Source organism: Halobaculum halobium, assembly GCF_030127145.1.
Lineage (GTDB): Archaea > Halobacteriota > Halobacteria > Halobacteriales > Haloferacaceae > Halobaculum > Halobaculum halobium.
The window spans coordinates 2,056,581-2,168,353 of record NZ_CP126158.1 but is presented as its reverse complement, the minus strand read 5'-3'; the positions used below and the strand labels follow the sequence as shown (position 1 = coordinate 2,168,353).

Annotated in this window: 112 protein-coding genes, 1 tRNA gene and 4 pseudogenes (2 of these 117 cut by a window edge); 58 read left to right on the top strand and 59 right to left on the bottom strand. The window is 66.8% G+C overall.

The features are described from left to right. Together P0Y41_RS11245 and P0Y41_RS11240 are read left to right on the top strand one after the other, a co-directional pair. Positions 1-392, top strand: partial view of an amidohydrolase family protein gene (locus P0Y41_RS11245; RefSeq protein ID WP_284061430.1) — the 3' portion only. 964 nt of this gene lie to the left of the window's left edge; 392 of the gene's 1,356 nt are visible here — the last part of the coding sequence; its start codon lies beyond the left edge, outside the window; it ends in the stop codon at positions 390-392. 50 nt (positions 393-442) lie between these two features. Further along, entirely contained in the window at positions 443-1,330 is an 888-nt protein-coding gene (locus P0Y41_RS11240) for a fumarylacetoacetate hydrolase family protein (RefSeq protein ID WP_284061429.1), read from the top strand. An 89-nt stretch (positions 1,331-1,419) separates the two neighbouring features. Here P0Y41_RS11240 and P0Y41_RS11235 read toward each other — a convergent pair whose 3' ends face one another. Beyond that, positions 1,420-2,421: a TatD family hydrolase gene (locus tag P0Y41_RS11235; RefSeq protein ID WP_284061428.1), complete on the bottom strand. Its 1,002-nt coding sequence runs from the start codon at positions 2,419-2,421 to the stop codon at positions 1,420-1,422. A gap of 158 nt (positions 2,422-2,579) precedes the next feature. Between P0Y41_RS11235 and P0Y41_RS11230 the strand changes: the two genes are divergently transcribed. Next, positions 2,580-3,626, top strand: coding sequence for a WD40/YVTN/BNR-like repeat-containing protein (locus P0Y41_RS11230; protein ID WP_284061427.1), 1,047 nt, complete (start codon positions 2,580-2,582; stop codon positions 3,624-3,626). 1 nt (position 3,627) lies between these two features. After that, the gene (locus tag P0Y41_RS11225; RefSeq protein WP_284061426.1) at positions 3,628-4,029 is read left to right on the top strand and encodes a DoxX family protein; all 402 of its coding nucleotides are present in this window, start codon (positions 3,628-3,630) and stop codon (positions 4,027-4,029) included. 74 nt (positions 4,030-4,103) lie between these two features. Here the strand turns inward: P0Y41_RS11225 and P0Y41_RS11220 are convergent, their stop codons facing one another. After that, positions 4,104-4,289, bottom strand: coding sequence for a hypothetical protein (locus P0Y41_RS11220; RefSeq protein ID WP_284061425.1), 186 nt, complete (start codon positions 4,287-4,289; stop codon positions 4,104-4,106). Positions 4,290-4,472: 183 nt separating this feature from the next. Between P0Y41_RS11220 and P0Y41_RS11215 the strand changes: the two genes are divergently transcribed. Beyond that, complete coding sequence (locus P0Y41_RS11215; protein ID WP_284061424.1) at positions 4,473-4,829, top strand: hypothetical protein; 357 nt, start codon at positions 4,473-4,475, stop codon at positions 4,827-4,829. Positions 4,830-5,076: 247 nt separating this feature from the next. Continuing rightward, the gene (locus P0Y41_RS11210; RefSeq protein WP_284061423.1) at positions 5,077-5,550 is read left to right on the top strand and encodes a histidine kinase; all 474 of its coding nucleotides are present in this window, start codon (positions 5,077-5,079) and stop codon (positions 5,548-5,550) included. Between the two features lie 75 nt (positions 5,551-5,625). Here P0Y41_RS11210 and P0Y41_RS11205 read toward each other — a convergent pair whose 3' ends face one another. Together P0Y41_RS11205 and P0Y41_RS11200 are read right to left on the bottom strand one after the other, a co-directional pair. After that, positions 5,626-6,186: a MarR family transcriptional regulator gene (locus P0Y41_RS11205; protein ID WP_284061422.1), complete on the bottom strand. Its 561-nt coding sequence runs from the start codon at positions 6,184-6,186 to the stop codon at positions 5,626-5,628. Positions 6,187-6,333: 147 nt separating this feature from the next. After that, positions 6,334-7,071 carry an SDR family oxidoreductase gene (locus P0Y41_RS11200; protein WP_284061421.1) on the bottom strand — a complete coding sequence of 246 codons (738 nt, stop codon included), beginning with the start codon at positions 7,069-7,071 and terminating at the stop codon, positions 6,334-6,336. A 294-nt stretch (positions 7,072-7,365) separates the two neighbouring features. Between P0Y41_RS11200 and P0Y41_RS11195 the strand changes: the two genes are divergently transcribed. Next, the gene (locus P0Y41_RS11195) at positions 7,366-7,659 is read left to right on the top strand and encodes a DUF8028 family protein (RefSeq protein WP_284061420.1); all 294 of its coding nucleotides are present in this window, start codon (positions 7,366-7,368) and stop codon (positions 7,657-7,659) included. Positions 7,660-7,691: 32 nt separating this feature from the next. On the opposite strand, the gene P0Y41_RS11190 is transcribed toward P0Y41_RS11195, so the two are convergent. The 10 genes from P0Y41_RS11190 to P0Y41_RS11145 all read right to left on the bottom strand — a co-directional run bounded on the left by P0Y41_RS11190 (position 7,692) and on the right by P0Y41_RS11145 (position 13,338). Beyond that, on the bottom strand, positions 7,692-8,507 hold the full coding sequence (locus P0Y41_RS11190; protein ID WP_284061419.1) for a DUF8116 family protein: 816 nt from the start codon (positions 8,505-8,507) through the stop codon (positions 7,692-7,694). 54 nt (positions 8,508-8,561) lie between these two features. Beyond that, positions 8,562-9,164: a DUF8054 family protein gene (locus P0Y41_RS11185; protein WP_284061418.1), complete on the bottom strand. Its 603-nt coding sequence runs from the start codon at positions 9,162-9,164 to the stop codon at positions 8,562-8,564. Continuing rightward, complete coding sequence (locus tag P0Y41_RS11180) at positions 9,161-9,934, bottom strand: nucleotide-binding protein (RefSeq protein ID WP_284061417.1); 774 nt, start codon at positions 9,932-9,934, stop codon at positions 9,161-9,163. The genes P0Y41_RS11185 and P0Y41_RS11180 overlap by 4 nt, the downstream gene beginning before the upstream one ends. 60 nt (positions 9,935-9,994) lie before the next feature. Then, complete coding sequence (locus P0Y41_RS11175) at positions 9,995-11,461, bottom strand: sulfatase family protein (RefSeq protein WP_284061416.1); 1,467 nt, start codon at positions 11,459-11,461, stop codon at positions 9,995-9,997. 117 nt (positions 11,462-11,578) lie between these two features. Then, positions 11,579-11,788, bottom strand: a complete 210-nt coding sequence (locus P0Y41_RS11170; protein ID WP_284061415.1) for an HVO_0649 family zinc finger protein — start codon at positions 11,786-11,788, stop codon at positions 11,579-11,581. Between the two features lie 88 nt (positions 11,789-11,876). After that, positions 11,877-12,137: a DUF3194 domain-containing protein gene (locus P0Y41_RS11165; RefSeq protein ID WP_284061414.1), complete on the bottom strand. Its 261-nt coding sequence runs from the start codon at positions 12,135-12,137 to the stop codon at positions 11,877-11,879. Between the two features lie 3 nt (positions 12,138-12,140). Continuing rightward, positions 12,141-12,542, bottom strand: a complete 402-nt coding sequence (locus tag P0Y41_RS11160; RefSeq protein WP_345783158.1) for a prefoldin subunit beta — start codon at positions 12,540-12,542, stop codon at positions 12,141-12,143. Positions 12,543-12,629: 87 nt separating this feature from the next. After that, positions 12,630-12,890: a KEOPS complex subunit Pcc1 gene (locus P0Y41_RS11155; protein WP_284061413.1), complete on the bottom strand. Its 261-nt coding sequence runs from the start codon at positions 12,888-12,890 to the stop codon at positions 12,630-12,632. A gap of 16 nt (positions 12,891-12,906) precedes the next feature. Then, the gene (locus P0Y41_RS11150) at positions 12,907-13,041 is read right to left on the bottom strand and encodes a DNA-directed RNA polymerase subunit P (protein ID WP_284061412.1); all 135 of its coding nucleotides are present in this window, start codon (positions 13,039-13,041) and stop codon (positions 12,907-12,909) included. A gap of 18 nt (positions 13,042-13,059) precedes the next feature. Further along, the gene (locus P0Y41_RS11145) at positions 13,060-13,338 is read right to left on the bottom strand and encodes an eL43 family ribosomal protein (RefSeq protein ID WP_284061411.1); all 279 of its coding nucleotides are present in this window, start codon (positions 13,336-13,338) and stop codon (positions 13,060-13,062) included. A gap of 173 nt (positions 13,339-13,511) precedes the next feature. Between P0Y41_RS11145 and P0Y41_RS11140 the strand changes: the two genes are divergently transcribed. Continuing rightward, positions 13,512-14,000 carry a bacterio-opsin activator domain-containing protein gene (locus P0Y41_RS11140; RefSeq protein WP_284061410.1) on the top strand — a complete coding sequence of 163 codons (489 nt, stop codon included), beginning with the start codon at positions 13,512-13,514 and terminating at the stop codon, positions 13,998-14,000. A 47-nt stretch (positions 14,001-14,047) separates the two neighbouring features. On the opposite strand, the gene P0Y41_RS11135 is transcribed toward P0Y41_RS11140, so the two are convergent. From P0Y41_RS11135 to pth2, 4 genes are all read right to left on the bottom strand, one after another. Next, on the bottom strand, positions 14,048-14,818 hold the full coding sequence (locus P0Y41_RS11135) for a DUF2103 domain-containing protein (protein WP_284061409.1): 771 nt from the start codon (positions 14,816-14,818) through the stop codon (positions 14,048-14,050). A gap of 59 nt (positions 14,819-14,877) precedes the next feature. After that, on the bottom strand, positions 14,878-15,252 hold the full coding sequence (locus P0Y41_RS11130; RefSeq protein WP_284061408.1) for a VOC family protein: 375 nt from the start codon (positions 15,250-15,252) through the stop codon (positions 14,878-14,880). A gap of 120 nt (positions 15,253-15,372) precedes the next feature. After that, positions 15,373-16,767, bottom strand: coding sequence for a tRNA pseudouridine(13) synthase TruD (gene truD, locus P0Y41_RS11125; protein ID WP_284061407.1), 1,395 nt, complete (start codon positions 16,765-16,767; stop codon positions 15,373-15,375). Next, positions 16,767-17,105: a peptidyl-tRNA hydrolase Pth2 gene (pth2, locus tag P0Y41_RS11120; protein WP_284063405.1), complete on the bottom strand. Its 339-nt coding sequence runs from the start codon at positions 17,103-17,105 to the stop codon at positions 16,767-16,769. Before pth2 ends, truD begins: the two co-directional genes overlap by 1 nt. Before the next feature lie 98 nt (positions 17,106-17,203). Between pth2 and P0Y41_RS11115 the strand changes: the two genes are divergently transcribed. The 4 genes from P0Y41_RS11115 to P0Y41_RS11100 all read left to right on the top strand — a co-directional run bounded on the left by P0Y41_RS11115 (position 17,204) and on the right by P0Y41_RS11100 (position 20,305). After that, positions 17,204-17,920 carry a YIP1 family protein gene (locus P0Y41_RS11115; RefSeq protein ID WP_284061406.1) on the top strand — a complete coding sequence of 239 codons (717 nt, stop codon included), beginning with the start codon at positions 17,204-17,206 and terminating at the stop codon, positions 17,918-17,920. Between the two features lie 149 nt (positions 17,921-18,069). Beyond that, positions 18,070-18,687: a dCTP deaminase gene (dcd, locus tag P0Y41_RS11110; RefSeq protein WP_284061405.1), complete on the top strand. Its 618-nt coding sequence runs from the start codon at positions 18,070-18,072 to the stop codon at positions 18,685-18,687. Next, entirely contained in the window at positions 18,684-19,610 is a 927-nt protein-coding gene (locus tag P0Y41_RS11105; RefSeq protein ID WP_284061404.1) for a thiamine-phosphate synthase family protein, read from the top strand. Before dcd ends, P0Y41_RS11105 begins: the two co-directional genes overlap by 4 nt. A 5-nt stretch (positions 19,611-19,615) precedes the next feature. Then, the gene (locus P0Y41_RS11100; RefSeq protein ID WP_284061403.1) at positions 19,616-20,305 is read left to right on the top strand and encodes a class I SAM-dependent methyltransferase; all 690 of its coding nucleotides are present in this window, start codon (positions 19,616-19,618) and stop codon (positions 20,303-20,305) included. Between the two features lie 27 nt (positions 20,306-20,332). Here P0Y41_RS11100 and P0Y41_RS11095 read toward each other — a convergent pair whose 3' ends face one another. Then, positions 20,333-20,491: a DUF7563 family protein gene (locus P0Y41_RS11095; RefSeq protein WP_432764892.1), complete on the bottom strand. Its 159-nt coding sequence runs from the start codon at positions 20,489-20,491 to the stop codon at positions 20,333-20,335. A gap of 146 nt (positions 20,492-20,637) precedes the next feature. Between P0Y41_RS11095 and P0Y41_RS11090 the strand changes: the two genes are divergently transcribed. Continuing rightward, the gene (locus P0Y41_RS11090; RefSeq protein WP_284061402.1) at positions 20,638-21,681 is read left to right on the top strand and encodes a glutathione S-transferase family protein; all 1,044 of its coding nucleotides are present in this window, start codon (positions 20,638-20,640) and stop codon (positions 21,679-21,681) included. Between the two features lie 319 nt (positions 21,682-22,000). Here P0Y41_RS11090 and P0Y41_RS11085 read toward each other — a convergent pair whose 3' ends face one another. Further along, positions 22,001-23,122: an endonuclease/exonuclease/phosphatase family protein gene (locus P0Y41_RS11085; protein WP_284061401.1), complete on the bottom strand. Its 1,122-nt coding sequence runs from the start codon at positions 23,120-23,122 to the stop codon at positions 22,001-22,003. A gap of 257 nt (positions 23,123-23,379) precedes the next feature. Here P0Y41_RS11085 and P0Y41_RS11080 point away from each other — a divergent pair, with 257 nt between their 5' ends. Beyond that, entirely contained in the window at positions 23,380-24,531 is a 1,152-nt protein-coding gene (locus P0Y41_RS11080) for a pyridoxal phosphate-dependent aminotransferase (protein ID WP_284061400.1), read from the top strand. Positions 24,532-24,647: 116 nt separating this feature from the next. After that, entirely contained in the window at positions 24,648-24,980 is a 333-nt protein-coding gene (locus P0Y41_RS11075; protein ID WP_284061399.1) for an SHOCT domain-containing protein, read from the top strand. A gap of 28 nt (positions 24,981-25,008) precedes the next feature. On the opposite strand, the gene P0Y41_RS11070 is transcribed toward P0Y41_RS11075, so the two are convergent. After that, positions 25,009-25,743, bottom strand: a complete 735-nt coding sequence (locus P0Y41_RS11070; RefSeq protein WP_284061398.1) for an SDR family oxidoreductase — start codon at positions 25,741-25,743, stop codon at positions 25,009-25,011. A gap of 163 nt (positions 25,744-25,906) precedes the next feature. Here P0Y41_RS11070 and P0Y41_RS11065 point away from each other — a divergent pair, with 163 nt between their 5' ends. Beyond that, entirely contained in the window at positions 25,907-27,013 is a 1,107-nt protein-coding gene (locus tag P0Y41_RS11065) for a molybdopterin-dependent oxidoreductase (protein ID WP_284061397.1), read from the top strand. Here P0Y41_RS11065 and P0Y41_RS11060 read toward each other — a convergent pair whose 3' ends face one another. From P0Y41_RS11060 to P0Y41_RS11050, 3 genes and pseudogenes are all read right to left on the bottom strand, one after another. Then, positions 27,014-27,565, bottom strand: coding sequence for an NUDIX domain-containing protein (locus P0Y41_RS11060; RefSeq protein WP_284061396.1), 552 nt, complete (start codon positions 27,563-27,565; stop codon positions 27,014-27,016). A gap of 122 nt (positions 27,566-27,687) precedes the next feature. Next, positions 27,688-28,506, bottom strand: coding sequence for a 4-phosphopantoate--beta-alanine ligase (locus P0Y41_RS11055; RefSeq protein ID WP_284061395.1), 819 nt, complete (start codon positions 28,504-28,506; stop codon positions 27,688-27,690). Between the two features lie 49 nt (positions 28,507-28,555). Next, positions 28,556-29,421: pseudogene (locus P0Y41_RS11050) on the bottom strand (pantoate kinase). A 179-nt stretch (positions 29,422-29,600) separates the two neighbouring features. Between P0Y41_RS11050 and P0Y41_RS11045 the strand changes: the two are divergent. Continuing rightward, complete coding sequence (locus P0Y41_RS11045) at positions 29,601-30,164, top strand: cupin domain-containing protein (protein WP_284061394.1); 564 nt, start codon at positions 29,601-29,603, stop codon at positions 30,162-30,164. A 51-nt stretch (positions 30,165-30,215) separates the two neighbouring features. On the opposite strand, the gene aspS is transcribed toward P0Y41_RS11045, so the two are convergent. Continuing rightward, positions 30,216-31,520, bottom strand: coding sequence for an aspartate--tRNA(Asn) ligase (gene aspS / locus P0Y41_RS11040; protein WP_284061393.1), 1,305 nt, complete (start codon positions 31,518-31,520; stop codon positions 30,216-30,218). A 178-nt stretch (positions 31,521-31,698) separates the two neighbouring features. On the opposite strand from aspS, the gene P0Y41_RS11035 reads away from it, so the two are divergent. Then, positions 31,699-32,991, top strand: a complete 1,293-nt coding sequence (locus P0Y41_RS11035) for a sensor histidine kinase (RefSeq protein ID WP_284061392.1) — start codon at positions 31,699-31,701, stop codon at positions 32,989-32,991. A gap of 105 nt (positions 32,992-33,096) precedes the next feature. Here P0Y41_RS11035 and P0Y41_RS11030 read toward each other — a convergent pair whose 3' ends face one another. The 5 genes from P0Y41_RS11030 to P0Y41_RS11010 all read right to left on the bottom strand — a co-directional run bounded on the left by P0Y41_RS11030 (position 33,097) and on the right by P0Y41_RS11010 (position 39,427). Next, the gene (locus P0Y41_RS11030) at positions 33,097-33,819 is read right to left on the bottom strand and encodes a phosphoglycerol geranylgeranyltransferase (RefSeq protein WP_284061391.1); all 723 of its coding nucleotides are present in this window, start codon (positions 33,817-33,819) and stop codon (positions 33,097-33,099) included. A 219-nt stretch (positions 33,820-34,038) separates the two neighbouring features. Next, positions 34,039-34,863 (bottom strand): DUF7847 domain-containing protein, encoded by an 825-nt coding sequence (locus tag P0Y41_RS11025; RefSeq protein ID WP_284061390.1) that lies wholly within the window; start codon positions 34,861-34,863, stop codon positions 34,039-34,041. Between the two features lie 103 nt (positions 34,864-34,966). Then, positions 34,967-35,149 (bottom strand): hypothetical protein, encoded by a 183-nt coding sequence (locus P0Y41_RS11020; protein ID WP_284061389.1) that lies wholly within the window; start codon positions 35,147-35,149, stop codon positions 34,967-34,969. A 105-nt stretch (positions 35,150-35,254) separates the two neighbouring features. Then, entirely contained in the window at positions 35,255-37,792 is a 2,538-nt protein-coding gene (locus tag P0Y41_RS11015) for a DNA topoisomerase I (RefSeq protein ID WP_284061388.1), read from the bottom strand. 120 nt (positions 37,793-37,912) lie between these two features. After that, a complete protein-coding gene (locus P0Y41_RS11010; protein WP_284061387.1) occupies positions 37,913-39,427 on the bottom strand; it encodes a serine hydrolase domain-containing protein in 1,515 nt (504 codons plus the stop codon). A 129-nt stretch (positions 39,428-39,556) separates the two neighbouring features. Between P0Y41_RS11010 and P0Y41_RS11005 the strand changes: the two genes are divergently transcribed. Continuing rightward, entirely contained in the window at positions 39,557-40,300 is a 744-nt protein-coding gene (locus P0Y41_RS11005) for a creatininase family protein (RefSeq protein WP_284061386.1), read from the top strand. A gap of 82 nt (positions 40,301-40,382) precedes the next feature. Then, complete coding sequence (locus tag P0Y41_RS11000) at positions 40,383-41,135, top strand: class I SAM-dependent methyltransferase (RefSeq protein ID WP_284061385.1); 753 nt, start codon at positions 40,383-40,385, stop codon at positions 41,133-41,135. Positions 41,136-41,161: 26 nt separating this feature from the next. Here the strand turns inward: P0Y41_RS11000 and P0Y41_RS10995 are convergent, their stop codons facing one another. From P0Y41_RS10995 to P0Y41_RS10985, 3 genes are all read right to left on the bottom strand, one after another. Further along, positions 41,162-42,256, bottom strand: coding sequence for a bactofilin family protein (locus P0Y41_RS10995; protein ID WP_284061384.1), 1,095 nt, complete (start codon positions 42,254-42,256; stop codon positions 41,162-41,164). An 81-nt stretch (positions 42,257-42,337) separates the two neighbouring features. After that, entirely contained in the window at positions 42,338-44,221 is a 1,884-nt protein-coding gene (locus P0Y41_RS10990) for a S9 family peptidase (RefSeq protein WP_284061383.1), read from the bottom strand. A 70-nt stretch (positions 44,222-44,291) separates the two neighbouring features. After that, the gene (locus P0Y41_RS10985) at positions 44,292-45,743 is read right to left on the bottom strand and encodes a M20/M25/M40 family metallo-hydrolase (protein WP_284061382.1); all 1,452 of its coding nucleotides are present in this window, start codon (positions 45,741-45,743) and stop codon (positions 44,292-44,294) included. Positions 45,744-45,883: 140 nt separating this feature from the next. Between P0Y41_RS10985 and P0Y41_RS10980 the strand changes: the two genes are divergently transcribed. The 6 genes from P0Y41_RS10980 (at position 45,884) to P0Y41_RS10955 (ending at position 51,669) form a co-directional block, all read left to right on the top strand. Next, positions 45,884-46,981, top strand: a complete 1,098-nt coding sequence (locus tag P0Y41_RS10980) for a metal ABC transporter substrate-binding protein (RefSeq protein WP_284061381.1) — start codon at positions 45,884-45,886, stop codon at positions 46,979-46,981. After that, entirely contained in the window at positions 46,978-47,718 is a 741-nt protein-coding gene (locus P0Y41_RS10975) for a metal ABC transporter ATP-binding protein (protein ID WP_284061380.1), read from the top strand. The genes P0Y41_RS10980 and P0Y41_RS10975 overlap by 4 nt, the downstream gene beginning before the upstream one ends. 2 nt (positions 47,719-47,720) lie before the next feature. Beyond that, positions 47,721-48,749, top strand: a complete 1,029-nt coding sequence (locus P0Y41_RS10970) for a metal ABC transporter permease (RefSeq protein ID WP_284061379.1) — start codon at positions 47,721-47,723, stop codon at positions 48,747-48,749. 63 nt (positions 48,750-48,812) lie between these two features. Then, a complete protein-coding gene (locus P0Y41_RS10965) occupies positions 48,813-49,514 on the top strand; it encodes a DUF8127 domain-containing protein (protein WP_284061378.1) in 702 nt (233 codons plus the stop codon). A 105-nt stretch (positions 49,515-49,619) separates the two neighbouring features. Then, the gene (locus P0Y41_RS10960; RefSeq protein WP_303657492.1) at positions 49,620-51,140 is read left to right on the top strand and encodes an MATE family efflux transporter; all 1,521 of its coding nucleotides are present in this window, start codon (positions 49,620-49,622) and stop codon (positions 51,138-51,140) included. 58 nt (positions 51,141-51,198) lie between these two features. Then, positions 51,199-51,669 (top strand): hypothetical protein, encoded by a 471-nt coding sequence (locus P0Y41_RS10955; protein ID WP_284061377.1) that lies wholly within the window; start codon positions 51,199-51,201, stop codon positions 51,667-51,669. A 50-nt stretch (positions 51,670-51,719) separates the two neighbouring features. On the opposite strand, the gene gatB is transcribed toward P0Y41_RS10955, so the two are convergent. The 5 genes from gatB to P0Y41_RS10930 all read right to left on the bottom strand — a co-directional run bounded on the left by gatB (position 51,720) and on the right by P0Y41_RS10930 (position 55,697). Beyond that, positions 51,720-53,237 carry an Asp-tRNA(Asn)/Glu-tRNA(Gln) amidotransferase subunit GatB gene (gene gatB / locus P0Y41_RS10950; RefSeq protein WP_284061376.1) on the bottom strand — a complete coding sequence of 506 codons (1,518 nt, stop codon included), beginning with the start codon at positions 53,235-53,237 and terminating at the stop codon, positions 51,720-51,722. 90 nt (positions 53,238-53,327) lie between these two features. Then, on the bottom strand, positions 53,328-53,558 hold the full coding sequence (locus P0Y41_RS10945) for an H/ACA ribonucleoprotein complex subunit GAR1 (protein WP_284061375.1): 231 nt from the start codon (positions 53,556-53,558) through the stop codon (positions 53,328-53,330). A 20-nt stretch (positions 53,559-53,578) separates the two neighbouring features. Beyond that, positions 53,579-53,860, bottom strand: coding sequence for a signal recognition particle subunit SRP19 (srp19, locus tag P0Y41_RS10940; RefSeq protein ID WP_284061374.1), 282 nt, complete (start codon positions 53,858-53,860; stop codon positions 53,579-53,581). Positions 53,861-53,925: 65 nt separating this feature from the next. Further along, positions 53,926-54,399 carry an SHOCT domain-containing protein gene (locus tag P0Y41_RS10935; protein WP_284061373.1) on the bottom strand — a complete coding sequence of 158 codons (474 nt, stop codon included), beginning with the start codon at positions 54,397-54,399 and terminating at the stop codon, positions 53,926-53,928. 74 nt (positions 54,400-54,473) lie between these two features. Then, positions 54,474-55,697 (bottom strand): PGF-CTERM-anchored ABC transporter substrate-binding protein, encoded by a 1,224-nt coding sequence (locus P0Y41_RS10930; RefSeq protein ID WP_284061372.1) that lies wholly within the window; start codon positions 55,695-55,697, stop codon positions 54,474-54,476. A 58-nt stretch (positions 55,698-55,755) separates the two neighbouring features. Between P0Y41_RS10930 and btuC the strand changes: the two genes are divergently transcribed. The 14 genes and pseudogenes from btuC (at position 55,756) to P0Y41_RS10865 (ending at position 68,651) form a co-directional block, all read left to right on the top strand. After that, on the top strand, positions 55,756-56,895 hold the full coding sequence (gene btuC / locus P0Y41_RS10925) for a vitamin B12 ABC transporter permease BtuC (protein ID WP_284061371.1): 1,140 nt from the start codon (positions 55,756-55,758) through the stop codon (positions 56,893-56,895). Beyond that, positions 56,892-57,782, top strand: a complete 891-nt coding sequence (locus P0Y41_RS10920) for an ABC transporter ATP-binding protein (RefSeq protein WP_321170847.1) — start codon at positions 56,892-56,894, stop codon at positions 57,780-57,782. The genes btuC and P0Y41_RS10920 overlap by 4 nt, the downstream gene beginning before the upstream one ends. 203 nt (positions 57,783-57,985) lie before the next feature. Next, positions 57,986-59,020: a nicotinate mononucleotide-dependent phosphoribosyltransferase CobT gene (gene cobT, locus P0Y41_RS10915; protein WP_284061370.1), complete on the top strand. Its 1,035-nt coding sequence runs from the start codon at positions 57,986-57,988 to the stop codon at positions 59,018-59,020. After that, positions 59,017-60,333, top strand: a complete 1,317-nt coding sequence (locus tag P0Y41_RS10910) for a cobyrinic acid a,c-diamide synthase (RefSeq protein ID WP_284061369.1) — start codon at positions 59,017-59,019, stop codon at positions 60,331-60,333. Before cobT ends, P0Y41_RS10910 begins: the two co-directional genes overlap by 4 nt. Position 60,334: 1 nt before the next feature. Continuing rightward, the gene (locus P0Y41_RS10905; protein ID WP_284061368.1) at positions 60,335-61,048 is read left to right on the top strand and encodes an HAD family hydrolase; all 714 of its coding nucleotides are present in this window, start codon (positions 60,335-60,337) and stop codon (positions 61,046-61,048) included. After that, positions 61,039-61,958, top strand: a pseudogene (locus tag P0Y41_RS10900) (CobD/CbiB family cobalamin biosynthesis protein). Before P0Y41_RS10905 ends, P0Y41_RS10900 begins: the two are co-directional and overlap by 10 nt. Next, on the top strand, positions 61,955-62,758 hold the full coding sequence (gene cobS, locus P0Y41_RS10895; protein ID WP_284061367.1) for an adenosylcobinamide-GDP ribazoletransferase: 804 nt from the start codon (positions 61,955-61,957) through the stop codon (positions 62,756-62,758). Before P0Y41_RS10900 ends, cobS begins: the two are co-directional and overlap by 4 nt. After that, positions 62,758-62,880, top strand: a pseudogene (locus tag P0Y41_RS17845) (NTP transferase domain-containing protein); the annotation flags it as partial. The gene cobS and the pseudogene P0Y41_RS17845, both read left to right, overlap by 1 nt. A gap of 137 nt (positions 62,881-63,017) precedes the next feature. Beyond that, positions 63,018-63,422 (top strand): hypothetical protein, encoded by a 405-nt coding sequence (locus P0Y41_RS17840; protein ID WP_321170866.1) that lies wholly within the window; start codon positions 63,018-63,020, stop codon positions 63,420-63,422. Then, positions 63,419-64,432, top strand: a complete 1,014-nt coding sequence (cobD, locus tag P0Y41_RS10885; protein WP_284061366.1) for a threonine-phosphate decarboxylase CobD — start codon at positions 63,419-63,421, stop codon at positions 64,430-64,432. The genes P0Y41_RS17840 and cobD overlap by 4 nt, the downstream gene beginning before the upstream one ends. Further along, entirely contained in the window at positions 64,422-65,174 is a 753-nt protein-coding gene (locus P0Y41_RS10880; RefSeq protein WP_284061365.1) for an adenosylcobinamide amidohydrolase, read from the top strand. The genes cobD and P0Y41_RS10880 overlap by 11 nt, the downstream gene beginning before the upstream one ends. 58 nt (positions 65,175-65,232) lie before the next feature. After that, on the top strand, positions 65,233-65,967 hold the full coding sequence (locus P0Y41_RS10875; protein WP_284061364.1) for a cob(I)yrinic acid a,c-diamide adenosyltransferase: 735 nt from the start codon (positions 65,233-65,235) through the stop codon (positions 65,965-65,967). Continuing rightward, positions 65,967-67,631, top strand: coding sequence for a cobyric acid synthase (locus P0Y41_RS10870; protein WP_284061363.1), 1,665 nt, complete (start codon positions 65,967-65,969; stop codon positions 67,629-67,631). Before P0Y41_RS10875 ends, P0Y41_RS10870 begins: the two co-directional genes overlap by 1 nt. A 30-nt stretch (positions 67,632-67,661) precedes the next feature. Then, positions 67,662-68,651, top strand: a complete 990-nt coding sequence (locus tag P0Y41_RS10865) for a class I SAM-dependent methyltransferase (RefSeq protein ID WP_284061362.1) — start codon at positions 67,662-67,664, stop codon at positions 68,649-68,651. 31 nt (positions 68,652-68,682) lie between these two features. Here the strand turns inward: P0Y41_RS10865 and P0Y41_RS10860 are convergent, their stop codons facing one another. Further along, positions 68,683-69,036 carry a type II toxin-antitoxin system PemK/MazF family toxin gene (locus tag P0Y41_RS10860; RefSeq protein WP_284061361.1) on the bottom strand — a complete coding sequence of 118 codons (354 nt, stop codon included), beginning with the start codon at positions 69,034-69,036 and terminating at the stop codon, positions 68,683-68,685. After that, positions 69,033-69,404: a MarR family transcriptional regulator gene (locus tag P0Y41_RS10855; RefSeq protein WP_284061360.1), complete on the bottom strand. Its 372-nt coding sequence runs from the start codon at positions 69,402-69,404 to the stop codon at positions 69,033-69,035. Before P0Y41_RS10855 ends, P0Y41_RS10860 begins: the two co-directional genes overlap by 4 nt. 366 nt (positions 69,405-69,770) lie before the next feature. Between P0Y41_RS10855 and P0Y41_RS10850 the strand changes: the two genes are divergently transcribed. Continuing rightward, positions 69,771-69,843 (top strand) — tRNA-Thr (locus tag P0Y41_RS10850). Between the two features lie 166 nt (positions 69,844-70,009). On the opposite strand, the gene P0Y41_RS10845 is transcribed toward P0Y41_RS10850, so the two are convergent. After that, positions 70,010-70,876, bottom strand: coding sequence for an SDR family oxidoreductase (locus tag P0Y41_RS10845; RefSeq protein WP_284061359.1), 867 nt, complete (start codon positions 70,874-70,876; stop codon positions 70,010-70,012). Positions 70,877-70,964: 88 nt separating this feature from the next. After that, a complete protein-coding gene (locus tag P0Y41_RS10840) occupies positions 70,965-71,618 on the bottom strand; it encodes an NAD(P)-dependent oxidoreductase (protein ID WP_284061358.1) in 654 nt (217 codons plus the stop codon). A 113-nt stretch (positions 71,619-71,731) separates the two neighbouring features. Between P0Y41_RS10840 and P0Y41_RS10835 the strand changes: the two genes are divergently transcribed. Next, complete coding sequence (locus tag P0Y41_RS10835; protein WP_284061357.1) at positions 71,732-72,139, top strand: winged helix-turn-helix transcriptional regulator; 408 nt, start codon at positions 71,732-71,734, stop codon at positions 72,137-72,139. Positions 72,140-72,256: 117 nt separating this feature from the next. Here P0Y41_RS10835 and P0Y41_RS10830 read toward each other — a convergent pair whose 3' ends face one another. Both P0Y41_RS10830 and P0Y41_RS10825 read right to left on the bottom strand, forming a co-directional pair. After that, positions 72,257-73,390 carry a GNAT family N-acetyltransferase gene (locus P0Y41_RS10830; protein WP_284061356.1) on the bottom strand — a complete coding sequence of 378 codons (1,134 nt, stop codon included), beginning with the start codon at positions 73,388-73,390 and terminating at the stop codon, positions 72,257-72,259. Then, positions 73,387-74,661 carry a CoA transferase gene (locus P0Y41_RS10825; protein ID WP_284061355.1) on the bottom strand — a complete coding sequence of 425 codons (1,275 nt, stop codon included), beginning with the start codon at positions 74,659-74,661 and terminating at the stop codon, positions 73,387-73,389. Before P0Y41_RS10825 ends, P0Y41_RS10830 begins: the two co-directional genes overlap by 4 nt. Before the next feature lie 275 nt (positions 74,662-74,936). Between P0Y41_RS10825 and dph5 the strand changes: the two genes are divergently transcribed. Next, entirely contained in the window at positions 74,937-75,749 is an 813-nt protein-coding gene (gene dph5 / locus P0Y41_RS10820; RefSeq protein WP_284061354.1) for a diphthine synthase, read from the top strand. Between the two features lie 32 nt (positions 75,750-75,781). Here the strand turns inward: dph5 and artA are convergent, their stop codons facing one another. From artA to P0Y41_RS10790, 6 genes are all read right to left on the bottom strand, one after another. Then, a complete protein-coding gene (gene artA, locus P0Y41_RS10815) occupies positions 75,782-76,780 on the bottom strand; it encodes an archaeosortase A (protein WP_284061353.1) in 999 nt (332 codons plus the stop codon). Between the two features lie 166 nt (positions 76,781-76,946). Further along, entirely contained in the window at positions 76,947-79,283 is a 2,337-nt protein-coding gene (locus tag P0Y41_RS10810; protein WP_284061352.1) for a BGTF surface domain-containing protein, read from the bottom strand. Positions 79,284-80,097: 814 nt separating this feature from the next. Then, on the bottom strand, positions 80,098-81,303 hold the full coding sequence (glmU, locus tag P0Y41_RS10805; protein WP_284061351.1) for a bifunctional sugar-1-phosphate nucleotidylyltransferase/acetyltransferase: 1,206 nt from the start codon (positions 81,301-81,303) through the stop codon (positions 80,098-80,100). Positions 81,304-81,355: 52 nt separating this feature from the next. Next, positions 81,356-83,161: a glutamine--fructose-6-phosphate transaminase (isomerizing) gene (gene glmS / locus P0Y41_RS10800; protein ID WP_284061350.1), complete on the bottom strand. Its 1,806-nt coding sequence runs from the start codon at positions 83,159-83,161 to the stop codon at positions 81,356-81,358. Continuing rightward, positions 83,161-84,354, bottom strand: coding sequence for a sugar phosphate nucleotidyltransferase (locus P0Y41_RS10795; protein WP_284061349.1), 1,194 nt, complete (start codon positions 84,352-84,354; stop codon positions 83,161-83,163). The genes glmS and P0Y41_RS10795 overlap by 1 nt, the downstream gene beginning before the upstream one ends. Positions 84,355-84,410: 56 nt before the next feature. Beyond that, positions 84,411-84,545, bottom strand: a complete 135-nt coding sequence (locus tag P0Y41_RS10790; RefSeq protein ID WP_284061348.1) for a DUF8595 family protein — start codon at positions 84,543-84,545, stop codon at positions 84,411-84,413. Positions 84,546-84,655: 110 nt separating this feature from the next. On the opposite strand from P0Y41_RS10790, the gene P0Y41_RS10785 reads away from it, so the two are divergent. Beyond that, on the top strand, positions 84,656-85,516 hold the full coding sequence (locus P0Y41_RS10785) for a TrmB family transcriptional regulator (protein WP_284061347.1): 861 nt from the start codon (positions 84,656-84,658) through the stop codon (positions 85,514-85,516). A gap of 3 nt (positions 85,517-85,519) precedes the next feature. Here P0Y41_RS10785 and P0Y41_RS10780 read toward each other — a convergent pair whose 3' ends face one another. From P0Y41_RS10780 to P0Y41_RS10765, 4 genes are all read right to left on the bottom strand, one after another. Then, on the bottom strand, positions 85,520-86,506 hold the full coding sequence (locus tag P0Y41_RS10780; protein ID WP_284061346.1) for an NAD-dependent epimerase/dehydratase family protein: 987 nt from the start codon (positions 86,504-86,506) through the stop codon (positions 85,520-85,522). Between the two features lie 67 nt (positions 86,507-86,573). Next, complete coding sequence (locus P0Y41_RS10775; protein WP_284061345.1) at positions 86,574-87,533, bottom strand: NAD-dependent epimerase/dehydratase family protein; 960 nt, start codon at positions 87,531-87,533, stop codon at positions 86,574-86,576. A gap of 29 nt (positions 87,534-87,562) precedes the next feature. After that, complete coding sequence (locus P0Y41_RS10770) at positions 87,563-88,777, bottom strand: NAD-dependent epimerase/dehydratase family protein (RefSeq protein ID WP_284061344.1); 1,215 nt, start codon at positions 88,775-88,777, stop codon at positions 87,563-87,565. A 233-nt stretch (positions 88,778-89,010) separates the two neighbouring features. Further along, complete coding sequence (locus P0Y41_RS10765) at positions 89,011-89,625, bottom strand: class I SAM-dependent methyltransferase (RefSeq protein WP_284061343.1); 615 nt, start codon at positions 89,623-89,625, stop codon at positions 89,011-89,013. Positions 89,626-89,911: 286 nt separating this feature from the next. Here P0Y41_RS10765 and P0Y41_RS10760 point away from each other — a divergent pair, with 286 nt between their 5' ends. The 3 genes from P0Y41_RS10760 to P0Y41_RS10750 are packed head-to-tail and all read left to right on the top strand — an operon-like array spanning position 89,912 to position 92,704. Continuing rightward, entirely contained in the window at positions 89,912-91,078 is a 1,167-nt protein-coding gene (locus P0Y41_RS10760) for a glycosyltransferase (RefSeq protein WP_284061342.1), read from the top strand. Then, positions 91,075-92,187 carry a glycosyltransferase family 4 protein gene (locus tag P0Y41_RS10755; RefSeq protein WP_284061341.1) on the top strand — a complete coding sequence of 371 codons (1,113 nt, stop codon included), beginning with the start codon at positions 91,075-91,077 and terminating at the stop codon, positions 92,185-92,187. Before P0Y41_RS10760 ends, P0Y41_RS10755 begins: the two co-directional genes overlap by 4 nt. Next, positions 92,171-92,704, top strand: a complete 534-nt coding sequence (locus P0Y41_RS10750; RefSeq protein ID WP_284061340.1) for a glycosyltransferase family 2 protein — start codon at positions 92,171-92,173, stop codon at positions 92,702-92,704. Before P0Y41_RS10755 ends, P0Y41_RS10750 begins: the two co-directional genes overlap by 17 nt. Positions 92,705-92,749: 45 nt before the next feature. On the opposite strand, the gene P0Y41_RS10745 is transcribed toward P0Y41_RS10750, so the two are convergent. After that, positions 92,750-94,276: a flippase gene (locus P0Y41_RS10745; protein ID WP_284061339.1), complete on the bottom strand. Its 1,527-nt coding sequence runs from the start codon at positions 94,274-94,276 to the stop codon at positions 92,750-92,752. A gap of 121 nt (positions 94,277-94,397) precedes the next feature. Here P0Y41_RS10745 and P0Y41_RS10740 point away from each other — a divergent pair, with 121 nt between their 5' ends. Both P0Y41_RS10740 and P0Y41_RS10735 read left to right on the top strand, forming a co-directional pair. Further along, entirely contained in the window at positions 94,398-95,957 is a 1,560-nt protein-coding gene (locus tag P0Y41_RS10740; RefSeq protein WP_284061338.1) for an alkaline phosphatase family protein, read from the top strand. Continuing rightward, on the top strand, positions 95,954-97,330 hold the full coding sequence (locus P0Y41_RS10735) for a hypothetical protein (RefSeq protein ID WP_284061337.1): 1,377 nt from the start codon (positions 95,954-95,956) through the stop codon (positions 97,328-97,330). Before P0Y41_RS10740 ends, P0Y41_RS10735 begins: the two co-directional genes overlap by 4 nt. Positions 97,331-97,342: 12 nt before the next feature. Here the strand turns inward: P0Y41_RS10735 and P0Y41_RS10730 are convergent, their stop codons facing one another. Next, positions 97,343-98,452, bottom strand: coding sequence for a phosphotransferase (locus tag P0Y41_RS10730; RefSeq protein ID WP_284061336.1), 1,110 nt, complete (start codon positions 98,450-98,452; stop codon positions 97,343-97,345). Positions 98,453-98,684: 232 nt separating this feature from the next. Next, positions 98,685-100,136, bottom strand: a complete 1,452-nt coding sequence (locus P0Y41_RS10725) for a sulfatase (protein WP_284061335.1) — start codon at positions 100,134-100,136, stop codon at positions 98,685-98,687. Between the two features lie 291 nt (positions 100,137-100,427). On the opposite strand from P0Y41_RS10725, the gene P0Y41_RS18015 reads away from it, so the two are divergent. Next, positions 100,428-100,643, top strand: coding sequence for a phage NrS-1 polymerase family protein (locus P0Y41_RS18015; RefSeq protein WP_390215232.1), 216 nt, complete (start codon positions 100,428-100,430; stop codon positions 100,641-100,643). Between the two features lie 89 nt (positions 100,644-100,732). On the opposite strand, the gene P0Y41_RS10720 is transcribed toward P0Y41_RS18015, so the two are convergent. Further along, the gene (locus P0Y41_RS10720) at positions 100,733-101,509 is read right to left on the bottom strand and encodes an FkbM family methyltransferase (RefSeq protein WP_284061334.1); all 777 of its coding nucleotides are present in this window, start codon (positions 101,507-101,509) and stop codon (positions 100,733-100,735) included. A gap of 1,906 nt (positions 101,510-103,415) precedes the next feature. Between P0Y41_RS10720 and P0Y41_RS10715 the strand changes: the two genes are divergently transcribed. Then, positions 103,416-104,243, top strand: coding sequence for a DUF7260 family protein (locus P0Y41_RS10715; protein WP_284061333.1), 828 nt, complete (start codon positions 103,416-103,418; stop codon positions 104,241-104,243). Between the two features lie 108 nt (positions 104,244-104,351). Here the strand turns inward: P0Y41_RS10715 and P0Y41_RS10710 are convergent, their stop codons facing one another. After that, positions 104,352-105,812, bottom strand: coding sequence for a glycosyltransferase family 2 protein (locus P0Y41_RS10710; RefSeq protein WP_284061332.1), 1,461 nt, complete (start codon positions 105,810-105,812; stop codon positions 104,352-104,354). A 796-nt stretch (positions 105,813-106,608) separates the two neighbouring features. Between P0Y41_RS10710 and P0Y41_RS10705 the strand changes: the two genes are divergently transcribed. The 7 genes and pseudogenes from P0Y41_RS10705 to P0Y41_RS10675 form a co-directional block, all read left to right on the top strand. Continuing rightward, entirely contained in the window at positions 106,609-107,019 is a 411-nt protein-coding gene (locus tag P0Y41_RS10705; protein ID WP_284063403.1) for a type IV pilin N-terminal domain-containing protein, read from the top strand. Positions 107,020-107,025: 6 nt separating this feature from the next. Next, complete coding sequence (locus tag P0Y41_RS10700; RefSeq protein ID WP_284061331.1) at positions 107,026-107,469, top strand: type IV pilin domain-containing protein; 444 nt, start codon at positions 107,026-107,028, stop codon at positions 107,467-107,469. Positions 107,470-107,767: 298 nt separating this feature from the next. Then, the gene (locus tag P0Y41_RS10695; RefSeq protein ID WP_284061330.1) at positions 107,768-108,295 is read left to right on the top strand and encodes a hypothetical protein; all 528 of its coding nucleotides are present in this window, start codon (positions 107,768-107,770) and stop codon (positions 108,293-108,295) included. Between the two features lie 57 nt (positions 108,296-108,352). Beyond that, positions 108,353-108,787 (top strand): annotated as a pseudogene (locus P0Y41_RS10690) (AAA family ATPase); the annotation flags it as partial. A gap of 161 nt (positions 108,788-108,948) precedes the next feature. After that, entirely contained in the window at positions 108,949-109,968 is a 1,020-nt protein-coding gene (locus P0Y41_RS10685; protein ID WP_284061329.1) for a cytochrome P450, read from the top strand. Between the two features lie 86 nt (positions 109,969-110,054). Further along, positions 110,055-111,473 (top strand): sugar transferase, encoded by a 1,419-nt coding sequence (locus tag P0Y41_RS10680; RefSeq protein ID WP_284061328.1) that lies wholly within the window; start codon positions 110,055-110,057, stop codon positions 111,471-111,473. Next, positions 111,473-111,773, top strand: the 5' end (the start) of a protein-coding gene (locus P0Y41_RS10675) for a glycosyltransferase family 4 protein (protein WP_284061327.1). It continues 800 nt past the right edge of the window; the window shows 301 of its 1,101 coding nt (coding positions 1-301); it begins with the start codon at positions 111,473-111,475; its stop codon lies beyond the right edge, outside the window. The genes P0Y41_RS10680 and P0Y41_RS10675 overlap by 1 nt, the downstream gene beginning before the upstream one ends.

Below are 111,773 nucleotides of genomic sequence, written 5' to 3'. Positions count from 1 at the left end.
TGCAGGTCCAGCGGATGTTCCGCAACCAGGAGGTCCTCGAGACCGGCGAGGAGGTCACCGAACTCGGGCTCACCGCCCGCGACACGCTGGAGATGGCGACGATCGAGGGCGCCCGCGCGCTCGGGCTGGACGACGAAATCGGGACGCTCACGCCGGGCAAGCGCGCGGACCTCGTGGTGCTCGACGCGAACGACTTCATGACCGCGCCGTCGCACTCGGCGGTGCAGACGATCGTCTTCCAGTCTGACCCCTCGCACATCGACACCGTGCTCGTCGACGGCGAGCCGGTCAAGCGGGACGGCGAGCTGACGAACGACCTCGTCCACTCCGAGTTCGACCGGTTCGTCGAATCGGGCTACCGACTCATCGACGAGGCCGGGATCGACCTCTGAACCGGGCACGACGACAGCAGGCTCCCCACCGAACGCGTTCACAGACACACATGCGATTTGGACAATACAGCACACCCGAGGGCGACGCCGCGTGGACCGGCGCCGTCCTCGACGACGACACGATCGTTCGCCTCCCGGAAGCCGGCGCGGCTGCGGGGGTCGAGATTCCGGACGGGACCGTTGACCTGCTCGCGAACTGGCAGTGGCGACGAAAGGCCGAGCTGGCCGTCGAGTACGCCGAGGAGACCGGCACCGGCCTGTACGACGCCGCCGAAGTGAACAGGCACGCGCCCGTGAGCGACCCCGAGAAGGTGGTCTGCGTCGGGCTGAACTACCGCGATCACGCCGAGGAGGGCGGCAACGAGATCCCCGAGACGCCGGTGTTGTTCTCGAAGTTCCCGACGACCGTCGCGGGCCCGGACGACGCGATCGGCTGGGACCCCGACTACACACAGAAGGTCGATTACGAGGCGGAACTCGTCGTCGTGATCGGCGAGGAGGCCCGCCGCGTTGACGAGGACGAGGCGATGGAGCACGTCGCGGGCTACCTCGTCGGCAACGACGTGTCCGCCCGCGACCTCCAGCACGGCGACGGCCAGTGGGTCCGCGGGAAGAGCCTCGACGGGTTCGCCCCGGTCGGGCCGGAGCTGGTGACGGCCGACGAGGTCGACGACCCGCACGACCTCGACATCTACGCCGAGGTGAACGGCGAGCGCCTGCAGGACTCCTCGACCGACCAGCTCATCTTCGGGATCGACGAGCTGGTCTCCTTCTGTAGTCAGGCGTTCACGCTGAATCCCGGCGATCTCATCTTCACGGGGACGCCGCCGGGCGTCGGCGTCTACCGCGAGCCGCCGGTGTTGCTGGAGGACGGCGACACCGTCACGATCGGCGTGGAGGGACTGGGCGAACTGACGAACGACTGCGAGTATCGGTAGGCGACGGCGATACTCCGGTCGAGCGAGGCGAACCGCGATCCGACCGCGACGGTGTCAACCTGGGCCGACCCGCGGACCGCGATCCGTTCTTACTCCCCGAACCCGAGCACCTGCTTCGGATTCTCCCACACGACGGTCCGGATGTCCTCCACGTCGATGCCGTAGCGGTACAGTTCGAACATCGCCCGCTTGATCGCGTACGGGTCCGTTCGGAGGACGTTGGCGCAGTCGGTGTCGATCATGATCCGCTCGGGGCCGTACTCGTCGATCGCGTTCGCGACGGTCGCGGCGTCGACGCCGACGAGCCACGAGTGGCCGATAGTGTAGCTGAGGTAGCAGTCGGTCTCCTCCATCAGGTACGCCGTGTTGTTCTCGTCGGCGTGGGAGGCGATCACCCGGTCTTCGGGGAGGCCGGCGTCGTGGGCCGCCTCCACGTCGATCTTCACGGCTTCCAGCGCGGGGTTGTCGCCGTCGATCACGGGTTCGGTCCCCAGTCCGGGGTTCTTCTCGTAGCCCGGGGTGCCGAGTTCGGGGCGGTAGGAGCGCTTCGCCGGCGGCGACGTGTTCGGCGTGTGGAGGATCGCCGGGAGGTCGTGGTCGGCGGCGATCGCCAACTGCGCCTCGACGACGGCGCGCTGCTCGTCCAGGTCCCACGCCTCGACGTGTTGGCTCGGCGTAACGCCGGTCTCGCCGACGACCGCGACCTCGTCAAGCTCGCAGTACTCGTCCATCGCCGACAGCACCGCGTCGGGGTCCTCGATCCGGACGCCGGTGTGGACGCCGAGGCCGAGCCTCGCCTCGAAGAAGTGGTTGCGCTCGATAGCCGCGCGGCGGTTGATTGCGTCGTCCCAGAGGTACCGGATGTCCGACGCGCGGACGGGCTTGTACGGCGTCCAGTGGTAGCCCGAGGAGACCATCACCATCCCGGCACACCCCGAGAGGGCGTACCGCTCGCGGTCCTCGTACGAGAGCGTGTGCGCGTGATTGTGGCCGTCGATCCAGGGCGTGTTCAACAGCTCCGTCGGCAGGTCGAGATCCTCGTTCAGGTACGTCGCGTCCGTCGGGCGAGCGGTGGGGTAAGTGTCGGTCATGGGAAGTGGGTCACACGGTGTCGGGTATGGGGTACCGGGTGCGGCACGTGGGGCGGCGTGGGAGCCGCCGGAGTCGGTGCATCGACGATGATCGCGGCGGCACTTAGCGGTTTACAGTTTGGTAAATATTTATTATCTGGGGTGCGTTGCCACTCGATATGTCACTGTTGATCGGAACCGACGCGGGGCTGTACCGCGTCGACGACGTTCCGTTCGAACGAGACGATCCGGAGCACGTGCTGGAGTGCGGTGTCGTCACCGCGGTCCGCACGTTCGATCACGCCGAGGGCGTGTTCGTGGCCTCCTCGGAAGGGGCGTTCCGGTCGACCGACGGCGGCGACACCTGGACCGATCTCGGCGTCCCGCTCGGCGACCGGTTCTGGCACGCCGGGCAAAGCGAGGTGTGGTCGATCCTGGCGACCCGCGACGGCGCGTGGTACGCCGGCACCAACGACCCGTACGTGTTCCGCTCGGTCGACGAGGGCGAGACGTGGTCGGAGCTGAAGGGCTTTCGCGACCTCCCCTCGCGGGGCCACTGGGAGTCGCCGATCGATCCTCACTACGCCCGGTTGCGCGCGCTCGAAGCCGTGCCGGGCCGCCCCGAGCGCCTCATCGCCGGCGTCGAGGCCGGCGGGATCCACCTGAGCGACGACGCGGGACAGACGTGGCGCGACCGCCGCGACACCATCGTCGACGACATCCACCAGATCCTCCCCATCTCCGAGGACGTGTGGCTCGCGACGGCGGGCTATCTGGACCACGACCTGGAGAACCTCGGCCTCGGCCACGCGGTCGGCGAGGGCGGCCTCTGGCGGACGACCGACGCCGGCGACTCGTGGAGCCGGGTCGACACCGGAAACGACTTCTCGTACATCCGCCGGGTGTTCGTCCACGACGGGACGGTGTTCTTCTGCGGCGGCGAGGAGGCGCCGCCCGCGTGGGTGAACGACGAACACGAGACGGCGCTGTTCGAGTCGACCAACTTCGGGCGCGACTTCGAGCGCGTGCCGTACCCCGGCGAGCCCCACGAGGTGATCGAGACGTGGACCGTCCACGAGGGCGACGTGCTGTGCGGCTCGGGGCTGTTCGACGTGCCCGACGCCCGCGACGACGTGGAGGGCCGGATCATCCGCCGCGGCGACGACGGCGAGTACCAGACTGTCGGGCGCGTCGAGACGAACGTGAGCCGGATCGAGGCGATCTGAGATGGGTGGCGACGCTCCCTCCCGACTCGGCCGACTCATGTACGCCGGGATCCTCGCGTACATGGCGATCGACGGCTTCCGGAACAACGACAAGCGCGTGGGGATCGCAGAGGAGAAGGGGGTCCCGATGCCCGACGTCATGGTTCCGTTCGCGACGGGGATGCTGCTCGTCGCGAACGTCGGGATCCTCCTGTGGCGGTTCCCCCGACTCGCCGCGGGCGCGGTGCTCGTGTTCTTCGCGAGCACGACGCCCGTCATCCACGACTTCTGGACGCAGGAGGGCGGCGAACGCCAGGGGAACAAGATCAACTTCCTGAAGAACGTCGCGCTGATGGGCTGTGCGGTGCTCCTCCTCGAGGCGGCGGACGACCCCGACGGCGAGATCGAAGCCGAGGACGCCTGATCGGGCTGCGCCTCCCCGACAGCGACGGGTCACGCGTCACACCCCGCCTGATCGACAGCGGTTCTCGCCTCGGGTCAGGCGGGCCGCGCCGAGAACCGCTCTGCGATCTCCAGGGAGACCGTCGGATCGGCCTCGAGCGCGTCGAGACACGCCCGACAGACCGGTCGGTTGCGGAACGACCGCGGCGGCGACACGTCGCTCGCGCGTGCCACCGCCTCCGCGCCGGTACAGGTCCGCCAGATCGCGCATTCGATCCCCATAGCGCGAGTATTGATAACGTGTGACAATAAGGTTGCGCCCGCTATCGCGATCCGAGACAGAGGCGACGCCGACAGTCGTTCGCGCCGACGACGAGAGAGATTGGATAAAAGCACCGCCCGAGCGCGCCGCCGCCGCACGGCCACAATCGAGTTAACCGTCGGCTTGCGGTACAGTCATTCGCCATGACGAACGCAGCCATCATCATTCTGGCAGGGACTGACGGACACGAGAATCTCGGTCGCCTCGCGAACGGGCTGGAGGCGGCCAAGGAGTTCGCCGAGAACGACGGCGACGAACTCGAACTCATCTTCGACGGCGCGGGGACGCAGTGGATCCCCGAACTCGAGGACGAGGACAGCGATTACCACGAACTCTACCAGACGGTCCGCGACGACACGTCGGTCTGTGACTACTGTTCGGGCGCCTTCGGCGTCGAGGACGCCGTCGCGGAGTCCGGGCTCGCCACGCTTGACGACCACGACGGCCACCCCAGCATCCGGAGTCTCGTCGACGACGACTACGAGATCATCACGTTCTGAGGTCGGGAGTCGCGGGACTGACGCGCCGACCGACGAGCGGTCGGCGTCGCGACCCGCGGACCTGCCGTCGGTCAGTTCTTCGACGCGCCCGCAGCGGCGGACACGCTCGCAGCGGCAGCCACACGCGACGGCGACGAGGGAAATCGCCGAAGCGGCCGACCTCCTATATCAATCCGTCGCCGTCGCGTCGGCGCTCCGAACAGCCGACGGGCCATGATGTACGTGAGCGAATGATTTCGGGGTGCGCATGTCGACGACAACCGAGACCACACACGGAACCGAATCGCTACCCGGAAACTGGCGCGCCGGTGTCGTCGGCGGGATCGCCGGCGGCCTGGTCATGGGGGCGCTGATGCTCGCGATGAACGCGGCGGTGATCGCGGTGGCGATCCCGTCGCTGTACGGGCTCGCGCCGCCGCCGAACACGGGCGTGGGGATGGTCGTTCACGTCTCACACGGGGCAGTACTGGGTGTCGCATTCGCCGGGATCGCCGGCGCCCTCGACCTCGACTCGACCGGCGAGGTCGCCGGGCTCGGTGTCGGTTGGGGCGTCGCCGTCTGGGTCGTCCTGGCCGCGCTGCTCATGCCGCTGTGGCTGGGTGCGGTGGGGTCGCCGGCGAGCCCGCCGTTCCCCAACTTCGCGCCGCCGTCGCTCCTGTGGCACGCGGTCTACGGCTTGGTCCTGGGAGGCGCCTACGTCGCCGTCGACGGCTCGATCTGATCCACCGGTTGGATCGGGGGCGATCGAGTCGCCGATCGGCTTGGTCCGCTGATCGGCTCGGCCCGATCCCGGCGGCTACGGCTCTCGGAAGACGGTCCACTCGGTCGCCGACCCGGCCTCCGCGATCGCCTCGACCTTCTCGCGGCTCAGGTCGTCGATGCGGTCGGCCGCGCCGGCGGCCCACTGAAGGAACGACTCGCGGAAGCGGCGCCGGACCGTCCCGGGCGACTTCGGCGAGTAGACGTACGCGTCGCCGCCGCGGTCGAGGATCTGTCTGCGCTTCTCAACGACGCCCAGCGCCGCGAGGTGGTTGAGGTGGCGGGCCACGACGCTGCGGTCGTAGCCGACGCGCTCGGTCAGCTCCGCGACGGTGAGGGTCCCGTCCTCCATCACGCACAGGCACACGTCCAACTCCGCCGGCGACATCCCGAACACGACCCGGAGGAGGTCGTCCAGATCCGGCCCAGGAGGGTCGTCGGAGTCCGACGCCGGCGGCGACCCGTCGCCCGGGCCGTTGGCGTGCCGGCCCGCCGGGGTCATCGCGGACCCGCAACACCGGATTTCGTCCCCGCCGACCGCGAGGGCGTCACAGTCGGTGCACTCGACCAGCCGGTGGGCGTTGTCCGTCCTGTCCATGGTCGAATCCTCACGGAACGGACGAAAGAATCGATCGCGGATGGACAGCCGCGGCGAGCAACCGCCCCGTGTCGGGGTGTTTCATCGGCGCTTCCCCGACGGTGACGCCGTCGGTCGTCGCTTCGCGCGGGCGCCGCGCGGCCGCCGCTACCACCCGGAGAACTTGTCGCGCCGGTAGAGGTCCAACTCGCTGACGGTGTCGGTCCCCTCCTGCGAGAGACAAAAGCGGATCCCGTCGGCGATGGCGTCGGGGTCGGTCACGTCCTCGGACTCGAACTGTTCCTCGAACGACGCGCCCTGTTCGCTGGCGAACTCGGTGCGAACCTCGGTGGGGTTGATCACGCTGACGGCGACGCCGTCGGGGCCGACGCTCCCCTCCAGACTGTGGGCGAACCCGCGCACCCACCACTTGCTCGCGGCGTACACCGGATTGGTGGGTCGGGGGTACTCGCCGGCGAAACTGGCGACGAACACGAGGGTTCCGTCGGACTCGCGAAGCTGCGGCAGTGCCGCCCGCGCCGTGTGGAAGGCGCCGTCGACATTCACGTCCATCATCGTGCGGTAGTCGTCCATCGACATCGAATCGAGGTCGCCGTCGAGGCCGACGCCGGCGTTGACGACCACGCCGTCGAGGCCGTCGAGCGCCTCCGCGGCCCCCTCGACGAACGCGTCGACCTGCTCGCGCTCGGTCACGTCGACCGCGGTCGCCTCCACGCTCACGCCGTGTGCTGCTTCCAGTTCGGACGCGAGGTCGGTTAGCCGGCCCTCGCGTCTGGCCCCCAGCGCCAGATCGACGCCCGCCGCCGCGAGCGCCCGCGCCGTCGCCGCGCCGATTCCCGAACTCGCGCCCGTGATAGCGACCGCGTCGCCGTCGATGTCTCGCATGGACGGGCGGTCGATCCGGGAGGGCAAAAGTGGGTCGGCAGCGCGGCGCCGGAACACGTGAGACGATCGCTCCCGCCAACTGTCGGAGGAGAGACGGGAACAAATGTGAGACGGGGGCCGGGCCGAAAACGGACGAGCGCCCCGAATAAACGGTCTACGCCGATCTGAAACGGTCGTGAACGGACGGATCTCCCGTCAGATTTGGATGCAAACAGTCGTGAACCGAGCGAAGCGCCCGCAACGGTCTGGCGGGTATAGGTGGTCGGGGCGCCAGCGTTCAGGTACGCCCGACCCATGTCCACGACCGATCGAACACCCTCCATTCCCTCGCCCGGTGCCGACGACGTGTCGGCGCCGCAGTTCGCCCGCCGAGCGGCCGACCACGCGACCGCCACGCTCGACCGAACCGCTCGCCTCTGCGAGACGGCCGCCTTCTGGCTCGCCGCCCTTCTCCCGCTGGCGTACCTCCCGGCGCTCGCATCGAGCGCCGCCTCGACGCGACCGCTCCTCGTCGCCGGACTGATCGTCGCCCACGCGACCGCGCTGGTGCTGGGTCGCGGCCACGCGAGCGACGCGGCCGACCGCTGACGGGTCCACGACCGACCGGGTCCCGGCTGCGGTCACCCGCGGTCCGCGCGGTCGAGCCGGCGCCGTTCCTCGCGGAGAATTCGCTCCCAGGCCCCGAACAGCGCCGAGTTCAGCCGATAGCTCGTGTCGACGTCCCGGACCCACGCATCGTCGGCGAACAGCAGCCGCTGGAACCGACACACGTCCGGCGAGAGGTCCTCCCGGCGGCCGGTGTAGTAGGCGGCGGACTCGCGAACCGTGCGCTCGACGAGGTCCGCCGGCACCACGATCCCGGCGGCGCCGGCGACGTGTGCGAACCACTCCGTGTGCAACACGGCGTCCGCAAGCACGAACGATCGCTCGAACGCCTCGATCCCACCGGCGTCGCGCACGGCGGCGACCGCGTCGGCGCCGACGGCGAGGCCCGACGGCGGCGTGAACTCGGGCTCTCGACCCGGCGTCGCGTGGTCAGTACGACCGTCGCCCGCACCGCCGTCGCCGGTGGCGGTGCGATCGCGAAACGGCCGCGCCACCCGGCGGAGGCGACGCGCCGCGAGCGCCACCGGCCCGGCGAGCGCGAGCCGATACCACCGTGGAGTGTACGCCAGGAACGGCCGGCCGAAGGCGGCGTCGCCGAGGTACGTCGCGGCGACGACCCCCGCCGTCGCGGGCGACAGATCGGTCCGCCCCTCGCTGAGGGCGACGACCGTCTGCCCCGGCTCAGCCACCGGGTCGCGGCCGGTCGCGTCGGCGCCGTCGCGGTCGAACCCCATGCCTGCGGCGACCCGGTCGGTGTACTCGGCGCCCGCCCGGTACCACTCGGCGAAGTCCGCCGTCTCGCGGGCGGCCAAGAGTCGGAGCAGCGTCACTGCCCGACTGAGGGGCTCGGCGACCGTAGCTGCCCCGGTTCCGCCGCGACCCGGCTACTCCGCGAGCTGATCGGCGAGCCCCCACTCGTCAGCGCGAGCCCGCGCTTCCGCCCGCGCCTCGCGGCGAACCGCCTCGACGCGCTCCTCGTCGGCGAGAAACGCCGCCAGCGCGTCGTGGTCACCGCCGGCGCCGCGGCGCTCCGGCGGCGCGGCCGCTCGGGTTCGCTCAGCGAGCGCCTCGTCGCCCGTGAGTTCGCGGGCCGGCGCCCCGGGGGCGACCCGGAAGGGCTCGCTGTGACCGTCCGAAGTGTCGTGTAGCGGCGCCAGCGCGTCGGCGGGGAGCCGGTATCGCTCCACGCGAACGGGCGTCGTTCCCGCGAGCGCCGCCAGCGCCGCCGGGCCGTCGGCGTCGCCGCCGGCGTCGTACGCCAGGACGGGGACCCCGTCCGCGAGCGTGATCACGGCCTCGCCCCCGTCGGCGCCCAGCAGGGCGTCGCCGGGCTCCAGTCGGAGATACCCGGTGAGTCCGTCCTCGAGCGACGCCGCCAGCGGGGCGGCGAAGTCGGTGGCGACGCGGGCGCCGACGAGGTCGCCGCGGGGGAGGTGTTCGCGGACGGGCGCGGTCGCGGGCGGCGTCGATCCGTTGGCCCCGGTCATGGGCGCTCGGGGACGACCGCGCTCCGGAAGCGGTCGGCGACCTCGCCGGCGGCGTTGGGCCGCGGGTCGATCCCGGCGGCCGCCGCGCGGTACGCCTCGGCGGCCTCGCTGTCGGGCGCGTGTGCTACCAACGGCTCGCCGGCGTCGCGAGCGGCCCGGGCGGCGTCGCTCTCGGGGATCGACCCGAGCGTCGGTCCGTCGAAGTAGCGCTCGGCCTGGTCGCCGACTGCGCCGAGGTCGCCGCGGACCTTGTTGAATAGCACGCCCGCGATCCCCGTGCCGTAGGAGGCGGCGTACTCCTGCACCTTCAGCGCGTCTGAGAGCGCTGGGATTGTCGGCTGGGTGACGACGACCACGCGGTCGGCGAGCACGATCGGCAGGACCGCCGACTTGGACGCGAGCGTCGCCGGCGAGTCCAGCAGGAGCACGTCCGTGTCCGCGGCGAGTTCGGCGACGACCGCCCGCAACCGGGCCGGGTCCGACCGCTCGAACCCCGCGAGGCTGGTGCCGCACGGGACCACGCGCATCCCGTGACGCTCGTACGTGGCGTCGGTGACGTCGACGCCGTCGGCGCCCTCCGGGGCGAGCAGGTCCTGAAGCGTGACTGGGGCGTCCGCGAGTCCGGCGTGAAACAAGAGGTTCGCCATGCCCGTGTCGGCGTCCACGACGGTCACGTCGTACCGCCGTGCGAGCGCCATCCCGAGCGCGAGCGTGGAGGTGGTCTTGCCGGTGCCACCTTTCCCGCTCGCCACCGCGAACGCCTCGACCATACACCCGCTGTCTCGGGTTCGTACAAATACGTTCGGATCAGCCCGCGTGAAATCTAGCCGTCAGCGGTAGCCGAGCGCGTCGAGTCGGCGTCCGATCTCGTCGGGCACCTCGTCGTCCGCGTCGGTCGCCTCCCCCTCGCCGTCGTGACCGCCGGTGTCATCTCCGGTCCCCACGTCGCCGGCGTCGGAGAGAAGCGCGAGGCGATCGTCGGCCGCGCGTTCGAGGTCGCGAAACGCGTCGGCCGGAACGCGGTCGTGGTCGACCGGGTCCCGCTCTCCGGGGTCACGCTTGCGGTCGAATACGCGGACCTCACCGTCCGGTTCGCGGATGTACGTCCACTCGCGGGTCCGGGCCGAGACGAGCGGCGTGCCGTCGCCGAGCCGGCGGGGGATGGGCTGGCTCGTCACCGACTCGCCGCGCAACGCGATCGAGGTGACCGGCCCGCGCTCGGGCGGAGTGGCTTCGGTCACCGTCGGCAGGAGGCTCTCGCCGGCGAACGCCGCGGGCGCCTCGACCCCCAGCGCGTCGCAGACGGTCGGCGGAACGTCCCGAAGCGGCACCGGCGCCGACTCGCGTCGGGCCGGCGCACCCGGGTGGTCGACGATGAACGGAACGCGGACGAGTTCATCGTACAGCTTCGGGTAGTGCGCGAGGTGGCCGTGGTCGAGGAACTCCTCACCGTGGTCACCCGCCAGTATCACGGTGGTCTCGTCGCGCAGCCCCGCCGCCGAGAGCTCCCCGAGCACGCGCTCGACAGACTCGTCGACCTGCCGGGCCGCAGCGTCGTACAGCGCCCGTAGGGTGCGGAGCGTCCCCTCGTCGACCTCCTTGCCGAGCCCGGCGCGGAGGTGCCCGAGCAGCGTCTGGAACGACCCGATCTCGCCGTCGGTGACCGCGCGGACGTGCCGCGGCGCGGGGACGTACGGCGTGTGCGTGTCCATGTAGTGGAGCCACAGGAAGAACGGCTGATCGTCGTCCGCGGCGGCGGCGTCGACCGCGTCGAGCGCCCGGCGTTCGAGCGCGTGGAGGTGCGACGTGTCGACCGCGTGGCGGCGCTCGTGTCCGCGGAGGCGCGCGGCCGCGTTGCCGAGCGGCCAACCGAGGTACTGCACCCAGCCGTTGACCGTCGGGTGGGTGGTGAGAAAGCGCCCGACGGGCGTGCGGGCGCCGTCGAGGAACGACTCGAACGCGTCGAAACCGCGGTCGTAGCCGTAGTACTCCGTGAGAAAGCCGTTTCCGGCGTTGACGCCGGCGGTGCGCACGCCTGCCGACGACAGGGCCTCCGCGAGCGTCGGATCGGCGGCCGGTCCCGGCGTCGATGCGTCGGCGAACACCGGGCGCGCACCGAGGAGGTCGGGAAACGAGAAGGGCGTCCAGTTGCCGCCCGCGACGGCCGTCTCGAAGGCCGTCCCGCGGCGTGCGAGCTCGCGCAGCGTCGGCGTGTGCGGGCCGAGTGCGTCGGCGCGCAGCGAATCGACCGTTATCAGGAGGACGCCGCGTGAGGGCGAGTCGCCTGCGGGTGTCACAGCCGCTCTTGGAGGGAATCGCGCCTAAGCGTTACTATCGTCGGCCGACAGATCCAGCGGTCATCGACGGCCCAGTCGCCGCCGGCCGACGCGGTCGCGACGGCCCGCCCGCGGCGACTATCGCGCGCCGTCGAGCCGGAACACACGCGTCTCGACGGCCGCACAGCGAGGACAGCTGTGCCTGTAGACGAGCTGTCGCTCGCGGTAGGCGGTCTGCCAGTCACCGCCGTTGTCGGTGTAGCCGCACTCCGGACAAGTGGGCGCCTCCCGGAGGCGGTCGCGGTACACGTCGAGCGCGGTCGTCCCGCCGGTTCCTCGGGCTGCCATGTCATATCACACCGCACGGACCTGGTTGAGCGTTCGTACCAGGTAGCACCCAGAAAAGGCCGGAGCGATCGAATCGCGAACGACCGCGTTAGGCGACTCCGAACAGTTCGTCGACGGCGTCGCGGGCCGCGCGAACGGCTTCCTCGGCAACTTCGTCCGCGTCCGCCTCGGCGTCGGCCGGCGGATTGACGTACACGTCCACGTCGAGCACGCCGTCCTCGAACGAGACGGTCACGTCGAAGTCTCGGAGTTCAGACTGTCGATACCGCGCGAGCACGACCCCTTCGGCCGCTTCGGAGGCGGTCTCGACGACCTCCTCGTCGGTCGGCTCGGGGCGGTCGTCGCTCACGGCTTACGCGCCGCCAGCGCCGGGGCCGCCGGGGCCCATGCCCGCCGGGCCGCCGCCCGCGCCGCCCTGCAGCATCTGCTGGAGCTCCTCCTGGAGGTCCTCGAACTGCTGCTGGACCTTCTCCTCCTGGGAATCGAAGCGTTCGGCGCGCAGCTCCAGCGTGTCGACCTTCTCCTCGAGGTCGTCGTAGGCGGTCTCGTAGTCGGTCTCGACGAGGATCTCGCCGACCTCGCGGTACATCGTCGAGTCCTCGTCGATGTCCTCCATCGCGTCCAGCGCGGACTGCGCCTCCGTCAGCGAGGTCTGCGTGGACTGCTTCTGTTCGGCGAGCTGCTGGGCCTGCTCTTGAAGGTCCTGCAGTTCCTCGATCTTCTCTTGTGCTTCCGGCGGCAGATTACCCTGCATACTCAGGCAGTTGGGCTTCGGGGTGAAAAGCCCGGCCATTGGATGTGATGGCGAGCGGAGCGAGCGAACGAGCGAAAACCGGCGACGCTACGACTCTGCGGCCGCGGCGACGGTTTCGGCCGTCTCGACGAGCCGCGTCCACGTGTTGACGCCCGCCCGGAGCGCGACGAGGTCTCGCGCGCGGACGGTTACCGCGACGGCGCTGCCGTCGAGGTCCGTCGTCGCCGTCGATCGGTCGTCGTCGATGGCGCCGACCTCGACGCCGATTGCCTCGTGGACGACGCGGGCGCGCCGCTCGTCGGGGTACGGGAAGCGAAGGACCGCGTGGTGGTCGTACGCGTCGGACACGGGGACCCCGCCCGAGTTAGGAGACGTCGACTTCCTTCACGACGGGCGCGCGCTCCTTGAGGAGCACGCGGTGTCCGCAGTACGGGCAACGCACGCCGCCGTACTCGTCGAGCTCGACGTCGCGCTTGCACCGGGAACACTTGTAGCTCATCTGTGTGAGACCCGGGGATTACTCGTCGGCGCTTTCGTCTTCGAGCGCGGCGCGGATGCTGCGGCGGACCGAGCGGCCGCCGGGCGTCTCCGGCCGGTAGGCGCCGCCGGTGAACGTCTCGCCGGTCTCCTCGTTGACCCACATGCCGGTCCCGATGCGCTTGACCGAGTCGCCGTCGACCGTCGCGTTGTTCATTTCTGCTTCGATGTCCGACACGCGCTTGCGGGCGACGCGCCCGTATCGTGCGCCGAAGCGGCCGGCGCTGCCGACCTTCCGCGCCTTCGTCTGTTCAGCCATATAGAGGCGACTTCGCCGTTGGGCGTCAAAAACCCCGCGAATTCAGCCCGTCGCGCCGCGGTGCGCGCTCCCGTCGGCGCTCGCGCCACCGCAGGACACACGACGGCGCCAGTCGTCGCGTGGCACAACTTTATGCCCGTGGCTGGTCGGTACAGTGGTAGGAGACCGCCGGTATGCTCATCGCCGAATTCACGCTGTCGACGCCAGTTCTCCGCGACGCCCTCGCGGCCGCCCCCGAGGTGACCGCCGATCTCGAGCGGACAGTCGAGGGCGACACGACGCGCATCGAGTTCTTCGCCCGCGGCGACGACCTGACTCGCTTCGAGGACGCCCTCGGCAACGACGGCTCCGTCGAGGACGTCCGCGTCCTCGGCGAGGGGCCGGACTTCCGGTTCTACCGGGCGACGCTCGCGCCCGAGACGACGCAGCGAACCGCCTCCCACGTGTTCGCCGCCACCGGCGCCCGCCCGGTGTCCGCGAGCGGCGATCACACCGGGTGGGACTTCCGCGTCCAGTTCCCCGACCGCGAGGCGCTGGCGGCCTACCGCGACAGCTGCCGGAAGCGAAACGTCTCGTTCACGCTCCACGCCCTGTACGAGCGCGCGGACCCGCGCGCCGACGCGGACGACCACGGCCTCGCCGGCGACCAGGGAACCGTCTGACAGTCCCCCGGCGACGTCCTCCCAGCCGCAGTTGCGCGTTCGTGAGGCTACCGGCTCCCGTTCTCGCCGAACCCCGACTCCTCCAGCACCTCGTTCAGGTCCGCGCGGACGCGCTCGCCAGTCTCGCGGTCGCCGGCGGTCGTGACGACGCGGTTCTCCTGCACGCTCGACCCGTCGCGCAGGAGCAGCCGGACGTTCCCGTGTTTGTCGGCGCGGGTCACCTTCGCGCGCAGGCCGGTACGCGACCCCGATCCGCCGGCGTCGATGGGGCCGGGGATCACCTTCTTGACGTGCGGGTGGTCGGCCGCCGTCAGGATCGCCTTCATCCCGGTCCGCTCGCCGATGAGCGTCGAGTGCGACCCGCCGATCTTCGCCTCCGGCGGCGCGTCGACCACCTCCAGCGCCGGCTCCCCGCGGCGGGCGAGGACGGCGCCGACGGGGTCGTCGTCGGGAACGCGGTAGAACTCGTAGTGTAGTTGCGCGCGGGCCTCCCGGAGGGGCGCGCGCTCGCCGGCGGCGTACACCGTCTCCGGGCGCTTGCGCCGGATCTCGTCGGCGACGCGGCCGGCGAAGTTCCGGAGGTGGACCTGCGCCGTGCGCTCACCGTCGTCTGGGATCGTCGTAACCGTCGTCTCCCCGAGCACCAGCGACTCGGGGTCGAAGTCGTCGGGCGGGTGCTCGGGCTCGAAGCCGAGCATCGTGAGCGTCGCGCGATCGGCCCCGAACTCGGCAACGACGCTCTCGCAGTTGGCGGTGTCGCACGCGAGACAGTAGTCCCCGGGCTTGCGGAGCGCCGAGCTACACCGCCGGCAGTTCATTACCGTCTGAAGGAACGGCGCGAGGATAAGCGCGTTCGTTCGTCCCGTCGCGCGGGCGGTCAGGTCGTCGCGATCTCGACGAGGTTGCCGTCGGGGTCGCGGACGTACACCGACGTGATCGGCGCCACCGCGCCCGTGCGTTCGACCGGCCCCATCGCGATCTCGATCCCCCGCTCGCGCAGTTCGGCCTCGACGGTCTCGATGGGCGTCTCCGTCAGCAGGCAGAAGTCCCCGGCGCCGACGGTCGGCTCGGCCGCGACGGGCGTCACGTCGCCGTCGGTTGGGTGGAGGTTGATCTTCTGGTCGCCGAAGCGGACCGCCTTCCGGTCGTCCCCGAAGGTCACGACCTCCGCGCCAAGCGACTCGTAGAACTCACAGCTCGCCGCCACGTCCGAGACGGTGAGCACGAAGTGGTCGATCGCCGTGGCGTTCATCGCCGGGTCCCCCGCGTGTGGGTCTGTCGCGTCACGGTCGTCGTTCGGCGGTTCACGAGAAATAGGTCCGGGTAGAGAGACCCAGAGGAGGCGGTCGCATCCGGGACCGTCGCGGCGGCCCTAGAGCCGTTCCGGGTCCCGTTTCATGTACTCGCGAAGCACCGACGTCGCGTAGGACCCGGACGGCAGCGCGAACTCGAACACGGGGTCGCCCTCGTCTTCGGAGACCGTCAGCTCCGTCGGGAGGAGGACCGCTCGGCGGGTCCCCGAGGAGGCGAATTCCCCCGGCAGCTCGAAGTCGCCCGGGTCGACAGCTAACTCCCGCAGGATCTCCCGTTCGATCTCGCCGGGCTCACCGTCGCTTAATTCGGTCTCAGTCCCCACGAGCGGCGCGGTGACGAACGCCCGCCCGCGCTCGCAGTGGCGCGCGAGCGTGTCGACGCGCCCCGCTGTCGCGCGCTGGAGGCGGTCCATGTCCGGTTTCGGGAACGCGGTGTCCCGCTCGACGAACGCGACCACGTCGCCCTCGACGGGCCGGGCGAACGGCAGCCCGCGGCGGAGGCGCTCGCTGAGAACCCGGTTGAACACGTACGACTGCGCGGCGTTGACGAACAGCCGCTGGAGGTTCGACGGGACCGCCTCCAGCGCCTCGCGCCAGTCGGCGCCGTCGTCGAGGCGGTGGAGCATCGAGCGCTCGTAGCGCAGGCGACCGGGCATCGCGTCGAGCGCGGCGCTCCAGTCGGGGCTGTCCGCGTCCGCCTGGTCCTCGACGACCTCGCGGGCGCGCTGGGAGTCCTCGGGTTCGGTGTCGTAGGGGTTGCCGCAGTACGCGAGCACCGCGCCGCGCCAGTCGCCGCGGACCGCCGCGAGGCCGACCTCGTGGGTGATCGGGCGGCGGCTCCCGAATCGCTGGTGCCCGAAGTAGTTCGGCACCGCGATCTGGACCGCCGTGTCGTCGCTGCCGCCGTTCCCGTCGCTGTCGCCGGCGCCCTCGTCCGCGGTCTCCTCTTCGGCGGGATCGGCGCCGGCGGCGAACGCCCGCAGATCCCGGGTGATCGGGTCGGGGTCGCCCTCGGTCTCGCGAACCCGGATCGCGAACTCGTTGCCCGCGAGGTCGCCGAAGGAGAGGTCGCGCCCGACCCGCCCGAGCACCTCGATCTCGGCGCCGTCGAGGGCCGGAATCTCCTCGGGGTCGGCGTCGCGGACGGTGAACAGCTGCGTCGTGACCGCGTGCTTGTCCTTGGTGCCGGCCCACGAGACGCGCTCGCGGCTGGCGCTCATCGCGTTCGAGAGGGCGCTCGCGAAGTCGTTCGTGTCCCACCCGCGCAGCGTCGCCCGGAGGAGGAGGAACGGGTACGAGCCCTCGTGGGCGTCGAGCGGCTCGGGGTCCATCCGTTCGCGCTCGCGGACCCGGAAGTCCTCGGGCGCGACGCGGAGGCGCCCGCCGACGCCGTCGGCGTCGCTGACGTAGTAGTCGACGCCGGTTGCGCGTTCGCGGGGGTGGGCCTCCCGCATCAGTACAGCGAGAGGTCGCCGGTCACCTTGTCGACGATCGACTCCTCGCCGGGCCCGACCGCGAGCGTCGTCACCGTTCCGGGGTCGAGCTGCGTGTGTCCGGCGTCGCGGACGACCGCGTTCGGGAGCCCCTCGCGCTCGGCGCGGTCGGCCAACTCGAAGATCTGCGACTCCCCCGCCGCCTTCAGGACGACCTTCTTCTGTCCCTCGCCCTTCCACGCCTTGCGCGTTTTCGCGCCGGTGTCCTCGTACGCCGACAGCGACGCGTGCGCGACCTGCGCGGCCAGCTTCCCCGTCCCCATCCCCAGATCGGTGCGGACGACGATGGCCTGCTTCATGCTCATACCCGGCGTGCGGGAAGCGCGACCGAAAGCGTGTCGCACTGCGCGGGCAGTCGACGGAAAGGAATTTACCGCGCGGCCGAGGATCGCTGCCGATGTCACGTCCCCGCACGCCCCTCCTCCGCCCGGACAGCTACTTCGAGCGCCACGACGGCTCGCCGCCGTTCGCCCACGCGGCCGCCGCCGTCGCGGTCGTCACCCTCGTCACCGCCGGCGGCCTGGCCGTCTTTCTCGGCGAGTTCGCCGCCGCCCTCGACGTGCCGATCACCGTCGATAACCCGGCGTATCCGGGCGACGCCTTCTGTGAGGACTCGGTCCTCGACGACACCCCGAGCGGCTGCGGCGAGCCGAAGGAGGTCCAGCGGAGCCTGGGCGCGCTCGTCGCCGAGGAGCTCTCGTGGCTCCCGCCGGCCGCCGTGGTACTCGTCCCGGTGTTCTGGCTCGTGCAGGGCGGCACCCTCCACGCCGCGAGCGCGCTCGCCGACGGCGAGGGCTCGTTCGCCGACACGCTCGCGGTCGCCGGCTGGGGGATGACGCCGAGTCTCGCGCGCCTGCTCGCGGTCGGCGCACTGGTCATACACCGGCTCCGGACGGCCGCGCTGCCGGAGGAACCGGAGAGCGCCGTGAGCGCCCTCCAGTCGGCGATCGGCGGGGTCGAGGTGATCGGCCTGCTCGCGGCCGCCGTCGTCGCGGTCTGGGCGGGCGTGATCCGGACGTACGGGCTGGCCGACGCCCGCGACCTCTCGGTGGGGACGGCCGCATGGATCGTCGGCGCCCTCACCGCGATCGGGCTGTTGTTCGAACTGTTCTGACCCGGAAGCCGCTCCGATCGCCGACCATCGATCCCCGCCGTTTCCGACCATCGATCCCCGCCCGTTGCCGGCTCTTGTCCCGCCCGCGGCGCCCCCGGGCCCGCCCTGATGCGGGAGCTTTACGCCCGGTGCGACCGCGCGTTCAGGTAATGATACTCTCGGACACCGACATCCTCGCGCGGCTCCGGGACGGCGACCTCGTCGTCGACCCGCTCGACGACGTGGACACGCAGGTCCAGCCGGCCAGCGTCGACCTCCGGCTCGGCTCGGAGTTCCTGGAGTTCCGCCGGACTAACATCCCGTGTATCCATCCGAACGACGCCCGCGAGGTCGACGAGTACGTCGAGGAGACGCACGTCCCCGAGGGCGACGACTTCATTCTCCACCCCGGCGATTTCGTCCTCGGCACCACCAAGGAGACGGTCGCCATCCCCGACGACATCGTCGCCCACGTCGAGGGCCGGTCCTCGCTGGGCCGGCTCGCGATCGTGGTCCACGCGACCGCGGGCTTGTGCGACCCGGGGTACCGCGGCCAGATCACCCTCGAACTGTCGAACCTGGGGAACGCGCCCGTCGCGCTCTCGCCGGGGATGCGCATCTCGCAGCTCACCTTCACGGAGCTGAAGACGCCCGCTGACCGGCCCTACGGCGCCGAGCGAGGCTCGAAGTACCAGGGGCAGTCCGGGCCGCAGGCCTCCCGCATCGGCGACGACCCCGAGTTCGGCGGCGGCGACGCCGGATCCCCGTCCGAGGAGCCCGAGCGATGAGGTTCATCGAGGAGGTGGTCGTCGACGAGTTCCTCCCGACCGTTCGCGCGATGCTGGCGGAGGCGCTGCGCGAGCGCGACCTGACCCAGCGGGAGGTCGCCGACGCGCTCGGCATCAGCCAGTCGGCGGTGTCGAAGTACGCCCACGGCGACGTGGCGACGAACGACCGCGTCGCCGACGACGAGCGCGTTCGCGAGGCTGTCGATCGCGTCGCCGAGGGGCTCGCCTCGGGCGATCTGAGTCGCGTCGGCGCGCTCGTGGAGGTAGAGGTGCTGATCCGGCGGCTGGAGGCCGGCGACCTGCTCGCGGAGCTGCACGAGGCGGCGATGCCCGAGCTGGCGGGCGCCGAGTACGACTTCGCGGTCCACGACCCCGACAGCGGGCTGCGCGACCGCGAGCGGACGCTCTCGTCGCTGCGCCGGGGCGTCCGCACGCTCACCGCGGCCTCGGGGTTCGCGGGGCTCATCCCGAACGTCGGCTCGAACCTCGTGGAGTGCGTGCCCGACGCCGCCGACATCGACGACGTGGCGGCCGTCCCGGGGCGGATATTCGACGTGAAGGGGACCGCCCGCGTCCCGAGCGACCCCGAGTTCGGCGTCAGCGAGCACGTCGCCGGCGTGCTGCTGTCGGCGCGGGCCGCGGGCGTCGACGCCCGCGCGGCGGTGAACGTCCGCTACGACCCCGACCTCGTGGCCGCCCTCAAGTCCGACGGCGCGGCGACCGTCGAGTTCCGCCCCCGCGAGTACGGCGAGACCGACGCCGGCGCCGCCGACGACCCCGTTCGGGACGCGCTGGCTGATGCGGGCCCCGAGTCCGAGTCGGTCGCCGTCTACCAGACCGGCGGCGTCGGCGTCGAGCCGGTGTTGTACCTCGTCGGTCCGGACGCGCCGACGGTCGCCCGGACGGTCCGCGCGCTCCTGTAGCCGTGGTGACCCCGCTGCTCCAGCCGGCGTCGCTGTCGGCGCCGGAGTTCTACAGCCGCCTCGCTCGGCTCTACGACGTGCTCGCCAGGCGCGGCCCGGTCGTGGGTCGGCTCCGCGAGGCGCTCGTCGACGCGCTCGACCCCGCGCCGGGCGCCACGGTCGTGGAGTTCGGCTGCGGCACCGCGGCGAACCGCCCCTACGTCGAGCGCGCGCTCGGCCCCGAGGGCGCCTACGTCGGGGTCGACTTCTCGCCCGGCGTGCTCCGCGTCGCCCGCGAGCGCGGCGCCGCCCGCGGCGATCCCGGCCGCCTCGTGTGCGGCGACGCGACGCGGCCGCCGCTTCGCGCCGAGGCGGTCGACGCCTGTTGCGGGGCGTTCGTCGCCGGGATGCTCGCCGATCCCGCCGCCGCCGTGCGCGGGTGGGCCGACCTCGTCGGTCCGGGCGGGCGCATCGCGCTGTTGGATCTGGCGCGGACGGCGCGGGCGGGCTGGCGGGCGCTGAACCCGGCGTTCCGCCTGTTCGTGCGGGGCGGATCTCCGCCCGGAACCGCGCAGTCGCTGGGGCGGTCGCCGGCGGCCGTGCAGGACGAGCGCGTCGCCGCCGCACACCGCGCGCTTCGAGAGGCGTGCGCGGACGCAACGTACCGGACGCTCGCTGGCGGGTTCGGTCGGGTCAGCGCGGGGACCGTCGAGTAGCGCGCGGCGTGTCGGAGCGGAGACGTACTACCCCCGGTTCGCCCGCGCCTCGCGGACGCTCGCGCCGTCGCGCACGAGGTCTTCGCAGTTCGGACACACCCGCGGCCCGGCCGCCGTGTCGGGCGCGAACACTCGGGCGTACTGCTCCGTCACTGTCCCCCCGCAGTTCTGGCACTTGCGTCCCATGTCGCGGCGATCCGTCCGCACCACTATAATTCATTTCCCGTGTTTCAGAATATATCTCCAGGCCGTCGAGGACGAGCGGCCGCACAGCGGATGCTTCCGACGCCACACGGCTTTAGCGTCTGGCGGCACAGGATAGGTCACGACGAATGAGCGACGCGACCAACATGCTCGTCGACGGCGAGTGGCGCACCGGCGTCCGCCGCGACACGGGCGACTCCGGCGAGTTCGAGCGAAGCGAGACGAGTTTCCGCGACTGGATCGACGGCTCGGTCCCGGAGCCGGGCGCCGATCCCGTCGACAACCCGGAGTTCCCGGCCGAGGCCGACCGGTACCACGTGTACATCTGCCGGGCGTGCCCGTGGGCCCATCGCGTCGCGCTGACGCGCGCGCTGAAGGGGCTGGAGGACGCGATCTCGCTGTCGCTCACCCAACCGGAGCGGTACGACGACGGCTGGGAGTTCTCCGAGGAACAGCCCGACCCCCTGTACGGCGCTGACTACCTCCGAGAGATCTACCGGCGGGCCGACGGCGAATACACCGGCCGCGTGACCGTGCCCGTGTTGTGGGACAAAGAGCGCGAGACCATCGTCAACAACGAGAGCGAGGAGATCATGCGGATGCTCGACACCGCCTTCGACGACCTCGGCAACGGGGTCGACCTCTGGCCGGTGGGCTCCCGCGAGGCGGTGGACGAGCGCATCGCGGACATCTACCCGCGGATCAACAACGGCGTCTACCGCGCGGGGTTCGCGAACACCCAGGAGGCGTACGACGAGGCGGTCAACGAGTTGTTCGACGCGCTCGACGAGTACGACGAGCTCCTCGCTGACCGACGGTATCTCGCGGGCGACCGCCTCACGGAGGCCGACGTGGCGATGTTCGCGACGCTGGTCCGCTTCGATCACGTCTACCACACCCATTTCCGGTGCAATCGCCGCGGGGTCCACGAGTACGAGCACCTCTGGGAGTACACGAAGGACGTCTACCAGACGCCCGGCGTCGCGAAGACGGTGAACATGGACCACATCACCCGTCACTACTACGGCTCCCACGAGAGCCTGAATCCCAAGCGGCTCGTGCCGACCGGACCGGACATCGACTTCACCGAGTCGCACGACCGGGATCGGCTGTCCGGCGGGCCGCCAGCGGAGCTCGCGTCCGACGCGTCGGCCGGGCGAGTTGATCGCTGACCCCGGACTTCCGGGCGCCTATTCCATGTCGTCCAAGCAGTCAGCACAAAACGTCCCCGCCGGCCGCTCGACGGAGACCCCCCAGCAACTCGAACAGAGCGGCCCGGTTCGACACTCCGTGCAGTGAGTCGCCGTCTCGACCGTTCCCATGTCCGTCTCACAGCGTACGCAGTCTACCATACGGTCACAGCAGGAAACGGACAAGTGACATAAAGGTACGGTGCTTGGCGGAGGCGACGCGGGCGCGGCGGCAGACAGAGCCCGCGATCCAGGGGCCGTCGCCGACCGGAAGCGGCGGTGGCGGCCGACCCGCGGTCGCTCACGCCGAGCGGAAGGTCGCGACGACGCCGGCGTGGTCCGACGGCCAGAGGGTGGCCGTTCGGTCCTCGTCGCGGTCGCGGACGTCGATCTGGTCGGCGCGGCGGTGGTTCACGCGACCGACCGAGGTGGCCCGGAGAGCGCCGCGTCGGAGGACGCCGTCGATCCGGCGGTTCAACTGCGAGCGGTCGTTTCTGAGGTCCGGGTCCTGACAGCAGGTGTGGCCCTCGCCCGACGGGTCCAGCCGGACGAACGGGTCGGAGAACGTGTCCGTCAGGAGGTCGTAGGCGGCCGGCTCGGTCCCGGGACCGCTGTTGAAGTCCCCGCCGAGCAACACCGGCCGATCGGTCGGAAGGGCCTCGACGAGCTCCGACGCCTGGAGGACGCGCAGAACAGACGACACCGACTCCAGGTGCGTCGAGACGGCCGCAACCGTGCCGCCTCCGATCGACACGTCCGCGCGAGCGTACCCGCGTCGGAGCGCGACGGTCTGGTCGGTGTCCGGCATCCGGATCGAGGGGCTCGCGGCGAAGGTGTCGGTCTCGACGCTGTCAACGTCGAGTCCCTCGCGCACGAGCACCGCGTTTCGGTCGGTGACTCGGAGGTCTGCCGTCCCGCCGTCGGTGGTCGCCGGGAGTTCGGCGTCGCTGGTCGTCGTCACCGCGGCGCGCCGGAAGTCGAGCCCCCGGTCGGCCAGCGCGGCGTCGACCTCGTCGAGCAGGTCGACGACCTCCTCCGCGGCGGCGCTCCCCTGCGAGCCGTAGTCGCTGGGGCGCTGGATCCGGAACAGCGTCGCCTCCTGGAGCGCGATCACGTCCGCGTCGGCGGCCGCGGCAGCCGCGGCAACCGCGTCGGCGCGGGCGCGGTACACCCGCGGCTCGATCTCGTCGACGAACTCGCCGACGATCCGTCGGAACGCGCGCACCGAGTCCGCCGCGAGCAGCCGCGAGAAGTCGATTCCGAAGTAGACGTTCTGCGTGAGGACGGTCGGGCGGGCCCCGTCGCCGTCGTCGCCCGCCGCCGTCGCGCCGGCCGTCCCGGCGACGCCGATCCCTGCACCCGCGAGTCCACGGAGGACGCCGCGGCGACTGTACCCCGAGTCGGTTCGGTTGAACGACGGCATGGGTATCCGGGAGAGACGAATCGGTCACGGTGCTTCGTTACCCGGACGAAATGGCTCGTATTCGGTCGGTATCGCTCCGGCGGCCAGATCCGCCGGCGAGCGTCCGCTCCGCCGTCGCCGGCGCGTCGGGTCGACGCCGTGCCTCGGTAGGCCGACCGATCTCCGCTCCGCCCTCTCACGGACGCTCCGCTCCCGCACGTACGCTCCACTCTGCCCCCACACGTAGCTTGAAACGCTCGCGGGCGAACACTCTCGGCATGCACGAACCCACCGCCCGCGTGCGAGCGTGCGACCGCTCGCGCATCCGCGAGATGTTCGATCTCGCCCAGGAGTTGGAGCGCGAGGGCCGCGATCTCGTCCGCCTCGAGGTTGGCGAACCGGACTTCGACACGCCCGAACACGTCGTCGACGCCGCGGTCGCGGCCGCCCGCGGCGGGCACACCCACTACACCTCCAACGCGGGGCTCCCGGAGCTTCGGGAGGCGATCAGCGACACCCTCGCGCGCGAGTACGACGTGCGCCACGCGCCCGACGAGGTCCTGACCACGACCGGGGGAATGGAGGCGCTCCACCTCGCGTTCCTCGCGACCGTCGAGCCCGATAGCGAGGTCCTCCTCCCGTCGCCGTCGTGGCCGAACTACTGGACGCAGGCCAGACTCGCGGACGCGACGCCGGTCGAGGTGCCGATGCCCGCGCCAGATTACGACCTGGACGCCGACACGCTGATCGCCGAGATGAGCGACGACACCTCGCTCGTGGTCCTCTGTTCGCCCTCCAACCCCACGGGCCGCGTCGCCGACCCCGAGGAGGTCCGGGCGGTCGTCGACGCCGCCGCCGAGCACGACGCGTACGTCATCGCCGACGAGGTGTACGCGAAGCTAACGTACGACCGCGACCCGACCGGGATCGCGGCGCTGACCGGCCACCCCGAGCACGTGCTCACGGTCGGCTCCTGCTCGAAGACGTACGCGATGACGGGCTGGCGCGTCGGCTGGCTCGCCGGCGACCCGACGGTCGTCGACGAGGCGACGAAGATCCGGGAGTCGACCACCGCCTGCACCGGCAGCGTGGCGCAACACGCCGCGATCGCCGCGCTCACCGGCCCGCAAGCGCCCGTCGAGGCGATGTACGACGCCTTCCGCGAGCGTCGCGGCTACGTCGCCGACCGCCTGGCGGACATGGACGGCGTCACCGCGCCAGAGCCGGAGGGGGCGTTCTACGCGTTCCTCGACCCCGACACCGACGAAGCCAGCCTCCCGCTGGCGAAGCGCCTGTGCCGCGAGGCCGGGGTCGTGCTCGCGCCGGGCGACGGCTTCGGCGAGGCCGGACAGGGTCAGCTTCGGCTCTCGTTCGCCAACTCGATGGACCGGCTGGCGGAGGGGCTCGATCGGATCGAGTCGGCGCTGTAGGCGGATCCGCGGCCGGAGCTGTCGGACCGCCTCGCCGGAACGCGAGTCCCAGCATCCGAGAACCGTCGTAACGCAGACAGCCTTGATGCCCAAATACACAACTGTAAATGAACACGATGGTCACACTGCTCGACGTGCTCGCACAGGCCGGTCCGCACGGACCGATGGGACCCGGAACGGGCGGCGGCATGGCGGGCGGCGGGTGGGCCGGCGGGACGATGGGCGGCGGCCTGTTCCCGTGGGCCGGCGCCTGGGGAGGGCTGCTGGGTCTGCTCGTGATGCTCGCCGTCCTCGGCGCGATCGTCTACGGCGCCGTCACGCTGGCGACCCGAGCCGGCAGCGACGAGCGGGACGCCGACGCCCGCAACGTGCTCGATCGCCGGTACGCCCGCGGCGAACTCGACGAGGAGGAGTACGAGGTGCGCCGGCAGTGGCTGCGCGGCGAGTGAGGTCGCGTCGGTACGCGGCTGAGACGCGCTACCGCATCAACTCCCCGCCGTTCACGTTGAGCGTCTCCCCGGTGACGAACCGCGCGTCGCGGAGGTACGCGACCGCCTCCGCGATGTCCGCCGGCTGGCCGTAGTACCCCATCGGGATCTCCGCCAGTTCTTCTCGTTTCTCGGCCTCGCTGCGGTCGCTCGTCATGTCCGTCTCGACGTGCCCCGGCGCGACCGCGTTCACCCGGACATCGGGGGCGAAGTCGCGGGCGTGACTCTTCGTGATCGAGATGATCGCCCCCTTCGATCCGGCGTAGTGGACCTCGATCGGCGCGCCGGTGTACGCGAGGATCGACGAGACGTTGGTGACCGAGGGCGTGGGTTCGGCGTCGCTGTCGCGGAGGGTCCCCAGCGCCGCCTTGGTGACGTTGAACACCGAGTTGACGTTCGTGTCCATCACGCGGTCGAAATCGTCGGGTGAGAGCTCCTCGGTGTAGACGTGCTGGTCGATGCCAGCGTTGTTGACCACGTGATCGAGGCCGCCGAGGTCGTCGACCGCGGCGTCGACGAGACGCGCCGCGGCGTCGGGGTCGGCGACGTCCGCGCCGACGACGAGGGCGTCCTGGCCGTGTGCGCGGACCGCGTCGGCCGTCTCCTCGGCGGCGTCCTCGGAGGTGTGGTAGTTGACGGCGACGTCGTAACCGTCGGCGGCGAAGCGTTCGGCGATCGCCGCGCCGATACCGCGCGACGAACCGGTGACGAGTGCGACTGGCATGCACGGGACGACGACCGAGCGGGACTTGTGCGTTGCCGTCGCGGTCGCGGTCCCCGCCGCGGGCGTTGCAGGCGACCGGCGGGGACGTTGCGGACGGTGGCCGGGGGCATCGCGGGCGACGAGCGGCCACGAACCTATGTCGATCCGGCCCCTCCGATCGGACATGAGTCGCCTCCGCGGGGCCGTCGTGCGCTCCCTGCGCGCGAGCGAGCCGCCGGCCCGCGTCGTCGACTGGGCCATCGCGGTCTCTGTCGCCGTCGAAGTGGTCTCCGGGCTGTACTCGTTCACCCGCGGGACGCCGAGCGGTGCGTGGGTGTTCTGGCTCCACTCGACGGTCGGGCTGACGCTCGCGGCGCTCGTCGCGTTCAAGCTGTACCGCGTCCGTCGGCGGGTCACGACTGCGGCGGCGTGGGATCGCTTCACCCCGCTCTCGGTGCTGCAGGCGGTCGTGACGCTCGCTTCCCTCGGAACGGGCGTCTTCTGGGTGCTCGGCGGCAACGTCCCGGTGCTCGCGTGGACGACGCTCAACCTCCACGTCGGCCTCGGTCTGCTGCTCGTCCCGCTGGTGCTGTGGCACCTCCGGGGCCGGTACCACTCCCCGCGCGACGTGGACCTCGACCGGCGCGCGGCGCTGCGGACGGGCGCGCTGCTCGTCGCCGGGACCGTCGCCTGGCGCGCGACCGAAACGGCCGACCGCGTCCTCGGCGGGGCGGGTCGTCGCTTCACGGGGTCGAAACCGACCGGAGACCTCTACGACACCGAGACGGAGGGCGGCGGCTTCCCGGTGACCTCGTGGGTCGCCGACGACCCCGACCCCGTCGACCGCGAGTCGTGGTCGCTCTCGGTACGGGGGCTGGTCGATCAGGAACTCGACCTCCCGTTCGAAGCGATCGGCGGCGGCGACCCCGACGCGGAACTGGCGGCGACGCTCGACTGCACCTCCGGGTGGTACACCCACCAGCGCTGGGGCGGCGTCCGCGTCGGCGACCTGCTCGACTCGGCAGGCGCGGACGGCGAACGCGCGCGCTACGTGCGGTTCACGTCGGTGACGGGCTACCGGTGGTCGCTCCCGATCGACGAGGCGCGCGAGGCGCTGGTGGCGACGCACGTTCGCGGCGAACCGCTCTCGCACGGTCACGGCGCGCCCGCGCGGCTGGTCGCACCGGGGCGACGAGGGTTCCAGTGGGTGAAGTGGGTCGAATCGGTAGAGGTGCGCGAGCGAGGGGACGCGATGCAGTGGCTCGTGACGCTGCTATCGGGGTTCGACTGATCACTCGTCGACGGCGTCAGTGTCGGCACCGGTGACCGCGTCGGCGACGGCCCCGGCGTCCGCGTCGAGTGGACTGACGACGTGCGTGTGCCCGTCGACCGCGACCGCGTCGGCGACGCCGACGGGGAAGAAGGGCGCGTCGGCCGCCCGCAACGCCGTCAACGAGCGCCAGTACGCCTCGTACTCGAATCGGTCGTCGTCGCCGCCATCGTCGCCGCCGTCGTCCTCGACGCCGGTGAATCGATCGCGATCGTACAGCGAATCGTCGGCGAACGTCGCCTCGCGCACGATCGCGAACTCGTGGTGGGAGTCGCCGCCCCACTCGAACAGGTTTTCGACGGTACAGACCGCCGGGCCGGCCTCGACGGCGACGCCCAGTTCCTCGCGGAACTCCCGCTCCAGCGCCGCGTCGCTCGCCTCGCCGACGTGGATCCCCCCGCCGATGAAGCGGTGAAAGTGGGTGTCGTCAGTTCCGGGGAGCCGCTGGACGAGGTACTCGCCGGTGGCCGGGTGGCGGATGGCGCCGAGGGCAACGCCGCGGATGTCGGGCATCGGATCGGTGTGGGAGTCGCGAGTCGATAGTAGCTGTTTCGGTTCTGAGCGATCGAAGGGCCCGTCGCGACCGCGACCGCGAAAGTCCCCGCCTCGCTCGATCCGGGTCGTCGCCCTCGAATTCAGTCCAGGTCGCCCTCGCGGATCGCCCGCTCGGCCTCCGCCAGCGCGGCCTCCCGGTCGAACGACGCGGTTATGTCCCGCAGTTCGTCGTCGCTCGCGTCGGCCAGTTCCTCGGCGTGGCGGGTGATATTGGGAACGGCGCGGATGATGTTGTCGACGATGGGAACCGCGGCGACCTGCGCGGAGCGGCTCATCGGGTTCAGGTCGATCACGATCTCGGTCTTCCCCATCGCGCCCAGCGCCTCCGCACGGTCGCCGTCCTCCAGCGGCACGACGACCACGTCGGCGTCGCCGATGCCGTCGGCGTCCACCTTCGCGCGCTCGTGGCTCAAGCCGGGAATGCGGCCGTCCGCGGTGAGGCCTTTCACCTCGCTCGCGCCGTGCTCGCGGAGGTGCTCGGCGATCGCCTCCATTCGCTCGGGGGTGCGGTTGAACAGGTTCACCTCGATGTCGGCGCCCGTCGCCGCGGCGAGCTCGACGATTTCGCCGGGCACCAGCGCCGCGACGTTGCCGTTCACCGAGAGCACCGGGTGCTCGGCCAGCAGGAGGTACGCGGCGGCGGCGCGGGCGGCGGCGTCGGCCGAGGGGAGCGTCTCCTCCCCGAGCAGGTAGTCGAACGCCTCGCCGCGGCCCTCCGCGATGAGCCCCTGCTTTGAGGTGATGCCCAAGTCGACTCCGTGTTCGATGCGGTGGCGCGTGAGCAGCGACTGGTAGCGCGGGTGGTCCTCGGGGATCTCCGACTCGTGCTCGGGGTCCGCGGGGACCTCGGGGTCGGTGGCGTCGCCGTCGCCGGATTCGTCCGGCGCGTCCTCGGTCATGTCTCCGGATCGAACCCGGGGTGCGAAAAGCGCATCCACTCGGAGCGGTCTACTCCTCGGTGGCGAGCGTCGCCCCCGTCGGATGGACCGAACACGCCGCGGCGTCGTAGCCGGCGTCGGTGAGCCCGGTGCCGAGCGCGTACACCGTGCGGCCGAGCATCGCCATCGACGCGAGTCCGCCCTCGGCCTCGACGGCCTCGACGGCCTCGGCGACCTCGGGCACCAGCAGGCCGGCCTCGCCGGCGAATTCCCGGCCGGCCGCCAGCAGTTCCAGCTCGTCGGGCGCGCGCATCAGCCGCGTCAGCGCCACCTCCCCGCCTCGCGGACGGGATCGAGGTCCCCGCCGAGCACGCGCTCGGTCGAGAGTTCGCCGAAGGAGACGTACTCGACGCGGGGACGCGCCGGTACGCCGTCCATGCGGCCGTAGCCGGGAGCGCCCGGCTCCAGTCGGACCGGGAGTCCCCCGCGGAACTGGCCGACCACGTCGCCGAGACCGGTACCGGCGGCGGCTTCTGCGGCGTGGGCGACGCGCACGAGGTCGTTTTCCGAGCGCTCCAGTCCGAACACGGCGTTCGCGGCGAAGGCCGTCGCCAACGCGGCCGCCCCCGAGACCCCGAAGCCCGCGCCGACGGGCACGTCGCTGTCGACCTCGACTTCGGCGGCGACGTTCAACTCCCCGAGGACCCGCTCGACGGGCTCCACCTCGGCGGGGACGCCGTCCAGTTTCAGGTCGGTCCCAGTAGTCGGCCCGTCGTCGGCCGTGTCCGCGTCGTCGGCCGGTCGGACCGTCACCTCGACGCCGTCCGACAGCGCGAGTCCGGCGCCGCGCGAACCGGCGCGCGCGGGGTCGCGGTCGGGGTACGGCGCGAAGAAGGCGGTGACGTGGCCCGGCGCGAACGCGGTCGCCTCGTCCATACTCGCGCAACTGCCGGGGCGCGAGTATGGGTTTCGGTTCCCGCCGGTCGCTTCGGCGGCGACGCCGGCGACTGAGTTCGGCCCGGGTCAGCGTCGACAGCGCGCCGGCGGTGTGGGGCGGCGGCGCGGCGACGGCCGAGACCCGCGCGCTTTTGCCCGTCCGTGCGACTCGTCAACGCATGGATCACGTCGTCGTCGACGACCTCGACAACTCCCTGCAGCCGGCCGCGGTGATGCGCCACCTCACCGAGCCGCTCGGCTGCGAGGACCTCGCGATCAACTACTACGAACTCGCGCCGGGCGACTCCTTCGCGTTCGCCTACCACAACCACGAGGTGCAAGAGGAGGTGTTCGTCGTGCTGTCGGGGACGGCGACGTGGGTCGTCGGTCCCGAGCCCGGGAATTCGGCCGACCCCGTCGGCTCGGCTGACCCCGGGGAATCCGCGGAGCGACGGGAGATCGAGGTCGGGCCGATGGAGGCGATCCGGGTCCCGCCGGGGCAGTTCCAGCGCGGGTGGAACCGCAGCGACGGGAGAGTGACCGCGCTCGCGCTGGGCGCGCCGCTGGCGTACGGCGAGCAGTTGAAGCGCGACGACTGTCCCGCCTGCGGCGACGAGGTCGCGGTGTCGATCGAACGCGCGTCCGACGACGAGTCACAGCTGATCACCGAGTGTGTCGACTGCGGCGCCGAGGTGGCGCGCTGGCGGCGCGGCGACGCCGGCGAGAACGAGCGTGTCAGGTGAGTCGCGTCGCGACCGGTCCGCGGACGCCGCGGCGACGACGCTCGCGACCGATTACGGCGAGAGCCGCTGGCGGTCGCGCGGGAAGAGCACGGCCTCGCGGATGTTGTCCAGATCGAGCATCGTCATGAGGAGGCGCTCGGCGCCCATCCCCCAGCCGGCGTGGGGCGGCATACCGTAGCGGAACATCTTGGTGTAGTACTCGAACTCCTCGGGGTCGAGCCCCTGCTGCTCGAAGCCGGCGATGAGCTGCTCGTGGCGGTGCTCGCGCTGGCCGCCCGACACCAGCTCCATGCGCGGGTGCATCATGTCGAAGCCGGTCGACTTCTCGTCGTCGTCGTCGTGGTCCTTGATGTAGAACGGCTTGACCTCCGAGGGCCAGTCGGTGATGAAGTAGTGCTCGCCGACCTCCTGCCCGAGCACGTGCTCGGCCTCCGTCGAGAGGTCGTCGCCCCACACGAGGTGCTCGTCGAGCTCGCCCGTCGCGTTGACGCGGTCGAGCGCCTCCTGGTAGCTCAGGCGCGGGAAGTCGCCCGAGGGGACCGCGAACTCCTCGGCGATGCCGAGCTCCTCCAGCTCGTCGGCGCAGTTCTCGGCGACGGCCTCGTAGGCAGCCTTCGTGACCGCCTCGGCGACGTCCATCGCCTCGGTGTGGTCGCAGAAGGCGCCCTCGAAGTCGATGGAGTGGGCCTCGTTGAGGTGGCGCGGCGTGTTGTGCTCCTCGGCGCGGAAGATCGGGCCGATCTCGAAGACGCGTTCGAGGTTGGAACCGGCCATGAGCTGCTTGAACAGCTGTGGGCTCTGGTTCATGAACGCCTCCTCGCCGAAGTAGGAGATGGGGAACAGCTCGGTGCCGCCCTCCGTCCCGGTGGCGACGATCTTCGGCGTGTTGATCTCGGTGGCGTCGTGGCTCCGGAAGGCGTCGCGGACGGCGCGAAGCAGCTCCGCGCGGATCTCGAAGACCGCCTGCACCGACGGCTTGCGGAGGTCGAGCGTGCGGTTGTCGAGTCGGGTCGGCAGCTCCGCGTCGACCTTTCCGGAGGGGTCGAGCGGGAGTTCGGGGTCAGCAGGCGCGACGACCTCGATGTCCGTCGGGACGACCTCGACGCCGGTGGGCGCGCGTGGCTCCTCTTTCACGTCGCCCTCGACCTTCAGGACGGATTCGCGGTGCGCGTCGAGGCCGGTGTCGACCATCGCCTCGTCCATCTCGTCTTTCTCCAGTTTCACCTGGATCTTCCCGGTCTTGTCGCGGAGGATCAGGAACGCGATGCCGCCCAGATCGCGAGTTTCGTGGACCCAGCCGGCGACAGTGGCCGCCTCGCCGGGGGTCGCGTCAGCCGTGTACGTTCGACCGTGCATACCGGTTGGTTCCGGCGCGAGGCTTTAAACTCGGTCGATCCCTGTTCTCACCCCTCGCGAACGGTTACCACGAGGTTCGGGGTTGGAGGGGACGATCGTCCAGCGGGATCGAGCCCTCGTCGCACGCGGTGATAGCTGGGAAGGTACGCTTATCCGTCAGGGGTCGAATCGACCCGCAGTGACGAACGCGGGCCGGGCCGGGGGGCACAACAGCGATGCCGACAGCGAGGCGACTGTACCCGGCGAGCGCGAAGTCGACGCCGACGTCGACGACACCGGGGGACCGGCGTGGTTCTCCGGAGCGCTGGCAGCAAGCGGCGCGTTCACCGGCGCGCTCGTCGTCGGCACCGCGACGCTGGCGTTCACTTCGGCCGGTCGGAGCCCGGGGTCGATCGTGTTGGGGCTCGTCGGTCCGCTGTGTGCGGTGTGGGCCTACGGCGTCGTGCTCACGTGGGTCGCCCGCGTGGACCTGCCCCGCGAGCACCACGCCCGTCTCGCCGGCTGGCTCGTCGTCGGGGTGATCCCGCTGGTCGTGGGCGCGGTGGTGATGCAGGCGTACAGCGCAGCCGTCGGGGCGCTCGACTCGTTCTCGCCGGCCGCGGCCGGCGGCTGGGCCTGCGGCGGCGTCGTCTTCGGCGCCGCCGTCGGCATCGGCGACGTGCGCGTCCGGATGCGCACGACCGAGGCCGAGGAGGCGACCGCCCGCTACGAGCGCCTCGTCGAGGTGTTGACCGTTCTCAACCGGGTGTTGCGCCACGACGTTCGCAACGACCTCACGGTGATCGCGGGCTACCTCGACCACGCGCGCCGCGAGGGCGACGCCGACATCGCCGAGTATCTCGACGGGATCGAGGCCCGCGCCGAGCGGATCGAGCGGCTGAGCGACCACGCTCGCCTCGCCGAGGACGCGGTGCTCGGCGACGAGACGATCGAGGGGGCGACCGATCTCGCACTCGTCGCCGAGCGCGTCGTCGGCACTGTCGCCCGCGACCACCCCGAGGCCTCGGTGTCGATCCGGGCGGAGTCGGACGACGTGCGGGCGCTCGTCCCGGGGCACGACCTGCTGGAGTCGGCCGTCCACAACGTCGTCGAGAACGCCGTCGAGCACGCCGGGCGGTCGGACCCGACCGTCGAGGTCGTCGTGCGCGTCCGTCCCGACGAGACGCTCGCGGACGCCGATGCCACCGACTCACTCGGTCCCGACGCCGAGTTCGGCGACCGACTCGGCGCCGGCGGGGTCGTCGAGGTGGCGGTCGCCGACGACGGCCCGGGCTTTCCCGACCGCGAGCGCACCGTGCTCGAGGAGGGGGGCGAGGACGCGCTGGAGTCCAGTTCCGGCATGGGACTGTGGGTGGTCCACTGGATCGTCGACACGGTGGGCGGCGTCACGGCCGTCTCGGACCGCGAGGGCGGCGGCAGCGTCGTCACCCTCCGGTTCCCGTGGCTCGGCGACGACGACGGCGAGACGTGAGCCGACAGGGCGATGAGCCGAACAGCAAAACGAGAGCGATACCTGTGAGCGACCGCGCGGGCGCGAGAGACCCGGGCAGTGCGTCGACGCGCGCGACCGGGCGGCTCAGGCGTCGGCGATCTCGGCGTGGGCGTCCTTGACGCCCTCGACGGTCTCGCGGACGGCGTCGGCGCCCTCGTCGTGGAGCAGGTCGCCGACGACGACCGCGTCGGCCACCTCGCCCATCGCGTAGGCGTCGTCGTAGTCGTGGACGCCGCCGCCGTAGAAGAGCGTGGAGTCGTCGAGCGCGTCGTGGGCGGCCTTCACCGTCTCGCGGTCGCCGAGGGTGCCGGAGTACTCGACGTAGACGATGTCCTGGCCGAACATCTTCTCGGCGACGCGGGCGTACGCGCCGACCTCGTCGGGCGTGAGGTCGCAGTCGGCGCCGGTGAGCTCGGCGGCGGAGGCGTCGGGGTTGAGCACGATGTACGCCTCGGTGTGGGTGCGGTCCCAGTCGAGGTCGTCGGCGATGCGCACCCACTCCTTGTGGGCGCCGGTGATCCAGAACGGGTCGTCGGCGTTGAACACCGTCGGGATGAGGTAGCCGTCGAGGGCCTCGTCGTCGACGACGACCGCCGGGTTCGACGGCTCTTGGTACAGCGGGACGTTGTGCTCCTTGCACGCCTCGATGACGCGGGTGGCCTTCTCGGAGGTCACGTCGAGCGTGCCGCCGATCTCGATAGCGTCCGTGCCGGTCTTACAGGCGTCCGCGAACGTCTCGTCGGCGTGCAACTCTTTGTCCGGGTCGATCTTGAGGATGTGGTCCCACTCGTCCCACGGCGCGCTCATGTTGGTGGGGATGGTATGCAGAGCGCTAAAAAGGGCGCGGATGCGGGTGGGTCGAGGCGATCGATTCGGGTCGACGGCCGATGGCGTCGAAAATCCGATCACGGCTCGGTATTGACGGAGAGAGCCGTGCAGGATGGTGCTCCGATAGGCCGGGGGAAGAGGTAGTGGCGATACGAACGATTCCGCGGCTGCACCGCAACCCGGGATCGACGCCCGTACTCACGCCGTCAGTTCGCGGTAGTACGCCACCGACAGCGTCCCGAAGAACCCGCCGAACAGCGTCCCGAGCACGACCGTCACCGCGGAGATCGCGACCGCCCCGAGCGACGGCAGCGAAACGACGAACGGGTCGACGGTCCCGCCCGCGGCGAACTGCGGCGCTGCCAGCGCCGACCCGAGGCCGACGACGGCCCCGAACGCGCCCGCGAGCACGCCGACGAGCAGCGAGTACCCGAGGACGCTCACCACGTTGCGGCGCACGACGCCGGCGCTGTGCGTGATCGAATCGATCGGGCCGTAGTCGTCGATTACGATCGCCTGCCCGTAAAACTGGATCAGGAACGCGACGACGAGGTACGCGAGCACGACCGCGAGCAGCACGACGGCGACGGCGGCCAACAGCGCGACGTTCACCCCGCCGGGGTCGGGCGCACCCGTGGGCATCGAGCCGAGGAGGCCCACCACGCCGATGATGCCGGCGACGAACGCGATCATGCCGAGCACGATGTTCACGGCGAGCAGGATCAGGTACACCACGAACACGGAGACGAAGTGCTCCTTCCCGGCGGCGACGAACGTCGACAGCGACGTGCGCCTGTCGAGCGCCTCGTCGGCCATGCCGATGAGCCCCGCCTGCATGAACGGCACCGCGACGAGGTACAGCGCCGACGCCGCCAGCGAGACGAGGCTCGCGACGAGCGGCGCGCTCGACTGGAGGAGCAGTTGCGGCACCTGCACCAGCGTCAACAGGAGAACGGGCACGAACAGGACAGGGTTGGATGCCAGCGTCGATGGCGTCCGTCGGAGCGCGGTCTGGAGGGCCACGGCTGAACACTCGTTCAGTTGCTGATAAAGGTACTGACTGTTTGACGGCAGGTCGGAAACGTGTGTCCGCTTGCGGGTACACGAGGCGAGTCGCCTCGCGCGTTCACTCTTCCTCGTCCGTCGTCGACTCGACCGTCGCGGCCCCGCACTCGGGGCACTCGTCGTAGTCCGTTTGAAACCGTTCTTCGCAGGCCCGACAGCGGTAGTCCGCGTGCTGTTCAGCCTCGTTCTTCGCGGTCTGTTTGAACTGTTCGACCTGCCGCCCCATCCGTTCGAAGAACCCCATCGTCCGGTGTAACGGGCGACCGGAGAAATAAGCGTTCGGCGGGTCGAGCGGAGGAAACAGTGAAGACTATCGATCGGACGACTCAGTACGGAGAGAGAGACGGTGTTAGTCGGCTTTGGCCTGCCAGCCGCGCACCGTGTCCGGTCCGACCCCGTCCAGTTCGTTGGCGAGCGCGTCCGGCTCCATCTCCTTGAGCGAGGACACGTCGTCGACGCCGGCGTCCTTCAGCTTCTCGGCGGTCTTCTCGCCGATCCCCTCGATCGCCTCCAGTTCCGACCCCGCCTGCCGGGACTGGTACTCCCGGTAGTTGCAGATCGGACAGCCCAGTTCCCACGGCTCGTCGCCCGAGTGGACGACGAGATGCGGGAGGTCGTGTTCCTCGCAGGTCTCGTCGGTCACCTCGATCTCGCCTCGACGCGGCAGCGGCAGCGAGTAGTCGCAGTCGGGGTACCGCGTACACCCCACGAGCCGCGATCCCGAGCGCAGGCGCTTGATGGCGAGGTCGCCGCCGTGCTCCTCCCCGCAGTCTGGACAGACGCCGATCACTTCGTCCTCCTCCTCGTCGGCCTCGTCGGCCTGACACTGCGGGCAGCCGTGGACGAACGTCTTGCGCCCGGCGAGCATCTTCACGTGGTTCAGCTCGTGGTCCTCGCACACCTCGTCGAGGATGAGCGGCTTGCCCGTCGACGGCAGCGGGAGGGTGTACTCGCAGTCGGGGTAGCCGTCGCAGCCGACGAAGTACGACCCGGCCCGCGACTTACGCACGAGGAGGGTGTCGCCGCACTCGGGACACGGTCCGAGCTGTTTGTCCGCCTTCAGCGACTTCTGGAGGTGGTCGCCCACCTCCTCTCGCGACTCGACCAGCTCATCGAACACCCGCGAGAGCATCTCGCGGGACTCGTCGGCGACCTCGTCGAACGCCTTCTCTCCCGAAGCGATCGCCTGCATGTCCGCCTCGAGTTGGGCGGTCATCTCGTCGCTCACGATGCGGTCGGCGAACTCCTCGCTCGCCTTCACGACCGCCTTCGCGAGCCCCGTCGGTCGCGGCGGATCGCTCTCGATGTAGCCGCGGTCGTACAGCTTTTGGATCACGTCGTGGCGCGTCGCCTTCGTCCCGATGCCCATGTCCTCCATCGTCTCGATGAGCCGCGACTGGCCGTACCGACGCGGCGGTTGGGTCTGCTTGGCCTCGAAGGCCGTGTCCACGATCCCCAGCGCCTCGCCCTCGGTCACGTCGGGGACGTAGCTCTCGTTGGTCGAGAAGTACGGGTACACCGCGTGGTACCCCTCCTCGGTGAGCCGCTTGCCGTTGGACTTCAGCCGCAGGGCGCCGTCGTCGACGCCGACGGCGTCGTCGCCCTCGTCGACCTCGGTGACGACGCGGAGGTGCTCCCACTCGGCGTCGGGGGCACAGGTCGCGAGGAACCGCCGCACGACCAGCTCGTACACCTCCCACTCGTCGTCGCTGACCTCCGAGGGCGCCGGCAGCTCGCCGGTCGGGTGGATCGGCGGGTGGTCGGTTGTCTCCTCGTCGCCCTCGGTCGGGGTGATGTCGTCCAGGTCGAGCAGGGACTCGGCGTCGTCGCCGAACTGCCGGCCCATCGACAGCTCCTCCAGCAGTTCGCGCTCGTCGAGGTCCTCGGGGTAGACGGTGTTGTCGGTGCGGGGGTAGGTGATGAACCCGGCCGTGTAGAGGTCCTCGGCCATGCTCATCGCCCGCTGGGCCGAGTAGCCGATCGACGAGGCCGCGCGGATGAACTGCGTCGTGTTGAACGGCGCCGGCGGCTCGTCCGTGCGCCGGCGGCGACGAACCGACGAGGCCGTCGCCGACTCGGCCTCCCGCAGCCGGTCGTAGACGGCGTCGGCGGTCGCCTCGTCCCAGACGCGCTCGGCCTCGGTGCCGTCGTCGTCCTCGTAGAAGTACTGCGCCTCGAACGAGTCCTCCGCGTCCGTCTCCTCGCCCTCGCGCTTCAGCAGGTCGGCGAACAGCTCCCAGTAGTCCTCGGGGTCGAACGCCTCGATCTCGCGCTCGCGGTCGACGATCAGCTTGAGCGTCGGCCCCTGCACCCGACCGACGGAGATGAAGTCGTCGCCGAGCTGGCGGGCCGACAGCGAGAGGAACCGCGTCAGCGACGCCCCCCAGATGAGGTCGATGATCTGGCGGGCCTCGCCCGCCGCCGCCAGGTCGAAGTCGATCTCGTCGCGGTCCTCGAACGCCTCGGTCACCTCGCGCTCGGTGATCGACGAGAAGCGCACGCGGTCGACCGGGGCGTCCTCGTTGACCTCGCGGATCAGCTCGTACGCCTCCTTGCCGATCAACTCGCCCTCGCGGTCGTAGTCGGTCGCGATGACGACGCGGTCGGCGTCCCGCGACAGCAGCCGCAGCGCCCGCACGATCCCCTCTTGGGTCGGGCGCTTGCGGACGGGGGCGTCGATGAGTTCGACCGGCTCCACGTCGCGCCAGTCGTCGTACTCCGGCGGGAAGTCCACCGCGACGACGTGGCCCGAGAGCCCGATACAGCGGGTGCCACCCCAGCGGTAGACGTTGACGCCGGCGCGTCGCTCGGTGTCGAAGTCCCCGTTCGAGAGGATCTCCGAGAGGCGCCGGGCGGCGTTGTCTTTCTCGGTGACGATCAGTTCCATCAGTTGCCGGAGAGTATGCCGAATCCCTTTGTAACCCTTTCGCGGGTCGCGGTCACACGGTCGCTCCGTCGACCGCGCCGCGACGGGATCGCGGCTCCACCGGCGCGTTGGGGAGCGCGGTTACGGGAGCTTGCCGGGGTCGTCCGCGACCTTGTGGAGGTGCCAGCGATCGTACAGCAGGTCGACCCCGCGGTCGGCGTCCGCCCCGGCGCCGTCGTCGCCGCCCCCGTCGCCGACGCGGAACTCGACCGGCACCCGCTCGCCCGCCTCGTTGGGCGTGAGGAACGCAAAGGGGTCGTCGCCCGGGGCGTCAGTCAGCGGCAGCGACTCGCCGCCGAGCGGGCCGGCCAGTTCGACCCGGAGCCCGCCCCCGTCGCGGACGACGACCGCGCGCTTGACACCCCGGTAGGAGGCGTACTCGCCGGTCAGGCGGTCGAATCGCCGGCGACGCTCGAAGAAGGGGACCGCCGCCGCGGGCTCCTCCCCGAGCGCGCACGCGAACACTCCCTCGCCGAGCCGGACCAGCGGATAGCCGGGCGCGGCGTTCGCGGCGACGGCGACGCCCAGCCCCGCCTCGGGGCTGAAGCCGACGTACGCAGTCGAGACGGCGATGGAGCCGGAGTGGCCGACCAGTTCCCGGCCGCACGACTCGCGGGTGCGCCAGCCGAACCCGTACGGGCCGCCGGGCGTGTCGACGCGGTCCTCGACGAGCGTCGCGACCGACTCGGGCGAGACGACCTCGCGACCGTCGATGCGGCCGTCGTTCAACATGAGGCGGGCGTATCGCCCGAGCCCCTCGACCGAGGTGAACAGGCCGCCCGCCGGCCGCGACAGTTCGCGGACGGGGACCGACGCCGCCGCGAGGTCGTCCCGGCCTCCGACGTCGCCCCCGTCGCGGGCGGGTCCCGAGCCGGGTCCCCGGTCCTCGCGCAGGTACATGGTGGCGTGATCGTCGTCCATCGCGAACGCCGTGTCGTCGAAGGTGGCCCGGTCGAGTCCCAGCGGATCGAGGACGTGTTCGGCGACGTACCGGTCGTACGGGCGGCCGGTGCACGCCTCGATCACGTCGCCCAAGAGGACGTACCCCTCGTTGCTGTAGGCGAACCGCTCGCCCGGGGCGCCGACGCGCTCGTCGCCCGCGGTCGTCGACCCACCCGCCGAACCGCCGCCGGCCGAACCGACCGCGCCCTCGACGTGCGCCCGGAAATCCGCCGGCGTCGACAGCGGAAGGGTGTCGGTGTCGCGGCGGAGCCGCCGGCCGATGAGCGCCTCGCTCGTCGCCAGCGACGGGAGCCCCGAGGCGTGCGACAGGAGGTGTCGCAGCCGGATCGGGTCCTCTGGGTCACTTCCCAGGTCCACGTCGAGGTGGTCTGACACGGGGTCCTCGAAGTCCAACATCCCCGCCTCGGCCAGTTGTGCGGTCGCCAGCGCGGTCACCGACTTGGTGACCGAGCCGACGCCGTACAGCGTCGCGGGCGTCGCCGGCCGGTTCCCTGCGAGGTCGCGGGCGCCGAACCCCTCGGCGTAGCGGACGCCGTCGCGGTCGACGACGGCGACGCTGACGCCGGGGAGCCGGTCGCGCCGCATCGTCCGCCGAATGAGGTCGGCCGCCGCGGCGCGGTCCTCGTCGTTCATGGTCGCGAGTCGCGCCGGCGCGACTTCAACCCGCTGGGCCATCGCACGCCGTGAGCCCGCTCGCGCGCCGGTCCGGACCTCCCGTGCCGCTTCCCGAAGGAGTATCACTCCGGCCGCCGCCGGACCGGTATGCCCGAGACCGAACACGACCTCGCGACGATGACCTGGGAGGACGCCGGCGACGCCTTCCTGAGCGCCGACGCGGTCGTCGTCCCCACCGGCAGCACCGAACAGCACTCCGTTCACCTCCCCCTCTCCACCGACAGCCTCCGCGCCGAGCACCTCTCTGCGGCCCTCGTGGAGACGGCGCCCGACCACGGCCTCGACCTCCTTCGCGCGCCGACGCTCCCGTACGGGTACAGCGAGCACCACATGCCGTTCCCTGGGACCGTCACCCTCTCGCAGGACACGTACAAGCAGGCGCTGATCGACATCGGCAGCTCCCTCGCGGAACACGGCGCCGAGCGCGTGCTGTTTCTCAACTGTCACGGCGGCAACAAGCAGGCGCTCGCGCTCGCCAGCGACCGCCTCAATCGCGACCACGATATCGGCGCCCACTTCGTTCACTGGACAGACTTCGGACGCGACGAGTTGGAGGAGCACTTCGGCGAGGGGTGGGGCCACGCCGGCGACCACGAGACGAGCTTCGTCGAGCTCGTCCGCGACGACCTCGTGAAATCCGAGAAGAAAGCGCCGCAGGAGGCCGACGACCTCCCGGAGACGCGCTCGTGGACCTACTTCTCGGACGTGACCGAGTTGGGCGGCCTGGGCGACCCGACGAACTCCGATCCCGAGTTCATGGAGCAGGTGGTGGAGAACACGACCAAGCGGATCCTGGAGGCGCTGAACGAGGACATCGAGAACGGGTGGTGAGGTGCCGGGCCGGAACTCTTCCCCCTGTTCATCGGTCACACGCTCACCGAGGGATTAATCGGCCGGCGCCGGACTGGCCAGTATGCGCGACGACTCCGCGATCACCGAGGCGGAGCTGTACGACCTCCGTCATCGGGACGGCGAGCGCGACGACGTGGCGTTCTACGTCGATCGCGCGATCGAGGCGGGCGGCCCGACGTTGGAGCTCGCCTGCGGCACCGGTCGGATCCACCTCCCGCTCCTCCGGGCCGGCGTCGACGCCGACGGCGTCGACCTGAGCGCCGAGCGGCTCGACAGACTCCGGTCGAAGGCCCGCTCGGAGGGGCTCGATCCCTCAGTCCGCGAGGCCGATATGACCGCCCTCGACCCCGACCGTGCGTACGACCTCGTGATCTGCCCGTACAACTCGCTGCAGTTCGCGCGGACGCTTCCGGACCTACGAGCGACGCTCTCAAGCGTCCACGACGCGCTCGCGCCCGGCGGTCGGTTCGTCTTCGACGTGTTCGTTCCGGACTTCGACGTGATCTGTGAGACGTACGACGAGTGGGAGGAGACGACCGTCGAGCGGGCGGGACGGGCGTACGCCGTCCGGTCGCGGACGACCGTGACCGACCCCGTCGAACAGCTGTTCCGCGTCGAGCGGGAGGTGGTGACGCCGGAGGGCGACGTAGTCCTCGCGGACGCCTTCGAACTCGCGATGCTTCCGAAGCGCCTCGTCGAGACGCTGGTCGACGACTCCCCGTTCGCCTCGGGGTCGCTCGCCGGCGGCTTCGGCGGCGAGCCGCTCGCGGACGATGACACGACGCAGGTGTGGACGCTGGAGAAACCGACGTAGTCGGAGCGCAGGGGTCGACCCGCGGGTTACGCCGTCGCGTCGCCGGTTCCGCCCACCTCCGGCTCCGTGGGCTCATCACCACGGCGCCCGGTTCGACGTGCGTTGAGCGCGAGGACCACCGCGCCCGCGCCGACGACCGTGAGCGCGAGCCGGAACAGGCCGCCGCCGGGAACGAACTGCGAGAGTCCGACGAGGAGCACGCCGACAACGAGCGCGATCCACCGCGCAGCGGAGCCCTCGTCGCGATCGAGCGCACGCAGCCCCCGGCGTCCGAGGACGTACGCGCCGAGCACGAGGCCGATCCAGACTAACAGCCCGTACGCTGCTGCGCCCAAGAGCGCAAGCGGGATCCCGACGATCGTGATTGCAAGCAGCACCAAGAGTATCGGCGCAAGCACCAGCGTCGCCAGCCCCACGCCGCCGCTGGCGGGAGCGCGTGTGACCCCGGTGGTTTCGACCTCGCGCACGAACCCCGGGACGACGAGCAGGAGGACGGCGCCGAGTGCGAGGTGCGCGAGAACGGTGTACAGCACGCTGATCCACGTCGGGACGGTGAAACCGAACCCGCCGAACCCCGTGTTACCGAGGTCGACGGCGCGCACCTCGCCGGCGACTTGTCCCTCGTTGGCGAGCGTCTGCACGTCGTGACGGAGGTCGCCGTCGATCGACGCCGTCGAGCCGACGCGGAGCGTCTCGGCGGCGACGGTAGCCGTCCCGCCGACCGCGCCGTCGAGCACGACCTCGCCGCCGGCCACGTCGATGTCACCGCCGACCTCGCCCGACTGACGAAGCGTGAACGACCCGGTCGCGAGTTCCACCGAGCCCCCGACGCGTCCCTCGACGGTCACGGCGCCGGCGCTGCCGGTGAGATCGCCCGTGACGACGCCCGGCTCTGCGATCACGACCGTGCCGCCGACCGCGTTCACGTCGCCGTCGACCGTTCCGCGGACGATCACGGTGCCGCCGACCGCGTCGAGGTCGTCGCTGATCGTCTCACCCGCTGCGACGACGACTGTCCCGCCTATCTGTGACTCCGCGGCCGCCGCGGGCGCGCTCGCGCCCGTCACGAGGACGAAGACGACGAGCACGGCCGCGAGCGACCGCGTCGCTGCGCTGGTCATGGCAGATCGCTGTTCAACATGTGATCTCATAAACACGTGTGGCGATTGCAGCGCACGGCACACGATCGACAGCGTCGCCGCTCAGACGTGTTCGTCAAGGAACGCCGCGATCGCTTCGAACTCCTCGATGAGGTTCTCGCGGCTCGTCGTGTGGTGCCCCTCGTCCTCGAAGATCAGCGTCTCGACGGGGACGCCCCGCTCGCGGACCGCCTCGGCGACCTGCTCGGCCTCGCCGACCGGCACGCGCGGGTCGTTGGCGCCGTGCTGGACGAACAGCGGACAACTGACCGCCTCGATGCTGGTCAGCGGCGAGATCTCCTTCAGGAACTCGTAGTCGTCTTCCAGGCTGCCGTACTCGGCCTCGCGGTGACTCCGGCGCCACTCTCCGGTGTTCTCCAGGAAGGTTGTGAAGTCCGCGATGCCGACGAAGTCGACGGCAGCGGCCCACAGCTCCGGATACTCGGTGATCGCCGCGAGCACCATGAATCCCCCGTAGGAGCGTCCGTACGCGACGATTCGGTCGTCGTCGACGGCCGGCTGCCCGTGGAGCCACTCGACGCCGGCGGCGACGTCGGCGACCGAGTCCATGCGCTGTTCCACGTCGTCGAGGTGCGCGTACGCCGTCCCGTAGCCCGACGACCCGCGCACGTTCGGCTCCAGCACCGCGTACCCCCGGTTCAGGAAGTACTGTTTGGTGGGATAGAACCAGGGCCGACGCTGGTGTTCGGGCCCCCCGTGGATGTCGACGATGGCGGGCAGTTGCTCGTCCGGATCGTCGGGATCGACGCCCGGCGGCAGCGTCCAGTACGCCGGGATATCGCGCCCGTCGAACGTCTCGTAGCGGATCGTCTCCGGCTCGTGAAACGCCGCGCCGGGGAGTCCGTTGCGACCGACGGGCGTCCAGTCGGTCGCGGCGTCGCTCCCGAACTCACAGACGTTGACGCCGTACGGATCCGTCGGCGACGTGTGCGTGAACGCGAGCCCCTGGGCGTCCGACCCGAACGTCAGATCCGAGGCGATGCCGTCGACCGCGGGGGTGTCGACGGGGTCGACTCTCGGCTCGCCGCCGGCGTCGGCGACGGCGCCGGCGAGGGTTCCGGCGTGCAGCGACGAGTAGCCGCCCTCGTTGACGGTGTACGCGAGCCGCCCGGTGTCGCGGTCGAACGCGAGGGCGTCCACGTCCCAGGCGTCGGAGCCGGGTTCGCCCGTCGCGTCATCGTAGCCAGCGACGGGCGTCACCGCGCCAGATTCGAGCGAAAGGCAGCCGACGTAGGCGGTGTCGCTATCGCGGTTCGTCACACACAGCAGTCCGCCCTCGCCGTCGAAGTGGACGTGCGAGTACGTCGCCTCGGAACCGTCCGAGAGTGTCCGTGTGTTCCCGGAGTCGAGATCGAGCACGAACAGATCCTCGTCGTAGCTGGAGTGCGCCTTCGTGAGCACGAGCCGGCGACCCTCGGGGCCGAACGCGGCGACGTTCAGCCAGCCGCCGGGGCCCTCGTACACGCGCTCGGGGTCGCCCGCCTGCTCTTCCGGGCTCCCCACCTCCTGCACGTACACGTCGAACCGGCCGTCGTCCTCGCGGTTAGCCGTGTAGGCGACCCGGTCGCCGTCGGGACCCCACGCGCCCCACGCGTGTTTCGACTCGGGGTCGTCCGTGAGCGGGCGCTCGACGCCCGTGGCGAGATCGTAGTGGATGAGTTGGTCGCGCTCGTCGCTCCCGCGGTCCATGGCGTACACGAACGACTCGTCGGCGGGCGAGGCCGCGAGTGCGGAGACCCGCTCCTCGTACGGCGTGAGCCGCGACGGCCACGCGCCGGGCTCGTCGGCGGTCCACACCTGCGGCGTGCCGGAGGTGTCTGCGAGAACGAGGAGGCGGCCTTCCGGGGTGAACGTGGGAGAGTCGACGTGTTCGATCGCGAGGAAGCGGGCGACGCCGTAGCCGCCGGCATCTACTGTGTCGGGCATACGCTCACGGCGTGCGCCTCGCGGCTAAAACATTCGGCAGGCGGCGAGGGAGTCGGGGCGGCGACTCCGACTACAGGTCCGCGTCGGCGACGCGCTCCAGAAACGCCGCCGTCGTCCGGATCCCGTTCTCGAAGCAGTCCAAGTCCAGGTGCTCGTTTGGCGAGTGGTTGCCCTGGTCTGGGTTCGCGTACGGCACCACGAGCACGGGAACGTCCGCGAGCGCGTCGACCCGACGGAAGAACGCCGCCGGGAGCGATCCGCCGAGCACGGGCAACTCGACCGGGTCGGCGTCCCACACGGCCGACAGCGTATCCAGCACGGGCGGTGCCGCCGGGGTGTCGACGGGCGTTTTCATCGGCGGGAACCCGGTCCCCTTCGTCACCGCCACGTCGGGGTGGACGCCGGCGACGTGCTCCTCGATGCGCTCGAAGACGGTATCGGGGTCCTGTCCGGGCACCAGCCGCGAGTCCAGTTTCGCCGTCGCCGCCCGCGGGATGACCGTCTTGCTCCCGTCCCCCTGATAGCCCGCGTCGAGGCCGTTGACGGTGATCGTCGGCTCCAACAGCAGGCGCTCGTAGTAGTCGCGCTCGGTCGCGAAGTGGGTGAGGTCCAACTCCTCGCGCACCTCGTCGGCGTCGTCCGGGAGCGCCGCGACCAGTTCGCGGTCCGCCTCCGTCACGTCGGTGCCGTCGTGGAACCCGTCGACTGCGACGCGGTCGCCCCCGGAGGGGTAGCCCCGATCGGAGTCCGTCTCGTCACCGTACTCCGTGAACGAGGCGACGACCTCCGCGAGTTCCGTCGCGGCGTTGGGCACCGGGCCGCCGAAGTTGCCGGAGTGGAGGTCCGCGTTCGCGGTTTCGAGGTCCAACTGGAACGTGAGGATCCCGCGGTTACCGTATATCAGGGTGGGTCGCCCGGAGCGGTGCTGTGGACCGTCGGCGACGTACACCAGATCGGCGTCGCGGATCGCCGCCGCGGGGGCGTCGGCGTCGGACTCTGGGTCGGCTCCGTCGCTATCGAGGTACGACTTCAGTCCGAGACTCCCGCTCTCTTCTCCGCCCTCGATCAGGAGCTTGACCGTCACGTCAGGCACGGCGTCGGCGCGGACGAGGGCGTCCACCGCGAACGCGTGAGCCGCGAACTGGCCCTTGTTGTCGCCGGCGCCGCGGCAGTAGATCGCCCCGTCGCGCACCGTCGGCTCGAACGGCGGCGACGCCCACTGGTCGGGGTGTTCGGCGGGCTGCACGTCGTAGTGGCCGTAGAACACGACCGTCGGCGCGTCGGGGTCCTCGGCGACGCGCTCGCCGTAAACGAGGGGGTAGCGGTCCGTCTCGATGCGTCGGGCGTCGAGGCCGTGATCGGCCAGCAGGTCGCGAGTCGCGTCGGCGCCGTCGTCCATCCCCTCGCCGGTGGCGCTGACGGTGCGCAGGCGCAGGAGGTCGAACAGGGACTCGCGGTAGTCGTCGAGGCGCTCGCGGATCGCATCGTCGGCCGCGCTCGCGGGCGCTGACGTGTCGGTCATACCTGACACACCGAGATACGGGGGCTTCGCCTTTTGCCCGCCGGCGCGACGTGCCGGTAGCCCGCCACCAGAGATTACTAACAAAGTCTACTCTCGAATGGCAAAGTTAATATTCTTGAGCCCTAATTTAATATCCAGAGATGGAACGCACGCGACGAGCCGTCATCGGATCCGTCGGCGCGATCGGTGCGGGCGCGCTGGCGGGCTGTTTGGGCTCCCGGCCCGGAAGCGGCGATTCGGACGGGGGCGGGACAGGGAGCGACGGCGACGCGACCGCGCAGGCGACGTTCTTCGTCTTCGGCGACGTCGCGAGCGCGGTCGCCGGCGACGCGACGAGCACGGACCTGCTGGTCCCGGTCGGCCAGCACGGCCACGGCTGGGAGCCGGGGCCGCGCGTCCGCGAGTCGATCCGCGCGGCCGACCTCCTCGTCCACGGAATGACGGGGTTCCAGCCGTGGGTCGACGACGTCGCCGCGGACCTCGCGGCCGACGACGCCGCCGTGGACACCGTCGACGCCAGCGCCGACGTGGCCCTGTTGCCGGCGACCGGCGAGCACGGCCACGACCACGGCGGCGACGAACACGACGACGACGAGTACCACGAGGGCGATCACACCGAAACCGAGCACCACGACGACCACACAGAAACCGAACACCACGACGACCACGACGAGGGCGACGACGACCACGACCGACACGCCGGAGAGTACGATCCGCACTTCTGGATGGACCCCCTTCGCGTCGCTGACGCCGTCGACACCGTGGAGGCGGCACTGACGGAGGCGAACCCCGACGGCTCTGAGGCCCACGCCGCCAACGCGGCGGCGTTGCGCGAGGAGCTGACCGCCCTCGACGAACGGATCGAGTCCCTCGTCGCCGACGCGGGTGAGCGAGTGCTCCTCGTGGCCGGACACAACTCGTTCCAGTACCTCGGCGACCGCTACGGCCTGCACGTCGAAGCGCTCACCGGACTCTCGCCCGACGACCAGCCGACCACCCGGGACATCGAACGCGCGCAGGAGGTGATCGCGGAGCATGGCGTCCGGTACGTCTGTGCGGACCCGCTGGAGTCACAGCGCGCCGCAGACCAACTCGTCGCCGAGACGGACGCAGAGGCGGTACTCCCGCTCACGGCGATGCCCGGCCTGACCGACGAGTGGGCCGAGAACGACTGGGGGTACCTCGACGTGATGCGCGAGGTGAACGTCCCGACGCTGGACCGGGTCCTGAGCCGATGACCGCGGCGGTCGAGGTGCGCGACGTGACGTTCGCCTACGGCGGCCGGCCGGTGGTCGAGGACGTGTCGCTGACGGTCGAGGCGGGCGAGTTCCTCGGGCTCGTCGGCCCGAACGGGTCGGGGAAGACGACGCTGCTGGAACTGGTGATCGGGCTTCGCCGTCCCGACAGCGGGAGCGTCGCGCTGTTCGGCGACCCCGCGGCCGACCGCGCCCACGGCGAGCGCGTCGGCTACGTCCCGCAGGACGTGGGCGAGGCCGCCGACGAGATGCCGATCACCGTCGAGGAGGTCGTCCGGATGGGTCGGTACCCGCATCGGTACTTCGGGCGGTTCCGCGACGAGGACCGGACGGCGATCGCTGACGCCCTCGACCGCGTCGGGATAGCCGACATCGCCGACCGCCGGATCGGGAGGCTCTCGGGCGGCCAGCGCCAACGGGCGTTCATCGCGCGGGCCCTCGCCGCCGAGGCGGACCTGCTCGCGCTCGACGAGCCGACAGTCGGCGTCGACGCCGAGTCGCGAGAGGCGTTCTACGACCTCCTCCACGAGCTGAACGACGAGGGGATGACGATCGTGCTCATCGAACACGACATCGGCGTCGTCACGACCCACGCCACCGAGATCGCCTGCCTCAACCGGGAGCTGTTCTTCCACGGCGACCCCGAGGCGTTCGTCGAGACCGACGCGCTCGCGGAGGCGTACGGGAACGCACAGCACGTGCTCGCCCACGATCACTGAGCATGCAGGGAGACGTCATCCGGAGCGATTCGCTCACCGTCGCCGGCGACAGCGCTGTCCCGCTGGCGAGCGCGGGCGATCAGGCGCTCGGGTTCGTGCTCGACGACCTGTGGGGCGGCCTCCTCGACGTTCTCGCGGGTGCGACGGGCGTCGACATACTCGCCTCGCCGTTCATGCAGCGGGCGTACCTCGCGGCGGTGTGCGTCGCGATCGTCGGCCCGCTCGTCGGGAGTTTCCTCGTGCACCGCGAGATGGCGATGATCGGCGACACGCTCGCGCACGCCGCCTTCGCCGGCGTCGCCGCGGGCCTGTTCGCCAACGCGGTCTTTGCGGTCTCGGTGCCGCCGCTGGCGACCGCGCTGGTCGTCGCCGCCCTCGCCGCGCTGGTCGTGCAGACGCTCGTCGACTACGCCGGCGCCTATCGGGACACCTCGCTCGCAATCGTGCTCACCGGGTCGTTCGCGGTCGGGAGCGTCCTCATCACCGCCGCCGACGGTGGCATCGCCGTCGGGATCAACGCCTACCTGTTCGGGTCGCTGGCGACCGTCTCGCGGGCGAACGCCGGTATCCTGCTGGCGATGACCGTCGTCGTTGGCCTCGCCGTCGGAGCGGCGTACCGGCCGCTCGTGTACGTCACCTTCGACGAGGTCGGTGCTCGCGCCGCCGGGATCGACGTGACGCGATACAACCGCCTGCTCGCGGTGTTGACCGCGGTCGTCGTGGTCGGCGCGATGCAGATCATGGGCGTGATCCTCGTCGCCGCCATGCTCGTGATTCCCGTCGCCACCGCGGCGCCCGTGACGGGATTCAGGCGGGCGATCGCGGCGAGCGTCGGCGCCGGGTTCGTCGCAACGCTTGCGGGCGTCTCGCTGTCGTACTGGTACGACGTGGCCGCCGGCGGGACGATCGTGCTCGTCGCCATCGCGGGGTACGTCGCGGTGGTCGCGGCGACGACGCTCCGTGCTCGCCTCGCCGCTCCGCGGTCGGATCGGGGCCGGACGGGCGAGGTCCGCGGCGACGACGCCGAGTGACGCGGCCGACGCGAGGCCTCGGCCGACCGTCCCGTTCATGCCGAACCCGGGACGAGCCACCTCATGGACGCCCGCTCGCGCGCCCGCCTCGCGCTGGCCCTCCTCCTCGTGACGGCACCGCTGTGGGGGCCGCCACTGGATCTGACGGGGCCCGACTACGAGTACAGAACCGTCGACATCACCGTCGACGGCGGCGAGATCGCGGTGACCGAGCGCGGGTATTGGCGCGGCCCGACCGACCGGATCGCGTGTTTCTCGCGGTCGTCTCTCCTCGACCACGACCGGGGGTGCTACCTCGAATCGCGCCTGCAAAACGGGACTGTCAGCGTCGATTACCCCGGACTCGGCGGGTACAACGGCGCGCCGCAGGTCGCGGGAGCCGACTACGTCGTCTTCGGGATCGCCGGCCCGGTGTACGAGCGGACGATCGACTACGACGAGGCGAACGGGTCGTTCGTGTTCGGCCTCGACCGCGTCGACCCCGAAACGGCGCTCGACGACGTGTCGCGGGACGCCGACCGCGCACCGCCGGCGATCCGGCGAGCCCTCGACGGCGAGTCGGTCCGCAGGAACGAGCCGGTGCGGTTCTTCGGAAGCGAACGTATCTACCGCCACGACGGCGGCTACGTGATCGTCTCCGAAGACGAGATCCACGACGGCTACTCCGAGCAACCCGGCGTCGAACGCGCGCTCGAGGCGCTTTCGGTCCTGTTCGGCGCGCTCACGCTGTATCAGGTCGGTCGCGACAGCGTCCGGGGATCGTAACAGCCAGTTCCCGCCGGAGGACCGGGCGGACGCCCGGTTCCGGCCGCGGCGACCGCCTCCACAACTGTTAGGCGCTAGCGAACCTCCGAACCGATAGAGACCCGCATGGCGAACACCGACGCGCGCGTCGACATGACCGAGGGGGCGGTGACGCCGCGGTTGTTCAGCCTCGCGTGGCCCCTCGTGCTCGGCAACCTCCTCCAGACGCTCTACAACCTCGCGGACGTGTTCTGGGTCGGTCGCGTCAGCCCGGAGGCCGTCGCCGCCGTGTCGCTCATGTTCCCGCTCTCGTGGATGTTCGTCTCGACGGCGATGGGGCTGACCGCCGCGACCATCGCGCTCGTCTCCCAGCACGTCGGCGCCGGCGAGGACCGCCGCGCCGACGAGGTGGTCGGCCAGACGACGCTGTTAGCGATCGGCGTCTCGGTCGTGCTGGCGGCCGTCGGGCTGTTGGCTCGTCGCCCCCTCCTGCAGTGGATCGGCGCGGAGGGAGTCGTGTTCACGGAGGCGCTGGCGTACATCGAGGTGATCTTCCTCACCCTGCCGCTCACGTTCCTGTTTTTCGCGTTTCGCGCGTCGCTGCAGGGCGCCGGCGACACGAAAACCGCGATGTGGCTGGTCGCCGCTTCCGCCGGCGTCAACATCGTCATCGACCCCGTGTTCATCCTCGGGTTCGGACCGATCCCCGCGATGGGGACCCAGGGCGCCGCGATCGCGACGTTCATCGCGCGGGCGCTCGCCGCCGTCGCGGGAATCTACGTGCTCGTGAAGGGCGACTGGGGGATCCAGCTCCACGTCGGCGACCTCCGCCCGAACCCCGCGCTGCTGCGTAAACTCGTCGACGTGGGGTATCCGGGCACCCTCGACGGTTGGGCCCGCTCGTTCGCCGCGGTGGCGATGGCCGCGCTGGTCGCGCGGTTCGGCCCGGCCGCGACCGCCGCCTACGGCGTCGGCGTCCGGCTGATGTCCGTCTCCTGGACCGTCGCCGGCGCGGTCGGACAGGCGACGGCGACCGGCGTCGGCCAGAACCTCGGCGCCGACACGCCCGACCGCGCGAGCCGAGTCGCCTGGACCGGTACCGGCGGCACGATGGCGGTGCTGGCGCTCGCGGGCGCCGTCGTCTGGTTCGTCCCCGCGATGGCGATCCGGGTGTTCGTGAACGACGCCGCCGTCGTGGAGGAGGGCGTCTCCTTCCTGCGGATCACCGCGCCCGCGTGGGCAGCGTTCGGCGGGCTGATGGTGCTGCAAGGGGCGTTCCGCGGCGCCGGCGACACCCGCACGGCGATGGGGCTGTCGCTGTTGTCGCGGTGGGGCCTGCGAATCCCCGCGGCCGTCGTGCTGGCGTACTCGTTTACCGTCGTCGTCCCGGGGATCGGCCCGGTGTCGGGGCTTGGATTGGGCCCCGACGGGCTCTGGTGGGCGTGGACGTTCGGCGCGGTCGGATCGCTGGTGGTCGGGGCGCTGTGGTTCCTCCGCGGCACGTGGACCGAGGGCGTGGTCGAGCGCGAGGAGGACGAACAGGGCGGCGACCGGGGCGGCGGACCGGCGAACGCCAACCGCGATTCGGCGCCGAGCGCCGCCCCGCCCGCCGACGACGGCGAGGGCGACCCCGCGACCGACGACTGACAGAGGCCCCGTCGCCGCGGCCGGAGTATCCAAGCGGGCGGCGCCCGAACTCCACGGCATGGACGGCTCGACGACCCGGCTGTACGGCGCGGCGATCGCGATCACCTCCGGCGTGTACTCGCTGGTGGCGGCGAGCGTCGGTGGCGGCATGATGGGGTCGACCGGAACGATGGGGTCGACCGGAATCGGCGCCGCTGGGTGGGTAATGCTCGCCATCGGCGTCGTCGTCGTGGTCCACGGCGTAGTGTTGTTGACTCCCGCGGCAGACAGACTCGGGAGCGCGAGCGGGCCGCTGATGATCGCCTACTCGCTGGTGATGTTGCTGCTCCAGGCGCTCGGAGCGACCGGGATGACTGGCTCGATGGGGATGACCGGCGGCACGAGCGGCGGGATGGGGACCATGGGCGGCATGGGATCGACTGCGACCGCCGGCATGGGCTGGGACCTCGGCATGGTCGCGCTCGCGGCGCTGATGCTGTTCAGCGGGATCGTTATGACGACCCGCGACTCAGGAGATGGCGGGATGTGAACTGAAGCGGAGAAGACGGGGCGGACGCGACGCGTGGATCGTGTGGGCGACTACTCGTCCAGCCGATCGCGCAGCATCGCGTTCACGTCGTCGGGCGCCGCCGAGCCGCCGGTCTTCTGCATCACCTGTCCGACGAGGAAGTTGATCGCGCCGCCCTCGCCGGCGCGGTAGTCGTCGACTGCGTCGGGGTTCTCGTCGATCGCTTCCTCGACGGCGGCGGCGACCTCGTCGTCGCCGGCGGTGCCGAGATCCTCGCGCTCGATGACCTCGTCGGGGCCGAGCCCCTCGTCGAGCATCGCGCGGAGAACGACCTCCTCGGCGTTCTTCGTCGTCACTTCCTCCGTGGCGACAAGTTCGATCAGCCGGGTGAACTCGTCGAGGCGATCGGTCACGTCCTCGACGGCCATGTCGCGGTAGTTCAGTTCGCCCAGCAGGGTGTCGGCGACCCACGCCGCCGCGAGGTCCGGGTCGAACTCCTCGGCGACCTCCTCGTAGAAGTCGGCGACGGCCTTGCGGGACGTGAGCTTCGAGGCAGCCTCCTGGTCGAGCCCGTACTCCTCGCGGAAGCGCTCGCGGCGGGCGTCCGGGAGCTCCGGGATGGCGATCCGCTCCTTCCAGTCGGACACCTGCAGCGCGGGGAGGTCGGCCTCCCGGAAGTAGCGGTAGTCCTTCTCCTCCTCCTTCGAGCGCATCGAGACGGTGTTGCCGTGTGTCTCGTTGAAGTGGCGCGTCTCCTGTTCGACGGCCTTCCCGCGCTTGAGTTGGTTCTCCTGTCGGTTTCGCTCGTACGCGAGTGCCTGCTCGGCGCCCTTGTGGCTGGAGATGTTCTTGACCTCGGTGCGGTTGGCGGAGTCGAGCACGTCCTCGTCGATGCGGCCGTCGTCGTCGACCTCGCCCGCCTCGACCATCGAGAGGTTCGCGTCGATGCGGAGGCTGCCGTCGCGGCCGGCGTCGAACACGCCGAGGTACTCCAGCACCTCCTCGAGCTTCTCCAGGAAGGCCCGTACCTCCTTGGGATCGCGGAAGTCCGGTTCGGTGACGACCTCCATCAGCGGCGTGCCCGCGCGGTTGTAATCGACCAGCGAGTAGTCGGCGCGGTCGACCGACGTGGTGCGCACGTCGAGATCGGCGGGGCCCTCTCGGACGTGGCGCAGGCTCCCGGGGTCCTCCTCCAGGTGGGCGCGGCGGACGTTCACGGTGCGGCGCGTGCCTTCGTGGGAGAACTCCAGTTCCCCGTCGGCACACAGCGGCGCGTCGTACTGGGTGATCTGGAAGTTCTTGGGGAGGTCGGGGTAGTAGTAGTTCTTCCGGTGAAACCGGGTCTCCTCGGGGATGTCGGCGTCGAGCGCCTTGCCCACCTTGACGGCCGCCTCGACGGCCGCCTCGTTGAGTACCGGGAGGGCTCCCGGGAGCCCGAGACAGGTGGGACAGACGCGCGTGTTGGGCTCCTCCTCCTCGGCGGGGTCGGTGGAACACCCGCAGAAGATCTTGGTGTCCGTCTCGAGCTGGACGTGGACCTCCAGCCCGATGACGGGCACCAACTCGGCCCGTTCGGCTGCTCGTGCCATCGTTGAACCGGGATTTGCGACGCCGCAGGTAAAGCCTGACGGGACGGGCGCGGGGGAAGGCCGGGGCGGGCGGCCGTCGACCGACGCCGCCTACCGCGCGTACAGCTTGGCGCCGAGCAGCGCCGTCAATCGCGAGCGGTCCGTCGGCGACACCGCGACGTACGGGCGCTCGACCGGGCCGAACACGTCGACGACGCGGCCGACCGCCGAGAGCGACTCGTCGACGACCTCGCTGCCGACGCGGGCCGGCTCGGTGCCCTCGGGAACGCGGACGACCGCGAGCCCCTGAGCGGTCCGGACCACCTCGCCGACGCGCTTCATCGAACCACCACGGCGGCGCGTCAGTCCCCGCGGATGACCCCGAGGTAGGCGCCCACCGCCTGCACGAGGTCGTTCTTCGCGGTCTCCTCGGTGCCCGTGACGACCACGCGCCCGCGAGGCTCGTACTCCCGGCTGTACGTCTTGTCGCGTTCGATCTTGGCGTCGTACCCGACTTGCTGGACGGCCTGTGCGATCTCGTCGACCGTCGGCTCCGACACCGCGAGGTCCTCGGGGACGCGACGCCCCTCGGCCCGGGTCAGGGCGGCGTCGAAGTACGCGGGGTAGAGGACGTTCTCGACCATACCGGAGGGGCGGCGCCCGCGCGGAAAAAGGGTGCTATCGGCGCCGAGGCGAGGCGGGCAGCCAGCTACCGGTCGCGTTCGAGATCGCGGTCGGCGTCGCGTTCGCGTCCCCGCCGATCGCGCTCACGGTGCCTGCGATCCTCCGCGTCCTCCAGCGACTCGGTCTCCAGCAGGCGGTCGAGTTTCCGTTCGAACTGCTCGTCGGTGAGGTCCCCACGTGCGTAGCGGTCGCGGAGGGTGTCGAGCGCGTCGCGCGTGTCCGGGTCGGTCGGCGGCTCCTCGGGACGGCCGTCGGTCCCCCCGTCCGAGTCGTCGAGCCCCTCGACCCCCTTGACTTCCTCGTCCCACCACTCCTCGATGTCGTCCTCGTCGCCGAACAGCATCGCCGTCAACGGGACGACGACGATGTAGCCGAACAGCAGCGCCGCGAGCCACCAGTCTTGCCCGGTGAACATGGCCGCCAGCCAGATTCCGGTGACGAGCGTGCTGACGACGCCCGTCGCGTTTTCGCGGAGACGCTCGGTGGGGCTCGCGCTCATGTGCGACTGATCTCTCGTGTAGAAAATAAAACCGCTCGACTCGGTACAGGAACCCGCGGCGTGGCGTTCCCGAGCTATCGTTCGCGACGCGCCAGCAGCGCGGACCCGAGCACCGCAAGCACCGCGAGCGCGACGCCGAAGCCGGGGCCGGAGGTCTCGGTGGCAGCGGGCGTGTCGTCGACGGCCGCGGTCGTCGTCGTCGACGGCGTGTCAGTGATCGGCTGGCTCTCGGTCGCGGTCGGCGTCTCGGTCTCCATCGCGGCGACCGCCTCCTCACGCGTCTGGAAGTCGGCCTCGGCGGCCGCCTCGGGGTGGAACCCTTCGGTCAGCGTCCGCACGCCCATCACGACCGAGCGCGGCGCGGGCTGGTTCATCCAGTTGCGGTCCACCGAGACGGTGTTGTTGTTCTCGACGGCGGGCGTGCTCGCGTACGGCTCCTGCCCGAGGAGGTACGACGAGGAGCCCGTGACGACGAGGTACTCGGGCGCGAGCTCGAGGACGACCTCGTCGTTGATCTGCGGGTAGCCGGTCAGGTTGCGTTCGGCGGCGACGTTCGTGCCGCCGGCGGTGTCGATCATCGCGGAGATGAACGTCTCGCTGCCGGCGATGTAGCCGCCGCCCAGCGGGTACAGCACGCGCACGTCCTCGGCGTCGGCGGTCGCCTCGGTCGCCGCCTCGACGTTCGCGTCCATCCACGCGTTCGCCTCGGCGGCGCCCTCACAGTTGCCGGTGAGGCGGCCGATGAGCGTCGTCTTCTCGCGCACGCCCGCGACCGTCGTCGACTCCTCGAAGTGGAACACTGTCAGGCCCGCATCGCGCAGCGTCCGCACCGTCTCGACGGAGGTCGCGTTCGGCGCGAGCACGAGGTCGGGGTTCGTGCCCACGACCTTCTCCACGCTCACGCCGAAGCCGGCCGCCGAGACGTTCGTCCGGGAGTCGGCGCCCTCGAGGTACAGCGCGAACTGGCTCACGCCGACGACCTGCGACTCGCCGCCGATCTCCCACATCGTCTGTGCGGCGCTGGGGTTCAGTGTCGTGACTCGTTCGGGGCGTTCGTCGAGGGTCACCTCGGTCCCAGTCGCGTCCGTGGCCGTGTAGGGGAAGCCGCAGTCGGCCTGCGTTTGCGCGTTCGACGCACCGGTCGAACCGAGTGCGGGCTGTGCGCCGGCGACAGCGTCGTGTCCGCCGTTCGGTGCCACCTGCGCGGACGGCTCGGCGGCCGCGGCCCCGACCGCGGGCACCGCCGCGGCGACCATCAACAGCGTCGCGATCAACAGCGTCCGTGTCCGTCGTGTCACGGTCAAGGCCACCGGACAAGACAATAAATATTTACCTAATGCAAACAGCCTTGAGTTCGTGACACGCGTCTGGCGTCGCACCGCCGGCTACTCGGCCGCCCTGTTCGCGCTCCTCGTCGGCGTCGTGACGGTGAGCGCCGGCATCGGTCCGGTGTCGGTCCCCGCCGACACCGTGGTGGCCGTCGTCGCCAACGCCGTCGCGGTCCCGGTGAGCGTCGAGTGGGCTTCCACCGCCGTCGCGGGCGGTCCGCTGACTGCCGGACTCCCGCTTCGGGTGGAGTTCGCCCACCCGTTCGCGTTTCCGGTGTCGAGCACGCACGAGGCGATCGTGATGCGGGTCCGGCTCCCGCGGATCCTCCTCGCGGCGTTCGTCGGCGTCGGACTCGGGACCGCCGGCACGGTGATGCAGGGCTTCTTCCGCAACCCGATGGCCGACCCGGGGATCATCGGCGTCTCCTCGGGCGCGGCCGTCGGCGCCGTCTCGTGGATCGTCGCCCCCGCCAGCGTGCTGGCGCTGCTCGGGCCGCTTCGGCCGCTGTTGGTCGACGGCGCGGGGCTCCAGATCGCCGCCTTCTCGGGCGCGCTCGTCGCCGGCTTCGGCGTCTACCTCATCGCCAGCCGCGACGGTCGCACGCCCGTGGCGACGCTGCTGCTCGCGGGCGTCGCCGTCCAGACGTTCTTAGGTGCCGTCGTCTCGTATCTCCTGCTCCACTCCGGGGAGTCGATCCGCCGGGTGACGTACTGGCTGATGGGTCACCTCAGCGGCGCGAGCTGGTCGGAGGTGGCCGTCGTCGCCGTGGTCGTCCCCGCGCTGACGCTCGTGTTGTTCGCGTACGCCCGCGACCTGAACGTGCTCCTGCTCGGCGAGACGGACGCCGTCGCCCTCGGCGTCGATGCCGAGCGGAGCAAGCGGGTCCTGCTTGCCGTCTCGTCGGTGTTGACGGGCGCTGCGGTCGCCGTCTCCGGCGTCATCGGCTTCGTCGGCCTCATCGTCCCCCACGGCGTCCGCCTGCTCGTCGGCCCGGACCACCGCGTGCTGCTGCCGACGAGCGCGCTCGCGGGCGGGAGCTTCCTCGTCGCCGCCGACACGTTCGCGCGCTCGGGCGTCGCGGAGCTGCCGGTCGGTATCGTGACGGCGGCCGTCGGCGCCCCCTTCTTCCTGTACCTGCTGCGCACGCGGGAGGTGTACGACCTGTGAGCGAGCGGCGCGAGGAAGTCGACGGCGACGCCGATCGGACCGCGAACCGAGACAGCGACACCGACCGCCCCGGCGACCGCGACGACGGTCCCTCGCTGATCGCCGTCCGCGACCTCGTCGTCTCCCGGGGCGGCGAGCGCGTCCTCGACGGCGTCTCCCTCTCCGTGGACCGCGGCGAACTCGTCGGGCTCGTCGGCCCCAACGGCGCCGGCAAGACGACGCTGATCGCCGCCTGCAACGGCACGCTCGGAATCGACGGCGGCGCGGTCGAACTCGACGGCACCGACCGGCGGGCGCTGTCCCAGCGCGAGGTTGCCCGCCGCGTCGCGACCGTGCCCCAGGAGACGAACACGGCGTTCGAGTTCCCCGTGGAGTCGATCGTCGAGATGGGGCGGACCGCCTACGTCTCTCGGTTCGGGACGACGACCGAGGCCGACCGCGAGGCGATCCGCCGGGCGATGGACCGCGCCGAGGTCCGCGAGTTCGCCGACCGCTCGGTGACGACGCTGTCGGGCGGCGAGCGCCAGCGCGTGCTGTTCGCCCGGGCGCTGGCCGCCGAGACGCCCGCGCTCTTGCTCGACGAGCCGACCGCCAGCCTCGACATCAACCACCAGGTCCGAACGCTCGAACTCGTCCGGGAGGCCGTCGACGACGGGAAGGCCGCACTCGCGGCGATCCACGACCTGAACCTCGCCGCGCGGGTGTGCGACCGACTCGTGCTCCTGGCGGGCGGCGAGGTGCGAGCGACCGGCACGCCGCGAGCGGTGCTCTCCGACGACGCCCTCGCGTCGGCGTTCGGCGTCCGCACGGCCGTCAACGACGACCCCGCGGTCGGGTCGCCGATGGTGACGGCGCTGCGCGATGGCGACGGCGATCGAACGGAGTGAACCTGCGGCGACGACGCCGGAGAACCGACGAGGAACGGCCGGGGAGACCCGTGGACAGCGGGGCCCGTTCCGTCGCGATTCAACCGAACTTGTGCTAATGTACTCATAATTGTTATACCGCCCGCCGCGTCTCGTAGTGGCATGCAGCAGTCATCGACGGTCGACCGCGGGGCGGACTCGCCGGCTCCGCACGGGGAGCGAGCGTGAGACTCGTCCTCGTCGCCGGAACGACCGAGACCGCGAAGATTCCGGGGATCAGCGCGGCCGGCGCCGACCCGGATCTGATGCGTCACACCCCCGGCGCGGACCTGGACGTGTTGGTCCACGGCGAGCCGACGCTCGCGCCGGTCGTGCCGGTGAGTCCGACGGGCTGTCCGACGCCGGCGGTCGTCACCCGAGCCGCGCGGGAACTGCTCGGCTTCGACACGCTCGGCGTCGACGCGGGCATCGCCGGGCGGACGGGCTCACCCGCGGTCGACGTGGGCGCCGGGGCGGGCGCCGACGTCCGCGAGCCGACCGCGGTCCCCGACGCCGAGGCGACGTACGAACGAGCGCGCGAGTTCGGGGCCGCACTCCCGGACGATCGCGTCGTGATCGGCGAGACGATTCCCGGGGGCACGACCACCGCTCTCGGGGTGTTGACCGCGCTGGGCGAGGAACCGGCGGTGTCGTCGTCGCTGCCCGAGAATCCTCTCGACCTGAAGCGGCGGGTCGTCGACGAGGGGCTTGACGCCAGCGGGCTCGCGCCCGGTGACGCCGCGGGCGACCCCCTGACGGCGGTCGGAGCCGTCGGCGACCCCGTGCTTGCGGCGGTCGCGGGGCTGACCGCGGGCGCCGTGGAGTCCGGAACCGAAGTGACGCTCGCGGGCGGCACGCAGCTCGCCGCCGCGGCGGCGCTGGTCCGCCACGCGGGCGTGGACGCGCCGCTGACGCTCGCGACGACGTCGTTCGTCGCCGCCGACGACTCCGCCGGGGTCGCCGGCCTCGCCGACTCGCTGGGCGTCGACCTCGTGGTCACCGACCCCGGGTTCGACGCGGTCGATCACCCCGCGATGGACGCGTACGTCGCCGGCGAGGCGAAGGAGGGCGTCGCGATGGGCGGCGCGCTCCGGCTGATCGACGAGTCGACGGCCTCGATGGCCGACCTCCGCGAGCGGATCGTCGAGGTGTACGACCGCCTGCTCGCGGGGGACGGGCCGGCCGTGGAGCCGGCGGAGCCGCCGGAGGGCGGTCCGTGAGGGGGCTCGTCCTCGGCGGCACCGCCTCCGGCGTCGGGAAGACCGTGGCGACGCTGGCGGCGATCCGGGCGCTCGACGCCGCCGGCTACGCGGTCCAACCGGCCAAGGCGGGACCGGACTTCATCGACCCGAGCCACCACGAGGCCGTCGCCGGGGTCCCCTCGCGGACGCTCGACACCTGGCTGCAAGGCGAGGGAGGAGTTCGGCGGAACTACCACCGCGGCGAGGGCGACCTGTGTGTGGTTGAGGGCGTGATGGGACTGTACGACGGCGACGGCTCCAGCACGGCCCGGGTCGCCGAGGCGCTCGATCTCCCGGTCGTGCTCGTCGTCGACGCGAAGGCCGGCATGGAGAGCGTCGCCGCGACCGCGCTGGGCTTTCGCGAGTACGCCGCCCACGCCGACCGCGACATCGAGGTCGCGGGTGTGATCGCCCAGCGCGCTCACGGCGGTCGCCACGAGCGTGGCATCCGCGAGGCGCTGCCCGAGGGGATAGCCTACTTCGGTCGGATCCCACCGAACCCGGATCTGGAGATCCCCGACCGCCACCTCGGCCTCCACATGGGCGCGGAGTCGCCGCTCCCGACGGACGCGCTCGACGCCGCAGCCGAGCGCCTCGACGCCGAGGCGCTGGCCGACCTCGCGCGCGAACCGCCACAGCCGCCCGAACGGGACCACGAAGGCGGGACCGACTCGGGATCGCCGGCTGGAACGCGGGTCGCGGTCGCCGACGACGCCGCCTTCGCGTTCCGCTACCCGGCGACGCTGGAGCGCCTTCGCGAGGGTGCAGACGTGGTCACGTTCGCGCCGACGCGCGGCGACCCGCTCCCCGAGTGCGACGCCGTCTACCTCCCCGGCGGCTACCCGGAGCTCCACGCGCCCGCGCTCGCCGACAGCGACGCGCTCGCGGAACTGGGCGACCGGGCGAGCGAGGGCCTCTCCGTGCTCGGGGAGTGCGGCGGACTGATGGCGCTCTCGGAGACGCTGACGACCGCCGACGGCGACACCCACGAGCTGGCCGGCGTGCTCCCCGCGGACGTGCGGATGCACGACCGCTATCAGGCGCTCGACCACGTCGAGCTCCGCGCCCGCGACGACGCGCTCACCGCCCGTGCGGGCGAGACCCGCCGCGGCCACGAGTTCCACTACTCCTCGGCGGAGGTCGACGACGACGCCCGCTTCGCCTTCGAGGTGGTCCGCGGCGACGGTATCGCCGACGGGATGGACGGCCTGACGGAGTACCGCACGCTCGGCACGTACGCGCACGTCCACCCCGAGAGCGGCGCGTTCGACTCGTTCCTGGAGGCGATCTGAGATGGCGCGTCGCGACGGACGTGAGACCGGTGGACCCGACGCCCGCGCAGGCAAGGAGGCGTCTCCCGTCGCGGCCGTCTCGTTCGACCTGTTCGGGACGCTCGTGTCCGTCGAGCGGCCGGCCGACCCGGCCGCCGGCGTCGCCGCCGAACTCCGCGACTGCGGCGTCTCCGTCCCGGACGACTGGGCCGACGCGTACGCGGAGGTGCACCTGGAGTACGCGGAGGGCGTCGAGCGGCCGTTGCACCACCACGTCTCGGCGGCGCTCGCGAGTCGCTCATCCGAGCACGAGCCGCGGGCGTTCGTCGACGACGCCGCTGCCGCCGTTCGCGCGGCGTTCGACCGACCGGTCGAGACGCGCCCGGGCGCCGCCGAGGCGGTCGCGACGCTCGCGGCGGAGTACCCCGTCGGCGTCTACTCGAACTGCAGCGTCTCCGGGCTCCTCGGGCGGACGCTGGCGCGGTCGGCCCTCGATCCGGACGCGTTCGACGCCGTGGTCGCGAGCGTCGACCGCGGGTGGCGCAAGCCCGACGCGCGGGCGTTCGAGGCGGTCGCCGACGACCTCGGCGTCCCGGTCGACCGCCTGCTCCACGTCGGCGACGACGCGGAGACGGACGGCGGCGTGACTGCCGCCGGCGGCTACTTCGTTCAGGTCGGTACAGCGGCGGCGTCGCTTCGGGAGCTCCCCGCGGTCGTCGCGGAGCGATGGGACTGACCGCGCTCGCGGCCGTCGGGCTGGCGGCCGCGCTCGACGCGGCGTTCGCGGAGCCGCCCGGTCGCGCCCACCCGATCGCGCTGTTCGGGGGCGTCGTCGGTCGCGTCGACCGCGAGTGGGCCCGGCCGCGGGCCGTCGGCGTCGCCGTCGCGGTCGTCCTCCCGCTGGCGTTCGCGGCGGTCGCGTGGGGGTCGTCGCCGGCACGGGGAGCGTGGGCGCCCTCGCGGGGAGCGTCGCCGCCGGCCTCGCGCTGTTCTCGCTCACGAGCCTGCGGATGCTCGTCGCCGTCGCGAGCGAGGTGATCGAGGCGACCGAACGCGACGCCGAGGCGGCACGGGCGTCGGCGATCGCGCTCGTCGGTCGGGACACGTCGTCGCTGTCGCCCGCGGAGATCCGCAGCGCCGGCGTCGAGAGCGCCGCAGAGAACCTCGCGGATGGGCTCGTCGCGCCCCTGCTGTGGTTCGCGGTCGGCGCGCAGGCGTCGCTCGCGGTCGGCGTCGCCGCCGCCGCGTGGGTGAAGGGCGTGAACACGCTCGACTCGATGCTCGGCTACCCGGACAAGTCGGTCGGCGCCGCCAGCGCCCGCCTCGACGACGCGGTTATGTGGGTGCCCGCCCGCGTGTCGGCCGTGTTGCTCGCCGTCGCGGCCGGCTCGCCCGGATCGCTCCTCGACGCCCGGCGGTGGGCTCGCGTCCCCGCCTCCCCCAACTCGGGGTGGCCGATGGCGACCGCGGCCGCCGCCCTCGGGGTCCGGCTCGAAAAGCCCGGCGCGTACGCGCTGAACCCCGACGCCGCGTTGCCCTCGCTCGCCGAGGGGCGAGCCGGCGTCCGAGCGGTCGCGATCGCCGGTGCGCTGGCGTTCCTGCTCGCCGGAGCGATCGCGGCGACGGCCGCGGGGGCGGGGGCGTGACTCCGGCCCCGCTCGCGGCCCTGCGCGGCGCGCTGGGCTTCCTCTCGCGCGTTCCGGTCGGCCACAGCGAGGCTAACTGGGAGGCGTTCCGTCGAACCCCGGCGGCGATCCCGGCCGCCGGCTACGTGATCGGCGCGCTGCTGGCGCTGCCGATCGCGGCGATCGCCGCCGCCCCCGCCCGCGCCGCCGCCGTCCCGAGCGAGACGGTCGCGGTGCTGTTCGTCGCGTGGCTGTACACGGTCACCGGGATCACCCACCTCGACGGGGTGGCCGACCTGGGCGACGCCGCGGTGGTCCACGGCGACGCCGAGCGTCGGCGCGAAGTACTGAAAGACAGCGCCGTCGGCGTCGGCGGCGCGCTGGCGCTCGGAGTGGTCGTCCTCGGACTCGCTGCGGCGGCCCTGCTGCTGGTCGATCTCGCGCGGCTCGCCCCTAACCTCCCCGTCGCCGCCGTCGGACTCGTGGTCGCCGCCGAGGTGGCCGCGAAGGCGGCGACGGCGACGCTGGTGTGTCTCGGCGACGCCGCCCACGAGGGCCTCGGGTCCGCGCTGACCGCCGAGTCCGGCCCGCGCTCGCTGCTCGGGGTCGGTGTCGTCGCCGCGCCCGTCGCGTTCGTCGGGTGGCCCGCGCTCGCGCCCGGCCTCGCCGTCCTCGCCGCCGCCGGCGTCGTCGCCGCAGCTGCGCTGTGGTGGGCGAGGGCTCGGCTCGGCGGCGTCAGCGGCGACGTGCTCGGCGCGACGAACGAGGTCGCCCGCGTCGTCGGGCTCCACGTGGGGGTGATCGCGTGGACGCTCTCGTGATGTGCGGCGGGCGCGGCACCCGCCTCGGGCGAGTCGGCGAGGACACGGAGAAGCCGCTGGTCTCGGTCGGCGGGGAACCCATGATCGACCGCGTGCTCGCGGCGCTCGTGGGGAGCCGAGTCGACCGCATCCACGCGGTCGTCTCCCCGAACGCGCCTGCGACGCGCGAGCACCTCCGCGGCGAGCGGAGCGAGGCCCCGACGACGCCGACGACGCGACTGCCGGCGTCTCGATCCTCGACGCCCCGGGCGACGGCTACGTGGCCGACCTGGGCTACGCGCTGGAGCGGGTCGAGCGGCCGGTGCTCACGGTCGCCGCGGACATCCCGTTGCTGTCGGCCGGAGCCGTCGACCGCGCGATCGACGCCGCCGGCGACGCGTCGCTGTCGGTGTACGTTCCCGTCGAGTTGAAGCGCGATGTGGGCGTCAGCGTCGACGACGGGACGACGACGATGGTGGACGGCAGGACGGTTGCGCCGACCGGACTGAACGTCGTCGGCGTCGACGACGGCGAGAGCGAGTACGGAGACGAGCGTTCGATCGTCGTCGACGACGAGCGCCTCGCCGTGAACACGAACCGGCCGCGCGACCTGCGCGTCGCCGAGGCGCTGTTGCGGCGGCGCGAGCGAACCGAGACCGACACCGATCACGGAAGCCAGTCATGAACTTCGACACCGCACGCGACACCCAACGCACGCCCCACGGCAGCAGCGACGACCCCGACGTGCTGGACTTCAGCGCGAACACGAACCCGCACGTCCCCGAGGGGACCGAGGCAGCGTACCGCGACGCCTTCGAGGCGGCAGGGACGTACCCACGAGAACCGCCCGCCGAGTACCGCCGGGCGGCCGCCGAGTACGTCGGCTGTGACCCCGAAGCGGTGATCTCGACCCCCGGCGGGCTGGCGGCGATCCGACTCGTGATCGACCTCGCGGTCGATCCCGGCGACTCGGTCGCGATTCCGTCTCCGAGCTTCGGGGAGTACGCTCGGGAGGTCCGCCTCCAGGACGGCGAGCCGGTGTTCGTCCCGCAGGCGGAGATCGCCGACGCGGACCCCGCAGCGCACGCGCTCGTGATCGTCTGCAACCCAAACAACCCCACCGGGAACGCCTACCCGGACGAGAAGTTGCGAACGCTGGCCGCCCGGTGTCGGGCGGCCGGGACGCCGCTGTTGGTCGACGAGGCGTTCCTGGGATTCACCGACCGGCCCTCCCTCGCGGGCGAGCCGGGCGTCGTCGTCGCGCGGTCGCTGACGAAGCTGTTCGGGCTGCCCGGGATCCGCGCGGGTTTCGCCGTCGCGACCGGCGCGTGGCGCGAGGCGCTGGCGAACGCTCGGCGGACCTGGAACCTCGGGGCGCCCGCACTTGCGACCGGTGCCCACTGCATGCGCCAGGGCGAGTTCGTCGCCGAGACCCGCGAGCGCGTCGCCGCCGAGCGCGAGCGCATGCGCGAGGGGCTGACCGACGCGGGGTATGCCGTCCACCCCTCGGATGCCCCGTTCGTTCTGCTCGACGTGGGCGACCGCGGCGTCGACGCCGTCGTCGCCGGCGCCGCCGAGGCCGGGATCGCGGTTCGCGACGCGACGACGTTCCGCGGGCTCGACAACCACGTCCGCGTGGCGGTCCGAACGCGCGCGGCGAACGACCGCCTGCTGGAGGTGCTGCGTGACCGTTGAGACCGTCGTCGCTGACGGCGTGCTCCGCCTGCGCCGACCGGACACGCGCTGGCTCTCGACGGGCTGGGCCGGCGGGTTCGCCGACGCGCCGGCGGCGTTCAACGTCTCCGTCCCCGAGGGATGGGAGCGCACCGACCTCGACGCGTACGTGACGGAGCGGCTCGCGGACGCCGGGTTCACCGGCGCGGAGGAGCGCACTGGTCCGGCGCTGCTCACCGGCGTCGACATGCGCCACGCGCGAGTGGCGCGCTCCGGCTCGGTCGTCGCGGTCGCGACCGCGGGCGTGTCGAACCCCGCGGCGCTGCCGATGGACGCTCCCGAGGCGGTCGCGAGCGGCGCCGGCCGGGCGAGCGAGTCGAACGCCGTCGACGCGCCGGATCGTCCCGGTCGCGGGACGGTGAACGTCCTCGTGTGGACCGACCGCTTGCTCGACGACGGCGCGCTCGCCAACCTCGTCGCGGTCGCCGCCGAGGCGAAGGCCGCGACGCTGCTGGCCGCGACGGGCTTTCCGGGCACGACGACCGACGCGGTGGTCGCCGGAAGCGCCCGCGACGGCGAGCCGGCCGCCTTCTCCGGGAGCGCGACGCCCGTCGGGAGCGCCGCACGAGCGTGCGTCCGCGACGCCGTCCGCGCGAGCCTCGACTCGCGGTACGCCGTCGGCGACGTGGCGCTGCCCGACTCGGTCGCCGACGCGAAATACGGCGTCGTCACCGACCGCGAGACGGAGGTCGGCGAGCCGTGACCGAGCGCCAGCGTTGCGATCCACACCCGTTTGCCGATCCAGTTCCGAGGAGCAACCCATGACCGACACGAACGCCACCGACGACGAGCACCGAACCGACGACCGACCGAGCGACGACGCCGCCGAGGACCCGCGCGCCCGAACCCCGGGAAAGGGCGTCACCCCGGCCGCCCGCGACATCGAGCCCGCCGCGCCCGATGAGTTCGGCCTCGTGCAGACGTGGTGGGGCGACGGGAAGGGGAAGACGACGGCCGCGCTGGGGATGGCGTTCCGGGCCGCCGGCCACGGCTACCGGGTTCACCTGCTCCAGTTCATGAAGGGCGGCGCCGACAGCGTCGAGGACGTGCGCGGCGAGTACAACGCGATCGCCGCGATCCCGGGGATCAGCTACGAGAACTCCGGCCACTACGGCTGGCACGCGATGGCGGACGGCACCGACGAGGACGACCACGCCGCCCGCGCCGCCGCGGGGTTCGAGCGCGCCCGCGAACTAGTCGACGGGTGGGCCGACGCCGACCTGACCGCGCCGCTCGACCTCGAGGGCGACCCCGAGGCGGGCGCGCACATGCTCGTCCTCGACGAGGTCGTGTACGCCGCCAACCGCGGGCTCGTCGACCCCGACGACCTCGTCGGTCTGGTCGAGTCGAAACCCGACGCGCTCGAACTCGTCCTCACGGGCGGCCACGAGGAGCCCGACTACCTCCGGGAGGTATCCGACCTGATCACGAACGTCCGCAAGGTGAAACACCCCTTCGACGATGGCCACCGCGCCCGCAAGGGAACCGAGTACTGATGGGCGGGGGCGAGCGCACGAGCGCCGACGGCGACGACGAGGTGGCCGATGACGGCCAGCAGGCGGCCGGTGACGGCCAGCACACCGGCGACGGCGCAGCCACCCTCCTCGTCGCCGGAACGGCGAGCCACGTCGGCAAGAGCACAGTCGTCGCGGGGCTGTGCCGCCGTCTCGCCGATGCCGGCGTCTCGGTCGCGCCGTTCAAGGCGCAGAACATGAGCAACAACGCCCGCGCCGCGCTCACGCCCGCGGGCAAGTGGGGGGAGATCGGCGTCTCGCAGTTCGTGCAGGCCCGCGCAGCCCGGGTCACGCCGACGACGGACACGAATCCCGTGCTCCTCAAACCTCGGGGCGAGGGGGAGAGCCAGCTCGTGATCGACGGCGAGGCGGTCGGCCACTACGAGGCGGGCGCCTACTACGACGACCACTGGGAGCGGGCGCGAACGGCCGCTCGCGACGCGTACGAGCGGCTCGCGACCGAACACGACGTGATCGTCGCCGAGGGCGCCGGTTCGATCGCGGAGATCAACCTCCACGACCGCGATCTGGCGAACGTCGAGACCGCACGGTTCGCGGACGCGTCGATCCTCCTGCTGGGCGACATCGAGCGCGGCGGCGTGTTCGCCAGCCTCTACGGGACGCTGGAGCTCATGCCCGACGACCTCCGGGAACGCGTCGCCGGCACGGTGATCACGAAGTTCCGCGGCGACGCCTCCCTCCTCGACCCGGGGATCGAGGAGTTGGAATCGCGGACCGGCGTGCCCGTCTCCGCGGTGCTCCCGTACGACGACCCGGGGCTGCCCGAGGAGGACAGCGTCGCCCTCCCTGACCGGGACTCGCGTGCGGTCGTCGGCGACGACGACGGCGTCGCGGACGCGGCCGCGGTGACTGTCGCGGTGCCCCGGCTCCCGCGCGTGTCGAACTTCTCGGATCTCGACCCGCTCGCGCGCACACCCGGCGTCCGGGTGGCGTACGTCCCCCTCGACGCCGGCCTCGCTGGCGCGGACGCGGAGGTCGGCGCGGACACTTGCGCGGACGCGGTGGTGCTCCCGGGCACGAAGAACACCGTCGACGACCTGCTGGCGCTTCGGGATGCGGGGTTCGACGAGGAGATTCGGACGTTCGACGGCCCCATAATCGGGATCTGCGGCGGCTACCAGCTGCTCGGCGAGCGGATCACGAACGCCGCCGTGGAGGGCACCGGCGACGCGGACGTGGTCCAAGGGGTGGGCCTCCTCCCCGTCGAGACGCGCTTCAGCGAGGACAAGCGCGTGCGCCAGACGACCGTCACAGTCGACGGTGCGGGCCCGCTCGCGGGCGTGACCGGGACCGTATCCGGGTACGAGATCCACATGGGGCGGACAGCGCCGCTCGAGTCCGCGGCCGTCGAGACCCCGCTGGAACCGGGGAGCGCCGCCGTCGGCGACGTCGTCGGCACGTACCTCCACGACGTGTTCGCGACCGACACCGTGCGGGAGGCGTTCGTCGACGCCGTCTTCGCGCACGCGGGGCGCGGGCGTCCAGCGGTCGCCGGGGACGCGGGAGACCCGTACGAGGCGGCCGCGTCGCTCGTCGGCGGCCTCGAGGTGTCGGCGCTGTTCGCGGGTGAGGTGGAGCACAAGCTGGATCCGAGCGGTGAGGCGCCTCCGAGCGCGGACCGGTAGCCCTTTTCGCGCGGGCGGGCGAGGGCGGGTATGACCACGCCGTGCGTCCGCGTCCCCGTCAGCGAGGGCGAGGGAACGAGACAGGCGCTCGCCGAGCGCGACCTGCTCGACGGCGACCGCGAGATCGCGGTCGACGACGGCGACATCTTCCTCCCCGTCGTCGACGCCGCCGTCGCCCGCGACGCCGGCTACGCGGTCGTCGAGCGCGAGACCGCCGAGCGCGACGGCCCCACCCCGCCCGCGGAGGTCCTCGGATTCGAACCCTCCTACGGGCGCCTCGGCGACATCGTCATCCTCGACGAGGACGACGCCGAACGCGCACGGGCGATCGCCGACGCGATCGTCGAGTCGGACGTTCCCTGCGAGACGGTCGTGAACCGCGCCTCGAAGGTCGCCGGCGAGTTCCGCGTCCGCGAGTGGGACGTGCTGTACGGGGAGCACACCGAGACGGTCCACCGCGAGTACGGCCACGAGTTCGCCCTCGACGTCGCCGAGGTGTACTTCTCGCCCCGGCTCGCCACCGAGCGCCACCGCGTCGTCGAGCAGGTGGAGTCGGGCGAGCGCGTCGTCGACATGTTCGCGGGCGTGGGTCCCTTCGCGGTGCCGATGGCCGCCCGCGGCGCCGAGGTGCTCGCCTGCGACGTGAACCCCGCCGCGATCGACTACCTCCGAGCGAACGCCGAGCGCAACGGCGTCGCCGATCGCGTCACCGCGCTGGAGGGCGACGTTCGCGAGACGACCGCCGACTACGACGGCTGGGCCGACCGGGTCGTGATGAACCTCCCGCACAGCGCCGACGAGTTCCTCGACACCGCGGTTCGGCTCGCGGGCGACGACTGCGTGCTCCACCTGTACGACATGGCCCACGAGGACGACCCGTTCGGACCCAGCGAGCGCGCGATTCGGGAAATCGCCGAGCCCGCGGGCTACGAGGTGGAGGTGCTGACGAGGCGAGAAGTGCGGTCGTACGCGCCACACGAGCTCAACGTCTGTCTGGACGTGCGGATTCTTCGAAACTGAGGAGTAGGGAAGCTGAAACGAGAGTGGTCTGTTATCGAAGTTCGTCGACAAGCGCAGCCACCGCCTCATCGACAAGGTCGCTCTCGAGCCGGCCCTGCCAGAAATCGATGTCCTCGTTGTCGACCGATTGAACAGCCCACGGAACGATTCCACTCTTCTCAGGAGTTCCGCCACGAAGCCAACTCTCCGCAGGGATATCGATGAGGCCGTCCATCCAAGATTTCGACGTCAACGTCAGCGCGATGTACTGATCGCCATGGAACGGCCGTCCCTCGTGGTTCGAGAGAACGAGCCACGGTCGGGCATCCGCCTCTCCTTTGAACGGGTCGTCGCCGTAGATGACATCTCCTCGCTCGAAGATCGGCAGCGATCCCTCGCCCGTCACCGTTCGTTCTCCACACTCGGATGGGGCTCGCTGGGGGCGTGTTCGCGCCAGGATTCCTTCTCTTCTGCACCGAGCTGATCGTTGAACAGGGCAGTCGCTCGCTCGTAGCCACTGTATCGTTCGAGTCGCCCAGTGTCGTCAGTTACCGCCCAGTACGTCGCTTTGTGTTCAACTACGTCCCGATCCTTCAGCCGCGAGAGCGCGGTGCTGACTGCCCCCTCGTCGACACCGATCTGGGTGGCGATTTCACGGGCCTTGAATGCCCGTTCGTCGTTGGCGGCGAGAAACCCGAGGACCTGCTCCGGGACCGAAAGGTCGGCGAGCTCTTCCTCGCTCGTGTTCTCGAAGGTGTCTCGGTCGATAGACATTGCTGAACGAGAGTATGGGTTCAACTGTGAAGAGCGTTATCAGTGAAATCCATGTGATTGATGAAATATAGTCTCGACCGAGCAGTTCGGGAACGATACGCATCGAGACAACTATTCTCAACGCCTGACCAAGTGATCGGGGTGAACAGCCTCGGGGTCAAGCCCCGAGGCACTCGCCTTGCTTATCTGTAGAGGCCCGGACCGGGTACGATGAACACGTCCCCCGATCAGGCCTGCTGGAGATCATCACTGTCGGTCACCTCAGGAACGTTCGATCTTCCTTCTGAGTAAACGTGCGAGTCCGGGACACGGCGACGCACATTCGCAACCCTTATTCCCATCATGGCAGTACGACTGATTGCACGCGCCGGTGTAGCTCAGCTGGCAGAGCGATTCCTTCGTAAGGAATAGGCCGAGGGTTCAAATCCCTCCACCGGCTTTCGTTTTGCGTTCAATCGCGAAGGAGTAGGATCGACCAGTAGCAGGTGTCATACTAGCATTGAGGGTTTCGGTATCGAATCCGTCCTGTTCCACGGCACCGCCGATTCCGACAGACCCGACAGCACCCACAGCACACCCACCCAGAGCCACGACTGTCGAACAGATCAGGCCACGTTTTCCGACCGGAACTGGTCCGCGTGGTCCTCGACGAACGTTCGCATGTCCCGCGGCTGTCGGCCGAGGAGTCGTCGGCCGTCCTCGGTAACACGGGCGGCCAGCCCGAGGCGTGCGACGGTGTAGATGCCGCACATGAGCGCGATGAACGCCCACGGCTTTCCACGCCGACGCATCCGTCTCGCGAACGCCGGCAGCGACGGCTCCGGATACGTGATCGGGCGCCCCAGAACGTCCGCGAAGATCTCGGCGACGTCCCCGTACTCCAGCGCCGCGGGCCCCGTGAGGTCGTACGCCCGGTTCGCGTGGCCCGACTCGGTCAACACGACCGCCGCGATCTCGCCGATATCGCGCGCGTCCACGAAGCTGGTCCGCCCGCTCCCGGCCGGAACGAACACCTCGTCGCGTTCGACGATGTCGGGACGGTGGACCTCGAGCAGGTTCTGCATGAAGAACGACGCCCGTAAGAGCGTGTAGTCGACATCCGCCGCAGCGACGCGCTTCTCGATCCGGTGGTGGGGGATGAGCACGTTCCTCTCCGCGCCGAGCGTCGAGAGGTAGGCGACGCGGTCGACGCCGACGCGGCCCGCGGCCTCGGCGAACGACCCGACGGCGGACCCGTCCACGATCGGCGGCCGGACGAGAAAGACGCCGTCGACGTCCGCCAGCGCGGGGCCCCACGTCTCGGGCTTCGTGAAGTCGAACTCGACCGGTTCGCCGGCGTCCGCGATCTGCCTCGGGACGGCTTCGGGATCGCGAACTCCGGCCCTGCCGGCGACGTCGCGGTCCGCGAGCGCGGCGACAACGTGCCGGCCGACGGTCCCGGTCGCCCCGGTGACGAGTATCGCCTCCGTCATCGGTCGGCCCCCCGAGGGGCGGGCACGACCGCGGATCCGGCCCGCTTCGGGACTGAGCAGGACCCGGGACCGGCGTGTGCGAGATCGGTCATGCGTCCGCGACCTTGGGCATCTCGTGGACGTACAGGTCCTCCTCGAGACAGTCGAGGACGAACTCGGCGACGTTCGCCCGCGCGGCGGCGGCGCGCACGCCGAGCGCGAGACCCGTCCCGTGGCGGAACTCGCCCGTGTGTGGTCCATCGGTGAGCCGCGGGCCGCGGACGACCGTCCACCGGGCGTCGCTGGCCCTGACGGACTCAACGTGGTCGACGGCGTCCTCGAGCGTCGATCGCGCCAGCAGCTTCAACAGCGACCCCATCACCTTCCCGCCGAGGCTCACCGACTCGCTCTCCTCGCGGACGCCCGCGCCGACCAGCGTCACGAGCCGCTCGATCCCGTGCCTATCCATCGCCGCGAGCACGTGTCTCCCCGCCTCCGTCAGGAGGTCGTCGGGGCTCTCGGATCTCCGTCCGAGGACGCTGACGACGGCGTCGACCGGGTCGTCGCCGCCGATGGCGCGGTCGACGCCGTCGCCGCCGTAGGCGTCGCCCTCGATCACGCTGACCCGGTCGTCGTCCCGGAGCGCCGACGGGAGGTCTGTCGGGTTCCGGACGAAGGCGACAACCTCGTGGCCGCGGTCGAGCGCCTGGTCGACGAGCGGGCGGCCGGTTCGCCCGGTCGCGCCGAATACTGCGATTCGCATGCACGCCATAGGTCCCCCGAGCGGTTATACTTCCAACTTCGAAGTTTCGAAGTATTGGATCGTTAGTCCGATTTTAACCAAAGATACAAATCGACAAGTCGCTATCCGAGTTCATGACCGAACCGAGCGACCCGCCGGAGGTGCCCGACCTGAGCGGGGGGCTGTCCCGCGAGGAAGCCGTCGCGCTCCGCGAATCGTTCGACGCCGAAGAGCAGGATCGCATCCGTCGGACGGTCGCGGACCTCCTCGATCTCCTCGGGAAGACCCACACGATGGCGGTGCTGAGCGCGTTCGCGTTCGCCGAGGGGTCGCTCCGGTTCAGCGACCTCGAGGCCGAGCTCGACGTCGCACCGAACACGTTGTCGACGCGACTGCGAGAACTGACGGACGCGGGGTTGCTCGACCGTCAGGCCTACGACGAGGTCCCGCCCCGCGTTGAGTACACGCCGACCGAGAAGGCCGAGTCGCTGTTCCCCGTGTTCGCGCACCTCCACCACTGGGCGATCGAGCACGACCTCTGACGTCGAACGCTGTCGCAGGGTCCGGACTTCGAAGTCGGCAGTCTGGCGTGTCACTCCGGGATCGGTGTGCCCGCTGCCGTGTCCCGCACGGACTGCTGCACCGGAGTCGACGCTCGGTCACCGGGTGTCGCGGTCGCTCAGCCCGAGCGTCCAGCCGTCGAGTGCCGAGAGGTCGGGAGTGTCGAGCGCGTCGTCGAGCGGATACGCCACGAGCGTGCTCGGCGAGGAGACCCACGACAGCGGCGGCGCCGTATCCGGGAGGAACCCGAGCCTCAGAAGCGTGGAGCGCGCGAACGAGTCCTCGGCGGCTGAGAACACGTCCACGTCGTAGGCGGCGACGATCCGATCGAGCAGCGCCCGCTCGGCCGCGAGTCGCGCGCGAGCGGAGGAACCGTCCGTGTCGCCGCGGTCGTCCCCTGAGGCCCGCAACGGGAGCACGTCGACGACGGACGCGGTCGCCGGGTCGGCTGCCTCGTCGGCGCCGACGACGGCTCCGAGCGCCGTCCGTCCGCCACGCTCGACGGTGAAGGCGGTATACTCCCACTGCGGGTTCCCGTATCGCCAGCCCAGATACGCCTCATCGCGGACGACGTGGAACTCGTCGGGGATCGAGCGCCGATACAGCGATGCGAGCGTGTCGACGGGGATGTCGCGGTGGCGGCGAACAGTCAGATCCTCCGCTCCCCGGGACGCGAGACGGGGGAGCCGGAGGAGTCCGTCGGCGACCGTCCGCCCGGTACGCGAGAGGGCTCCGTCGAGCCGGCCCGCGTCCACCCCGGCGAACGCCGCCGGATCGGCGATCCGGTAGCGGGTCGTGACACGACCGACCTCGCGCCAGCCGTGTTTACGACTCCCGCGGAGGGTCGCGTGGTTCGGGTAGTTGAAGAACAGCGCCTGGGGAGCGTCGGCGTACGTCGACTTCATGTACTCGGTCATCCGCGAGAAGAGGCCACGGCGACGGTGGTCGGGGTGGACCATCGTGTCACCCGGCTGGAGTGCCGGGAACCGCCGGCCGTTCCAACCGACCTCGAACGGCATCCCCGACTTCGTGCCGACGATGCGGTTCCCGTCGGTCGCGACGACGACCGTGACGTGGTCCGTGTAGGGGTCGTCCACGTACTTCCAGTCGAACCACGCTTCGCTTCCGCCATCGAGCACCGCACGGTGGAGCGCGAGATAGTCGTCGCGGTCGCCTGGCTCGAACAGCCGCACGGTGTAGCCGTCGGAGTCGTGGCGAGCCGGGCGGGTCACGTGACGCTCCCCGATCCGGTGTCGTCGGTGATTGCGGACTCCCCGTCGGCGGAGGCGGCCCCAGCGTCAGGGTTGCCCGATCCGTCGGATTCGGCGCGCGTGTCCGGATTCGCGTCGACAGTCGTACGCTCTTTGGCTACCACCGCCTCCCGGTGTTCATCGAGCAGTGGGGCGCGCCCCCGCGGGTGCGCCGGGGTCGCCGTCATCTTGATCGGCGAGCCGGCGACGGTCGCGCGCTCGCCGCTCCCGGGATGTGGGAGATCGACGAGCATGTCCCGGCGGTCGGCGATTCCGCCCTCGAACACGTCAGCCACGTCCTGCACCGGGGCACACGGCACGACGGTGTCGAGCACGTCGAGAACCTCCTCGACGGTCCGCTCGCGAGTCCACGCGGCGATCTCGGCGCGCAGCCGCTCGCGGTTCGCGAGTCGGACCGACTGCTCGCGGTACTCGGTCAGGTCCGGCCGGTCGATAGCACGACACAATGCGTCCCATTGGCTCGGGCCGATTGCGGCGATGACGACGAGTCCGTCGTGCGCCTCGAAGGCGTCGTACGGAAACAGAACCGGATGGGCGTTGCCGACGCGGCCGGGAACCTCGCCCGTGTAGGAGTACTGGTAGACGGTGCGCTCGCACATCGACAGCATGGCGTCGTACATCGAGGTGTCGACGAACTGTCCCTCGCCGGTGCGATCCCGATGGTGGATCGCCGCAAAGATTCCCACGGCGCTGAGGACACCGGTGAACAGATCGCCGATACCGACGCCCACTTTCGTCGGTGGGTCGTCGGACTGGCCGTTGATCTGCATCACGCCGGCCATCGCCTGTACGATCAGGTCGTACGCCGGGCGAGCCTGTTCGGGGGTCGAGCCGGTTCGAGGGTCGCCGAACCCCCGGATGGCCGCGTACACGAGCCCCGGGTTGCGCTCGTGGAGGCGCTCGTACGAGAGGTCGAACCCCTCCATCGTCCCCGCGCGGTAGTTCTCGACGAGCACGTCCGCGCGGTCGACGAGCGTGAGGAAGTCTTCGCGGTCGTCGGAGTCCGTCAGATCGAGCTCGATGCTCGATTTCCCGCGGTTGACGCTCTGGAAGTAGCCGCCGTACGGCTCTTCCTCGCTGTCGAGGAACGGCGGCGTGCGGCGGACCCAGTCTCCGCCGGGTGGCTCGACTTTCAACACGTCCGCCCCCATGTCCGCGAGCAGCATCGTACAGTACGGCCCCCCAAGAACGCGTGTGAGATCGAGCACCGTGAGGTCGTCGAGGGAACCCATGGTACAGGTGATCCGGTCCCTGTGTATTGTTAGGAGGAACCCGATCAGGTCTGTGTCACTTGTTAGGTGGAGAGGAACCCCGAGTACGTGGGTGATATCTCCTGCGGGCGTTCCCGTTCGAACGAATACACTCTGGAACTGACGAGCGTACCGTCACCGTTAGTCACCCAGTACGTGCCCGGAAAACCGGCCTGAATCGACCCCACGCAGTACCGTTCTGGGAGTCGGTCGTCGCGGAGCGAAACCCCGAAGCCCTCGACCCGTCAGATCCGGGCATGCTCACTTTCATCGGCCTGGGGCTGTGGGACGAGCGCTCCGTCACCGTCGAGGGGCGGGAGGCGCTCCGAACCGCCGACCGCGTGTTTGCAGAGTTCTACACCAGCCGGCTCGCGGGTACCACCGTTGAGGATCTCGAAGCCCACCACGGGATCGGCGTCGAGGTCCGTGATCGCGCGGGCGTCGAACAGGACCCGACGCCGATCCTCGATGCGGCCGCCGAGGAGGACGTCGCCTTCTGTACCGCCGGAGACACGATGATCTCGACGACACACGTCGACCTCCGTGTCCGCGCGGCAGAACGCGGCATCGACACCCGGGTGATCCACGGGATCACCGCTCAGTCGGCCGCCTCGTCGCTGACGGGGCTGCAGAACTACCGCTTCGGCAAGGCCGTAACCCTGCCGTTCGAGTACGCTCACGGCGCCGACGGAACCCCCAAGAGCGTGATCGACGGGATCGAGGCGAACCGCGAGCGCGGGCTTCACACGCTGGTGTATCTGGACATCAAGGTCGCCGGCTCCTCCCCTGCCGGGCCCGCGGAGGGCGAGCCAGACGAGTACATGACCGCGGACCACGCCGCCGCCGCGCTGGCCCGCGACTGGGACGAGGACGTCGTCGGGGTGGCAGTCGCGCGAGCCGGGAGCCCCGAGCCGGTCGTCGCCGCCGACACGCTCGCGGCGCTGGGCGAGCGCGACTTCGGTGACCCGCTACACATGCTCGTGATCCCGGGGGAGTTGCACCACCTGGAGGCGGAGGCACTCGCGGAGTTGGCCGGGTGTCCGCGGGACGTGTTGCCCGGGTCGGAGTGAAGGCGAGTCGCCACCGCAGGTTGTGGCTTAGGTTACAGTTCGTCGGAGTCACTGCGCCCGCCGTCGGTCCGAACCGGCTCCCGCGGGAGGTCCAGCGACTCCAGCAGGTCGTACTCCTCTTTAGTGACCATGTACAGCACGTCCTCGATCACGGTGACGAGCTCGGGCAGCTCGCGGACGACGAGGTAGGTGACGCCCACGAGCGCGACGACCGCGAGCACCTGCGAGATGACCCGGTCCGAGAGGAAGAACGACACCATGTACGGGTCCGAGGAGCCGAACAGGAACAGCACCTCGTCGACGAACAGTTGGAGGTACTGGTTGCCGAAGGTGATCCCGATGAACGTGGTTCGGGCGATGTTCAACCCCCAAATGATCGGGATCGAGACGGCTAACGCGCGGAGCTTCCGACCGAGGGGGGCACGCACCGCGGCGATGAGTCCCGCGAAGATGGCCATGCTCCCCAAGCCGGTGCACGCGAGGACGATCTCGAACAGGAGACCGTGGCCGTCGGCGGTGACGAACCGATAGGCGTTCTGATAGCCGAGGATCGGTCCCTCGACCAGCGTGGGTTCGTAGCCGAGCTGCGCCATCGCCCAGCCGGTTTGCCCGGTGACGACGAGGATGAGGGTGCGCTTGAGCGGCTCGATCGACTCGAACGGGAAGTAGACGATCCCCATCGCGGCGACCGCCCGCGAGAGCACAAGCAGCGAGTCGCGACCGTTCCACAGCAGCCACCCGGCGTACAGACTCGCGGGGACGGCGAACAGGGAGAGCACGCCCTCGACGTAGCTCTTCTGCGTGAACGCGAAGTGCGGGAACAGCGCCAGCCAGAAGGCGGCGAACAGCACCCAGCCGGCGGTTGCGAGCGTCCGCTCGGGGGGCGTGTCGAACGCATCGAGGCGACGCCGGAGGGTCGCGAGCGCGCCCGTGTCGCCGCCGCGGTTGCGACGGACGTACTCGGCGCCCGCACCGGCGAGGAACGTCGCGATCACCACCCACCCGAGCAGGTCGGTGTAGATGCTCGCCATTCGTTCGTGGATCGGCGCTGTCGGGTAAAGCCCTTGTCGTCTCGTGTGTCGAGAGCGCCGAGCCGTATCCATCGACGGCGCCGTCGCTGGTCGGTGTGGGCGCGTCGAAAGAAAGGGTCCGCGTGAAGCGGACGTGACCGGGTTACGGCCGGTCAGTCGTGGTTAGTTAGTTGTCGCGGCGGACTGCCAGCAGCGCAGCGCCGATGAGGGCGATGACTGCCAGCACAGCGCCGAAGCCGGGCGTAGACGTGGAGGTCTCCGTCGCGGTCTCGGTCGGCGTGCTGTCGTCAGCCTCGGTGGCCGTCGCAGTCGCCGTCGCGGTTGCCGTCGCGGTTGCCGTCTCCGTGGCGTCGTCGCCCTCGGTCGCGGTGGCGGTGGCGGTGGCGGTCGGCGTTGCCGTCGAGACGCTCTCGACAACCACACCGTCCTCGCTCAGCGAGAAGCCAGCCTGACGGACACTTGCGGTGAACTCGTCACCTGCGGACTGGTCGCTCAGGTCGAAGGTCGCGTTAAAGCTCCCGTCAGCCTGAACCGTCACAGTCTGGGTTTCGAAGAACCGCGGCTCCGTGTCGCCCGTCGACTGGACGCGCACGGTGAACTCCGTCCCGGGCGCGACGTTCGTCGTGCCCTCGACCATGGCGTCCTCGGACGCCGTGACCGCAACGAGGTCGTCCTCGTTCAGGTTGAAGCTCCCCTCGACCTCCTCGACGGAGAAGTTCGCCGAGGCGGTCTGGTAGTAGTCTTCGGAGGCCTCGTCACCGTCGACATCGTCCGTGTCGATGTCGAGCAGGCGCGTGTCCTGCACCGAGATGTCGGCGGTGACATCGTCACCGTCCTCGAAGGTGAGGTCCGAGTCCTCGTAGTCAGTGTCTTCGACCGAACTGTAGTCGACGAAGACGTAGTAGTTGCCCTCGCCGTCAGCGATGACGGTCAGGGCGTCGGAGAGGCCGCTAGCGTTCAGGTCGAGCGTTGCGGGATCCTGGTTTGCACCGGGATTCTCCTCTTCGAGCACGACGCTCAGGTTCGCGTCGCCGTAGGTGTTGCTCGTGTCGAGCGCAGCCGTGAACTCACTGGTGACCTCACCGGACTCGGCCGCACCCAGCAGACCGGACAGGCCGGGGGCGGTGAGCTGGTGGACCATCACGTCGTCGTTCGTCCCGTCGGGGTCGAGCGCGAGCGTGTCGGTCTGGGTCACCTGGTCGTTCTCGACTGCGGTCGTGATTGCCGAGGCGGCGTCGACGTCGTCGTCGCCAGCGGCGGTCTCAACATCTTCGAGCGTAGCCGTGCTCGTACGCCAGAGCTGCTGCTCGGGCGTCTGACGCTCGTTAATCACGAGCGTGCCGACGTTGTCCGGGCTGTCGAGCACCTCAGCGGGGTCGTCGTTCGTCCCCACGGAGATGATGTAGTCGCCCGTGTCCAGAATGTCGTTCAGGCTGGACTGGCCGTCGAAGCTGATCTCGTCCTCGCCAACACTGTCGCCAACGAGCGTGACCATCTGGTCGTCGGTAGCGCTCGTGTTACCAGCCTTGTACGTGTTGAAGGCGAAGGTAACCTCACCGTCTGAGTCGTCGTCAGTGACAGTGATGTTCGCTTGGTAGCCGTCCGCGTCCTCGTCACCGATGAGCACTGTTGCGTCGCCGCCCTCTGCGGCGCTGTTCATCGTGACGGTGAAGGTACCGTAGTCGCCCTGCTGGACGCTCGTGGTACCCTGCGAGAGGTCAGCCTCACCCGCGCCGACACTGTTGACGTCGATGGACGCGTCGTCCTCAACGCCAGTGTCTGCGACCGTGAAGGTGAAGTTGTACTGACCCTCGTCGATGTCCGAGAAGTTCGTCGCGGCGTCATCCGAAACACCGGTCAGAACGAACTCCTCATCGTCGTCATCGACGTTGTAGGTGAAGCCCTCGCCGAAGATGTCTTCGAGCTCCGGGTCGTCGTAGTCGAAGTCTTCCGACTCGACGATGACGTCGAAGTTGTTGCGGTTGGAGTTGACGTTCAGGTCGACCGTGGTCGACCCCTCGTTATCGACAGAGTCCGCGTCGAACTCAGTCGAGAACGTCTGCTCAACGATCTCGATGGTGTTGTTGGTCGTCGCCGTGACGCCCGGACCATCGATGTAGTAGTCACCGGTCTCCAGACCATCAGTGCTGATACCGATGATTTCTCCGTTACCGTTCGAGGTGTAAGTGTCTTCGAAGGTGCTCGAAGTGATGTCGTTGCCGCTGGTCTCGTCGACCGAACGGAGTTCGTATTCCTCGTCAGCCTGAAGTTCAGTCGCGTTGAACTCCTGACCCGAGTAGATGAGGTCGACGTTGTTGGTCGCCTCTGTATCGTAGACAACAGCGTTGTCGTTCGGGTTAGTCGTGCTGCCGAACGCCGTCGTCACCGTTGACGGATTGTCGTTCGACTGCGGGTTCAGGTCAACCTCGATGTCTGTCGAGCTACCGCTCGACGGGTTCTCGACGTTATCAACGGTAACCGTCACCGTGTCACCGGAGGACAACGAGTTACTGCCGCCGAGTGAGATAGTGAGGGTTTCTCCGTTGTTGGATGCGGAGACGCCGCTCACATCGTTGGAGATGTCACCAGGACCCGTAAGTTCGACCGTAACGTCGCTCTGCTCGACGTTACTGACGGACGACGGAGCAGTACCGACGCTATAATCGATCACGATACCGTTCAGCGAACTACCCACTTCACCACCGCTAGGCTCCACGGTGAACGTGTGGGTAGAAGTTGCATCAGCATCTGCCGGATTGGCAGTTACTGTAGCATTGTTGGCCGCAGCGGCTGTACCTGCGAACGCGACAGTGCCAGCGAAGACGCTGAACACCATCAGCGCTGTTAGGAACAGCGCGCGGATCTTGTTGTTTGTTTCTGTCATGGTTTGCTAGGTCGCACTGCAAGCGGCGACAACACCGTTTTCCCACGCCTGCCGCAGAACGCCCGCGAGGCGGACTTGACGAGAGATACTCTCTGCTGTCACCATGGGTAGGGGTACGGACATAACCAACATCGGACCTTATAAATGTCTTGTGGTAAATCAGAGGGCGCGTCAACGCTTCACACACCCAAATTCGGGCGTTTCGGGGATTCTCGCCGAATCGTGAATAAGTACTTTGTGGAGATTGTGTGAGGAGTCGCCACGGGCTCTTTCGTGACTTCGGGCCGATTTCGGCTCGCGCGCGCCCAGAGACAGGTCACGATCTCGTCCACCCTGTCGGTGAAGTCGACAGGCGAATCGCGGTCGTACGGTACTGAAGTCTTAATCTCTCCGTCGTCAGCGATATCTTCGTCAGTCAGTCACGTCTGACTGCTTACTCATCCGTCCGATCCCGCAAGACCGGTTCGTTAGGACTGGTTCGCGCATCCGATCCCAGTTTCACACCTGCGTTCAAACTCGTCTGGATACCGGTCTTCACACCGTCCCCACAGACAACACCATACTTCCGGCGTCCGGTCGAGACGACCTCACCCTTGACGAGCGTCCGAACGTCCTCGTCGTCGTGACGCAGGTTCGCGACAGTTGTCCCCGCACCGAAGTTCACGTCGCGACCGAGTATACTGTCACCGACATATGAGAGGTGACCCACGGTGGCACCCTCCATCAGCACGCTGTTTTTCACCTCGACGCTGTGACCGACCGTCGCGTCAGAACTGATTAGTGTTCGCCCGCGCACGTACGCGTTCGGTCCCACACTCGCACCCGACCGGATCAGCGCAGGACCCTCGATCACGACGCCCGAATCGATCTCCACACCAGCCTCGACGACGACCGCGCCGCGGAGGTCGGCGTCCTCGTGCACGTCGCCGTCGATCCGACGCTCCAGTTCGTCGAGCTTCCACTCGTTCGCCTCGAGCAGTTCCCACGGGCGACCAACGTCGAGCCAGCGGTCGAACGGGACCGCCGAAACGGTCGTCTCCTCGCAGGCGCGTTCGAGGACATCCGTCAATTCGAGCTCACCACGTTCGCTTTCGCCGACATCGAGCCAGTCGTGTGCCTCAGCGGGGAAGACGTACGCACCGGTGTTGATCAGATTGGAAGGCGGGTCTGCGGGCTTCTCGGTCACACCAGTCACACGAGTACCATCGGGAGTCTCGTCCGTATGGAGGACACCGTAGGCGCTGGGATTGTCGACACGAAACGACCCGACCGCTGGTGCCGACTCGTACAGTGTCACTAACGAGTCGTGGTCGTACAGCGCATCACCGTTGAGGACAGCGAATGGGCCGTCGTCGAGATATGATGCGCCCGCCCGAACGGCGTCGGCCGTGCCGCGTTGCTCGGGCTGCTCGGCAAACGAGACGGGGACACCTGCGAATTCTTCTCGGAAGTACGTGCGGACATCGTCCGCCTCGTAGCCGACGACGATCACCAGTTCGCTGGCGCCGGCCGCGACAGCGGCTTCCGCCGTGTGTGCAACCAAGGGCTTACCCGCGACTGGCAGCATCGGCTTGGGTCTGCGGTCCGTCAGGGGACGCATTCTGGTTCCCTGTCCGGCAGCGAGAATGATGGTTTGCATGAATCAGTGGGGTTCCGGCTACGGGTAACTCGTTACGGTTCGCGATCGGCGTTCACTCAACGGTGACACTCTTCGCGAGGTTGCGCGGCTTGTCGATGGAGCGCCCCAACCGGTCGGCCATGTGGTAGGCGACGAGTTGGAGCTGGACGTTCGCGAGCATCGGCGCGGTCCGTGGATGCGTCTCGGGGATCTCGAGCACGTGGTCAGCGTACCGCTCCACATCGGACTGCCCGTCAGTAACTGCGATCACAGGCGCGTCGCGAGCCTCGACCTCTTTCACGTTCCCGATAGTCTTGCGAGCGCGCTCGTCGTCGCCGGTGACGATCGCGAACACCGGCGTGTTCCGTGTGACGAGCGCGAGCGGACCGTGTTTCAACTCGCCCGCGGCGAACCCCTCCGCGTGCTCGTAGGTGATCTCCTTGAATTTCAAGGCACCCTCCAGTGCGACCGGGAAGTGCAGGCCGCGGCCGATGAAGAAGAACGATTCGTGATCCCGGTACTCGTCGACGATCGCTTCCGCGGTCGTCTCGTCGAGCACCTGTTGAATGTCGCCCGGGACATCCCGGAGCGCACCGACGAGATCGCGAGAGCCTGCGGCACCGTCGGTGAGTGTCTCCGCGAGGAGGTTCAACGCCGTGAGCTGCGAAGAGAACGTCTTCGTCGCGGCGACGCCGATTTCCGGCCCCGAGCGGATGTACAGCGCGTGGTCGCACTCGCGGGCGGCCGTGCTACCCACGACGTTCGTCACTGCGAGTGTCTCTGCACCTCGCCCCTGGGCCTCTCGAAGCGCCGAGAGAGTATCAGCCGTCTCACCGCTTTGGGTGACGCCGACGACGAGACCGTCCTCCGGAACCGGCGCGGGACCAGTCGCGTACTCGCTGGCGAGGAACGCCTGTGCGGGCACGCCGGCCTCGCGGAACAGTTCGACCCCATACAACGCGGCATGATAGGAGGTACCGCAAGCGACGAAGTGGACGGTTTCGGGTGTACCGACATCGTCGAGTTCCTCGACGGTGACCTGTCCGGAGAGTTCGTCGAGTCGACCACTGAGCCCCTGCCGGAGGGCCGTCGGCTGCTCGTGGATCTCCTTGAGCATGTAGTGGTCGTAGCCGCTCTTGCCGGTCTGCTCGGCGCTCCAGGAGACGGTGGACACGTCTTTCTCGACGGGCTGGCCGTCACGGTCGGAGACGCGCCATCCGTCGGCGTCGATGACCGCGACGTCGCCGTCATCGAGATACACGACGTCGCGCGTGTGTTCGAGGAACGCGGGAACGTCGCTCGCGAGGTAGTACCGTCCCTCGCCGACCCCGAGGACGAGCGGGGAGTCGTTGCGCGTCGCGAAGATCCGATCGTCGCCGGCGACGACCGCCGCGATCGCGTAGCTGCCCTCGATTCGGTCGAGCGTCCGACGGAACGCCGCCTCGACATCCAACTCAGTGTCGAGGTAGGCGGCCAAGAGGTGCGGGATGACCTCCGTGTCGGTGTCGCTGGTGAAGGTGACGCCCTCCGCCTCGAGTTCGTCGCGCAGCGACTGATAGTTCTCGATGATCCCGTTGTGAACGACCGCGACCCGGCCGGACTCGTCGGTGTGCGGGTGGGCGTTCGCGTCCGTCGGCGGGCCGTGTGTGCTCCAGCGCGTGTGGCCGATCCCGATGTCGCCGGAGGGGGTCCCGTCACGTGTGGCGATCTCCTCGCGGAGCGCTTCGAGCCGCCCTTCCTTCTTCTCCACATCGATCTCGTCGCCGGCGAGTGCGACCCCCGCCGAATCGTAGCCGCGGTACTCCAACGTCTCCAAGCCGTCAAGCACGACATCGAGTGTGTCGTCCCCGTGTCCGACACAGCCAATGATCCCGCACATCAGCCCTGCACCTCCGCGTTCTCGTCGACATTGCGACGAAGAGTGACACCTGCGGCGATATCGGCACCCGGACCGACGAGCAAGCCGGGTGAGACCGTCGCCCCTCCGCCGAGGCGCGCTCGGTCGGCGAGGACGCATCCGAGGCGCTCGTTTTCGTGGACGCGGTCGCTCACGCGCACGTCTGCAGGGCCGCCTGGAGCGGTCGCACCGGCCTCGATCTCTGCGCCCTGTCCCGTGATCGAGTCGACGACGGTCGCGTTCGCGCCAACGCGCGTGTCGGTGTCGAGGACCGACCGACGCACAACCGCACCCGCTTCGACACTCGTGTTGGGACCGACCGCAACGTCGGGACCGACGACTGCGCCGGGTTCGACCACGGTGTCGGAGCCGATGACGACCGGCCCATACAGGTCGGCGGTGTCGGCGATCGACGCGGAGTCGGCGACGTACACGCCCGGAGTGGTCTCGGGTTCGTCGACCCGACCGTCCGCAAGCAGTGTGCTGGCGAGGGCGGTGAGGTCCCACGGATAGGTCACCTCAGAGTGGAGGCCATTGGCCGTGACGCCGCGGACGTGGCCACCGCGGTCGATCACGGCAGAGATGCCCTCAGTGAGCCCGAGTTCGCCGTCCGTCCGCTCGACGTTCTCGACGGTCGAAAAGAACGAGGGGCCGAACGCGTACACGCCCGCGTTAAGCAGGCGATAGGATCCCGTCCCCGGCTTTTCGATGAGTTCGGTCACAGTTGATCCGTCGAGTGTGACGGCACCGTACATCGGTGCTTCGGCCGACTCGACAATCGCGAGGGTGCAGATATCCTCCGCCGAGTGCGCGTCGACGACTGCCACAATCGTCTCTGTGTCGACAACCTCGTCACCGTTGACGACGAGGAAGTCACCATCGAGTGCGTCACGCGCTTGGAGAAGCGCATGTCCGCTTCCGAGTTGCTTCTCTTGGGTGTGGTACGTGATCGTGCGGTTTCGATAAGTCGGCCCGAAGTGGTTCTGCACCCGGTCGCCCTCGTAGCCGACGACGACGTGGAGGTCGTCGATCCCGGCGTCGATCAGCGCGTCGAAGACGTACTCTAAGATCGGCCGATTCGCGGCCGGGAGCATCGGCTTCGGTCGATACTTCGTGAGCGGCCTGAGTCGTTGGCCCTCGCCAGCTGCGAGGACGACTGCGGAATCAATTGACATACCCGTGAACTCGTGAGCGGACTACTGTGTCTTTCGCACCCGCAACACCGACGGCTCTAGTCGTCCTGGCTGCGGTCCGTTGTCTGTGCCGCCTCCTCACGCTGTTCGCTGAGCTTCTCCCAGATCTCTGTGCAGCCCGCACCGTCCTCGAGATCGTGGAGGTGATCATCGTCCCGCGTTGAGTTACTCATCTTGTGAGTAACTGCAGACGCCACCGATATGAAGCTATCGGAGCGAAAACCGATCGTGAGAACGAGCATCGACCGCCGTGGCTTATCAATCGGACGCGCATACGGTTGGTATGAGCAGCCGCGACAGGGACGCGCTTCTCGATCCACTCGATCTGACGGAGTACGAGGAGCAGGCGCTCGAACGTCTGATCGAGTTGGGGCGAACGACGGCACCGGATCTCTCCGAGGCAACCGGGATCCCCAAGGCACGAATCTACGGCGTCCTCGATGAGTTGGCCGATCTGGGGTACCTCAAGGTTATCCCCGGTCGGCCGAAACAGTACCAACCCAAGTCGCCCGAGGAGATCCTCGACCGGGCGATCGAGAACCGCCGACAGACCTACGAGACCGACCGGGCACAGATCGAAGACACCCGTGAGGAGTTCGTCGCAGCGTTCGGCCCATTGTACGAGCAGGCCAGCGAGGACATCTCTCCGACGGAGGAGCTCTTTCACGTCGTCGATGTCGGTGACCCGAGCGAGCGCGAGACCCGGACGTTATACGCGGACGCGCAGCAAGAAATTCGGATCATCACGAAGAGTTTCGAGTACTTCGAGGCAATCGAACCCGCGTTCGCGGACGCCTACGAACGAGACTGTGAACTCCGAATCCTGTTTCTCGATCCGGATCTCCTCGAAACAGAGAACAGATCGATCCAACGAGAGACGGTGGAGTATCTCCGTGCGGAATATCCCGCAGTCGAGTATCGCTTCAGCGCGACACGACTCCCTTGGCGCGGAACGCTCATCGACCCTAGCTTGGAGTACGACTCCGGTGACGCGGTGCTCCTCGTCGAGGAGGAGAACGTCCCGCTACACAAGCGACAGGCCGCGGTGACCGAGAACCACTCGTTCGTCGCGGGGCTGGGTCGCTACTTCGATCTGACGTGGAACCACGACACGCTCGACGCGGACCCGTACGGCGACGCCTGAGGGTTACTCTCCCCGTGCCTTCGCTTCGAGGAGCTCCTGAATCGACCCCTCCACCGTCTCCTGGGGAGTCCATCCGAGCGTTTCCTCGGCCGCCGAGATGTCCACCTCGAAGGACTCAACCATCGTCTCCCCACTTCGCGGGTTCTCGACGACCTCGATGTCGACCTCGGAGTCGAGGATCTCCGCGGCGTACTGTTGGACGAGTTCGGCGACATCCATCACGCCGGGGTCCTCATGGGAAGCGATCTCGTACTTCTCGACTCCGGTCTCGTCGGCGGCGAGTTGCTCGCAGAGCCGTTCGGCGCTGTGGACGTACGCACGAGCCACGTCCTTCACGTGGATGAAGTTGCGCGCCTGCGTCCCCGGTTCATACACGGTGAGGGTGTTTCCGGCGGCGGCTCGGTTCGCGAAGAAGTTGATCACGGTCCCCTTCGAGACGCGGGTGTCGCCGATCGTGTGTTCGCCGTAGAGGTTGGACTTCAAGAACAGGTGCGCCGGGAACGCGTCGTCGGCGAAGGACTCGATGGCACGCTCGTTGAGCACCTTCGTTCGCCCGTACCAGTTCAGCGGGTCACGCGGGTCGTCGACGGAGATGGGAAACGACTCCGGGTCGCCGAGGACAGCCATGCTGAACGGGAAGACCAGACCAGCACCGGTCTTGCGGCAGAACCACGCGACGTTGTTCGTGCCCGTGATGTTCACGTCGTACGCCAGATCACGGTTGGTGTCGCAGTCGTCGACGCCGCTGATCGCCGCGAGATGCATGACGAGGTCGGCGCCCGCGAGCGCGTCCTCGAGGTAGTCGCGATCGCGGATGTCCACGTGTTCGACTTCGACGTCATCGATCTGGCGAACAGTCCCGAGATAGAAATTGTCGAGGGCGGTGATCTCCCACTCCGGGTGGTCACGCTGGAGAATTTTGACGACGCGACTGCCGATGTACCCTGCCGCACCGGTGACCGTGACGTGGAAGTCATCTGTCGTGCTCATGTACGTTCACCACCGGGGTCAGTGCAAATACCTCGCGATCCAGTTCCGGAATTGGGGGATGCACCGATCATCGGTGTCCCCCTGCAGTTCCGTTCTGGAATCGCTTGGCCAAATCGGCTATCCCCGCTCGAAGGTAGTGTTCGGGCTCGAAGCCCGTCTCGGCGACGCGGTCGAAATTCACGTGATACGAGGGCCCCGGGTGCTCGTCTTCCAGATATGTGATGTCGAGATCACGGTCGAGTTCGTCGCGGACGGCCTCGGCGATCTCCTCGACGCGGTAGTTGCTGTCGTTGGCCCCGACGTTGTAGACCTGTTCGGGCCAGTTCTCCGGTTCGAGTGCGGCTTGGGCGTACGCGCGAGCGGCGTCCTTCACGTGAATGAACGGGCGCCAGTTCGAGCCGTCGCCGTACACCGTGAGCGGCCGGTCGGTGATCGCACGGAAGACGAAGTGGTTGACGACGAGGTTGAATCGCATGCCCGGCGAGTAGCCGTAGTTCGTGCTCATCCGGAGCGCGGTCCCGTCGTAGCCGTATTCGTCGATCGCGTTCGTGAGGAGGTCCTCCGCCTCGTGTTTCGATTCAGCGTAGGGGTTTAGCGGATCGGGGTCAACCGTCTCGTCGATGTCGCGGGAGGCCGCGCGGCCGTAGATGTTACACGAGGAGGCGAACACGACGTTCGAGACGTCGAGCTTTCCTGCGGCTCGGAGGACGTTCCGCGTCGCGTCGTAGTTCACGTGGAACGTCTCCTCGCGTCTGTCGTGTGTGCTGTCGGCGCCGGTGATCGCCGCGAGATGGATGACGGTATCACACCCGCGCATCGCCGACTCGACATCGCCGTACTCGGTGATGTCGCCGCGACGGAAGCGCAGGCTGTCGTCACTCCCGAGGCCGCTCCCCATGAGGTTACGCGGTGAGGACATCGAGAGGTTGTCCAAGATAGTGATCCGGTCGACCCGCTCGTCGTCCCGAAGGATCGGAACGAGCGCGCTGCCGATGTAGCCACAGCCGCCGGTAACGAGAACGTGCATGCGTGAGGTAGTGGGAGGGGTGGAGTCGCTTAGTCGTCTGCGGCCGCGGGTGCCTCCTTCTTGTCGTCGTCATGTCGATCCTCGAGAACACCGGGGAGGAACCGGTCCTCGTAGGCACCGATGCGGTCGGCGTGGTCGGCCAGCCGCTCGAAGACGCCGCGGATACCCTCCTCGAAGGTGACCTGCTGGTCACCGATCAGGTCCATGTAGCGGTCGTTCTCGATCTCCATCTGGTGGGTCTCATCCTCATCACGCGGGTTCTCGAAGTGCTCGACCGCGGTATCGAAGCCGAATTCGTTCGCAACATCCGCGATCGTCGTCCCCATCTCGACGATGGAGATCGGGCGCGTGACCTGATTGTAAACGACGTGGTCATCCGGTCGGTCGTCGACATCGTTCAGCGCGAGCCGGGCGAGTCCCTCAACAGCGTCTTCAAGGGAGATGAACGGCTTGCGCTGTTCGCCCTTGCCGTACACCGTGATTGGATACCCGGCGATCGCCTGCGCGGCGAAGCGGTGAGCGACGACGCCGAAGTAGTAGTCGAAGTCGAAGCGCGTCGCGAGGCGCTCGTCGGCCGCGGTCTCCTCGGTGGCAGCACCGTAGGTGATCGCGGTGCGCACGTCCGAGACGGGGATGTCGAACTGCTTGTTCGCGAGACGGAGGTTCGCCGCGTCGTGGGACTTGGTGAGGTGGTACCAGCTGCCCGCCATCGCGGGGAAGGGTACGTCGTCGCGGTCGCCTTGGTTCTCCATTGTCGCACCACCCTCGGGGATGGGGAACTCGGGGGCACCGTAGACGCCCGTGGTGGTCGTCTCGATCAGGTGCGTGTCCGAAAGGTCGTTCTCGTGGAGCCCCCACGCGAGGTTCCGCGTAGACTGCATGTTGTTGTGCTGGGTGTAGTTGGCGCGCTCGCCGTTGATCTGCGAGTAGGGGGCGCTCGGCTGAGCGGCCGTGTGGACGATCGTCTCGGGCTCGTGTACTTGGAGGAGTTCGTCGACGAACGACCGGTCAGTGAGGTCACCCTCGACGAACGAGAGGTTCGTGAGACCGTGGACTTCTTCCGCGGCCTTGAGGCGTGTCTCGATGTCCGCGACGGGCGTCGCAGAGACCGAGCCAACTTCCGAGACCCACTCACGCCGGCCGAAGTTGTCGACGAGGACGACGCGGTCATCGGTTCGCGAGGCGATGCGCAGCGACGTGGGCCAACCGAGGTAGCCGTCGGCGCCCGTGACGAGGATCGTCATTGGTTACTCAAGTTGTGAGTAACTCTGATTCGATATGAATGTGTTGGTACTATTGTTAACAAGTGACTTCCCAATATGACTCTGATGCTTCAGCCCGGTGCGAAATTGGTTGTGAACCCCCCGTTGAATCAGTTCGTAACGTCTGGAATAGACCCAGTCGGCAAAGCTCCAACTTCAGCGTTTGTTGTTCCGTCCCGCCTCAATAATCTATCAATATTAGTAAGGAAGAATAGTCATTTTCCTGGTTTTTTATTTAAACGATATACTCCAATGAAGTCGTCTTCAAACTTTTCAAATCCTATATCATGGAGAATTTGTGTCAGTCCAAAAGTATCAGCTTTTGCGTAATAGTGGTCACTTTCAACGAATCCATACCGTGAAGCAAATTGGCTGAGTGTAATTCTATCGAACCAAGAAACGTGTTCTTCAAATACACTGAACTCATGAATCGGGGAAATGTACTTAATAAACCGTATTAACGCGAAGGGGTTCGGCGTTGTAATTATGAATGTACCACCTTCGGAAAGAGTTCTCCTCGCTGATTCGAACATCCCTCCGGGATTTGCGAGATGTTCAATTATTTCACCTGCTACAATCACATCAAATTGATCATCAACGTGAAAGTTCTGGGCATCATCAACGACAGCATGATATCCCTGTTCGTTCATCTCTTCGACACCTGATTCATCAATGTCCATTCCTACGCAGTTTTCGCTGACCTCGTGCAACTTTGCATGAAGCCACCGATCTGCACCAACTGTTTGTTCGTTTCCAACGCACCCAAGATGAAGCACGTTTTTTCCTGCGCAGATCCTGCTTATGTACTCGATTTTATCAGATCTAACCACACATTAAAAGTCAAATCAGAATATATATTCTTTTCGTATTTTGTAACACGAGGTGTTTCCTCAGCCCACCGACTGTACGAACCGACTCTTTCCAATCATATACCTCCCATCATAATCATCGTGAACGATAGCCGGTCTACCCATTTGGCTAGGGCCCCAACACTCACGGACCAGCTCACTTCGAGGTGGTCTGTAGGGGTTACAATCTCGCTCATAATCAAGTCTGTGCTCGGAAAGGAGACGACGGAACGACATACTTTTCTCTTCACTCAGAAGTTTACATCCCATGCAGTCGACCTCTGGTTCAAGTAAGAGCCAAGAGGGAGATCTCGACAGCCTCGACATCGCTGTCGCTCACTGGCATGTGGATGCTTGGGGAGGCGCGGAGTATCTCGTCACGAAACTCGCTGAGGCCCTCGATGTCAGTGTGGTTCATACGCTCGGGGATCCGAACCCGAAAGAGCCGAATCCGTACGGCGATATTAAGTTCGTAGACGTAACGTCGTCTCTTGATTATCCACAGATTCGGCGGCTCCAGCAGAGCGCCGGTCGTGTTTTCGAATACGCGCAGTGGGAAGATGTCGATTGGAGGACCGTGGGTGACCCTGATATCCTCGTGACATCAGGTTCAACGACCCGGGCAGTCATCACGCCCGATGACACGCTCCATGTCAACTACTGTCATTCTCCCCCGCGGTGGTTTTATGACCTTTATCATGATCGAAAAGACTCGATGCTCGGTATGCTCGCTCGTCCGCTTGTGCGGTATCTGCGGATGAGAGACCAAACTCTCGACCCACGCGTCGACCAGTATTTCGTCAACAGCCCAGTCATCAAACGGCGGCTCTGGAAGTACTACAAACGGGACAGTACCGTCCTTTATCCGCCACTCGACCTCAATCAGTATCAGGACGAGGGCGATCAGGGGTATTATTTACATTTAGGGCGACTTGACGAGGAGAAAGGCGTCCCGGCGGTTATCGATGCCTTCGAGAAACTCGATGAACACCTCGTAATGGCTGGCGGCCGCGGAGATATCGCCGAGGCTACGATCGATCGCATCAGAGGGGCTGAAAACATCGATTATAAAGGATTCGTGAGTGAGAATGAAAAGATCGAACTTCTCGCAGGATGTACAGCCGTTGTATTCAATGGGAGAAACGAGGACTTCGGTATCGTTCCGATCGAAGCGAACGCGAGCGGAAAACCCGTACTCGCTCGGGACGAAGGCTTTCCCGGTGTGTACGTTCGATCCGGCGAAAACGGCTACCTCCATGACGGAACCACTGACGGGATCCGGGATGCGATAGACCGGATGCGTTCCGAGAGGCCGGGCACGGACGGAATGAACGTCGATGAATTCTCAACCGAAACATTTCAGCACAAGCTCGAAGAACTGCTTGAAGAAGCGTTTGAGCATACCGTCAACAGTACCGGTGGAAATATCAAATGAGGATTGGATTCTATAATCCACGAGTTGGCTTCGCGCGATCGGGTGGGACAGAGACATTCATCCGCCAGATCGCAAAGCAGCTCCAGTCCGACCACGAGATTGTTTTTTATTGTGGTGAAGGAGAGATCATTGAGGAAGTTCTCAATCTCGACGTACGGATAGAACAGATACCTCTAATAAGCAAAGAGTCTGCGACCAACAGAGCAATCACAGGAGCAACGCCGGTCATTCCCGCGGAAGTTGAGTCGCTAACGATGTTCCGGAATGCCCGGCGCAGAGGGATCTTCGAGGAGATGGATAAGCAGGTAGATATCGTCTCGACACATTATTACCTAGATAACATCCTAGTCAGCCGGGTCTCACCTGTACCGATGGTGTTCCGGTTCCCTGGTATTAAACAGCCTTCCGTTCGCTGGAAGGCGATGGCACGACTTGGCCACCCGAACGCCTATCTCGCGAACAGTCGTGCGACGGCTTCCCGGGTGAAAAAGTGGTTGGATATCCAAGTGCAGGACGTTGTCTACCCGGGAGTTGATCTTACGATGTTTTCTCCTTCTGCCGATCCGGTGTTCGACGAGGAGCTTGTGGCTGTTCTGTACGTTGGACGACTTGACGAGGGGAAGGGACTGTTCGAGTTATTGAATGCACAGGCGCGTCTTGGCGACCGAACTAGACTCTATCTCGTCGGTGATGGGACGCTGGCGGACGATCTTCAAGCAGCGGTTCGAGATCTCGATATCGAGGACAACGTAGTGTTCACCGGAGCAGTCGATCACGGAGAGGTCGCGCACTACTACACTGCTGCGGACGTGTTCTGCCTTCCATCACATCACGAAAGCTTCGGGATGGTAAACATCGAGGCGATGGCTTGTGGAACACCTGTGGTGTCTACCCGCATAGACGCGATCGAGGAGTATCTCGTCGACGGAAAAAACGGACTCCTTGTTCCTCCCGGCGATGTCGATGGCCTCGCAGCGGCGTTACGCCGACTCGCCGATGACGCCTCGCTTCGGGAACGACTCGGGAGGAACGCTCGAGAGACGGCGTCCCAGTTTAGCTGGGACGCACAGACGGCTCGACTGGAGGAAATATATGAGCGACTCGATTAGCATCGTCATTCCCACACTCGACGGGGACCCTTGGACATTGGATTCCGTTCCGGCGGGGGTAGAGACGGCAGTCGTTCAGGAGGGGAACCGATCGGAAGCGCGAAATGAGGGTGCTCGTCGGACGAGCGGAGATGTCCTCGTGTTTTGTGACGACGATGTGTCTTTCGACGAGTCCTTCCTATGGAAACAGGTCGAAGCGACCGAGACGGGGACAATCTTAGGCCTGGAGGACTTCGATTTCGGTCTCCTCCTCACTCGGTTCATGATCGTACACCGTGTGGACTTCGAGGAGCTCGGAGGATTCGACGAGCGTCTCAATCACATGGAAGACACGGAGTTCTGCCTGAACGCGCTCTCACGTGGCAAGACGCTCAACGAACTTCCCCGCTGTGCCGTACATCACGAGGAACATGAGTCACCGGGACAAGGGCGTTGGGCGACTCTTCGGAACTCCGCGTACCTTGCCGCCCGATATCCGCAGTACGGACCGTGGCTGCTCCGTGAACTTCTCTTATAAGCAGTGCGGCGCACCGACCCGAAAAGCTCCCGGATGGTTCGGTGTTCAAGGCCTGTTTACCCGTTCGTGGACCCGCCGGACAATGTCGAGGTCGATCCCTTGTTCTTCAAGCAATTCCGCAAGGAGGAGGTCAGTCTCCTCGACTCCCATACTGAGGTACCCCAGCGCGAGCGTGATGGTCAGTACCGCCGTGTAGATGATTACCGAAAGGACGGACGGCGACGGTACAATTCCTCGAACAACCACTGCTGTAATAGCCAGCGGGATCAGGGGGAAGAGGAGCGCTTGAGAGAACGGAATGATCCGGAACTCCCGATTGAGATACCACGTCATCATTGCGTTCCGGAGTAGATACGACGACCCGGTCGCAACCGCAGCGCCAGCGATTCCGAAGCGGGGAATCAGTACGACATTCAGTGCGAAGTTCGCAGCGAGAGTGCCCAAATCGAACCCCAACAACCGTCTGGTCTTCCCGAAGGCAACGAGCGTTCCACGGTTCGGACCGTTCAGGATGTGTGAAGAGAACCCGACAACCAAGATTACGAAGGCGGTCGTCGCGTACCCGTAGTTGGCGGAATAAATGAACGTTAAAACGTAGTTCGGGAAGGCAAGTGCCGTCAAGACAAACGGGGCAGAAAGGAAGACGACCCACTTGGTAACTGTTCGATAGATGTCGCTTACCTGCTCGAGGGCCCCCTCCTTGTACAGGTCCGACACTTCTGGGAGATACATAAACGCGATCGACTCGATGAACAAGAGTGTCGTTTGCCCGAGGACAAAAGCGACGTTGTACCCGCCGGCGTCTGCAGACGTGGCGAAGGTGCCGATCAGGATCGTGTCGAGATTATTCATGAACTTAAGGATAATAGACGACCCCACCAGTGGCACCGAAAACCGAAGCAGCGACCGGTGGACCGGAACCGCATCGGTGCCGAATTCGAATAGTTCTGTATGTTTGCGTACGTAGTACAGGGAGACGACTGCAGTGACAGCGGTCGCACCGAGGTAGGCACCTGCGACACCGATTGCCCCATACCCGAGGAGGACCAACGAGACGATGAGCGAGATGCGAACGACCGGTTGGAGAATGCTCGTGACGACAGTCTTCACGAGCGGTTTCTTTACGCCTTGAAGTGTTCCGTTTATGAGATTCAGAAAGATCTTGAGCGGAATAGCGACGGCGAGAATACGGAGTGCAGGCGCAATCGATTCGTCCTGAAATACATACTCCGCAACAGGACCTGCAGCAACGAAAACAGCGATAGCACCGACAACGGCAGTAATCGTTGCGAGTTGGTACGCTGTCGTCAGTACACCGCGTCGTACGGCCGAAGGGTCCGACTGGGAGTAGTTTCGTGCGACGCCGGAGTTCAACCCCAGCGAGAGGATATCACAGAGGATGAAATAGACCGACAGCGCAACGACGATGACACCGTACCCCGACGGTCCCAGTAACTGCGCGTTGAATACACTCCCACCGAACGCGATGAATTTGTGGAGAATAGCGCCCAGAAAGATAACAGCCGAGCCAGATAGGATTCGTGAGAACGAACCAGACTGCTCTTCCGGCATAGTCCAAACTCAGACTGCCCCAGTTTGTATATGCCGAAACTAGACAGTGAACGGAGCGTCGATCGGTCTTCGGACACCGATGGGGTAAGGGTTACATGGGCCGATTGACTCCCCCCGAACAATGAATCTGATATGGGGGATCGATGGCGCTGAGTGGGAGTTACTGAAACAGTTACAGGACAGCGGTCGGATCCCAACGCTTTCTCGGATGATCGAGACCGGAGCCAGTGGTACGCTCAGGTCGACAATACCAGCTTACACCGGGATCGCGGTTCCAACTCTTCTAACGGGAAAGAACCCAGGCACGACGGGGATGGTTGGGTTCGAGCGGGTCGATGGGACGCTTCAGGATTTCACTGATATCGAGGACGAGGTACTTTGGGAAATCGCCGGGCGACAGGGACTGAGAACATGCGCCGTCGGGGTTCGAACGACTTACCCGCCACGACCCGTCGAGAACGGAGTTGTCGTTTCGGGCGACCTCTATACCCCACCGGACGCTACGGATTACATGTTCCCGGAACACCTGCCGGACGATGTCCCGGGGGTAGAATCGTTTCATGATGGGCTCGCAGAACTCGATGAATTACAAAAGAATGCGGACATTCCGTGCTTCATTGAGGCCGCAAGTACGACAACTCGAACGCAGCACGGGGTCTTCGAGGACATCATCGCGGAGACGGATCCCGATCTCGCGATGTTTTGGATTGGGGCCGCGGACAAACTACAGCACCTCGCATGGGATGAGAAGGATGTGCTCGCGGAGTACTACGAACTCATCGACGGGTTACTCAAGCAGACGCTCGACCGATTCGAGCCGGAGGTAACCTACGTAATCTCTGATCATGGGTTCGAAGCCGTTTACGAACGGGAACTCCACCTGAATACGTGGCTCGAGCGGCGGGGCTATCTTCGAACGACCCCCGCGGCACCGATGTCGAGGTACATCGGACCGCTGGTGTCGAAGTACGTGCCGAACGGCCTCACAGACAAGGCGCAATCTGTGCTCTCAAAGATGGGAGGGGCAGCCACCAGCGGTGATGAGGCGGCGAGCCACTCGGCGGGTAGCACTCGCCGGAATGTGACAGTTCCGGGCGTTGACTACGAGCGGTCGACGGCTGTCATGGTGAACGAGTGGGGGATAAATGTTCTAGCTTCCAACAGACGCAGTGAGATTGTCGATTCGTTGGTTTCCGACCTACGAGCGCTTCACATCCAAGGAGAGCCGGTGTTCCGGTTCGTCGCCAGACGAGAGGACGTCTATACCGGACGGTATCTCGACCGGTTCCCGGACGTGATCGTATTGCCAACCCGAGAGTACCACCTCAACCACACGCTCTCCCGGTCACTCACGTCACCGACTGGTGGCTCGTCACATCGGTCGGGATATCACATTTACAACCCGGACGGCGTGTTTGCAGCGAGCGGAGCGGAGATACCGACGGCTGCGGGGCTGACGATCGCTGCCGAAGAGTTCGCCCCGACGGTGCTTCACGAACTCGGTGTTGGGGTTCCCGCCGACATCGACGCCTCACCAATGACCGAAGCACTCAGTACACATCGACGAACCGATGACGTAACCACCATCCGGCCACGCGCACCCACACTGGTGGATCCAGAACAGAAATCGACCACGAACGAGGATGTGGAGGATCGACTCCGGGATATGGGCTATCTATGACGGAAGCGCTGAACGCACTTGCTCTTCAGGCGATCGATAAGTTAGATGACCGTGGGATCGACTACTGCGTCCTCCGGAACTTCGAGTTTCTCACCGGTGCGGAGGTCGATGGCGATGTGGACATCCTCGCACCGGCTACGGCGTGTAGAGCGGTGGACTCCGCCCTCACTGGCCTCGGCTTTCAGCGGGGGAGAGGGGACACAAGTCAGCAAACAACGTACCTCAAATTCCACGTCCCGTCAAGGCGACTCCTCGTATTGGATTTCTACTGGGACGCACCGACCTACAACGGGATTCCGATCATCGATGGGGCCCGAACGATGGAGCGTGCCCGCCGGCACGAAGGGGTCCGCGTCCCGAGTGAGGAGGACCTATTCGTCGAACTCCTATTCCACGGCGCGTTGAACAAGAACGGGTTCCGTCGGGAGTATGAGGAGACGCTACGAAACCTCGCCGACCGTGTCAGCGAAGAGCAGGTATTGACCCACGCCTCCGCTGTCTTCGGACAGATTGGTCGGTACGCTGCAAGGGGTGCACTCAACGGGAATTTGGACCGGGCGGTACGTCTCAAGTGGCCACTCGTTGGTGTAGCACTAGTACGACACCCGTCACGTGTCCAGCGGTTCGTATGGAACTTGGTGGTGCGCCGTGAGATCGTGATACCGCTCAAGCGGGGGCTCAAAACGTACGATCCGACCGAGACGGTGTTCGTGATCGCGATACTGGGTCCAGACGGAGCCGGGAAAACAACGGTCACCGACAACGTGGCCACGGTGTTGCGTGAGGCTGGCTTCCAAGTCACCCGTGCACAACTGGGAACTTACAACGCCCAGAGCGTGCCGCTCCGATTTGGAAAGACTGTCCTCCAACGCGTCGGTGACTGGCGGACACGGCTGAAACGATTGGTGAATATTTCCCCTCAAACGGAGGAATCCGACCATGAAAACGACCACGGTCAGTCCGGTCCCGAATCGCTGCCGGCGAAGCGACCATCATGGAAGTCAGGGTTCCACATCGCAGACATCGCTGTTCGGCTGCTATCTGCGCGGTCGCAAACCCACGGCGTACTCGTCGCGGACCGATTCGTGCATGATGTGGTCGCGTACGACGATTTCGATTCGCATCCGGAACGAACCTTTCAGTTGTTCGAGGGGACGGCATTCACCGGAGTCGTGCTGGGTGGTGACGCAAGAACCATCGCCGACCGGTCGGAATACGACCGCAGGTCGATCGAGCGGATGCTCGCCGACTTCGAGCAGTTGGATTTGGAACAGGTAGATGCAACACAGGATATCGACAGCGTCGTCGATGATGTGCTTGAAGCGGTGTTTCGCGACGGCGAAGTGCTCGCGTACTCCAACTATGTCCGATGACAGGTACCATCGTTACATCACGTCGGCGAGGACGTCTACAAGCAGCTCATACACTGGGTTTCTGCTGTGCGTACTCTCGGGTGGGTCGTGTGCCAACTGTAGCAACAGGTACACAACTGGAAGGGCGGGGTAGTAGGTGTTATCACCCCAAGCGAGAGGTCCGAATCCGGTCCGGAGGTCGTCCGAGATCGCGCGAAACGCGCCGGTCCGTAGGATCAAGTCAGCGAGTGGGCCTCCGTCGTCACTCTCGATCGAATGACGTTTGAAGGGATCGAACAGGTCAACCAGGACGAGATCAATCCTAGATGACTCCCAGTCCAGAATAATTACTCGGTCATCTTGCACTATCAGGTTCCCGGTTTGGAAATCACCGTGAATCCGGGACCGACGTAGTTCGTTGGGAAGTGTGTGTTGGTCGAGAAACGTTCTCGTGTGGTTAACGACAGGATCGTTCGAGAGTTCGGATGCTGCGAGCGCTTCGAACGCCTGATCTATCGCCTCCTCCGTGGGGACCCATACGCTTCTCGTCTCGCGGTGGAGAGGAGTCAATTGACGAAGTCCTTCGCGGAGAATATCCCAGTCTTCGACGACGTTCGACGGCGTACGCCCGTCGCAAAGTTCCTCTACGAAGTACGGGAACGTGTCGTCAGCATCGAGAACTCGCGGCGTGTCGATCGATGGAGGTAGGTTCCGTCTGGTCCGGACCTCCTCGTGGATATTCTCGTGGTGCTCCCTCGCGAGGGGGAGCGTGTATACTCGCTCCCGTCTATAGTCGATAACCTTAATCCGCATACCGACAACTGCGATATCGAACTGACACGTCCGTGGTACTTCGAGCGTTACACTCCGGACCCCGGGCACGCTACCGAGTAGGGATGGCTGGGTCGACCCAAGCGCGTTGATCCCCAGGCTCGCGATTCGCCTGCGATAGGAGTGACCATCGACGCGGTTCGATAGCCAGGAAAGGCTCCTTTCAGAGGGGTGAATCAGGTACTGGTAACTGCCAGGAGCGACCGAGACGTACTCCCGATGAACGAGAGATTCGCCGGCGAACCGGTACGAAAAGAAATCAGTCAGTTGAGTTACGCCCTCGATCGTCTTCGCTGAGGTGTCCAGAAGCATGTGAAGATGTACGTCCCCGGCTTGATCTGTCAATGTAGTCGATTTGACGGTGTCCAAAATACACCTTTCGACTCAACTGGTTTCATTGAGTCCATCGAGAGTTACATCTCCGGCTGATCAGAAAATGGTTCCGCGGGCGGATCATCCACAGAGTGTATTTGATCGGACCGGGCGTATTTGGCCGATTTTTAGCCCTGCGTGATCGTCGTCACTCGAGAGAGATTGAGAGCTCTCATTCCACGTACCCAAGTTCTTTGAGTTGTTGGCTGGTTTCTGAGTCGATAGATACTTGTCCGCTGTACGACTCAGAAAGGTCCGGAAACCGCTCAATTTCGGCTGAGAGCCTGTTCCGATATTCGCTCACACGGTCGGGGTATCGAGAGAAGCAGTCTTCCGTCTCTTCTTCATCACTGATCATGTACAGCTCAGAATAGTCGCTATCGACCCCACTGATGAGCTTCCACTCGTCATCCACACAGAACCGTGCTGGCTGAGTCAGGTGACCGATGCTGTCCGGGATATCAACCGACAAGTCGAGGGCTTTTGTATCTCCGACTACCGGGGGGTTGCTGCTCTCGAATAGTGACGCATCAACACAGTACTCGGGTAGCGAGAGGCCGATTCGTTCCAACAGAGTCGGCATGATCCATTGAATCGAGACAGGTTCAGAGCTAGTTTCTTTTTTTCGGGCAGGATCCCTGATGAGTAGTGGGACTCGAGTAATCTCGTTGTAGAGCCCTGCCGTGTGTCCGTATATATCGTGTTCGCCGAATGCCTCCCCGTGATCGCCGGTAATGATGATAAGTGTCTCGTCGTCTGCGTATTCGTCAATACTCTCGGTCAACTCTCGTAATTGAGCGTCCAGGTAGGAAATAGAACCGTCGTACAGATCCTGAAGTCGAGAGGCCGTGGGGTCGAGGTCCCCGTCAGTATCGGCGAAGAATCGATCGAGGCTCTCCCAACCCCGATCGTCTGACGGGTCTCCGAAGTCAGCGAGGTATTGATCAGGCGCCTGATACGGAGTGTGACCCTCCATATAGTTTATAAATAGAAAAAATGGCTGGTCATCATCTCGCCTCCGAAGCCAGTCCCGGACGAAACTGTTCGCCTTCTGAGCTCCACTGTCGGCTTGTGAAAATACACCTCGTTTGTTCAGTTTCTTTACGATCCAGTTTCCAAACGTCTGAACGAGCGACCCATCGTTATTTCGGATATATTTCAGTGCCTGCCACGCTTCACCGGGGAAGGTCGCTGAATCGATACTTTGTCTCATCTGCTGGATCGGAACCCCGTCACTGAACGGCTCTCCGAATGCTGAGGAATTGAATAAGAATGTGTCAAACCCGCGATCGAATTCGAAAACAGGGCTAATATATGTGTTGCTGGAGAATCCAACCGTTTCATATCCGTCACTCTGAAGAACCTCAGCTAAGGTCTCTAATTGGGGGTGTAGCTTACTTGACTTTCTCCCTGTCTGATGTACCCACGGGTATGTGCCGGTGAATATGGACGCATGGGATGTCGGAGTCCACTCCGCGGGAGAGAACGCATTTTCGAACAAGGTGTTGTCTGACGCGAAATCAGTCAGGAACGGCGTGGTTTGTCGGTGGTACCCGTAGCAGGAGAGATTTCGTGCCCGGACCGTGTCCAACACCACAAGGATAATATTTGGCTTATCTCTCACATCTCTGGGTCGTTCGCCGCTAACATGAGTATTATGGAAGAAAGGAACTGACTCGTTGCGGGAGTGTCTTCACAACAGTGAAATCCTCTTCCGACGACATCGAAAGATTTCGTTCATTGATGCATATACCGTCGCCTACATGCAGACCGAAGGGCTAGGCTACCTCTATGTGTTCGCCGTCGACTCCATCGCTGTTGATGATTTCGACCGCCTTGGTACTGCTACCAACCCCTATTAGCGGATGTGACCACGCCACGGGATCTCCCTATCGGCCTATCGACCCGTTCACTGATGAAACGAAGAGCGTGGGCTGTTGAGTGCATCCGCTGTATCTCGCATGAGGATTCTACCAGGATCGAAGTATGTTCCGGTGAGAGTATTAAATACACAGCGCGAATACAGCAGTTGATGAACAAGGCTTTCCGAGCCTCTAGTCGGATGCGTCCGAAGTGGGACGAGTATCCGGGTAGCCAGACCTATGGAGAGATAGCCATAGGGAAGGTTTGACGAACTAACAGCGACATCTTTGACGGGAGATCTGTGGACTAGATGGGCTACCAAATCAGAGACCGTCAATATCGCGTTTGCGACGATTGTTATTCCCTCATAGCTTTGATTATCCGACCATCTCCGATTAGTGTCGTCGAATATCCAGCGGATTTTAAGAAACTACGTATGTTTTTTTCATTATTATGATATTCGCAATATATCACTTTGCAACTAGCGTGATTTATTGTGTCCTCTAATCCACGCAATACACTCATTTCAGCTCCTTCTACATCTACTTTTATCATTTCTGGAATATCTAATTCGTTTTGCTGTATGAACTTATCACCTTTTTCTAGTCTTACTAAAATAGTACTGTTGTTTTTGTTATCATTTGGTCGCTTAATTGAGGCTCTGCCATCTACCTGCATCCCCGTTCTTGAGCTATTGATCTCAATATAGCCTGCTGTATCTGAAAATCCACACGCATACATACTGATACCAGATTGATTTATGTGTGAATTTATATTTAGATGTGATAGATTCACAGGATGTGGTTCTATCGAATAGACATCTTCAACCTTCTTATCAATAAATATTGAATGTACCCCCATATTAGCACCAATATCTAAAAAAGTGTCACTCTTCTCAGATTCATCTAACATGTCTTTGATAATAGAAATTTCTGTATTATTTATGTGTCTCATCTCTTTATATGATCCTTTATTAGAAATATTAACTTCTATACTATAACTATCAATATTTATATTGCTTTTTCCCCTAATACTTAAAACCACATATTCAAAATACGATTCGTATATTTTTTTGAATAGTTTTATTATTCCATCATCTCTTAAGATTGAAAGCGCCTCATTAAACTTCGACATAACGCTCTTTTGGAGTTACGGTGTATATAATACCCATCTATTCGTCAACGTTGGTGGACATTAGATAAGTTATCATATTGTTCGTTATCGGTCCGAAGGTTCGTCGCGGATAGAACCGGACATCGAATACTCGGGTCACGAATTCTGCGAAAGACAGCGACGTTGCTGTACCCGGTGGTATCACCGCGACGAAAGCGTAGGCGGTCGATCCACTCGTCATCTCGAAGGTTCGGAACGAGCGCACTGCCGAGATAGCCATCGGCGGCGGTGACGAGGATCGTCATTGGTTACTCAAGTTGTGAGTAACTCCGATTTGTATGAATGTGTCGGTGTTGCTATCAACACAGAGAGTCTCCTCGTCGGAATCCTTCACGGGTTTTGCCATCGACGTTCGAACACCGAGACTGGGCTTGTACAATTCGTCCAATGGTTCGATCGCTATCTGTTTGGAGGAGGAATTTGGCTGTTTCCACAGACGTATTGGACAGTCTCCACAGACGAATTTAGCCTGTGGAACACCTCTATCCGGAGATCTATAAAGAATGGAATTTGCTGGTCCATGGACAGGTAACGCACAGAATGAGTATTCACAGAGCCGTACTTCAGAGAACAATTGACGTACTCGACGACCCCTCAGAAATAGCGAGGTCACGCTTACGCAACGGCACCGCAAGAGGAAGAAGCAAGAGGGACTAAATCAGCACGGTACAACCAGAAGGCGACGAACCCGACTCCTCGTCGGATAGGGGTGTGCACACCGGCACACGGCCGCGATCGTCGACACAGCGACAGTACGTGACAACAATATTCCATAGCGCATCTGGATTGCCGGACGAGTAGTCCTCGGAGTGGGTCCCCACTGCTCAACAAGTAGCCCTCAATAACGCAGTCGCGGGGCCACAAAAGCAGCCATAGTACGTCATCGGTATTCGACGAGTCACCCTCCAGATCGACGACGACATCTCGGAATCACCATCGCGAGGCAATCGAGCGAGTGGTCAGTCCCGACGTCGCGACGCCGCACCCGCTGAGTCGTTGCTGGCCGCGCGGGCGGTCGCCCTGAATAGCGTCAATGGCAGTTGGGTGGATTATGCGTGTCACACACTCTCTGTAGTTTTCTTATTGCGGGGCGATAGCCCACCTGTGGAATCAGATATCCTCGGCTTCACAGGCGAGACTCTCTAGAATCTAGTTACTGACGACTGTGGAGTTGGACTTGAAATAAGGGGGTGCAGTGGCACAGTTGTTGTCTCCCACCATGCAGTCTACGCGTCGATTACGACAACTGAACCGATGGACGACCAATCCGTTCGTCTCTGGTGGAATCAAGCACACTGCAGTTTGTGGTGGTGAATTATCCACACAAACGAGAGATTTGAGCCCATCGCCGGAACTGAATACGGCCTCTCAGATCCACTCCGTCGGATTGTGACACTCCCATTCACGTATCCAGGCGGCACCAGCGCTGGGCCCATCATGAACGGATTCGGAGAGTGTCATAATAGCAGTGATTTTCGGGCTATCGTGAGTCGGGAGTTGTCTACTCCTGTGGGCCGCCAGCCAAATTAATGGGGAGAGATCCACTGCTGTGAATCTGAGTGGTAAACGGATGGGTGCTAGTCATGGCCTGCATGCGCGTGGCCGAGAGAAGGTGTGAGCTATGTACAGCGGAAGGTCACGGGTAGTCGCGTGTGTGGATTCGTCAGGAACCGATAAACGAACCCGCCCAATGGGGTGAACCGCCTCGGGGTCAAGCCCCGAGGCACTCGGCCTGCTCCGCCTGTAGACGATGATACCGCTCTGGGCAGGTAACCCAACATATTGAGAGTTCAATATTTCTCTGCGGTATATGAGAGGAGAACTATATCAGGTTAATTACCTTGAGACACGAACGACCAGTCCACGGATGTCAGTACAGACTCTCGGTGGAAAAGAATCCGTTTCGGGGGAACTCGATTCACTCCGGCAGCAGGTTGACACCGAGATCGCTCAAACACATGCAGAGCATGAAGCATTGCAGTCGTTTCGCGATCGCCTTACGGAGATTTTTGAGTTGGCTCCGCAAGCGACGATACACTCATCTATCGCAACTGACTCACCCGAGGAGCAGTGTCTCCGCTCGCGGGTCGCCGAGGCCTCGAGCGCAGCCGATACCATCGCGGCAATTCGGCGGGCGTATCAAGAGACGGTCATGGGTCTCTCATTTTATGAGAATGAATACGGCGACTCCTATGGTGAGAGTCTCCGCGCCGAATTTGGTGAGGAGATCGCCATCGCGTTGACGCAGCCGGCGTGTTTCACGTCGGCTGTCCGCGCGTCGCTTGTCGAACAGATTGAGATCGCACTCGAAGAGCGAGCGAGGCTATTGGGTATCTGTTACGAAGAGCAAGAGTCGCTTTCGATGGTTCGCGAAGAGCTTGTCCCCGTTGCAACCGAATGCGAGTCGATTGCCAGCGAGACGTTTGCCGACCAGCCGTACACGCGGCTCCAGTACTATCGTGACCGTTGCCTCCGGCTGGAAGAGCGCTGTGACACCATTGTTCGACGCCGACAACAATCACTGCATCGACGACGAGAAGAGTACGAGTTTGGTGGTGAGATTCCGACTGTCCGTTCGTATCTATATCGTGATTCGGGAGCGGCGCATCCGGTGTTGGCGCTGTGCAGTTCGGTTGCGAATCAGGTTGCGGTGACTCGAGACGGGGTTGAGCAAGCGATTGCGTACTGTGAGTAAGTGGGTTGGGCGTCATCGGTAGGTTACGAGAAGGCTGTAGCAGTGAAGAGACAGTAGCGTGGGGAACTGGTCGTTAAGGGGAGGTGCGGTTCAGCGAACGAGCTGTGATCAGTCCTCGAACTGGTCATCTGCAGCCGGTGTCTGCTCGCGTTGGCGGATCCGCTCGGGACCGGTCCATACAAGATCGTCGTGAGTGAAGACGTCGACGACACTCTTGAGCAAGACGCCGTCAAGGAACTGTTTGTAGCCGACAATTGACAGCGGGGCGTATCGTGCGAGCCACAGGTCGTCATTTTCGATCCGGATCGCCAATAGCGAGAGCAACACTTGCAGCAGGATGAACAATCCCAGCAAGCCGAGGAACTGACTCAGCGAGCCTTGGATGACGAGCCAGAGGATGACCCCGAGGATGATCACACCTAACACCGGCAACACCGACATCGAGAGGACGAGATACGGGAAGCCAACGCTGTGGAGGAGCCCGAAATTGGGGTCGACAAAGACGGTCCGGTGTTTGAGGACGGTCTGGAAGTTCCCGCGGAACCACCGCAAGCGCTGCCGGTACAGATCTCGCCACGTATCAGGTACCTCGGTGGATACGATAGCGTTGCTGTGATGGATCGAAACACCGTGTTTTAGGAGTTCGATCGTGAGGTCGAAATCCTCGGTGATCGTGTCGGCCGAATACCTGCCGACCGACTCAATGGCTTCGCGGCGAAACAACCCGAGACAGCCGGGGACCACCGTGACGACACCCAGCAGGTCGAACGTCCGTCTGAACGTGTTGATTCCGACGATGTACTCGAGTGCTTGGAGGCGCGTGATGAACGAGTCCCGGTTGGCCACCTTGACATTCCCTGCGACGGCGCCAGCGTTGGGATTCGCTTTCAGTGATCGAACGAGCTTCCTGAGGGCGTCTGGGGCAATGACTGAGTCGGCGTCAACGGTGACGATGTGGGCTGCGTCTGTGTGTGCGAGGCCGTGATTGAGCGCTGAGTGTTTTCCGCCATTCTCCTTTGTAAGGACAGTTACCGTTTCGGAGGCGTATGCTAGTGCTTCCTCATACGTGTTGTCCGAGCTCCCGTCATCGATGACGATCAGTTCGAGGCGGTTGTCGGGGTAGTCGGCCGCGAGAAACGACTCGATCGTCCGGCCAACGTAGCCTTCCTCGTTGTACGCGGGGATCAGGACGCTCAGTTCTGGCCAGCTGTCGATGGACTGGTCGCGGGCCTGTTCTCGGAGGCGCTGATACAGTGCCAGTGGGACTACTAGCCAGTAATAGAAGAACACAAGCACGAGTGCGAACAGCAACACGAGCGTCAACGCAGGGATGGCGATGTTGAGTTGGGTGATCAGAACAAGAGCGATCGTGAACGGGAGTGCCAGTGTCGTCCAAATGGGAACCGTCTGTGCCCACTCGGGTAGTGCATCGGCGTAGTGGGCGATCGCGACGGAGCTAAGATAGAACACAGCAGTCATGCTCGCAACCGCGAGGACGACACCCAGGAGTCGGACCGGGAGGAGGTAGGACAGGCCGATGACGAGCCCACCCACGATAGCGACGGTCACGAGGAGTTCCCATGGAGAGAGTCTGCTGGAGGTGAGTTGGGTGCCACCGTGACTCCCCTGAGACATACGTCACCTATAATATCATTTCCCTGTATAATATAACCGGTTAGATACCAGAAATATTCAATGAGAAGAATCAGGCTGTTGGGCGGAGATTCACCTACGCCCGCGACTGGGCTTGTCGCTTGATTCACGATCTGGCTCGATTTTAGGGCGAGGTGGTGTTTTGTGCTTTCTTGAGATTTCCCCCGCTCCAAGTATATTCACGACGGCGTTCTCCGCCCTATTGTAGGCTGCCTGTACCTCGTAGGCACATTTCTTACAACAGGACCGACCCTACGACGGCTCGTTCAACGTCGTCCCACATTTCGAGCAATCCTTGGGCACGTAGGTCGGGTCTACCTACGGGGCTTCAATACCCTCCTCTTCGGCTCTGTACGCCATGTATTCGTACAATCGGCGGAGCACCCCTGTATAGAGTCCGCCTCAGGCTGAGGGTACAAAATGATTCTTTGGGGGTTCAAATTCACCGCGTTACGATCTCGGATAATACCTCATTAAATGGCGGAGAGAACGCCTCCAAAGGTCGCTCGGAATCTCCTCCGTTCCAGCCCCACGAGATTATTTTGTAGAAGGTCATTATTGGAAATAGATTGTCGGGAGATGCCAGTCACCTTCTACATTTTTCATTTCTGAATATCGGACCCGTATATTTATCAGCCGTGGAGAGTAAGACAAGCTTATCACAGGCACCATGGGGGGTTGAGCCCACTCGCGTGGCTGTGTGGAACACAACATGAATATCAACCAACTACTCAACGGCGATGAACGTGCCGTGTCCCCGGTTATTGGGGTCATTCTCATGGTCGCCATTACCGTGATCCTCGCGGCCGTGATCGGTTCGTTCGTCCTCGGGTTAGGGAACAGTGTCCAGCAGACCGCGCCGAACGCGAACTTCCAGTTCGAGTTTGGTGAGAATGCAACCACGGATGTCGTTAATACGACGCACACTGGCGGAGATACGATCCCCGCGAATGAGCGGGTTTCAGTCAACACCAGCGTCGACTCTAAAGCCTTTACTGATGAAGTGAGCGCAGGCGACAGTGTTACTGATGTAGAATATGCTTCAGGAGAAACCGTCCGCGTCCTCTGGACATCACAGACTGGAGACACCTCACAAACGCTTGCTGAGGAGACCGCTCCCTAACAAACAATGAATTTCAATCAACTCCTCAACGATGACGATCGCGCGGTTTCACCTGTCATTGGTGTCATCCTCATGGTTGCCATTACTGTGATCCTCGCGGCGGTCATCGGCTCGTTCGTCCTCGGTCAAGGGAACAGCGTGCAGCAGACCACGCCGAACGCGAACTTCCAGTTTGACTTCAACGAAACTGCATCTGGCGGGGCGTACGACGTCACCGCAACCCACACTGGAGGAAGCACTCTCAACGCGGAGAACACTGGAAGCCTCACGCTGAATGCCAGTGATGGCAATTCAACGGCGTTCGGTCTGCCAGTGAGCGCGGGCACATCGGCAAACCTCAGCGATGACACTGATGGCCCCGTGACTGCCGGTGCAACCGTTCGCGTCCTCTGGACGTCGCCGAACGGTGATACCTCACAGGCACTCGCGACCGAAGACGCGCCGGCATAAGGCTCACGCCGGAATATTTGCTTCCATATCATAATTGTTGACAGAGAAATCTATGCAAATCATCTCTGAAGCAGGTCTCGCTCGAACCTACGATCATCCGAGTTACGTTGATGCAGCAGACGCTGTGGATGATTACAAGCGGGTCAAACAGTACGCGAGTCATCATCCAGATCACGGACGAACACGAGTGGGGTCCGCGTTAGATCTCCCGCCATCTCGTGTCCGCAGTTGGATTGATGATGGCAAGCCCGACGCAGTCCGCGGGACCGAAATCGCTCGTGAATACGGGTGGCTCGATATGACTACAGACAGCCGTGTTGGGAGAAGCTTCGCGATCGTCGTTGCCGGCGTCTATACATGCGGCGGGATCAGTGCGGAGAACTACGGCCCATCGTGGAATCCCTCATCTCCAACGGTTCGATCACTAATTGAGGAGGCACTCACCACCCTTGATACTGGAGTAACAACACGTCACGAGGGCGATCTCGACAGGCCGACAGAGCTCGTTCCAGCTCGAAACGCGGTGTTGTTCGGTCGAGTGATGGCTGCGGCTGGTGTCCACATTGGGGAGGCCTCACAGGTTGGTGCGCTGCCAGAGTGGATTCTGGAGCTCCCCGAAGACGCAAAAGAGACTCTCGGAACGATTTGGATTCACGAACGGATGACGAAGGATCCCAACCGCAATACGGTCAAGCTGCAGATGCGTTCGCGCACACAGCTGTATCGGAAAGCGGTCGGTAAGCTCGTTGAGTGTGCGATTGACGGGTCCGTTACTGTTACCGAGCAGAATATCATTATTCCGGCAGAGACAGCAGATGGGTTGTGAGCTTCATAATTTCGAGTATTAAAGAGATAACAATCCCGCACTGGCCCAGCAGCCACCATGGAATCGGAGGCGGTATGCCGCCAGTGTGATGAACTCCTTGATGAGATCGCAGGCGCCGTCGTTACCGAGCGGTCGACCCTTGAGACGATTCTCGTCGGGATCCTCGCAGACAGACACGTCCTCCTCAAAGACGTACCTGGGACGGGAAAGACGCTGACTGCGCGGTCGTTCGCAAACACCCTCGGCGTGTCGTTCTCGCGTGTGCAATTCGCGCCCGACTTGCTCCCCTCGGACGTCGTCGATGAGGCAACGCGGGAGTTCGAGTTCCGTCCCGGGCCGGTCTTCGCGAACGTCATGCTGGCCGACAAGATCAACCGAGCGCCGCCGAAGACGCAGGCGGCGCTGCTGGAGGCGATGGAAGAGGGACAGGTCACCGTCAACGGCGAAGTCCATTCGTTACCTGACCCGTTCGTCGTCATCGCCACGCAGAACCGGACCATCACCGGCGATCGATTCCTCGATCACGTCGTCGCCGTCTCCCGCCTCCTCTCCCCCGTCACCGTCAGAGTCAGCAGCCGCTTGTTGGGCCTCGCGTACTCCGTCGCCATCGGCGATCTCCTGTTTGATGGTGGCCGCGTAAGCACGCTCGATCGATGGTCTCGTCGTGGACTGAAGGTGATGTCGTCGAGGTTCACGAGGCGGCGACCGACTACGCGTTCTCGGTTCTCGCAGAGAGTCTCCTCGGAAGCGATATCGACGCAGAACGAGAGACTGTCCGCGACGCCGCCGCAAGCATCACGGCACGGTTCGACACCGGTCGATTGAGCTCGTTCCTTCCCGAGTGGATACCAACGGCGACGAATCGGCGGTACCGCCGCAGACACGACACACTCCGGGAGACCATACGCGAACTCGTCGCCCGACGCCGCGCCGCGGGACCGCCCTCTGACCCGGCGTCTGCCGACGATCTGTTGGGGACGCTCCTCGCAGCCGCAGAGATGGGCGCACTCAACGATGAGGAACTCGTCGATAACGCAGTGACGTTCTTGTTCGCCGGTCACGAGACGAGCGCGCTCGGGTTGAGGTACGCGCTCTACTGTCTGGCGGGCCGGCCCGAGATACAAGAGCAGATCCACGCAGAGGTCGATTCATTCGACGGCGACCCGACACCGTCAGCCGTTCGTGAGTGTCCGGTCCTTGGCGCGGCCGTCGATGAGGCCTTGCGGCTGTATCCGCCTGTCCACTCGTTCTTTCGGGAACCGACTGAAGACGTGGAACTCGGTGGGTACCGTATCCCCGAGGGCGTCGTCCTCACGCTCACTCCGTGGACAGTCCATCGAGACGGCCGTTGGTGGAGCGACCTCGAGACGTACCAGCCCGAACGCTGGCTTCGTGAGACCGCAGAGGGGGCGACGGTTCGCGGCGACGAAACGCGTGGCCCGGCAGTCGGCGAGCGACCGGAGTACTCGTATTTCCCGTTCGGGGGCGGGCCGAGACACTGCATCGGGATGCGGTTCGCACGCCAAGAACTCCGTCTCGCAACGGCGACGCTCCTCCAGCGTTTCGAGTTTGAACAGGTGACAGAGGATCTCTCACTCAAAGCGAGTGCGAACACTCGACCCGACGGTTCGGTTCGCCTCCGTGTTCGATCGAGCGTCCAAGCTACGAGATAATCCTGCTCCCGTCCGGGATGCTGACGAGCCCTGTCACAGGCGTGGTACGTAGCACTTAACCTCGTTCCCGTGGCAACACGTGTATAATGGAACGAGGCTGGCGCTATCGATTCGCCAGCGTCGGAGGCGTGATTCTCCTATCGACGCTGGCGGTTGCTATTGCGAACCACGGCGCGGTCCAGTCAGTTGCGGCGATGTTGCCGCTGTTGGGCCAACTGCCCGCAGGATCACCTGGTGGTCCGGAGTTCGCGATCGAAGTCCTGCTCACCGTCGCGGTGTTCACGGGGGCGTTCTTTCCTCTCTATCGGCCACGGCCGCGTCGCGTCCTCGATACGGTCGCGCTCGCGCACAAGCGTGTCGTCGTCGCCGTGTTCGCCGTCGCGACGATCGGCTTCTTCGACTACACATACGCGCTTCCGCGGCTGACCGTCCTGCTGGTTACGCCTGTGCTGTTCGTCGCGCTGCCCGCGTGGTTCGTGTGGATCCGACAGCGGCCGAACGTCGACGGGGCTCGGACGATCGTCGTCGGGGACGACCCCGACGTGATCGAGGACGTGATCGCCGAGGTGGACGAGAAGCTGTTAGGGTACCTGTGCCCGACGAACACCCTTGGCGTGCAGACGAAACTCGGTCCACAGGCCATGGCCGACGGCGGCGTGCACGTGGAGGGACTCTCCCGGCTGGGCGGCCTCTCGCGCATCGAGGACGTGCTCGTGGAGTACGACGTGGACACGGTCGTGCTCGCGTTCGAACACGCGGATAGGGCGGAGTTCTTCGGGGCGCTGGACGCATGTTACGAGCATGGTGTGAATGCGAAGGTTCACCGTGACCATTCGGATACAGTGTTGACCTCGGGCGACGACGTGGGTCCGCTGCTGGACGTCGTGATCGAACCCTGGGACGTGCAGGACTACATGCTCAAGCGGGCGTTCGACGTTGTGTTCTCGGTGGTTGGGTTGGTGGTGTTGGCGCCCGTTATTGTGGGGATATGTGTGGCGATTAAGCTGGATGACGGTGGCTCGGTACTCTACAAGCAGGAGCGGACGGCAGTGTTCGGAGAGACGTTCGACGTGTACAAGTTCCGGTCAATGATCGAGAACGCGGAGGCGGAGACGGGTGCGACAATCAGCGATGATGACGACGGGAGGGTTGATCCTCGGGTGACGGACATGGGTCGCGTGTTGCGGCGGACGCACCTGGACGAGATCCCGCAGTTGTGGTCGGTTTTGCGTGGTGATATGAGCGTGGTCGGCCCGCGGCCCGAGCGGCCTGAACTGGACTCGGATATTCAGTCTGGGGTCGTGGAGTGGCAGAAACGGTGGTTCGTGAAGCCAGGGCTGACAGGCTTGGCACAAATTAACGATATTACTGGGATAGATCCTGAGGAAAAAATACGTTATGACCTCCAGTATGTCAAAAGGCGCTCATTTCGGTTCGATTTGAAACTCGTGGTACGACAGATTTGGAAGATCGGTGCGGATATAATGGAGCAGATCCACAAGTAATGCGCGTCCTCCACCTGATCACACGGTTCCTTGACGGCGGTGCAGAGACAACAACGTTAAATACCATTGACACACTTAAAAGTTCTGACGCTAACTATGATATTCGGTTGGGAACTGGGGGAGAGCATGATCCCAATCGGCTGGAAAACCTCAATATCAAGTCGGTCGTTTTCGACTCATTGCGACACTACGCCCCCGTTTCAGCCGTTTTTGCTGTGGGCTCCATTGCCCGCTATCTCCATTCTGAGGAGATTGACGTTCTACATACCCACAGTACGGAGGCTGGAGTCGTCGGACGTC

Coding starts and splice junctions, on each gene's coding strand:
- P0Y41_RS11065 (WP_284061397.1), top strand. CDS start 25,907: ATGAGTCGCCTCCGCGGGGCCGTCGTGCGCTCCCTGCGCGCGAGCGAG.
- P0Y41_RS10735 (WP_284061337.1), top strand. CDS start 95,954: ATGACGGAAGCGCTGAACGCACTTGCTCTTCAGGCGATCGATAAGTTA.
- P0Y41_RS11215 (WP_284061424.1), top strand. CDS start 4,473: ATGACGAACGCAGCCATCATCATTCTGGCAGGGACTGACGGACACGAG.
- P0Y41_RS11160 (WP_345783158.1), bottom strand. CDS start 12,542: ATGCAGGGTAATCTGCCGCCGGAAGCACAAGAGAAGATCGAGGAACTG.
- P0Y41_RS10875 (WP_284061364.1), top strand. CDS start 65,233: ATGACCGACACGAACGCCACCGACGACGAGCACCGAACCGACGACCGA.
- P0Y41_RS10865 (WP_284061362.1), top strand. CDS start 67,662: ATGACCACGCCGTGCGTCCGCGTCCCCGTCAGCGAGGGCGAGGGAACG.
- P0Y41_RS11195 (WP_284061420.1), top strand. CDS start 7,366: ATGTCCACGACCGATCGAACACCCTCCATTCCCTCGCCCGGTGCCGAC.
- P0Y41_RS10700 (WP_284061331.1), top strand. CDS start 107,026: ATGAATTTCAATCAACTCCTCAACGATGACGATCGCGCGGTTTCACCT.
- P0Y41_RS11080 (WP_284061400.1), top strand. CDS start 23,380: ATGCACGAACCCACCGCCCGCGTGCGAGCGTGCGACCGCTCGCGCATC.
- P0Y41_RS11085 (WP_284061401.1), bottom strand. CDS start 23,122: ATGCCGTCGTTCAACCGAACCGACTCGGGGTACAGTCGCCGCGGCGTC.
- P0Y41_RS11140 (WP_284061410.1), top strand. CDS start 13,512: ATGCTCATCGCCGAATTCACGCTGTCGACGCCAGTTCTCCGCGACGCC.
- P0Y41_RS11230 (WP_284061427.1), top strand. CDS start 2,580: ATGTCACTGTTGATCGGAACCGACGCGGGGCTGTACCGCGTCGACGAC.
- P0Y41_RS10715 (WP_284061333.1), top strand. CDS start 103,416: ATGTCAGTACAGACTCTCGGTGGAAAAGAATCCGTTTCGGGGGAACTC.
- P0Y41_RS10840 (WP_284061358.1), bottom strand. CDS start 71,618: ATGCGAATCGCAGTATTCGGCGCGACCGGGCGAACCGGCCGCCCGCTC.
- dcd (WP_284061405.1), top strand. CDS start 18,070: ATGATACTCTCGGACACCGACATCCTCGCGCGGCTCCGGGACGGCGAC.
- srp19 (WP_284061374.1), bottom strand. CDS start 53,860: ATGGTCGAGAACGTCCTCTACCCCGCGTACTTCGACGCCGCCCTGACC.
- P0Y41_RS10905 (WP_284061368.1), top strand. CDS start 60,335: ATGGCGCGTCGCGACGGACGTGAGACCGGTGGACCCGACGCCCGCGCA.
- truD (WP_284061407.1), bottom strand. CDS start 16,767: ATGCGGGAGGCCCACCCCCGCGAACGCGCAACCGGCGTCGACTACTAC.
- P0Y41_RS10990 (WP_284061383.1), bottom strand. CDS start 44,221: ATGCCCGACACAGTAGATGCCGGCGGCTACGGCGTCGCCCGCTTCCTC.
- aspS (WP_284061393.1), bottom strand. CDS start 31,520: ATGCACGGTCGAACGTACACGGCTGACGCGACCCCCGGCGAGGCGGCC.
- P0Y41_RS11225 (WP_284061426.1), top strand. CDS start 3,628: ATGGGTGGCGACGCTCCCTCCCGACTCGGCCGACTCATGTACGCCGGG.
- P0Y41_RS10935 (WP_284061373.1), bottom strand. CDS start 54,399: ATGAGCGCGAGCCCCACCGAGCGTCTCCGCGAAAACGCGACGGGCGTC.
- P0Y41_RS10795 (WP_284061349.1), bottom strand. CDS start 84,354: ATGTCAATTGATTCCGCAGTCGTCCTCGCAGCTGGCGAGGGCCAACGA.
- P0Y41_RS11075 (WP_284061399.1), top strand. CDS start 24,648: ATGGTCACACTGCTCGACGTGCTCGCACAGGCCGGTCCGCACGGACCG.
- P0Y41_RS11130 (WP_284061408.1), bottom strand. CDS start 15,252: ATGAACGCCACGGCGATCGACCACTTCGTGCTCACCGTCTCGGACGTG.
- P0Y41_RS11180 (WP_284061417.1), bottom strand. CDS start 9,934: ATGGTCGAGGCGTTCGCGGTGGCGAGCGGGAAAGGTGGCACCGGCAAG.
- P0Y41_RS10770 (WP_284061344.1), bottom strand. CDS start 88,777: ATGACGATCCTCGTCACGGGCGCCGACGGCTACCTCGGTTGGCCCACG.
- P0Y41_RS10740 (WP_284061338.1), top strand. CDS start 94,398: ATGAATCTGATATGGGGGATCGATGGCGCTGAGTGGGAGTTACTGAAA.
- P0Y41_RS11105 (WP_284061404.1), top strand. CDS start 18,684: ATGAGGTTCATCGAGGAGGTGGTCGTCGACGAGTTCCTCCCGACCGTT.
- P0Y41_RS11185 (WP_284061418.1), bottom strand. CDS start 9,164: ATGACCGGGGCCAACGGATCGACGCCGCCCGCGACCGCGCCCGTCCGC.
- gatB (WP_284061376.1), bottom strand. CDS start 53,237: ATGGCACGAGCAGCCGAACGGGCCGAGTTGGTGCCCGTCATCGGGCTG.
- P0Y41_RS10945 (WP_284061375.1), bottom strand. CDS start 53,558: ATGAAGCGCGTCGGCGAGGTGGTCCGGACCGCTCAGGGGCTCGCGGTC.
- artA (WP_284061353.1), bottom strand. CDS start 76,780: ATGGCGAGCATCTACACCGACCTGCTCGGGTGGGTGGTGATCGCGACG.
- P0Y41_RS11060 (WP_284061396.1), bottom strand. CDS start 27,565: ATGCCCGACATCCGCGGCGTTGCCCTCGGCGCCATCCGCCACCCGGCC.
- P0Y41_RS10775 (WP_284061345.1), bottom strand. CDS start 87,533: ATGCACGTTCTCGTTACCGGCGGCTGTGGCTACATCGGCAGCGCGCTC.
- P0Y41_RS11135 (WP_284061409.1), bottom strand. CDS start 14,818: ATGAACTGCCGGCGGTGTAGCTCGGCGCTCCGCAAGCCCGGGGACTAC.
- P0Y41_RS11070 (WP_284061398.1), bottom strand. CDS start 25,743: ATGCCAGTCGCACTCGTCACCGGTTCGTCGCGCGGTATCGGCGCGGCG.
- P0Y41_RS11205 (WP_284061422.1), bottom strand. CDS start 6,186: ATGGACAGGACGGACAACGCCCACCGGCTGGTCGAGTGCACCGACTGT.
- P0Y41_RS10780 (WP_284061346.1), bottom strand. CDS start 86,506: ATGAGCACGACAGATGACTTCCACGTCACGGTCACCGGTGCGGCAGGG.
- pth2 (WP_284063405.1), bottom strand. CDS start 17,105: ATGAAGCAGGCCATCGTCGTCCGCACCGATCTGGGGATGGGGACGGGG.
- P0Y41_RS18015 (WP_390215232.1), top strand. CDS start 100,428: ATGAAACGAAGAGCGTGGGCTGTTGAGTGCATCCGCTGTATCTCGCAT.
- P0Y41_RS11010 (WP_284061387.1), bottom strand. CDS start 39,427: ATGAACGACGAGGACCGCGCCGCGGCGGCCGACCTCATTCGGCGGACG.
- P0Y41_RS10760 (WP_284061342.1), top strand. CDS start 89,912: ATGCAGTCGACCTCTGGTTCAAGTAAGAGCCAAGAGGGAGATCTCGAC.
- P0Y41_RS11150 (WP_284061412.1), bottom strand. CDS start 13,041: ATGAGCTACAAGTGTTCCCGGTGCAAGCGCGACGTCGAGCTCGACGAG.
- P0Y41_RS11220 (WP_284061425.1), bottom strand. CDS start 4,289: ATGGGGATCGAATGCGCGATCTGGCGGACCTGTACCGGCGCGGAGGCG.
- P0Y41_RS10955 (WP_284061377.1), top strand. CDS start 51,199: ATGGACGGCTCGACGACCCGGCTGTACGGCGCGGCGATCGCGATCACC.
- P0Y41_RS10685 (WP_284061329.1), top strand. CDS start 108,949: ATGGTCTCGTCGTGGACTGAAGGTGATGTCGTCGAGGTTCACGAGGCG.
- P0Y41_RS10835 (WP_284061357.1), top strand. CDS start 71,732: ATGACCGAACCGAGCGACCCGCCGGAGGTGCCCGACCTGAGCGGGGGG.
- P0Y41_RS11015 (WP_284061388.1), bottom strand. CDS start 37,792: ATGGAACTGATCGTCACCGAGAAAGACAACGCCGCCCGGCGCCTCTCG.
- P0Y41_RS10680 (WP_284061328.1), top strand. CDS start 110,055: ATGGAACGAGGCTGGCGCTATCGATTCGCCAGCGTCGGAGGCGTGATT.
- P0Y41_RS11045 (WP_284061394.1), top strand. CDS start 29,601: ATGGATCACGTCGTCGTCGACGACCTCGACAACTCCCTGCAGCCGGCC.
- P0Y41_RS10985 (WP_284061382.1), bottom strand. CDS start 45,743: ATGACCGACACGTCAGCGCCCGCGAGCGCGGCCGACGATGCGATCCGC.
- cobD (WP_284061366.1), top strand. CDS start 63,419: ATGAACTTCGACACCGCACGCGACACCCAACGCACGCCCCACGGCAGC.
- P0Y41_RS10975 (WP_284061380.1), top strand. CDS start 46,978: ATGACCGCGGCGGTCGAGGTGCGCGACGTGACGTTCGCCTACGGCGGC.
- P0Y41_RS11170 (WP_284061415.1), bottom strand. CDS start 11,788: ATGGCAGCCCGAGGAACCGGCGGGACGACCGCGCTCGACGTGTACCGC.
- P0Y41_RS11145 (WP_284061411.1), bottom strand. CDS start 13,338: ATGGCTGAACAGACGAAGGCGCGGAAGGTCGGCAGCGCCGGCCGCTTC.
- P0Y41_RS11000 (WP_284061385.1), top strand. CDS start 40,383: ATGCGCGACGACTCCGCGATCACCGAGGCGGAGCTGTACGACCTCCGT.
- P0Y41_RS10870 (WP_284061363.1), top strand. CDS start 65,967: ATGGGCGGGGGCGAGCGCACGAGCGCCGACGGCGACGACGAGGTGGCC.
- P0Y41_RS10965 (WP_284061378.1), top strand. CDS start 48,813: ATGGACGCCCGCTCGCGCGCCCGCCTCGCGCTGGCCCTCCTCCTCGTG.
- P0Y41_RS11240 (WP_284061429.1), top strand. CDS start 443: ATGCGATTTGGACAATACAGCACACCCGAGGGCGACGCCGCGTGGACC.
- glmU (WP_284061351.1), bottom strand. CDS start 81,303: ATGCAAACCATCATTCTCGCTGCCGGACAGGGAACCAGAATGCGTCCC.
- P0Y41_RS10755 (WP_284061341.1), top strand. CDS start 91,075: ATGAGGATTGGATTCTATAATCCACGAGTTGGCTTCGCGCGATCGGGT.
- P0Y41_RS10825 (WP_284061355.1), bottom strand. CDS start 74,661: ATGGGTTCCCTCGACGACCTCACGGTGCTCGATCTCACACGCGTTCTT.
- P0Y41_RS10785 (WP_284061347.1), top strand. CDS start 84,656: ATGAGCAGCCGCGACAGGGACGCGCTTCTCGATCCACTCGATCTGACG.
- P0Y41_RS10745 (WP_284061339.1), bottom strand. CDS start 94,276: ATGCCGGAAGAGCAGTCTGGTTCGTTCTCACGAATCCTATCTGGCTCG.
- P0Y41_RS10720 (WP_284061334.1), bottom strand. CDS start 101,509: ATGTCGAAGTTTAATGAGGCGCTTTCAATCTTAAGAGATGATGGAATA.
- P0Y41_RS11210 (WP_284061423.1), top strand. CDS start 5,077: ATGTCGACGACAACCGAGACCACACACGGAACCGAATCGCTACCCGGA.
- P0Y41_RS11020 (WP_284061389.1), bottom strand. CDS start 35,149: ATGGGGTTCTTCGAACGGATGGGGCGGCAGGTCGAACAGTTCAAACAG.
- P0Y41_RS11115 (WP_284061406.1), top strand. CDS start 17,204: ATGTCACGTCCCCGCACGCCCCTCCTCCGCCCGGACAGCTACTTCGAG.
- P0Y41_RS10730 (WP_284061336.1), bottom strand. CDS start 98,452: ATGCTTCTGGACACCTCAGCGAAGACGATCGAGGGCGTAACTCAACTG.
- P0Y41_RS11055 (WP_284061395.1), bottom strand. CDS start 28,506: ATGACCGAGGACGCGCCGGACGAATCCGGCGACGGCGACGCCACCGAC.
- P0Y41_RS11030 (WP_284061391.1), bottom strand. CDS start 33,819: ATGAGCGCGCCGTGGGACGAGTGGGACCACATCCTCAAGATCGACCCG.
- P0Y41_RS10790 (WP_284061348.1), bottom strand. CDS start 84,545: ATGAGTAACTCAACGCGGGACGATGATCACCTCCACGATCTCGAGGAC.
- glmS (WP_284061350.1), bottom strand. CDS start 83,161: ATGTGCGGGATCATTGGCTGTGTCGGACACGGGGACGACACACTCGAT.
- P0Y41_RS11005 (WP_284061386.1), top strand. CDS start 39,557: ATGCCCGAGACCGAACACGACCTCGCGACGATGACCTGGGAGGACGCC.
- P0Y41_RS10970 (WP_284061379.1), top strand. CDS start 47,721: ATGCAGGGAGACGTCATCCGGAGCGATTCGCTCACCGTCGCCGGCGAC.
- P0Y41_RS11235 (WP_284061428.1), bottom strand. CDS start 2,421: ATGACCGACACTTACCCCACCGCTCGCCCGACGGACGCGACGTACCTG.
- P0Y41_RS10980 (WP_284061381.1), top strand. CDS start 45,884: ATGGAACGCACGCGACGAGCCGTCATCGGATCCGTCGGCGCGATCGGT.
- P0Y41_RS10995 (WP_284061384.1), bottom strand. CDS start 42,256: ATGACCAGCGCAGCGACGCGGTCGCTCGCGGCCGTGCTCGTCGTCTTC.
- P0Y41_RS11200 (WP_284061421.1), bottom strand. CDS start 7,071: ATGCGAGACATCGACGGCGACGCGGTCGCTATCACGGGCGCGAGTTCG.
- P0Y41_RS10705 (WP_284063403.1), top strand. CDS start 106,609: ATGAATATCAACCAACTACTCAACGGCGATGAACGTGCCGTGTCCCCG.
- P0Y41_RS10750 (WP_284061340.1), top strand. CDS start 92,171: ATGAGCGACTCGATTAGCATCGTCATTCCCACACTCGACGGGGACCCT.
- P0Y41_RS10695 (WP_284061330.1), top strand. CDS start 107,768: ATGACTACAGACAGCCGTGTTGGGAGAAGCTTCGCGATCGTCGTTGCC.
- P0Y41_RS10855 (WP_284061360.1), bottom strand. CDS start 69,404: ATGTCTATCGACCGAGACACCTTCGAGAACACGAGCGAGGAAGAGCTC.
- P0Y41_RS10845 (WP_284061359.1), bottom strand. CDS start 70,876: ATGACGGAGGCGATACTCGTCACCGGGGCGACCGGGACCGTCGGCCGG.
- dph5 (WP_284061354.1), top strand. CDS start 74,937: ATGCTCACTTTCATCGGCCTGGGGCTGTGGGACGAGCGCTCCGTCACC.
- P0Y41_RS11095 (WP_432764892.1), bottom strand. CDS start 20,491: ATGGGACGCAAGTGCCAGAACTGCGGGGGGACAGTGACGGAGCAGTAC.
- P0Y41_RS10960 (WP_303657492.1), top strand. CDS start 49,620: ATGGCGAACACCGACGCGCGCGTCGACATGACCGAGGGGGCGGTGACG.
- P0Y41_RS11090 (WP_284061402.1), top strand. CDS start 20,638: ATGAGCGACGCGACCAACATGCTCGTCGACGGCGAGTGGCGCACCGGC.